The sequence below is a fragment of the Saccharopolyspora thermophila genome, from assembly GCF_014646075.1.
GTDB lineage: Bacteria > Actinomycetota > Actinomycetes > Mycobacteriales > Pseudonocardiaceae > Saccharopolyspora > Saccharopolyspora thermophila.
Map to the genome: position 1 here is coordinate 115,344 of NZ_BMMT01000001.1, position 113,596 is coordinate 228,939.

The 113,596-nt window shown below is 71.5% G+C and carries 107 protein-coding genes and 2 riboswitches (2 of these 109 only partly in view); of the genes, 61 read left to right on the plus strand and 46 right to left on the minus strand.

All coding sequences use genetic code 11. The features are described 5' to 3' along the window. Positions 1–320, plus strand: the end of a protein-coding gene (locus tag IEY17_RS00500) for an AfsR/SARP family transcriptional regulator (protein WP_188984229.1). The gene continues 2,527 nt to the left of window position 1, outside the view; only the last 320 of its 2,847 coding nucleotides appear in the window; the start codon falls outside the window, past its left edge; it ends in the stop codon at positions 318–320. A 342-nt stretch (positions 321–662) separates the two neighbouring features. Here IEY17_RS00500 and IEY17_RS00505 read toward each other — a convergent pair whose 3' ends face one another. Beyond that, complete coding sequence (locus IEY17_RS00505; protein WP_188984231.1) at positions 663–1,481, minus strand: SGNH/GDSL hydrolase family protein; 819 nt, start codon at positions 1,479–1,481, stop codon at positions 663–665. A gap of 497 nt (positions 1,482–1,978) precedes the next feature. Continuing rightward, complete coding sequence (locus tag IEY17_RS25095; RefSeq protein ID WP_229679724.1) at positions 1,979–2,626, minus strand: hypothetical protein; 648 nt, start codon at positions 2,624–2,626, stop codon at positions 1,979–1,981. Positions 2,627–3,640: 1,014 nt separating this feature from the next. Between IEY17_RS25095 and IEY17_RS25100 the strand changes: the two genes are divergently transcribed. The 4 genes from IEY17_RS25100 to dapA all read left to right on the plus strand — a co-directional run bounded on the left by IEY17_RS25100 (position 3,641) and on the right by dapA (position 6,472). Beyond that, positions 3,641–3,910, plus strand: a complete 270-nt coding sequence (locus tag IEY17_RS25100) for a hypothetical protein (RefSeq protein ID WP_229679725.1) — start codon at positions 3,641–3,643, stop codon at positions 3,908–3,910. A 169-nt stretch (positions 3,911–4,079) separates the two neighbouring features. Continuing rightward, positions 4,080–4,814: an ESX secretion-associated protein EspG gene (locus IEY17_RS00515; RefSeq protein WP_188984235.1), complete on the plus strand. Its 735-nt coding sequence runs from the start codon at positions 4,080–4,082 to the stop codon at positions 4,812–4,814. 103 nt (positions 4,815–4,917) lie between these two features. Beyond that, positions 4,918–5,592 (plus strand): DUF3159 domain-containing protein, encoded by a 675-nt coding sequence (locus tag IEY17_RS00520; RefSeq protein ID WP_229679726.1) that lies wholly within the window; start codon positions 4,918–4,920, stop codon positions 5,590–5,592. Between the two features lie 31 nt (positions 5,593–5,623). Continuing rightward, on the plus strand, positions 5,624–6,472 hold the full coding sequence (gene dapA, locus IEY17_RS00525) for a 4-hydroxy-tetrahydrodipicolinate synthase (RefSeq protein ID WP_188984237.1): 849 nt from the start codon (positions 5,624–5,626) through the stop codon (positions 6,470–6,472). A gap of 35 nt (positions 6,473–6,507) precedes the next feature. On the opposite strand, the gene IEY17_RS00530 is transcribed toward dapA, so the two are convergent. Continuing rightward, the gene (locus IEY17_RS00530; RefSeq protein WP_188984239.1) at positions 6,508–7,476 is read right to left on the minus strand and encodes an N-acetylglucosamine kinase; all 969 of its coding nucleotides are present in this window, start codon (positions 7,474–7,476) and stop codon (positions 6,508–6,510) included. A gap of 169 nt (positions 7,477–7,645) precedes the next feature. On the opposite strand from IEY17_RS00530, the gene IEY17_RS00535 reads away from it, so the two are divergent. Continuing rightward, a complete protein-coding gene (locus tag IEY17_RS00535; RefSeq protein WP_188984241.1) occupies positions 7,646–8,512 on the plus strand; it encodes an amidohydrolase family protein in 867 nt (288 codons plus the stop codon). 218 nt (positions 8,513–8,730) lie between these two features. Here the strand turns inward: IEY17_RS00535 and IEY17_RS00540 are convergent, their stop codons facing one another. Next, positions 8,731–9,777, minus strand: coding sequence for an SIS domain-containing protein (locus IEY17_RS00540; protein WP_188984243.1), 1,047 nt, complete (start codon positions 9,775–9,777; stop codon positions 8,731–8,733). Between the two features lie 359 nt (positions 9,778–10,136). Between IEY17_RS00540 and IEY17_RS00545 the strand changes: the two genes are divergently transcribed. The 3 genes from IEY17_RS00545 (at position 10,137) to IEY17_RS00555 (ending at position 13,229) form a co-directional block, all read left to right on the plus strand. Further along, positions 10,137–10,892: a GntR family transcriptional regulator gene (locus tag IEY17_RS00545; RefSeq protein WP_188984246.1), complete on the plus strand. Its 756-nt coding sequence runs from the start codon at positions 10,137–10,139 to the stop codon at positions 10,890–10,892. 174 nt (positions 10,893–11,066) lie between these two features. Further along, positions 11,067–11,936 carry a hypothetical protein gene (locus tag IEY17_RS00550; RefSeq protein WP_188984248.1) on the plus strand — a complete coding sequence of 290 codons (870 nt, stop codon included), beginning with the start codon at positions 11,067–11,069 and terminating at the stop codon, positions 11,934–11,936. A 159-nt stretch (positions 11,937–12,095) separates the two neighbouring features. Beyond that, the gene (locus IEY17_RS00555) at positions 12,096–13,229 is read left to right on the plus strand and encodes a S1 family peptidase (protein ID WP_188984250.1); all 1,134 of its coding nucleotides are present in this window, start codon (positions 12,096–12,098) and stop codon (positions 13,227–13,229) included. A gap of 115 nt (positions 13,230–13,344) precedes the next feature. Here IEY17_RS00555 and thiE read toward each other — a convergent pair whose 3' ends face one another. Then, positions 13,345–14,016, minus strand: a complete 672-nt coding sequence (thiE, locus tag IEY17_RS00560; RefSeq protein ID WP_188984252.1) for a thiamine phosphate synthase — start codon at positions 14,014–14,016, stop codon at positions 13,345–13,347. Positions 14,017–14,133: 117 nt separating this feature from the next. Beyond that, a riboswitch (TPP riboswitch) is annotated at positions 14,134–14,241 on the plus strand. On the opposite strand from thiE, the gene thiO reads away from it, so the two are divergent. The 3 genes from thiO (at position 14,232) to thiG (ending at position 16,307) form a co-directional block, all read left to right on the plus strand. After that, the gene (gene thiO / locus IEY17_RS00565) at positions 14,232–15,344 is read left to right on the plus strand and encodes a glycine oxidase ThiO (protein WP_188984254.1); all 1,113 of its coding nucleotides are present in this window, start codon (positions 14,232–14,234) and stop codon (positions 15,342–15,344) included. It overlaps the preceding riboswitch by 10 nt. After that, positions 15,341–15,541 (plus strand): sulfur carrier protein ThiS, encoded by a 201-nt coding sequence (gene thiS / locus IEY17_RS00570; protein ID WP_188984256.1) that lies wholly within the window; start codon positions 15,341–15,343, stop codon positions 15,539–15,541. Before thiO ends, thiS begins: the two co-directional genes overlap by 4 nt. A gap of 1 nt (position 15,542) precedes the next feature. After that, a complete protein-coding gene (gene thiG / locus IEY17_RS00575; RefSeq protein ID WP_188984258.1) occupies positions 15,543–16,307 on the plus strand; it encodes a thiazole synthase in 765 nt (254 codons plus the stop codon). A 61-nt stretch (positions 16,308–16,368) separates the two neighbouring features. Here thiG and IEY17_RS00580 read toward each other — a convergent pair whose 3' ends face one another. The 4 genes from IEY17_RS00580 to IEY17_RS00595 all read right to left on the minus strand — a co-directional run bounded on the left by IEY17_RS00580 (position 16,369) and on the right by IEY17_RS00595 (position 21,965). Further along, positions 16,369–18,342 (minus strand): FUSC family protein, encoded by a 1,974-nt coding sequence (locus IEY17_RS00580; protein ID WP_229679727.1) that lies wholly within the window; start codon positions 18,340–18,342, stop codon positions 16,369–16,371. A gap of 193 nt (positions 18,343–18,535) precedes the next feature. Next, positions 18,536–19,402, minus strand: a complete 867-nt coding sequence (thiD, locus tag IEY17_RS00585) for a bifunctional hydroxymethylpyrimidine kinase/phosphomethylpyrimidine kinase (RefSeq protein WP_188984262.1) — start codon at positions 19,400–19,402, stop codon at positions 18,536–18,538. A 115-nt stretch (positions 19,403–19,517) separates the two neighbouring features. Beyond that, positions 19,518–21,161, minus strand: coding sequence for a phosphomethylpyrimidine synthase ThiC (gene thiC, locus IEY17_RS00590; protein WP_308423930.1), 1,644 nt, complete (start codon positions 21,159–21,161; stop codon positions 19,518–19,520). Continuing rightward, positions 21,156–21,277, minus strand: a riboswitch (TPP riboswitch). It overlaps the preceding gene by 6 nt. A 106-nt stretch (positions 21,278–21,383) precedes the next feature. Next, positions 21,384–21,965, minus strand: a complete 582-nt coding sequence (locus IEY17_RS00595; protein ID WP_188984264.1) for a peptide deformylase — start codon at positions 21,963–21,965, stop codon at positions 21,384–21,386. Between the two features lie 305 nt (positions 21,966–22,270). Between IEY17_RS00595 and IEY17_RS25105 the strand changes: the two genes are divergently transcribed. Both IEY17_RS25105 and IEY17_RS00605 read left to right on the plus strand, forming a co-directional pair. Further along, complete coding sequence (locus IEY17_RS25105) at positions 22,271–22,576, plus strand: DUF3263 domain-containing protein (protein WP_373289831.1); 306 nt, start codon at positions 22,271–22,273, stop codon at positions 22,574–22,576. Continuing rightward, positions 22,576–23,181: a LytR C-terminal domain-containing protein gene (locus IEY17_RS00605; protein WP_188984266.1), complete on the plus strand. Its 606-nt coding sequence runs from the start codon at positions 22,576–22,578 to the stop codon at positions 23,179–23,181. Before IEY17_RS25105 ends, IEY17_RS00605 begins: the two co-directional genes overlap by 1 nt. Before the next feature lie 230 nt (positions 23,182–23,411). Here the strand turns inward: IEY17_RS00605 and pssA are convergent, their stop codons facing one another. From pssA to moeA, 4 genes are all read right to left on the minus strand, one after another. After that, positions 23,412–24,347, minus strand: a complete 936-nt coding sequence (gene pssA / locus IEY17_RS00610) for a CDP-diacylglycerol--serine O-phosphatidyltransferase (protein WP_188984268.1) — start codon at positions 24,345–24,347, stop codon at positions 23,412–23,414. Beyond that, entirely contained in the window at positions 24,344–25,066 is a 723-nt protein-coding gene (locus IEY17_RS00615) for a phosphatidylserine decarboxylase (RefSeq protein WP_188984270.1), read from the minus strand. The genes pssA and IEY17_RS00615 overlap by 4 nt, the downstream gene beginning before the upstream one ends. Before the next feature lie 528 nt (positions 25,067–25,594). After that, positions 25,595–27,550, minus strand: coding sequence for a M48 family metallopeptidase (locus tag IEY17_RS00620; protein WP_188984272.1), 1,956 nt, complete (start codon positions 27,548–27,550; stop codon positions 25,595–25,597). 62 nt (positions 27,551–27,612) lie between these two features. After that, on the minus strand, positions 27,613–28,857 hold the full coding sequence (moeA, locus tag IEY17_RS00625; RefSeq protein WP_188984274.1) for a molybdopterin molybdotransferase MoeA: 1,245 nt from the start codon (positions 28,855–28,857) through the stop codon (positions 27,613–27,615). A 148-nt stretch (positions 28,858–29,005) separates the two neighbouring features. Between moeA and IEY17_RS00630 the strand changes: the two genes are divergently transcribed. The 6 genes from IEY17_RS00630 (at position 29,006) to IEY17_RS00655 (ending at position 36,453) form a co-directional block, all read left to right on the plus strand. Continuing rightward, positions 29,006–29,689: a TIGR00266 family protein gene (locus tag IEY17_RS00630; protein ID WP_188984276.1), complete on the plus strand. Its 684-nt coding sequence runs from the start codon at positions 29,006–29,008 to the stop codon at positions 29,687–29,689. A gap of 306 nt (positions 29,690–29,995) precedes the next feature. Next, entirely contained in the window at positions 29,996–30,199 is a 204-nt protein-coding gene (locus tag IEY17_RS00635; protein WP_188984278.1) for a cold-shock protein, read from the plus strand. Between the two features lie 130 nt (positions 30,200–30,329). Next, positions 30,330–31,574: a serine/threonine protein kinase gene (locus IEY17_RS00640; protein WP_188984280.1), complete on the plus strand. Its 1,245-nt coding sequence runs from the start codon at positions 30,330–30,332 to the stop codon at positions 31,572–31,574. Positions 31,575–31,811: 237 nt separating this feature from the next. Further along, positions 31,812–33,440, plus strand: a complete 1,629-nt coding sequence (gene groL / locus IEY17_RS00645; RefSeq protein ID WP_188984282.1) for a chaperonin GroEL — start codon at positions 31,812–31,814, stop codon at positions 33,438–33,440. 109 nt (positions 33,441–33,549) lie between these two features. Further along, a complete protein-coding gene (locus tag IEY17_RS00650; RefSeq protein ID WP_188984284.1) occupies positions 33,550–34,221 on the plus strand; it encodes a copper homeostasis protein CutC in 672 nt (223 codons plus the stop codon). 219 nt (positions 34,222–34,440) lie between these two features. Next, a complete protein-coding gene (locus IEY17_RS00655; protein ID WP_188984286.1) occupies positions 34,441–36,453 on the plus strand; it encodes a glycoside hydrolase family 84 protein in 2,013 nt (670 codons plus the stop codon). Between the two features lie 47 nt (positions 36,454–36,500). On the opposite strand, the gene IEY17_RS00660 is transcribed toward IEY17_RS00655, so the two are convergent. Continuing rightward, positions 36,501–36,707, minus strand: coding sequence for a PspC domain-containing protein (locus IEY17_RS00660; protein WP_188984288.1), 207 nt, complete (start codon positions 36,705–36,707; stop codon positions 36,501–36,503). 70 nt (positions 36,708–36,777) lie between these two features. Beyond that, positions 36,778–37,335, minus strand: a complete 558-nt coding sequence (locus IEY17_RS00665) for a suppressor of fused domain protein (RefSeq protein ID WP_188984290.1) — start codon at positions 37,333–37,335, stop codon at positions 36,778–36,780. A 167-nt stretch (positions 37,336–37,502) separates the two neighbouring features. On the opposite strand from IEY17_RS00665, the gene IEY17_RS00670 reads away from it, so the two are divergent. The 7 genes from IEY17_RS00670 to IEY17_RS00700 all read left to right on the plus strand — a co-directional run bounded on the left by IEY17_RS00670 (position 37,503) and on the right by IEY17_RS00700 (position 45,783). Continuing rightward, entirely contained in the window at positions 37,503–38,399 is an 897-nt protein-coding gene (locus IEY17_RS00670; protein WP_188984293.1) for an AAA family ATPase, read from the plus strand. 49 nt (positions 38,400–38,448) lie between these two features. Further along, positions 38,449–39,582, plus strand: a complete 1,134-nt coding sequence (locus IEY17_RS00675) for a vWA domain-containing protein (RefSeq protein WP_188984295.1) — start codon at positions 38,449–38,451, stop codon at positions 39,580–39,582. Between the two features lie 64 nt (positions 39,583–39,646). Further along, entirely contained in the window at positions 39,647–40,765 is a 1,119-nt protein-coding gene (locus IEY17_RS00680; RefSeq protein ID WP_188984297.1) for an XdhC family protein, read from the plus strand. A gap of 124 nt (positions 40,766–40,889) precedes the next feature. Further along, positions 40,890–41,456, plus strand: coding sequence for a (2Fe-2S)-binding protein (locus IEY17_RS00685; RefSeq protein WP_188984299.1), 567 nt, complete (start codon positions 40,890–40,892; stop codon positions 41,454–41,456). Continuing rightward, positions 41,453–43,885, plus strand: coding sequence for a xanthine dehydrogenase family protein molybdopterin-binding subunit (locus IEY17_RS00690; RefSeq protein ID WP_188984301.1), 2,433 nt, complete (start codon positions 41,453–41,455; stop codon positions 43,883–43,885). Before IEY17_RS00685 ends, IEY17_RS00690 begins: the two co-directional genes overlap by 4 nt. Continuing rightward, a complete protein-coding gene (locus IEY17_RS00695) occupies positions 43,882–44,736 on the plus strand; it encodes an FAD binding domain-containing protein (RefSeq protein WP_188984304.1) in 855 nt (284 codons plus the stop codon). The genes IEY17_RS00690 and IEY17_RS00695 overlap by 4 nt, the downstream gene beginning before the upstream one ends. A 240-nt stretch (positions 44,737–44,976) precedes the next feature. Further along, a complete protein-coding gene (locus tag IEY17_RS00700) occupies positions 44,977–45,783 on the plus strand; it encodes an SRPBCC family protein (RefSeq protein WP_188984306.1) in 807 nt (268 codons plus the stop codon). A 70-nt stretch (positions 45,784–45,853) separates the two neighbouring features. Here IEY17_RS00700 and IEY17_RS00705 read toward each other — a convergent pair whose 3' ends face one another. The 3 genes from IEY17_RS00705 to IEY17_RS00715 all read right to left on the minus strand — a co-directional run bounded on the left by IEY17_RS00705 (position 45,854) and on the right by IEY17_RS00715 (position 49,476). After that, positions 45,854–46,834, minus strand: coding sequence for an o-succinylbenzoate synthase (locus tag IEY17_RS00705; RefSeq protein ID WP_188984308.1), 981 nt, complete (start codon positions 46,832–46,834; stop codon positions 45,854–45,856). 106 nt (positions 46,835–46,940) lie between these two features. After that, positions 46,941–47,534: a suppressor of fused domain protein gene (locus IEY17_RS00710; RefSeq protein ID WP_188984310.1), complete on the minus strand. Its 594-nt coding sequence runs from the start codon at positions 47,532–47,534 to the stop codon at positions 46,941–46,943. Between the two features lie 280 nt (positions 47,535–47,814). Then, positions 47,815–49,476: a DNA repair helicase XPB gene (locus IEY17_RS00715; protein WP_188984312.1), complete on the minus strand. Its 1,662-nt coding sequence runs from the start codon at positions 49,474–49,476 to the stop codon at positions 47,815–47,817. A gap of 169 nt (positions 49,477–49,645) precedes the next feature. On the opposite strand from IEY17_RS00715, the gene IEY17_RS00720 reads away from it, so the two are divergent. From IEY17_RS00720 to mdlC, 3 genes are all read left to right on the plus strand, one after another. Then, positions 49,646–50,284: a hypothetical protein gene (locus tag IEY17_RS00720; protein ID WP_188984314.1), complete on the plus strand. Its 639-nt coding sequence runs from the start codon at positions 49,646–49,648 to the stop codon at positions 50,282–50,284. A gap of 83 nt (positions 50,285–50,367) precedes the next feature. Further along, positions 50,368–50,871, plus strand: coding sequence for an LppU/SCO3897 family protein (locus IEY17_RS00725; RefSeq protein WP_188984316.1), 504 nt, complete (start codon positions 50,368–50,370; stop codon positions 50,869–50,871). Positions 50,872–51,008: 137 nt separating this feature from the next. Beyond that, positions 51,009–52,604 (plus strand): benzoylformate decarboxylase, encoded by a 1,596-nt coding sequence (gene mdlC / locus IEY17_RS00730; RefSeq protein ID WP_188984318.1) that lies wholly within the window; start codon positions 51,009–51,011, stop codon positions 52,602–52,604. Here mdlC and IEY17_RS00735 read toward each other — a convergent pair. The 5 genes from IEY17_RS00735 to IEY17_RS00755 form a co-directional block, all read right to left on the minus strand. Next, positions 52,601–53,512: an ABC transporter ATP-binding protein gene (locus IEY17_RS00735; protein ID WP_188985255.1), complete on the minus strand. Its 912-nt coding sequence runs from the start codon at positions 53,510–53,512 to the stop codon at positions 52,601–52,603. The two genes, mdlC and IEY17_RS00735, sit on opposite strands and share 4 nt — an antisense overlap. A 23-nt stretch (positions 53,513–53,535) precedes the next feature. After that, positions 53,536–54,333, minus strand: coding sequence for an ABC transporter permease (locus tag IEY17_RS00740; protein ID WP_188984320.1), 798 nt, complete (start codon positions 54,331–54,333; stop codon positions 53,536–53,538). A gap of 61 nt (positions 54,334–54,394) precedes the next feature. Beyond that, the gene (locus tag IEY17_RS00745) at positions 54,395–55,159 is read right to left on the minus strand and encodes an ABC transporter permease (protein WP_188984322.1); all 765 of its coding nucleotides are present in this window, start codon (positions 55,157–55,159) and stop codon (positions 54,395–54,397) included. Between the two features lie 11 nt (positions 55,160–55,170). Beyond that, positions 55,171–56,106 carry an ABC transporter substrate-binding protein gene (locus tag IEY17_RS00750; RefSeq protein ID WP_229679728.1) on the minus strand — a complete coding sequence of 312 codons (936 nt, stop codon included), beginning with the start codon at positions 56,104–56,106 and terminating at the stop codon, positions 55,171–55,173. 405 nt (positions 56,107–56,511) lie between these two features. After that, positions 56,512–57,516, minus strand: coding sequence for an ABC transporter substrate-binding protein (locus IEY17_RS00755; RefSeq protein WP_229679729.1), 1,005 nt, complete (start codon positions 57,514–57,516; stop codon positions 56,512–56,514). A gap of 553 nt (positions 57,517–58,069) precedes the next feature. On the opposite strand from IEY17_RS00755, the gene IEY17_RS00760 reads away from it, so the two are divergent. Genes IEY17_RS00760 through IEY17_RS00775 form a run of 4 tightly spaced genes read left to right on the plus strand, consistent with a single transcriptional unit; the run spans position 58,070 to position 63,042 of the window. Then, complete coding sequence (locus IEY17_RS00760) at positions 58,070–61,249, plus strand: sensor histidine kinase (protein ID WP_229679730.1); 3,180 nt, start codon at positions 58,070–58,072, stop codon at positions 61,247–61,249. A gap of 20 nt (positions 61,250–61,269) precedes the next feature. Then, the gene (locus IEY17_RS00765; RefSeq protein ID WP_188985262.1) at positions 61,270–61,677 is read left to right on the plus strand and encodes a roadblock/LC7 domain-containing protein; all 408 of its coding nucleotides are present in this window, start codon (positions 61,270–61,272) and stop codon (positions 61,675–61,677) included. Between the two features lie 32 nt (positions 61,678–61,709). Continuing rightward, complete coding sequence (locus tag IEY17_RS00770) at positions 61,710–62,465, plus strand: DUF742 domain-containing protein (protein WP_188984326.1); 756 nt, start codon at positions 61,710–61,712, stop codon at positions 62,463–62,465. Continuing rightward, entirely contained in the window at positions 62,446–63,042 is a 597-nt protein-coding gene (locus IEY17_RS00775; RefSeq protein WP_188984328.1) for a GTP-binding protein, read from the plus strand. The genes IEY17_RS00770 and IEY17_RS00775 overlap by 20 nt, the downstream gene beginning before the upstream one ends. A 113-nt stretch (positions 63,043–63,155) precedes the next feature. Here IEY17_RS00775 and IEY17_RS00780 read toward each other — a convergent pair whose 3' ends face one another. Next, the gene (locus tag IEY17_RS00780) at positions 63,156–65,408 is read right to left on the minus strand and encodes a helicase-associated domain-containing protein (protein WP_188984331.1); all 2,253 of its coding nucleotides are present in this window, start codon (positions 65,406–65,408) and stop codon (positions 63,156–63,158) included. Between the two features lie 181 nt (positions 65,409–65,589). Between IEY17_RS00780 and IEY17_RS00785 the strand changes: the two genes are divergently transcribed. The 4 genes from IEY17_RS00785 to IEY17_RS00800 all read left to right on the plus strand — a co-directional run bounded on the left by IEY17_RS00785 (position 65,590) and on the right by IEY17_RS00800 (position 69,025). After that, positions 65,590–65,775: a hypothetical protein gene (locus IEY17_RS00785; protein ID WP_188984333.1), complete on the plus strand. Its 186-nt coding sequence runs from the start codon at positions 65,590–65,592 to the stop codon at positions 65,773–65,775. A 218-nt stretch (positions 65,776–65,993) separates the two neighbouring features. Continuing rightward, positions 65,994–67,448, plus strand: coding sequence for an NAD-dependent malic enzyme (locus IEY17_RS00790; protein ID WP_188984335.1), 1,455 nt, complete (start codon positions 65,994–65,996; stop codon positions 67,446–67,448). 72 nt (positions 67,449–67,520) lie between these two features. Beyond that, complete coding sequence (gene moaC / locus IEY17_RS00795) at positions 67,521–67,994, plus strand: cyclic pyranopterin monophosphate synthase MoaC (RefSeq protein ID WP_188984337.1); 474 nt, start codon at positions 67,521–67,523, stop codon at positions 67,992–67,994. Between the two features lie 116 nt (positions 67,995–68,110). Further along, positions 68,111–69,025 (plus strand): molybdenum cofactor biosynthesis protein MoaE, encoded by a 915-nt coding sequence (locus IEY17_RS00800; protein WP_188984338.1) that lies wholly within the window; start codon positions 68,111–68,113, stop codon positions 69,023–69,025. A gap of 199 nt (positions 69,026–69,224) precedes the next feature. Here IEY17_RS00800 and IEY17_RS00805 read toward each other — a convergent pair whose 3' ends face one another. The 3 genes from IEY17_RS00805 to moaA form a co-directional block, all read right to left on the minus strand. After that, positions 69,225–69,839, minus strand: coding sequence for a LysM peptidoglycan-binding domain-containing protein (locus IEY17_RS00805; RefSeq protein WP_188984340.1), 615 nt, complete (start codon positions 69,837–69,839; stop codon positions 69,225–69,227). A gap of 704 nt (positions 69,840–70,543) precedes the next feature. Further along, positions 70,544–70,837: a MoaD/ThiS family protein gene (locus IEY17_RS00810; protein ID WP_188984342.1), complete on the minus strand. Its 294-nt coding sequence runs from the start codon at positions 70,835–70,837 to the stop codon at positions 70,544–70,546. A gap of 4 nt (positions 70,838–70,841) precedes the next feature. Continuing rightward, complete coding sequence (gene moaA / locus IEY17_RS00815; protein WP_188985264.1) at positions 70,842–71,891, minus strand: GTP 3',8-cyclase MoaA; 1,050 nt, start codon at positions 71,889–71,891, stop codon at positions 70,842–70,844. Between the two features lie 334 nt (positions 71,892–72,225). Here moaA and IEY17_RS00820 point away from each other — a divergent pair, with 334 nt between their 5' ends. The 5 genes from IEY17_RS00820 (at position 72,226) to IEY17_RS00840 (ending at position 76,085) form a co-directional block, all read left to right on the plus strand. Next, positions 72,226–72,627: a TOBE domain-containing protein gene (locus IEY17_RS00820; protein WP_188984344.1), complete on the plus strand. Its 402-nt coding sequence runs from the start codon at positions 72,226–72,228 to the stop codon at positions 72,625–72,627. Continuing rightward, the gene (gene modA / locus IEY17_RS00825; protein WP_188984346.1) at positions 72,627–73,373 is read left to right on the plus strand and encodes a molybdate ABC transporter substrate-binding protein; all 747 of its coding nucleotides are present in this window, start codon (positions 72,627–72,629) and stop codon (positions 73,371–73,373) included. The genes IEY17_RS00820 and modA overlap by 1 nt, the downstream gene beginning before the upstream one ends. 65 nt (positions 73,374–73,438) lie before the next feature. Then, a complete protein-coding gene (locus IEY17_RS00830) occupies positions 73,439–74,209 on the plus strand; it encodes an ABC transporter permease (RefSeq protein WP_188984348.1) in 771 nt (256 codons plus the stop codon). Beyond that, positions 74,206–75,294 carry a sulfate/molybdate ABC transporter ATP-binding protein gene (locus tag IEY17_RS00835; RefSeq protein ID WP_188984350.1) on the plus strand — a complete coding sequence of 363 codons (1,089 nt, stop codon included), beginning with the start codon at positions 74,206–74,208 and terminating at the stop codon, positions 75,292–75,294. The genes IEY17_RS00830 and IEY17_RS00835 overlap by 4 nt, the downstream gene beginning before the upstream one ends. A 26-nt stretch (positions 75,295–75,320) precedes the next feature. Next, the gene (locus IEY17_RS00840; protein WP_188985266.1) at positions 75,321–76,085 is read left to right on the plus strand and encodes an HAD-IIA family hydrolase; all 765 of its coding nucleotides are present in this window, start codon (positions 75,321–75,323) and stop codon (positions 76,083–76,085) included. 4 nt (positions 76,086–76,089) lie between these two features. Here IEY17_RS00840 and IEY17_RS00845 read toward each other — a convergent pair whose 3' ends face one another. Next, a complete protein-coding gene (locus IEY17_RS00845) occupies positions 76,090–76,344 on the minus strand; it encodes a hypothetical protein (RefSeq protein ID WP_188984352.1) in 255 nt (84 codons plus the stop codon). 105 nt (positions 76,345–76,449) lie between these two features. Continuing rightward, the gene (locus tag IEY17_RS00850; protein ID WP_188984354.1) at positions 76,450–77,424 is read right to left on the minus strand and encodes a R2-like ligand-binding oxidase; all 975 of its coding nucleotides are present in this window, start codon (positions 77,422–77,424) and stop codon (positions 76,450–76,452) included. A 102-nt stretch (positions 77,425–77,526) separates the two neighbouring features. Between IEY17_RS00850 and IEY17_RS00855 the strand changes: the two genes are divergently transcribed. Next, positions 77,527–78,129: an HAD family hydrolase gene (locus tag IEY17_RS00855; RefSeq protein ID WP_268240273.1), complete on the plus strand. Its 603-nt coding sequence runs from the start codon at positions 77,527–77,529 to the stop codon at positions 78,127–78,129. A gap of 6 nt (positions 78,130–78,135) precedes the next feature. Here IEY17_RS00855 and IEY17_RS00860 read toward each other — a convergent pair whose 3' ends face one another. Continuing rightward, entirely contained in the window at positions 78,136–78,333 is a 198-nt protein-coding gene (locus tag IEY17_RS00860; protein ID WP_188985382.1) for a hypothetical protein, read from the minus strand. Positions 78,334–78,575: 242 nt separating this feature from the next. Here IEY17_RS00860 and IEY17_RS25920 point away from each other — a divergent pair, with 242 nt between their 5' ends. Next, positions 78,576–78,971 (plus strand): cold-shock protein, encoded by a 396-nt coding sequence (locus IEY17_RS25920; protein ID WP_188984356.1) that lies wholly within the window; start codon positions 78,576–78,578, stop codon positions 78,969–78,971. Positions 78,972–79,159: 188 nt separating this feature from the next. Here the strand turns inward: IEY17_RS25920 and IEY17_RS00870 are convergent, their stop codons facing one another. From IEY17_RS00870 to IEY17_RS00880, 3 genes are all read right to left on the minus strand, one after another. After that, positions 79,160–79,636: a DUF2771 family protein gene (locus tag IEY17_RS00870; RefSeq protein WP_188984359.1), complete on the minus strand. Its 477-nt coding sequence runs from the start codon at positions 79,634–79,636 to the stop codon at positions 79,160–79,162. Between the two features lie 9 nt (positions 79,637–79,645). Next, positions 79,646–81,310: an MFS transporter gene (locus IEY17_RS00875; protein WP_188985270.1), complete on the minus strand. Its 1,665-nt coding sequence runs from the start codon at positions 81,308–81,310 to the stop codon at positions 79,646–79,648. Between the two features lie 158 nt (positions 81,311–81,468). Then, a complete protein-coding gene (locus tag IEY17_RS00880) occupies positions 81,469–82,302 on the minus strand; it encodes a glutaminyl-peptide cyclotransferase (protein ID WP_373289832.1) in 834 nt (277 codons plus the stop codon). An 84-nt stretch (positions 82,303–82,386) separates the two neighbouring features. Here IEY17_RS00880 and IEY17_RS00885 point away from each other — a divergent pair, with 84 nt between their 5' ends. Further along, positions 82,387–83,238 carry a DUF3027 domain-containing protein gene (locus tag IEY17_RS00885; protein WP_188984361.1) on the plus strand — a complete coding sequence of 284 codons (852 nt, stop codon included), beginning with the start codon at positions 82,387–82,389 and terminating at the stop codon, positions 83,236–83,238. Beyond that, positions 83,235–86,210, plus strand: a complete 2,976-nt coding sequence (locus IEY17_RS00890) for a sacsin N-terminal ATP-binding-like domain-containing protein (RefSeq protein WP_188984363.1) — start codon at positions 83,235–83,237, stop codon at positions 86,208–86,210. The genes IEY17_RS00885 and IEY17_RS00890 overlap by 4 nt, the downstream gene beginning before the upstream one ends. Here IEY17_RS00890 and IEY17_RS00895 read toward each other — a convergent pair. After that, a complete protein-coding gene (locus IEY17_RS00895) occupies positions 86,207–86,395 on the minus strand; it encodes a DUF397 domain-containing protein (RefSeq protein WP_188984365.1) in 189 nt (62 codons plus the stop codon). The two genes, IEY17_RS00890 and IEY17_RS00895, sit on opposite strands and share 4 nt — an antisense overlap. Next, on the minus strand, positions 86,379–87,230 hold the full coding sequence (locus IEY17_RS00900; RefSeq protein WP_188984367.1) for a helix-turn-helix domain-containing protein: 852 nt from the start codon (positions 87,228–87,230) through the stop codon (positions 86,379–86,381). The genes IEY17_RS00895 and IEY17_RS00900 overlap by 17 nt, the downstream gene beginning before the upstream one ends. Positions 87,231–87,343: 113 nt before the next feature. Here IEY17_RS00900 and IEY17_RS00905 point away from each other — a divergent pair, with 113 nt between their 5' ends. Next, positions 87,344–87,577 (plus strand): HC3 family zinc finger protein, encoded by a 234-nt coding sequence (locus tag IEY17_RS00905; protein ID WP_188984369.1) that lies wholly within the window; start codon positions 87,344–87,346, stop codon positions 87,575–87,577. Between the two features lie 607 nt (positions 87,578–88,184). After that, complete coding sequence (locus tag IEY17_RS00910; RefSeq protein ID WP_188984371.1) at positions 88,185–89,507, plus strand: outer membrane protein assembly factor BamB family protein; 1,323 nt, start codon at positions 88,185–88,187, stop codon at positions 89,505–89,507. A 59-nt stretch (positions 89,508–89,566) separates the two neighbouring features. Here IEY17_RS00910 and IEY17_RS00915 read toward each other — a convergent pair whose 3' ends face one another. From IEY17_RS00915 to IEY17_RS00935, 5 genes are all read right to left on the minus strand, one after another. After that, the gene (locus IEY17_RS00915) at positions 89,567–90,835 is read right to left on the minus strand and encodes a PPE domain-containing protein (RefSeq protein WP_229679732.1); all 1,269 of its coding nucleotides are present in this window, start codon (positions 90,833–90,835) and stop codon (positions 89,567–89,569) included. A 48-nt stretch (positions 90,836–90,883) separates the two neighbouring features. Then, the gene (locus IEY17_RS00920) at positions 90,884–91,468 is read right to left on the minus strand and encodes a DUF3558 domain-containing protein (protein ID WP_188984375.1); all 585 of its coding nucleotides are present in this window, start codon (positions 91,466–91,468) and stop codon (positions 90,884–90,886) included. 10 nt (positions 91,469–91,478) lie between these two features. Continuing rightward, on the minus strand, positions 91,479–91,859 hold the full coding sequence (locus IEY17_RS00925; protein WP_188984377.1) for a hypothetical protein: 381 nt from the start codon (positions 91,857–91,859) through the stop codon (positions 91,479–91,481). Between the two features lie 171 nt (positions 91,860–92,030). After that, positions 92,031–92,825, minus strand: coding sequence for an ESX secretion-associated protein EspG (locus IEY17_RS00930; protein WP_188984379.1), 795 nt, complete (start codon positions 92,823–92,825; stop codon positions 92,031–92,033). A 78-nt stretch (positions 92,826–92,903) separates the two neighbouring features. Continuing rightward, a complete protein-coding gene (locus tag IEY17_RS00935; RefSeq protein ID WP_188984381.1) occupies positions 92,904–93,191 on the minus strand; it encodes a DUF2530 domain-containing protein in 288 nt (95 codons plus the stop codon). A 62-nt stretch (positions 93,192–93,253) separates the two neighbouring features. On the opposite strand from IEY17_RS00935, the gene IEY17_RS00940 reads away from it, so the two are divergent. From IEY17_RS00940 to IEY17_RS00950, 3 genes are all read left to right on the plus strand, one after another. Then, a complete protein-coding gene (locus IEY17_RS00940; protein WP_188984383.1) occupies positions 93,254–94,717 on the plus strand; it encodes an NCS2 family permease in 1,464 nt (487 codons plus the stop codon). 129 nt (positions 94,718–94,846) lie between these two features. Then, a complete protein-coding gene (locus IEY17_RS00945) occupies positions 94,847–95,281 on the plus strand; it encodes a MarR family winged helix-turn-helix transcriptional regulator (protein ID WP_188984385.1) in 435 nt (144 codons plus the stop codon). 25 nt (positions 95,282–95,306) lie between these two features. Further along, entirely contained in the window at positions 95,307–96,617 is a 1,311-nt protein-coding gene (locus IEY17_RS00950) for an MFS transporter (RefSeq protein WP_373289825.1), read from the plus strand. 285 nt (positions 96,618–96,902) lie between these two features. Here the strand turns inward: IEY17_RS00950 and IEY17_RS00955 are convergent, their stop codons facing one another. After that, positions 96,903–97,532 carry a superoxide dismutase gene (locus IEY17_RS00955; RefSeq protein WP_188984387.1) on the minus strand — a complete coding sequence of 210 codons (630 nt, stop codon included), beginning with the start codon at positions 97,530–97,532 and terminating at the stop codon, positions 96,903–96,905. A gap of 189 nt (positions 97,533–97,721) precedes the next feature. After that, on the minus strand, positions 97,722–99,218 hold the full coding sequence (locus tag IEY17_RS00960) for a glutamate-cysteine ligase family protein (RefSeq protein WP_188984389.1): 1,497 nt from the start codon (positions 99,216–99,218) through the stop codon (positions 97,722–97,724). Positions 99,219–99,751: 533 nt separating this feature from the next. On the opposite strand from IEY17_RS00960, the gene IEY17_RS00965 reads away from it, so the two are divergent. Both IEY17_RS00965 and IEY17_RS00970 read left to right on the plus strand, forming a co-directional pair. Beyond that, the gene (locus tag IEY17_RS00965) at positions 99,752–100,555 is read left to right on the plus strand and encodes a TrmH family RNA methyltransferase (protein WP_188984391.1); all 804 of its coding nucleotides are present in this window, start codon (positions 99,752–99,754) and stop codon (positions 100,553–100,555) included. Then, the gene (locus IEY17_RS00970; RefSeq protein ID WP_229679733.1) at positions 100,552–101,157 is read left to right on the plus strand and encodes a DUF2537 domain-containing protein; all 606 of its coding nucleotides are present in this window, start codon (positions 100,552–100,554) and stop codon (positions 101,155–101,157) included. Before IEY17_RS00965 ends, IEY17_RS00970 begins: the two co-directional genes overlap by 4 nt. An 8-nt stretch (positions 101,158–101,165) precedes the next feature. Here IEY17_RS00970 and sepH read toward each other — a convergent pair whose 3' ends face one another. The 3 genes from sepH to IEY17_RS00985 all read right to left on the minus strand — a co-directional run bounded on the left by sepH (position 101,166) and on the right by IEY17_RS00985 (position 104,946). Then, positions 101,166–102,059, minus strand: a complete 894-nt coding sequence (sepH, locus tag IEY17_RS00975; RefSeq protein ID WP_188984393.1) for a septation protein SepH — start codon at positions 102,057–102,059, stop codon at positions 101,166–101,168. Positions 102,060–102,325: 266 nt separating this feature from the next. Beyond that, positions 102,326–103,468 (minus strand): phosphoserine transaminase, encoded by a 1,143-nt coding sequence (gene serC, locus IEY17_RS00980; protein ID WP_188984395.1) that lies wholly within the window; start codon positions 103,466–103,468, stop codon positions 102,326–102,328. Positions 103,469–103,818: 350 nt separating this feature from the next. Beyond that, positions 103,819–104,946 (minus strand): citrate synthase 2, encoded by a 1,128-nt coding sequence (locus tag IEY17_RS00985; RefSeq protein ID WP_188984397.1) that lies wholly within the window; start codon positions 104,944–104,946, stop codon positions 103,819–103,821. A 593-nt stretch (positions 104,947–105,539) separates the two neighbouring features. Between IEY17_RS00985 and pdxH the strand changes: the two genes are divergently transcribed. From pdxH to IEY17_RS01005, 4 genes are all read left to right on the plus strand, one after another. Next, complete coding sequence (gene pdxH, locus IEY17_RS00990; protein WP_188985278.1) at positions 105,540–106,193, plus strand: pyridoxamine 5'-phosphate oxidase; 654 nt, start codon at positions 105,540–105,542, stop codon at positions 106,191–106,193. Between the two features lie 153 nt (positions 106,194–106,346). Continuing rightward, a complete protein-coding gene (locus IEY17_RS00995) occupies positions 106,347–107,645 on the plus strand; it encodes an MFS transporter (protein ID WP_188985280.1) in 1,299 nt (432 codons plus the stop codon). 96 nt (positions 107,646–107,741) lie between these two features. After that, positions 107,742–109,142 (plus strand): APC family permease, encoded by a 1,401-nt coding sequence (locus tag IEY17_RS01000; RefSeq protein ID WP_188984399.1) that lies wholly within the window; start codon positions 107,742–107,744, stop codon positions 109,140–109,142. A gap of 69 nt (positions 109,143–109,211) precedes the next feature. Continuing rightward, positions 109,212–110,138 carry an aldose 1-epimerase family protein gene (locus tag IEY17_RS01005; protein WP_188984401.1) on the plus strand — a complete coding sequence of 309 codons (927 nt, stop codon included), beginning with the start codon at positions 109,212–109,214 and terminating at the stop codon, positions 110,136–110,138. A 92-nt stretch (positions 110,139–110,230) separates the two neighbouring features. On the opposite strand, the gene IEY17_RS01010 is transcribed toward IEY17_RS01005, so the two are convergent. Then, complete coding sequence (locus tag IEY17_RS01010) at positions 110,231–111,376, minus strand: acyl-CoA dehydrogenase family protein (RefSeq protein ID WP_188984403.1); 1,146 nt, start codon at positions 111,374–111,376, stop codon at positions 110,231–110,233. A 141-nt stretch (positions 111,377–111,517) separates the two neighbouring features. Between IEY17_RS01010 and IEY17_RS01015 the strand changes: the two genes are divergently transcribed. From IEY17_RS01015 to IEY17_RS01025, 3 genes are all read left to right on the plus strand, one after another. Further along, entirely contained in the window at positions 111,518–112,114 is a 597-nt protein-coding gene (locus tag IEY17_RS01015; RefSeq protein WP_188984405.1) for a TetR/AcrR family transcriptional regulator, read from the plus strand. A 23-nt stretch (positions 112,115–112,137) separates the two neighbouring features. After that, complete coding sequence (locus IEY17_RS01020) at positions 112,138–113,067, plus strand: carbohydrate kinase family protein (RefSeq protein WP_188984407.1); 930 nt, start codon at positions 112,138–112,140, stop codon at positions 113,065–113,067. 381 nt (positions 113,068–113,448) lie between these two features. Continuing rightward, a protein-coding gene (locus IEY17_RS01025) for a citrate synthase (protein WP_188984410.1) crosses the window boundary here: on the plus strand, positions 113,449–113,596 show its beginning. Its footprint extends 1,157 nt past the window's final position; only the first 148 of its 1,305 coding nucleotides appear in the window; its start codon is at positions 113,449–113,451; its stop codon lies beyond the right edge, outside the window.

The window sequence follows — 113,596 nt, forward strand, 5'->3', positions numbered from 1 at the left end:
ACGCCGACGACCTGGACACGCTCGCGATGGTGCTGAACAACTGCGGGGAGGTCAGCATCGAGCTGGGCCGGATCGACGACGGCGAGCGGTTCCACCACGAGGCGCTGGACGCCGCGTTGAAGTGCGGTTCGGCGATGCGGCAGGCGTCGGCGTACCTGGGTCTCGGCGACGCGGCCCGCTCCCGCGGCGACCTCGAGGTGGCGCGCACCCGCTGGGAGACCGCGTTGGCGATCTACGAGGCCGAGGGATCACCGCTGGTCACCGGCGTCCGCGACCGGCTGCGGGACCTGACGGAACGGGTCGGCCGACGCGGCGTTTAGTGGACGTTTAGCGGACGTTTAGGGGCCGCTGCGAACTTCTCCTGCGTGCGGATCAGCCGTGCATGGTCCGCACACGGGCGGCTCTGGGGGGAGTCCAAAGGGGGGATTGTCGCCCCGGTCGTCCCGGTCGGCACGCGTGTCGGTCGGGACGACCGCAAGGGGGGCGAAGCATCCGGGCCTGCCTCCCGGATGGACGTTGGGGGTGAGTGCGGGCTTTCGGCACCGGGGTGACACGCCGGAAGTCCGCACTTCGTCCTGCCCGGGGGCATCCGGGCAGCCGCACCGGTGGTTCCGCGGTCCCAGCACCGCGGAACCACCTGCGTTGCCTCGGCGACCGACGTCTCAGGCCGGGACGTCCTGCTTGCGGCCCTCGCAGCCGATCAGCTTCTCCAGCTGCGGCCGCTTGGGGCTGCGACCATCCCCGCTGGACACCCCGCGCAACCGGCGGCTGATCCACGGCGCGAGGTGCTCGCGCACCCACCGCAGGTCCTGCGCGCGCTGCTGCCGCCACGGCACGCGCGGAACCGCGGGCCACGGCTCGCGCCAGTCCTCCTCGACCGGGACACCCAGCGCCTCGCAGGCCCGCAACGCCACCCGGCGATGCCCCTCGGCGGACAGGTGCAGCCGGTCCTCGCTCCAGGCTCGCGGGTCCCGCAGCACGTGCATTGACCACAGGTCCAGCACGTAACACCCGTGCTTGTCGGCGATCGCCCGCAGGTGCGAGTTGTAGGTGCCGACCTTGCCGCGGACGTGCCGCAGGACCGGCGTGCCGCGGGTGTCGAACCCGGTGCCGATCAGCACGTCCGCGCCGCTGGCGCGCAGTTCCGCGACCGCGGCGTCGAAGGTCTCCGCCACGACGTCCGGGTCGCTGCCGGGGCGGATGATGTCGTTGCCACCGGCGGTGAACGAGACCAGCGCGGGGCGCAGCAGCAGCGCCTTCGGCACCTGGTCGGCGACGATCTGGCGGATCAGCTTGCCGCGGACCGCGAGGTTGGCATACCGCAGGTCCGGGTTGGCGGCGGCGAGGTGTTCGGCCAGCCGGTCCGCCCAGCCCCGGAAACCGCCGCCGGGAGCGGCGTCGGCCAACCCCTCGGTGAAGCTGTCTCCCAGCGCGACGAAGCTGTCCCAGCGCGGTAAGCCGGCGGACGGCTGCGATCCCATTGACGTGTTCCTTCCCGATGTCGTCCCCGCACCGGTGCGGTGCTCGGAAACCACATTGGCGCTCGAAAGGCGACCTACGCCACCGTCGGTCCCGAGCCGAGTGAGCAACGGCACTGAATCGTCTCGCATTGGTGTCCGATTCGACCGTTGTCCTGGTCCGGAGGATGAATTCCGTTGCCGTCGACTGTTTTTCCGTGATGCCGGACGGAACCGGGTGGCTATTGCCGGAAACACCGGTACGGGTGAAGCGCAACTGCTACTGTCCTTCGGCGGTAACAGAAGCAGTTGAGGGGGCCCGTGATGTCGCGATCGATGCAGGTGACAGCTCGATGTGCGCCCGAGAGGACGCAGCGCCAGTTCGTTCGCGCCATCGCGGTCGGTTGAGTGGGGAACGTCGAGATGCTGTACAGCGTCGGTTCCAGTGTGCCCGCCGACCGGTTCCGCCCGGCCCCGGCGGGACGCCCCGACCGCCCTGAATACCTGGGGGAATCGTGACGTCACCGCAGAATCCGGCGTCTTCGCCGGGGCCCGCGGGCTTCGACGCGCCGCAGCGCCCGGCCGGTGGCCGCCGCCGCGCGGACGCGCCGATGCGCGGCTCGCTCGGCGGTGAGGTGCCGCCTGGGGCTCCGCCCGCGCCGGGCGGCCCCCGGCCCGCGCCCCGTCCGCCGCGCTTCGACCTGCGCAACGAATTCGCCGCGCTCGCGGCCGAACCGCACCCGTTCGCCCTGTGGCAGCGGATTGAGCAGCTCGCCGACCGGTACGAGCACGAGCAGCGCCGCCAGGCGCCGGCGCCCCGGCCCGTGCCCGACCGCCCCGAGGCGCCCCCGCAGCCGACCGGCGGAGTGTCCGCGCTGTCCGGCGACCTCGGCGGTCTGGCGGAGCCGCCGGACCCGCGCCCGTCGCGCCGCGAGCCGGAGCTGTCCGGTTCGCTGGAGCCGGAACCGGCCGATTCCGCGCAGCGCCCCACCGGTTTCTCCGGTGGCCTGAGCGTTCCGCCGCCGCCCGCGCCACCGCTGCTCGACGGCCCGCCCGGAGCGCCGCTCGGCCCGCCGCCGATGCCGGAAGGCACGATGAGCGGCCCGATCCCGCAGGCCGGCCCACTGCCGCGCCACGACGGCCCGGGCAGCGGTCCGCTTCCGCCGCACGATCCGGGACCCGACGTTTCGCGACGCGCCGATCCTCCGCCGCCGCGGGGCGACCTGGCGCACGATCCGCTGCGTGCGGAGGGGCCGGCGCACGACGTGCCGCGCCCCGACAGGCCGCTGCCGCACGAGGGCCGCGCACCCGACGCCGGGCGTCCCGACGGTCCGCTGCTTCCTCAGGTGGGGCCGCCGCCGCGGGTGGATGGGCCTCCGCCTCAGGGGGGTCCGCAGGAAGGGGACGGTCCCGCTGGTCCGCCGCGTCCTGACGGCTCGCCCCCGCCACGCCACGACGCGCCGCCGACTCACGATGGTCCGCAGCGCGCGGACGGTCCTGGGCACGACGCTCCGCCGCGCCCCGAAGGTCCGGTGAGTGGCCCGCCGCCGCAGGCGGGACCGTCCAGCGGTCCGCTTCCGCAGGTGGGTCCACCGCCGGCGCGGCCGCACGACGCCCACGATGCGATGCCCCCCGGGCGTCCCGATGGTCCGCTGCCGCCCGGCCCGTTCGGGGCTGGGCGCGCGCCGGACGGACCGGATGGTCCGCCGCGGCACGCTGGTCCGCCGGACGGTCCGCCACCGGTCCCCGGTGCCCCGGTGCCGCCTGGTCCGCCTCCGGTGGGGCGTCCGCAGGACGGTCCGCCGAGCAGGCCCATCCCGCAGGGCCCGCCGAGCGGCCCGATCCCGGCCGGACGTCCGCCGGACGGCCCGGACGGCCCACCGCGGCATGCCGGGCCGCCGGTCGACGGTCCGCCGCCGATGCCGGAACCGCCGCGCGCTCCCGCGCCGCAGGGCCCGCCGTCACCTCCGGTCGGCACCCCCGCGCCGCCGCGCCCACCGGTCGCACCCGGGCCGCCACCCGCTCCCGAAGGTGCTGTGCCGCCGGGTGGCCGTTCCGCAGGTCCGCCGCCGCGGCCCGAGGCACCCCAGCCGGAGCAGCCGCAGCAACCAGCGGAAACGGCACGGCCGAAGCCCGCGCGGGCACCGCGCTTCCAGCGGCGCGCCGACGGCGGGTTCGGGCCGATGGGCTCCGCCGGTGCGTGGAACAGCTCGTCCCGCCAGTCCCGGTACGACCGGCACGCGTCCTGGTCCGCCGAGGACTTCAAGGAGGAGCGACGGGACGACGACGACCTGCACGCCGGAGCCGGGTACCGGGCCGGGGAGACCGCGGGTGGAGCCGTACCGCAGTTCCTCGTCGAAGCCGACGACCTGTTCGACGACGACGACGGCTCCAGCCGGTTGGTGGCGCCCCCGGTGCTGGGCGAGTCGCCCTCGAGCTACCGGGACTTCTGAGCGTGCCGCCCGGAGCGGTTCGCCCGGCGGAACCCGAACGCGGGATCTCCGACCCCGGTGTCGGGGATCCCGCACGGGACGCACCCGAAGACCCGGCGCGCGGCCGCGCATCGAACAGACCACGAACGAGCCGGTGCCCCGCGCCGCTGCGAGCTGAAGAGAGCCAGAGATGGTCGAGACGATCACCCTGTCGATCCCCGCGGTCGACGTGCTCGGTGAGCAGCTGAACCTCACCGTGCGGCAGTACCCGTTCGAGTTCCCGCGGGTCGGGGAGTCGCCGGAGGACCGCAACCGCCTGGCCCACCAGGTCTGGCAGGAGCTGGAGTCCAGCGGGTTGGCCCGGTCCGGCCGCCCCGAGCCGGAGGTGGAGGACGCGCTCTACCTGCTGTGCAGCTCCGAGGTGTCGATCGCGGCCGCCGGCCTGCTGGACGTGCGGTCCGGTCACCGGCTGGCCGCGCGGGTGGTGGCCACCGGCGAGGTCGGGGTCGTCGGCGTGCTCGACGGCCGCGGCCTGCGGTTGAGCTTCCTCGCCCCGGACGCCCTGCCGAGGGCGGCGGCGGACGTGCTGCCGGACGCGCCGCCCGGCGGCGGCAACCCGGTCCGCGCGGTGGCCGACCGCACCAAGGGCCACCCGTCGGACGCGGACATCGACGGGTTGGCGGAGTTGCGCGCGATCACCTCGCGGCAGAAGTTCCGCCTCGGCCACTTCGTGGTCAGCAGCATCCGCCGGGGCGGTCCGCGGGTCCGGGTGCCGAACCTGGTGTGGTTCGACAACGACCGTGGCCGCTACGCCCTGCAGGGTGAGCGAACCGACGGCCAGGACGTGGTGACCTGCCACCCGGCGGACAAGCCCCGCATCGCGGCCCAGCTCGCCGCCCTCCTGGACCGAGCCCGGCGCGGCTGACGGCGCCCCGCACCGTAGGACCCGCCCCGACGCGTTCGCTGATGAGGAGGTCCGCGCCACGGGTGGGTGCGCCGACACCGCGGATTGCGGCAGGCTTGGTCCCGTGACGCAGGACCGGCACACGGAGATCGTCGCGAACCACCAGGACGACCGCGACTCGTTCATGCGCCTGCTCGGCGGGCGCGGCAGCGTCGTCGACGCGAGCCTGCCACCGGTCGCCTTCGGTCTCGGTTGGTACTTCGGGGGCGAGTCGCTCGACGTCGGCTGCGGGGCGGCCGTGGTGGTCAGCGCGCTGGTCGCGGGCTGGCGGCTGTACCGGGGTGCGCGCCCGCTTGCCGTCCTGATCAGCCTGCTCACCGTGGTGGTCGGCGCGCTCATCGCCTTCTACACCGGGGACGCGACGGACTTCTTCCTGCCCCGGCTGGCGAGCAACGCGCTCAGCGCGCTGGCCTGGATGACCAGCATCGCGATCCGCTGGCCGCTGCTCGGCGTGGTGGTCGGCACCGCGCTCGGCCAGGCCAAGCGGTGGCGCCGCGACCCCGACCTGCTGCGCGCCTACAGCCGCGGCAGCTGGGTGTGGGTGGGGCAGTACGTGACGCGGCTGGCGGTGTTCATCCCGCTGTGGCTGCTGGACGCCACCGGTCCGCTGGCGATCGCCCAGGTCGTGCTGACCTGGCCGCTGGTGGCCGCGTGCGTGGGGGCGAGCTGGTGGGTGGTGCGCCGATCGCTGCCCGCGGGGCACCCGGGCCTGCGGCATCCCCGCACCGGCCCGGCGTGACACCGGTGGACGCGGCGCGCACAATCTGCTCATGTCCCTCGGCGCCGTGATCACCGCGATCGTCACCCCGTTCGACGAGCAGCTGCGCGTCGACGAATCCGCCTTCGTGTCGCTGTTCCACCACCTGCTCGACCACGGGTCGGACGGCATCGTGGTGTGCGGCACCACGGGCGAGGCCCCGACTCTCACCGACGAGGAGCACCTGCGGCTCATCGAGCTGGCCTGCGCGGAGCGCCCGGCGGGGGCGACGGTCATCGCCTCGACGGGGTCGAACGACACCGCGCACGCCTGCGAAATGACCGAGCGCGCCACCGAACTCGGCGCCGACGCGGTGCTCTCGGTGACCCCCTACTACAACCGCCCGAACCGCACGGGGCTGGTGCGGCACTTCACCGAGATCGCCCGCGCCACCGACAAGCCGGTGATCCTCTACAACGTCCCGTCCCGGATCGGCCTGGACCTGCCGCACGACCTGCTCGCCGAACTCGCCCAGGTCGAGCACATCGACTACGTCAAGCAGGCGGACAACGCGGCGCTCGCGCGGATCGACGGCCTCGGGCTGTATGCGGGCAACGACGACGGCTTCGCGCAGGCCCTGGACCTCGGCGGTTGCGGCGGCATCCTGGTGGCCAGCCACCTGGTCGGGCCGCAGATGCGGCGGATGGTCGAGGAGCCGGAGCACCGCGCGGAGATCGACGCCTCGCTGAAGCCGCTGTACGCGGCGCTGTCGGTGACGACGAACCCGATCCCGGTCAAGGCGGCGCTGAACCTGGTGGGCCACCGGGTCGGCGGTGTCCGCCTGCCGCTGGTCGAGGCGGACGAGGCGGAGCAGGACGTGATCCGCAACGCGCTGCGCGAGGTGGGTCTCCTCGACGGCTGATGCCCGGACGTCGCGCCGCGTGCCGCGCGGGATCGTCAGGTGGTGGCGACGAGGCGTTCGTGGAGTCCGGCCGGGTCGCTGGTGAGGTCCAGCGCCGCGAGCCACGCCGCCCCGGCCGCGCCCGACCCGGCGGTGTGCGGCGCGCCGAGGCCGCGTTCGACGAGTTCGGCGCGTACCGCGTCGCCCACCGGGTTGCCCGGGGCGAGCAGGCTCCCGGCGAGCACGATCGGGCTCGCGTCACCCGGCGGGCGGGTCCGCGCCGTGGTGTCGGCCAGCGCCTCGGCGGCGCGGCGGACGATGTCCACGGCGGTGTCATCGGACGAGGTCGTGACCAGCGGTGCGAGTTCGGCAAGCCGGATCGGCGGTGCCGCGTGCACCGCGCTGATCAGCTGTTTGCGCACGTCAGCGGGGGAGTCCGCCACCGCGTCCGGCAGCAGCCGGGCGCGGACCGCGCCGGTCAGGCCGCGCAGCGGCTCCCCGCGGTCGCAGGCAGCCAGCGCGGCCCGGACCGCTTCGCGGCCCAGCCAGAACGCCGAGCCCTCGTCACCGAGCAGCCAGCCGTGGCCGCCGGCGGTCGTGGTGAGCCGGTGCCGTTCGATGCGGGCCGCGATCGCGCCGGTGCCCGCGATCAGCACCGTCCCGCAGGGCTGCGAGGTCCCGGCGGCGAAGGCCACCTCGCAGTCGCTCGTGGTGCGGACCGGGCAGGTCAGGCCCAGCTCGGCCCAGCCGCGGTGGAACTGCTCCGCGAACCGCGGATCGGCCATCTTGCTGACCCCGGCCATGCCGACCACGCAGCCGCGCACCGCGGCCGGGTCGACCTGCGCCAGCGCGCTGCGGGTAGCGGCGGTGATCTGCCGCACGGCCTGGTCGGCCGGGTGCGAGTTCGGGTTGCCGCCGGCGGCTTCGCCGGTGCCGCGGGTCCGCCCGGAGAGGTCGCAGACGAGCGCCCGGCTGCTGGTGCCGCCGATGTCCAACCCGAGGACGAGCGCTTCGTCGCAGTGCATGGACCCTTTCTACTCGCCCCGCGGCCGGGTTGCGCCACCCTCTGGCTTCCGCCGCGGTGAGCGGCTATATACATCGAGGCGTCGTTCGACCAGTCGGGGAGTTGATGATGGGCGACCTCGTGCCGCACCCATGTCCGTCCGAAGTAGACAACGGGGCGGAGGCGGATCGATGACCGTCGACAGCCACCACCACCTCTGGGACCTCGACGTACGCGACCTGCCGTGGATCGTCGGCGCCGAGATGGACCCGCTGCGCCGGGACTTCCGGCCCGCCGACCTGCAGGCCGCGCTCAAGGGTTCCACTGTGGACGCGACCGTGCTGGTGCAGACGGTCTCCGACCCGGACGAGACGCCCGAGATGCTGGTGCTGGCCGACAGCGTCGACCGCATCGCCGCGGTGGTCGGCTGGGTCGACCTGACCGCTCGCGACGTCCGCGAGCAGATCGGCCGCCTGCAGACCCACCCGTCCGGGCGGTGGTTGAAGGGCATCCGCCACCAGGTCGAGACCGAACCCGACCCGGAGTGGCTCATCCGGCCGGACGTGCTCAACGGGCTGGCCGCGGTCGAGGACGCCGGGCTGGTCTACGAGCTGCTGGTGCGCCCGCACCAGCTGCCCGCGGCGATCAAGGCGGTCGGGCAGTTCCCGCAGCTGACCTTCGTCCTGGACCACTGCGGCAAGCCGCCGGTGGCCAGCGGGGAGCTGGAGCCGTGGGCCGGCCTGATCCGCGCGCTGGCCGCGTTCCCGAATGTCTTCTGCAAGTTCTCCGGGCTGGTGACCGAGGATGCCTGGGCGCGGCAACCTGATCCGGTACGGTTGCGGCCTTATGCGGACGTGGTGCTGGAGGCGTTCGGGCCGGGGCGGCTGATGTTCGGTTCGGACTGGCCGGTGTGCCTGTTGGCCGCCGAGTACGGGCAGGTCATGGACGTGGCCCGGGAGCTGGCCGCGGGGCTGGATGATCGGCAGCGCGCGGCGCTGTTCGACACCACCGCACGCCAGGTTTACGACATAGAGGGATTTCGTCCGCTGCTGGGCTGATCGCCCCGACGTTTGCGCCCTGCTCCGTTCGGCGTAACCTGGCGTTGCCCGCCTCGCCCCGCCCCCTCGGTGAGGCGGGCTCTTACGTCGGGCCCTGCCTGGAAGTGCCCGTCGCGGCGGGTGACGCGCCGGTTTTCCACGAGCCCCGTCGAGATCGGTAGCAGGTGCCGGCGTCACTCGATCAGGTCGGGAGCGGCGAAGCCGCCCCGTCGTCACCATCAGCGGGTCCGGGTGACCTTCTTCAGGCCGCGGGGGTGGTCCGGGTCCTCGCCGCGGGCCAGCGCCAGGCCGAGCGCGAGCTGCTGGACCGGCAGGACCTCCAGCACCGGCGCCAGTTCCTCGGCGCACTCCGGGACCGGGATGCGGTGGGCCGCGGGGACGTCTCCGGCGCCCGAGCCGATCGCGCAGATGTCCGCGCCGCGCTGGTCGACCGCCCGGAGCACGTCGCGCATCGCGTCGCCGCCGCGCCCCGTGCTGCACAGCGCGAGCACCGCGGTGTCGGCGTCGATCGCCGCGACCGGACCGTGCAGGAGGTCCGCGCCGCTGTAGGCGCGCGCCGACAGGTAGCTGGTCTCGGCCAGCTTGAGGGCCGCTTCGCAGGCGCTGGCCAGCGAGTAACCGCGGGCTGTGGTGACCATCCGCTCCGCGAACCGGTAGCGGTGCACCGCGTCGTCCACCGCCTGCCGCCCGCTGTCCAGTGCGGTGGCCGCGAGGTCGGGGATCGGTGCGGCCCGCTCACCGGTGCCGCCGCGGACCGCGTCGACCAGCAGGTACAGGGCGAGCAGGGTGGCGCTGTAGGTCTTGGTCGCCGCCACCGCCTGTTCCTGGCCCGCGCGGATGTCCACGGACAGTTCGGCGGCCGAGTTCAGCGGGGAGTCCACGGTGTTGGTCACCGCGACGGTCAGCGCCCCGCGTTGCCGACCGGACTCGGTGACCTCCAGCAGGTCCGGCGATCCGCCGCTCTGGCTGACCGACACCAGCAGCACGTCGGTCAGGTCCGGTCGGGCGCCGTACAGCGTGGTGGTCGACGGGGAGGCCAGGCCGGCGGGCAGGTGCAGCAGCACTTCGATGAGGTACTTGGCGTAGAGCGCGGCGTGGTCGCTGGAGCCGCGCGCGGCCAGCAGCGCGAAGCGCGGTCGGCGCTCCGCGATGCGCGCGGCGACCTCGGCGATCGCACCGCGCGTGGCCAGCAGATCGGCGAAGATCGCGGGCTGCTGGCCGATCTCGTCGGTCATGTGGCGGCCGGGGGTGGCGGCCTCGCTCATCGGGTCCATCCCTTCGCAGTGAGGTCTAGACCAATCGTAGTCGGCGGTGGGACCGTATGCAGTGACGTTCGACACCATTGTCCGCCCGCCCCGTCGCACATTGGTATGGACCACATCGGCGCGAGATTATGTCCCGGGACACGCGAAGCCGCGACCGTTCAGCGTTACTGTTCACCCACCGATAAGGCCCACCTGAGCTTGGCGGGGGTTGACCGAACCCCCGGCGAACCCGAACGTCGGCGGCACTGGCGCCCCCGGTCGTCGGGCATGCTGAAGGAGCGGTCGAGTCGGCAGAGCGGCGACTTCCCGCCACGGGGAGCTCGGAAGACGGCGGCAAGGTTGCGGCGGTAGGAGGAACGATGCTCGAAACGTCCGTGTCCGGCGGGGCGGACATCCCCGCGCGCGCACAACGCGAACCGAAGTACTGGGGGCTCAAGCAACACCTGCTGGACATGCTCCGGTCGCTGCCGCCCGGATCGCCGATCCCCACCGAGCGGTCGCTGGCCGCCGAGTTCGACGTCTCCCGCACCACGGTGCGCCAGGCCCTCGCCGAGCTCACCGTCGAAGGCCGCCTGCTGCGGGTGCAGGGCAAGGGCACCTTCGCCGCCAAGCCCAAGGTCGCCCAGCGCCTCCAGCTGAGCAGCTACACCGAGGACATGCGCGCGCAGGGCCGCCAGCCCACCTCGCGCCTGCTGGAGGTCGTGGAGGAACCGGCCGCCGAGGAACTCGCCCGGCTGCTGGACACCAAGCCGAGCTCCACCGTGCTGCGGCTGCGCCGACTGCGGCTCGCCGACGGCGAACCCATGGCCATTGAGACCACCCACCTGCCGCTGACCCGGTTCCGCGGCCTCACCGGTCGGCTTGAATCCGGCGCCTCGCTGTACCAGGTGCTGCGCGAGCACTTCGACGTCGAACTCGGCCACGCCGAGGAGACCATCGAGACCGCGCTGGCCAGCCCCGAGGAGGCCGAACTGCTCGGCTCCGACGTGGGGATGCCGATGCTGCTGCTGTCCCGCCACTCCTTCGACACCAAGGGCCGTCCGGTGGAGTGGGTGCGGTCGATCTACCGGGGCGACCGGTACAAGTTCGTCGCCCGCCTCAACCCCCCGGGCTGAGCCCCCTACCTGCGCGGACGGCACCCCGGGCCGCCCCGGGGTGCCGTCCGTCGTTCCCGGCCGCACCGGTGTTACGGGGAAGTGGGAGTCCTCACGGAAGACCAACCGTGAGGAGAAATCCGGCGTGGTACCCCGTTGGCACGTCCAGAGAGTGCGGTCAACAGCGTGGGAGCCATGAGCAGGCAGGGAGACGAGGAAGAAAAGAAACGGGACGCGGACGGGAAGTCCGGCAAGCTCGACCTGTCACCGCCCAAGGTCGCGGGGGCCGCCCTGGCGTCGGTGACGGCGGCGTTCCTGGGCTCGCGGCTGGGGGTGGCCGGCACCGTGGTGGGCGCCGGGCTGACCAGCGTGGTGATCACCGTGGGCGGTGCCCTCTACCAGCGCTCCTTCGAAAGCGCCAAGGAGAAGGCGGTGCTGGTCGCGGCGAAGGCGCGCAAGCGGCAGCAGCGCACCGAGGTCATCCGGTACGTGTCCACTGAGGACAAGCAGGTCACCAGGCGGATCCACCTCAGTCCCGGCATGCACTGGCCGGGCGGGGAGCGGGTCGTGGACTCGCCGGACACCGACCGCGGGCCGGACACCGACGACACCACCCGCGTGCTGCACCCCACCACGCCGTCGGTGAACAAGCGCCGCCAGCGGGTCCGGTGGGCGATGGTCGCGGCCAGCTGTGCCCTGGTGTTCGCGCTGAGCATGCTGGTGGTCACCGCATTCGAGGGCGTGACCGGTCGGCCGCTGTCCGGTGGAGGCGGCGGCACCACGATCGGCCAGGTGCTGCACCGCGATCCCCCGCCGCAGCACGTCATCCCGGAGCGGACGGTCGTACCGGAGCCGACGCGCAGCCGCGAGCCGCAGCCGACCCAGCAGGTGCAACCCAGCCAGCAGCCGCCGGTGCAGCCCACGACCCCGACTCCGACGACGACGGTGGAACCGACCCCCGCGCCGACGACCCAGCAGACCCCGCCACCGGAGTCGCAGGTCGTCGAGCCGGATGAGACGACCGGGGCGCCCTGGATCGTGCCGCACAATCCATCCGATCGGTGAAAGGGCTGGTCACGGCCGTCAGCGCTCCCTCGATCGGGGAGTGCTGACGGCCGTTTTGAGCGAGATGCGGCAGAAGTTGGATGTGAGACGGATGATGTCCTCCGATACTGAAGCGGCGACGGGGGCTGTTGAGATCCATCTCACATGAGGGAGACACCTATGAAGCGCAGACTCGCGGCCCGGGTGGCCGGGACCGTGATGCTGGCAGCAGGAACGGTCGCCGCGCTGACCATGCCGGCGACCGCCACCAACACCGCGCCGCCGGACACCACCGCCACCGCTTCGACGCTGCTCGACGCGATGCAGCGGGACTTCGGGTTGACCCGGGAGCAGGTCGTCGATCGCCTCGAGCAGGAGGCGGCCGCGACCCGCGCGGACCAGGTGCTGCGCACCTCGCTGGCCGGCAGCTACGGCGGATCCTACTTCGACGCCCAGCAGGGCAGACTCGTCGTCGGGGTGACCGACCCCGCGCGGTTCGAGCAGGTCCGCGCCGCGGGTGCGGAGCCCCGGCTGGTCGATTTCACCATCGAACAGCTCTACGGCGTCGTCGACCGGCTGAACCAGCGCAGCACGCAGGCCCCGTGGACGGTCAGCGGCTGGTACCCCGACACCTACAGCAACTCGGTGGTCGTCACGACCCGCCCGGGCAGCTTGGCGCAGGCCATGCAGTTCGTGCATGCCGCGGCCGTCGAGCTCAGGGCCGTCCGGATCCTGGAGTCCCTGGAGGACCCGCGGACCTACGCCGACGTCATCGGCGGCAACGCCTTCTACATCGGCAGCGGCTCCCGCTGCTCGGTCGGCTTTTCGGTGCAGGGCGGGTTCGTGACCGCCGGGCACTGCGGCAACGCCGGCGACACCACCTCGCAGCCCAGCGGCATGTTCGAGGCGTCGTCGTTCCCCGGCAACGACTACGCCTGGGTGAGCGTCGGCGCTGACGACACCCCGCGGCCCCTGGTGAACAAGTACGACGGCACCACCGTCGGGGTGGCTGGTTCCACGGAGTCCGCGGTCGGCGCGTCGATCTGCCGCTCCGGCTCCACCACGGGCTGGCACTGTGGCACGGTGCAGGCCAAGAACCAGACGGTGCAGTACCCGCAGGGCACCGTCTCCGGCCTGACCCGCACGAACGTCTGCGCCGAGCCCGGTGACTCGGGCGGTTCGTGGATGTCCGGCGACCAGGCCCAGGGCGTGACCTCCGGCGGTTCGGGCAACTGCACCAGCGGCGGCACGACCTACTTCCAGCCGGTCAACGAGATCCTCCAGGCATACGGCCTGACCCTGCTCACGCAGTGACCTGACCGGCACGCCGAGGCCCCCGGGTGACATCGCTCGCCCGGGGGCCTCGGCGCGTCAGGGGTGACACATTCCGTCGAGAAAAGCGGTGGAGGTCCCGGGTCGGGGAGGATGATCAGGGCAGACGGCTGCGCAGTTCGCTGGCCGCCGCGCGCGGGTCCTCCGCCTCGGTGATCGCGCGGACCACCACGATCCGCTCGGCCCCGGCCTTGATCGCGTCGTCAACGTTGTCCGGGCCGATGCCGCCGATGGCGAACCACGGCCTGCCGTGCCCGCGGTGCTCCGCGGCGTGCCGCACCAGGTCCAGCCCGGCCGCCGGACGCCCCGGTTTGGTCGGCGTGGTCCACACCGGACCGGTGCAGAAGTAGTCCACGCCCGGCTCGATCGCCGCCGCGTCGGCCTGCACGACGTCGTGCGTGGAACGCCCGATCGCGATGTGCTCGCCGACGATCCGCCGCGCCACCTCGACCGGTAGGTCGTCCTGCCCCAGGTGCAGGATGTCGGCCTCCGCGGCGAGCGCCACGTCGGCGCGGTCGTTGACCGCGAGCAGCGCCCCGTGCCGCACGCACGCCTCGGCCAGCACCTCCAGCGCGGCCAGTTCGTGGCGGGCCTCCAGCGGAGCGCCGTGGGGGCTCTTGTCGCGGAGCTGGATGATGTCGACCCCGCCATCCAGGGCGGCGTCCACGAACTCCGCGAGATCGCCGCGCTCGGTGCGTGCGTCGGTGCACAGGTACAGCCGCGCCTCTGCAAGGCGGGCGCGGATGCCGAAGCCGTCCAATCCAGGCATGTTCCACAGGGTAGCCCCTGCCGTCGGGCCCGCTCGGCGATGCGCCAGCCCCAGCCGACTGTCGTGAAATTGCTCGACCTCACCCCTGACGTGGAGATCCGGGCCCGGTACGGTGGACTCGGTGAGCACGGGAGCCCGGCCGACCGGGCTGAGAGGGGGCGTGAGGCCCCGACCGTCGAACCTGATCCGGGTCATGCCGGCGCAGGGAGCGTGAAGTGTCTGGAGAAGTGAACGTCGCCGTCGTGGGCGGCGGAGTCATTGGTCTGTCCATCGCCTGGCGTGTCGCTGCCGCCGGGCACCGGGTGCGCCTGGTCGACGACGCACCGGCGTCGGGGTCGTCGCACGTCGCCGGCGGCATGCTGGCGCCGATCGCCGAAGCCTGGCCCGGTGAGGAGGAGCTGCTGGAACTCGGGTCGGTGTCGCTGCGGCAGTGGCCGGGCTTCGCCGACGAGCTTGCCCGCGCGTCCGGGCTGCCGTCCGGGCTACGCCGCGAGGGCACGATCGTGGTGGGCGTCGACAGCGCCGACCGCGAGGAGCTGAACAACCTGGCGGACTACCTGGCCGGCCTCGGCCGCACCGTCATCCGGCTGACCGGTCGGGAGGTGCGCAGGCTGGAGCCGTCGCTGGGACCGGCCGTGCGCGGCGGGCTGGAGGTGCCGGGTGATCTCGCGGTCGACAACCGGCAGGCGCTGGCCGCGCTGCGCGCCGCGGCGACCGCGGCGGGGGTGGAGTTCGTGACCGCCCGCGCCCGCGAGGTTCGGCCCGGTGCGGTGCACCTCGAGGACTCCACTGTGGACTGCGATGTGGCGGTGATCGCCGCCGGGGCCCACTCGGGTTCGCTGCACCCCCGGCTGGTCGGGCGGATCCGTCCGGTGAAGGGCGAGATCCTGCGGTTGCGCGCGCGGGCCACCGCGCTGCCGCCGCCGAGCCGTACGGTGCGTGGACCGGTGCACGGCCGGCCGGTCTACCTGGTGCCCCGCGACGACGGCGGTCTGGTGCTGGGGGCCACCCAGCACGAGGTCGGGTTCGACACCGAGGTCACCGTGGGCGGGGTGCGCGACCTGATCGCCGACGCCGAACAGGTGCTGCCGGGCATCGCCGAGTACCAGCTGGTCGAGGCCGCGGCCGGGCTGCGCCCCAGCACCGACGACAACCTGCCGGTGCTCGGGTGGCTCGAGCCCGGCGTGCTGGTGGCCACCGGGCACCACCGCAACGGGTTCCTGCTCACTCCGGTGACGGCCGACGCGGTGCTCGCGCTGCTGCGCGGCGAGGAACCCGCCGCCGAGGTCAAGGCCGCCGATCCGAGCCGATGGGGAGGACAGCAGTGAAGGTCGTGATCAACGGGGAGCCGCGGGAGGTCGCCGAGGACGCGACGCTGGCCGCGGTGCTGACGGAGTTCGGCGTGCCCGAGCGGGGCGTGGCCGTGGCGCTGGACGGTGCCGTGGTGCCGCGGGCCTCCTGGCCGGGGACCGAGCTGCGCCCCGATGCCGCGATCGAGGTCCTCACCGCAGTGCAAGGAGGGTGACATGGACGACCCGTTGGTGATCGCCGGGCGCGAGTTCGGCTCGCGGTTGATCACCGGGACCGGAGGCGCGACGAACCTCGCGGTCCTGGAGCGCGCGCTGATCGCGTCCGGAACCGAACTGACCACCGTGGCGATGCGCCGCGCCGACGCCGGTGGCGGCACGGGCGTCCTCGACCTGCTGCGCAAGCTCGGCATCGAGGCCCTGCCGAACACCGCTGGGTGCCGGACCGCGGCGGAGGCGGTGCTGACCGCGCAGCTGGCCCGCGAAGCGCTCGAGACCAACTGGGTGAAGCTGGAGGTCGTCGCCGACGAGGACACCCTGCTGCCCGATCCGGTGGAACTGCTCGACGCGGCCGAGCAGCTGGTCGACCAGGGCTTCGTGGTGCTGGCCTACACCAACGACGACCCGGTGCTGGCGTTGAAGCTGGAGGAGGTCGGCTGCGCCGCGGTGATGCCGCTCGGCTCGCCGATCGGCACCGGTCTGGGCATCCGCAACCCGCACAACATCGAGATGATCGTGTCCCGCGCGTCGGTGCCGATCGTGCTTGACGCGGGCATCGGCACCGCCTCGGACGCGGCGCTGGCGATGGAACTGGGCTGCTCGGCGGTGCTGCTGGCCACGGCGGTCACCCGCGCCCAGGACCCGGAGCGCATGGCGGCGGCGATGCGGGCAGCGGTCGAGGCGGGCCGCCTGGCCCGCACGGCGGGCCGCATCCCCAAGCGCTTCTGGGCGCAGGCGTCCAGCCCCGGCCGCCCCATGGAGTGAGCCACCGCGCGTTCACGTCACGTTCGCGCACCGGTCGGATCACCGCGCCGCGATGGCGCTGTCAGCGGATGTGGAGGCGTTCGGTGCGGACGAAGGAGATCGTGTAGCTCTTCCACGGGTTGTCGTAGCCGAAGGTGCGGTCGATCGCCTGGCGGGCGTGCAGGGCGTTCTCCACCAGGGAACTCGCCAGCAGCTCCGTGGCCGGGGCGCTGCCCTCCGGGACGTCCGGGATCTTCGCCGTCGGCTTGCCGCCCAGCAGGTCGTCCACCGCGCGCAGCGCCGGGACCGCCACCGCCTGCTCCGCCTCGGGCCGGAACGCCAGGGTCGCGACGTCCTGCCGCAGCGCGTCCAGCGCGATGGCCGCGTCCCGGGTCGCGCGGTCGTCGTCGGTCTCCTCACCGGTGCCGTCCAGTAGCGCGGGCATCCCGAGCAGGTCCTGCGTGCGGCGCAGCGCCAGCACGTGCGCGGCCTGCAGCGCGGTCGGGAGGTCGACGCCCTGACCGGCGGCGCGGACGCTGCGCAGCAGCTCCGACACGGCCCACACGGTCGACCGCACCGCTCCGCGCACGTCCGGCAGGATGCTGCTCGGCAGCACCAGGTAGCTGACGTAGCCGACGATCAGCGCGATGGCCGCGCCGACCGCGGTGTTCGCCGCGAAGCTGATCCCCACGTTCACCAGCGGCCGCTCCAGCCGCATCGCCTGGTCGACCACGGTGATCACGATCAAACAGCTCAGCAGCACCTGGTAGTCGGTGCGCAGCCGCGGCATGTTCAGCAGCATCCCGGCGATCACCAGCGGCACCAGCAGGAACGCGCCCGGCAGCAGCGTGATCACGATGGCCAGCGCGGTCACACCCAGCACCGCGCCGCCGGTGCGCTCCAGCGCTCCCGTCATGCTGTCGCGGGCAGCGGGCTGCAGCACCACGTAGAGCGCCAGCAGCAGGCTGGAGGCCGAGGGATCGCGCAGCAGCGCCACGATCACCATGCCGAAGGCGACCGCGAGCGTGCAGCGCAGCGCGTGCCGGAACAGCGACGACCGGAACGACAGGTGCGCGCGCACCGCGCCGAGCAGCCGTTCGCGCCGCGCGCCCGGCGCCGGTGGCGGCAGCGGGGTATCCACCCGGCGCACCACCGCGGCGCGGATCCGGTCCAGGCCCTGGTTGATGCCCTGCACCGCGTCCGGCAGGTCCTGTCGCCCGCCGCGGGCCACGACCGCCTGGGCCGGGTCGCGCCGGGCCGCCGCGGGCAGTCCCGTGCAGGCGCGGGCGCGCACCGAGCGCGCCAGCTCGGCAGCGACCTGGTCGGCCTCCGCGACGATCTGGCGCAGCCGCTCGGCCTCGATCCGGTCGCTCTGCTGGGCCTGCGCGAGCAGCGTCTCCCGCGCCGCGCGGAACCGGGCCGCACCGGCCAGCACCTGGCCCAGCCACGTGCTGGAGCCGTCCGCGCGCCACGCGGCGGCGGCCGACTCGACCACGCCCGGCCCGCGCGCGAGAAGCGTCCGGGCGACCGCGACGCGGGTGGCCCGGGTGGGATCGCTCAGGCCGATCACGACCCGCAGGACCAGGGCGAACAGCGCCCCGGCGACCGACGAACCGAGCAGCACCAGCACCGGCTGGTCGGCGCCGATGCCGGTGGTGGTGGACACCAGCGTCGCCGCGGCGAAGGTCTGCCCGCCGACGTGGTAGTGCTCGCCGAGCGCGGGCAGCATGCCGGTGCCGAACACCACGACGGCGACCACCGCCCCGGCCAGCACCGGGACGTTCGCCAGCAGCGGGCCGACGGTCATCGTCAGCACCAGCGCCGGGGTGAACCAGGCGAAGCGGTACAGGTCGGACCGCAGCGACTGGCCGCCGCTGGCCACCAGCGCCAGCACCGCGGTCAGCCCGGCGACCAGGGCCGGGGTGTGCAAGTCCAACAGCCAGCCGATGGCGGTCCCGACGACCACGGCGACGAGCACCAGCACGGCGTACTGGCGTTGTCGGGGGTCCGGTGCTCCTGACTGGGTGGTCAGCCGCTCCCGCACTCGTGTCCACACCGATTTAGCCACGCTGTCGAAAACCCCTGTCGTCGTCGTGCGCGCAGCGCGCGGCGGACCGCGTACCGGCGGCGGCACGCGGTCCGGGAATTACGCGCGTCTCGACCCGTATGTCGACGAAACACGCCATTCGGGTTACAGACCCGGAGCGAAGATCACTCTATTAGGGGGACGGTTCGGGGATGGTCGGGGTTCAGATCGAGCGCGGGCTGATCCGCCAGAACGTCGAGACCGGCCCCACCCCGGAACCCAGCGGGTAGGCGTGCGAAACGCTGCGGGTGACGAACCGCTTGCCGCTGCGCACCGCGTCCGGCACCGAGGCGCCCTTGGCGAGCGCGGACGTGATCGCCGAGGCGAACACGTCACCGGCGCCGTGGGTGTGCACCGTCGCGTAGCGCGGCCCCGGCAGCGGGATCGCCTCGGTGCCGTCGAAGAGCAGGTCGACGCACTCCGGGTCGTCGGGCAGGTGACCGCTTTTCACCAGCACCCACTCCGGGCCGAAGTCGTAGATCGCCTTCGCCGCGTCCAGCAGGTCGGCGCGGGTGCGCGCGTCGATCCCGGTCAGCAGCCGCACCTCGTCCAGGTTCGGGGTGACCAGCGTGGCCCGCGGAAACGCCTGGTGCCGCAGGGCGTCGAGGGCATCCGGCCGCAGCAGCGGTTCGCCGCTGCGGGAGGCCGCGACCGGGTCGACCACGAACGGGGTCCGGCCCGCGCGGCCGATGCCGTGCCTGTCGCACACGTCCAGCACGGCCTCGATGGTGGCCGCGGAGGCGAGCACCCCGGTCTTGGCCGCGTCCACCCCGATGTCGGAGGCCACGGCGTCGATCTGCGCGGCCACGGTCTGCGGCGGGATCTCCACCAGCCCGGTGACGCCGACGGTGTTCTGCACGGTCACCGCCGTGACCGCGGTCATGCCGTGCACCCCACAGGCGAAGAAGGTGCGCAGGTCGGCGTGCATCCCGGCGCTGCCGCCGGAGTCGGACCCGGCGATGGTTAGCGCGGTGGGTGGGGCGGTGTCGTTCGCGGGCCGAATCGCGCGCCCGGCCGCAGTCTCGTGCATCCAGTTCATGGTACGGCCCCGATCCTGCTGATCATCCCGGGTGCCCGACGGCCGGGGGGCGATTCCAGTGGTGATCGACGTGTCGCCGGCCACTGGAATCGCCGTTCCCCGGTGCTCACTCGGCGATCGGCAGGTACACCTTGCCGCCCGCGCCGACGAACTCGTCGGACTTCTCCCGCATCCCGGCCTCGATCGCCTCGACGCTGGTCAGCCCGCGCTCCTCGGCGAACTTGCGGACGTCCTGGGTGATCTTCATCGAGCAGAACTTCGGCCCGCACATCGAGCAGAAGTGCGCCGTCTTGGCCGGCTCGGCGGGCAGCGTCTCGTCGTGGAACTCCCGCGCGGTGTCCGGGTCCAGCGACAGGTTGAACTGGTCGGTCCAGCGGAACTCGAACCGGGCCTTCGACAGCGCGTCGTCGCGCTCCTGCGCCCGCGGGTGGCCCTTGGCCAGGTCCGCGGCGTGCGCGGCGATCTTGTAGGTGATCACGCCGGTTTTCACGTCGTCCCGGTTCGGCAGTCCCAGGTGCTCCTTCGGCGTGACGTAGCAGAGCATCGCGGTGCCCGCCTGGGCGATGATCGCCGCACCGATGCCCGAGGTGATGTGGTCGTAGGCGGGGGCGATGTCGGTGGTCAGCGGGCCGAGCGTGTAGAACGGCGCCTCACCGCACAGCTCCTCCTCCAGCCGCACGTTCTCGACGATCTTGTGCATCGGCACGTGGCCGGGGCCCTCGATCATCACCTGCACGTCGTGCTCGCGGGCGATGTGCGAGAGCTCGCCGAGGGTCTCCAGCTCGGCGAACTGGGCGCGGTCATTGGCGTCGGCGATCGACCCCGGCCGCAGACCGTCGCCGAGCGAGAACGTGACGTCGTAGTCCCGCAGGATCTCGCACAGCTCGCTGAAATGCGTGTACAGGAAGTTCTCCTGGTGGTGCGCCAGGCACCACGCGGCCATGATCGACCCACCGCGCGAGACGATGCCGGTGACCCGCTTCGCGGTCAGCGGCACGTAGCGCAGCAGCACCCCGGCGTGCACGGTCATGTAGTCCACGCCCTGCTCGCACTGCTCGATCACGGTGTCGCGGTAGATCTCCCAGGTCAGCGCGGCCGGATCGCCGTTGACCTTCTCCAGGGCCTGGTAGATCGGCACGGTGCCGATCGGCACCGGCGAGTTGCGCAGGATCCGCTCCCGGGTCTCGTGGATCCGCTTGCCGGTGGACAGGTCCATCACGGTGTCGGCACCCCAGCGGGTCGCCCACACCATCTTCTCGACCTCCTCCTCGACCGAGGAGGTCACCGCCGAGTTGCCGATGTTGGCGTTCACCTTCACCAGGAAGTTCTTGCCGATGATCATCGGCTCGCTCTCCGGGTGACAGCGGTTCGCCGGGATCACCGCCCGGCCGCTGGCCACCTCGTCGCGGACGAACTCCGGCGAGACGCCCTCGCGGACGGCGATGAACTCCATCTCCCGCGTGATCACGCCCGCCTTGGCCCAGCCCAGCTGGGTGCGGTGCTCCCGCCCGTCGATCCAGTCCGCTCGCATCCGGTGCAGTCCGTTGTGGACGTCGATGGTGGCGTTCTCGTCGGTGTACGGCCCGGAGGTGTCGTACACGTCGAGGTGCTCGCCGTTGGTCAGTTCGATGCGGCGGAATGGCACTTGCGAGCCGGATTCGGTGCTGCGGTACACCTTCCGCGAGCCGCTGATCGGCCCGGTGGTGATCTCGGTCCCGTTGGTGGACGCGTTCGAGCGCACGTCGGCCACTGCCAATCCACTCCCTACGCCGGCATTACCCGGTCAGGTTCATGCGGTCGGCGGCCCCGGAATCCTCCAGCCGCCCTCTCAGCCCGCTGTTGGTGCGAGCTCCCGCGGTGTCTGATATGTCGTCGCCAGAGGCTAGCCGCCGCCCCCACTCCTGCCAACCCCCGTTCACCCTCCTGACGGCAGGGGCGGTGTGCCGTTGGTCTCGTGACCCGCGGGTTCTGATCAGTCCTCGTCGTCGGCGAAGGGGTCGCCGTGCTCGGCCGGGTTCCAGGACAGGCCCGGCACGCCCCAGCCGTTGCGCCTGACCATCTTCTTCGCCGCGCGGGCGTGCCTGCCGACCAGGCGATTCAGGTAGAGGTAGCCGTCAAGGTGGTCGGTCTCGTGCTGCAGACAGCGGGCGAAGAAGCCGGTGCCCTCCACCTCCACCGGATTACCGTCCACATCGGACCCGGTGACCTTCGCCCAGCTCGCCCGGCCGGTCGGGTACGACTCACCGGGCACCGACAGGCAGCCCTCCCAGTCCTCGTCCGGGTCCGGCATCGTCTCCGGGATCGCCGAGGTCTCCAGCCGCGGGTTGACCACCACGCCGCGGTGCTGGACGCCCTCGTCGTCGGGGCAGTCGTAGACGAACACGCGCAGGTCCACGCCGATCTGGTTGGCCGCGAGCCCGACCCCGTTCGCGGCGGCCATGGTCTCGAACATGTCCTCGACCAGGGTGCGCAGCGTGTCGTCGAACCGCTCCACCGGACGGGTCGGGTTGTGCAGCACCGGGTCGCCGACAATGCGGATCGGGTGAACAGCCATGGGCCGGACCTTAGCGGTTCAGCCGGATGCCGCCGACGGGTGTCGTGCCGCCACCGGGCGGCATGATCCGGTCACGGCCGGTGAACCACCATGGTGTAATGAAGAAGGATCACAGCACTGTGATTCCGGCGAACGCGGGAAGCCCCAATCGCAAGGCGAGGAGCCAGATGGACGCCGCTCAAATGCTGACCGCGCGGGAGATCGCCCGGCAATGCGAGCAACTGGCGCGCCTGCACCAACGGCAGACCTCACCCGAGCCGGCCACCGGGCGGCGGTTGCGGCTCGCCGAACCGGTCACCCAGCCGATCGAGCGGGTCGTCGAGCCCGTGCCGGAACCCGAACCGGTGCCTCCTTCGGGTGAGCTCGGCGAACGCGAGCGCGGCATCCTGGCGTTCGAGCGGCAGTGGTGGAAGCGTCCCGGTCCGAAGGAACAGGCGATCCGGGAGCTGTTCGACATGTCGCCGTCGCGGTACTACCAGCTGCTGAACGCGCTCGTGGACAGTCCGGCGGCGGTTCGGGCAGACCCTATGCTGATCAGACGGCTGCGCAAGGCACGGGCGGATCGGCAGCGCGCGCGGACCGCCCAACGACTGGGAATCGAGTTGCACTGATGACTTCTGGGGAACCGTCCTCCGGGCCATCGAGAGCCAGGATCGCCGGAATCGGCCTGATCGGGATCGGGGTGATCGCGGGCGCCATCGGCATCGGCACGCTGGCCTTCGGCGGCCAGGAGTCGGACTCGGCCCAGCCGCTGCCGCCGAGCCCCGACACCGTGCCCGTCGCCGCCCCGTCGAACCCGCCCGCCACCTCCAGCGCCGGCGCGCCGAGCCCCACGCAGGCGCCTCCGCCGCCCGAGCCGGTGGCGCCCCCGCAGCAACCGACCCAGGACGTGCCGGTGGGCTCCGGTGACGGTGCGGCGCTGGTGGTCGTGCGGGTCTACAACAACAGCACGATCAGCGGGCTGGCGCACCGGGCGGCCGAGGACCTCAAACGGGCCGGGTACGACGTGCCGGAGATCGGCAACTACTCGGGGGGCATCATCCCCACCACGACGGTGTACTTCCGGCCGGGCACCGATGAGGAGCGCCAGGCCCGGGAACTGGCGGCCCGCATCGGGGCGCGCGCGGAACCGCGCTTCGACGGCATCCGCAACGCCAGCCCGGGGCTGATCGCGATCATCACCAACGACTACAAGGGCACCACCGTCGGCAAGTGACCTTCTCGTCCCCCCGTTTCGGCAAACCTGGTGGATCGGTCGCCTAGCGCCCCTACCCAGGCGCCCGCGGGGACCCAAGAAGTTCCCAAGTTCGAACTTGGGAACTTGCGGGGCGGCGCCCTTGACCGCCAGCACGTGCAACCCCGCTGCCCACCAGCGCGCGCACCAGGAACGTCCTGCCGCAGCCCGGCGGGCCGCACAGCAGCACCCCGCGAGCTTGGAGCCCTCGCTCAGCGCGAAGCGCTGTCGTTGCGGCCGCGCCGCAGCTCCAGGCGGCGCCAGCTGCGCCGCGGCCCGTCGGGGTGGCTGTAGCGGCGCGGCAGCCGCACGCGGCGCGCCGCGCCCGCCACGCGCCGGCGTAGCGGTGGGCGCAGCCCCAGACGTCGCTGACGGCGGATCGCCCGCCGTTCGCGCGGCGGCGCCTCCCACGCCTCCGGGTGCCTGGCCAGCCAGTTGTGCCGGTACAGCGCGTACGGCATGTGCAGCAGGTACAGCACCATTGCGATGGCCAGCGAGATCAGCGGGAACATGATGATCCCGGCCGCCAGCACCGCCACCAGCACGAGCAGCGGCGCGACGGCCTTCGGCGGCACCCTGACGGTCTTCAGCGACAGCGTGGGCAGCCGGCTGACCGCCAGCGCCGCGATCAGCAGCATCCAGCCCATCACCACGTTCTGGTCCGACCACCAGCCGGGGTGGCCGAAGTGCGCGGTGAGGATGATCGGCAGCAGGGCGAGCAGCCCGGCCGCCGGAGCGGGCACCCCGACGAAGAACTCCTTGGCGTACGGGGGCTGGTCGGCGTCCTCCAGCAGCGTGTTGAAACGCGCCAGGCGCAGCACCATGCACACCGCGAAGATCAGCGACACCACCCAGCCGGCCCGGTTGTCCTGCAGCTGCCACGCGTACAGCGTCAACGCCGGGGCGACCCCGAAGGACATCGCGTCGGACAGCGAGTCGAGCTCGGCGCCCATCTTCGAGGTGGCGTCGAGCAGCCGGGCGAGCCGCCCATCCAGCCCGTCGAGCACCGCGGCGACCGCCACCGCGGCGATCGCGCCGGTGAGGTGGCCGGCCAGCGCGAACTGGACCGCCGAGAGCCCGGCGCACATCGCCAGCACGGTGATGGCGTTGGGCAGCAACCGGACGCCGGGGGTGGTGCGCATGCTCATGAGTCGTGCTTCCCCCGCGGCAGTTCGGCGAGGACGGTCTCGCCGCCCACGGTGCGCTGGCCGGGCTCGACGAGGACCCGGCTGCCCTGGGGCACGTAGAGGTCCACGCGGGAGCCGAACCGGATCAGCCCGTAGGTGCTGCCGGCCTGCACCAGGTCGCCCTCCTGGACCGAGCAGACGATGCGGCGGGCGACGAGCCCGGCGATCTGCACCACGGCGACCTCGGTGCCGTCGTCGGTGCGGATGAGCAGGGAGTTGCGCTCGTTGTCCTCGCTGGCCTTGTCCAAATCGGCGGACAGGAACTTGCCCGGCCGGTACGCGACGGCGGCGACCTTGCCGCTGACCGGGATGCGCTGGACGTGGACGTCGAAGATGGTCAGAAAGGCGCTGATCCGGGTCATCGGCGCGTCGCCGAGGCCGAGCTCGGCCGGGGGCACCGCGGTCGTCACGTGCGCGACGGTGCCGTCGGCGGGCGCGACGGCGATACCCGCGCGGGTCGGCGTGGTGCGTTTCGGTTCGCGGAAGAACCACGCGCACCAGGCAGTGAGGATGCCGCCCAGCACGCCTGCGGGGCGCCAGATGCGGCGCAGCAGCAGCGCGAGCACCGCGGCGCCGAGCACGAACGGGCGCCCGGCGGGGTGCATCGGCGGGATGGTGTCGCGGGCCAGCGCGGCCAGGTGCGCCAGCGGAGTGTTCTTCGGTTCTTCGGCGGTGCTCATCGCGGTGCTACGCCCCTGCGTCGGCGGTCGTGGTGCGGCGCTGCGGTCCGGGCGACCGGCGCCGTCGTCGGTACAGCATCGCGGACGCCCAGAATCCACCGACGCCAGGGGGCGTAGTTGATCACGGACAGCCCGGCTGACCTGCGCTGATCGGACTGGGGGATGCTACCGCCCCGGAACCGCCCGCAGTAACCCGCGCGGGTGAAGTGGGGGCGGTCCGCTCAAGTCCGCCCCGGGGTGGGTCGAGGAAACGGGGGAGGAGAAGCGGGGGCCGTTCGGCGTCTCCCCGCAGACACCGAACGGCCCCCTCTGGTGAAGGTCCGTGCACCCCCCGACGGCGCACGGTCCTTCCTGATCCGCCCCGCGGGCAAGCTGAGCGGGAAAAATGCGGACGTCTGTGAGATGTATTCGATCGACGTTTCGTTACGTGGTTCCTAGTGTAATCGAGTTCACAAAACCACCGTAGCCGCTATTGGAGGACCTTGGCGGCCGTGTTGATGACGGTGAGTCATCCTTTCCATTCAACCGTCACACCACCGCCGGGTCGTCCAGATCCATCCGCGCCCCCATGAGCTCGCCCAGCCCACCATACGGGTCGCCGTGCTCCACGCTGTCGGCGCTGCTGCGCAGTACCAGCTCGCAGGTGTCCTCTCCGTTGGTCACCCCCGCCTCGTCCAGTGTCGACAACGCGAACTCGTCGAGGTACAGCTCCAGCGACAGCGACCACCCCGCGCGGTCCTGGTCCAGCCGGGCCCCCGCGACGTCGCGGCTGTCCACCCACTGCGCGCCCGCCTGCTCCCGCAGCTCGCCGATGGGCGTCGCGGCCAGCTCCTCCAACTGCTCCTGCTCGGCCTGGCGGAACCGGGCCAGCGTGCCCGCGAGCAGCCGCTTCGCGGTGCTCGCCCGGGTGGGCAGCAGCAGCAGACCGCGGTCGGTGACCAGCAGGTCGTAGCTGCCGCCGGGGCACTGCACCGGGCTGACGATCCCGGCCAGCACGGGTTCCGGTTCGGGCGCGGGGCGGCGGGTGTGGGTCAGCGGCACACCCAGCTGGACCAGCGTGCGGTGCAGGCCCGGGATGAGCCGCGGGTCGACGACCGCGGGCCGCACCAACCGGTCCGGGTCCAGCGGGCGGCCGTTGGCCAGCCGGACGACCGACGGCCCTCCCCAGTCCAGTTCATGATGCGCCCGCCGGGCGCAGACCAACGCGTCCACCACGGCGCAGCCGAGCAGGTCGGTGAGCGTGTCGACCGCCGCCTGGTCGATGAGCTCCGGGCGCAGACCGGGGTTGAGCACCGGGTTCACCAGGTCGCGGCCCTGGCCGCGGTGGATGGCGGGCAGGATGCCGCCGATGGTCGGCGTGACCGGCAGCCCGCTCTGCTCCGCCGCCGAGCTGAGCAGCGCCGCCTGCTCGGCGACGTGCGCGGCACCGGCCAACCGGGCCAGCTCCGGCCAGGGCAGCCGCGGCCCGAGGCCGTCGACCATGAGCCGGTCCTCCAGCTCGGGCACGCTCTTGCGCGGGTTGCGCAGCATCGCGAACGCCGGCCGGTCGTCGACCTCCTGACTGGGGGTCTTGATCCGCTTCATCGCCTCGATGCGCTGGCGCACCGGCGGCCGGGTGCGGTCGGTGTCGTCCTCCTCGGCGATGGCCTGCTTGGTGCGCTCGGCCAGCGTCGACCTGCGCGCCGGGTGCTCCATGAAGGAGCGGAACCCCAGCAGCACCTCCGGGGCGTGCCCGACCGCGGTGGCCATGCTTAGGTACTCGTCGGCGTAGTCGCGCCAGCCGAGCTCGACCGCCACCGACTTCCGCAGCGCGGTCACCGCGACGCGCCGGCCTGCCTCCCGAACCGCGAGGGCGTCGGCGGCGAGCACCAGGTCACGGCCGGTGGCGGCCGCAAGCGCGGTGAACAGCCGGGCGTAGCCGGCGAACAGCCACTTCGTCGGGCCGCCGGTGAGGCCGGCCACGGTGCGCTCCACGCTGGCGGCGGCGCGGTGCGCCGTCGTCGTCAGCGCGCTGCCGGCCAGGCGGCCGAGGTGGTGCGCCAGCACCGCGCGGAACTCGCTGACGTTGAGCGCGGCCAGCAGCGGCAGGCCGATCTCCAGGTGGCGGGTCCGGGTCCGCAGCCCGAGCAGCGCGGTGTCCTCGCGGATGGCCATCGCGGGCTCGGAGGTGATCCGGATCTCGTCGGGTGCCGGCGCGCCCGCGCTGGCGGCGATCGACTCCACCGTCCGCCACAGCTGTGGCTGCTCCGCGCGGTCCAGGCGGACTCCGCGGGGGCGCGCCCGCGAGCGCAGGATCGCGCGCAGGCCGACGGCCAGGACTGCGCCGACGACCACGGCCGCCGCGGCGGCCTTCAGCCCACCGCCCCGGTCGTACTGGAAGGTGACGGCGGCAATCGCGAGCAGCCCGAGGACCAGCGCGATCGGCGCCACGAAGAAGCCTGTGTGCAACGCCAGCGCCAGGGCGGCGCGCCAGGGGCCACGCACGGTGCACTACTCCGGTGGGGGTTGGGGACGGTGGTGCAGTCTTGGCCAGCGGACGTGATCCGTCAATCCAGCAGCATCACGTCCACAGTGGAGCCCGCGGGAAGTTCGGTGACGTCCTCGGCGATCTCCAGCAGACAGTTCGCCTTGGCCAGCCCCGCCAGCAGGTGGGATCCCGGGGCGCCCTGCAGCGTCACGGTCCCGGCCGCGGGGTCGAACCGGCCGCGGCGGTACTGCCGCTTGCCGGGCGGCGCGGTCAGCGGCTCGGCCAGCTCGGCTCGGCGCACCGGCCGCCCGACGGCGCGGTGCCCGGCCGCGGCCCGCAGCGCCGGGCGGACGAAGACCTCGAACGACACCATCGCGCTGACCGGGTTGCCGGGCAGGGTCACCACCGCGGCGCCACCGCGGTACCGGCCGGCGCCCTGCGGCATGCCCGGCTGCATCGCGACCTTCGTGAACTCCACCCCGGTGCCGGTCAGCGCGTCCTTGACCACCTCGTAGGCCCCCGCGCTCACCCCGCCGGAGGTGATCAGCAGGTCGGTGCCGTCCAGGTGCGGGGCGAGGGCGGCGTGGAAGGCGTCGACGTCGTCCGGGACGAACCGCAGCAGCGTCGCCTCGCCCCCGGCCTCGCGCACCGCCGATGCCAGCATCAGCCCGTTGGACTCGTAGATCTGTCCCGACCTGAGCTCGGTGCCGGGCGCGATCAACTCCGATCCGGTGGACAGCACCAGGACCCGCACCGGCCGGTGCACCCGTAGGTGCGCGACCCCGATCGCGGCGGCGACGCCGAGCTGGGCCGGGCCGAGCGTGGTGCCGGCGGTGAGCACGGTGTCCCCGGCGGTCACGTCCTCGCCGGACTGCCGCACGTGCTGGCCGGGCTGGACCGTCGCGAACAGCCGGACCCGCTTCGTCCCCCGGTCGGTGCGCTCCACCGGGATCACCGCGTCCGCGCCCGGTGGCATCTGGGCCCCGGTCATGATCCGGTGCGCGGTGCCGGGGCGCAGCGGCGGCACGTCGACCCGACCGGCCGGGATGTCCTCCGCCACCGGCAGCTCCACCGGCTGCTCCGGGCTGGCCCCGGCCAGGTCGGCCGAGCGCACGGCATAGCCGTCCATCGCGGAGTTGTCGAACGGCGGTAGCGGGATCGACGCGGTCAGGTCCTCGGCCAGGGCCAGGCCAAGGCAGTCCTCCAGCGGAAGCCTCGCGACCGGCGTTGTGGTGAGCAGGGCGGCGACCCTGGCCCGGTGGTCGGCCACCGTGGTCAGGTCTGGGGTTCCGGTTCCGTGCGACACGCCCCGATCATCTGTCATCGGCACCGACGCTGTCGTCACCGGCGGTCAAAACGTCGTGTGGTGATGTCCTCACCTTCGGGTTTTCCCTCGGGCGGCGTGGACGCCGAGATCGTCGCATCGGTGCGCGTGGCAGACTGCGGGTGGTCCTACCGAGGAGGAGGTGCCCGTGCAGGTTCGTACGCGTCACACGCCGTCGTTCGGGGTGGCCCGGCTGGTGCTCGCGCCGGGGGAGCCGGTGCAGGTCGAGTCCGGCGCGATGCTGGCCACCAGCTACGGCGTGAGCGTCGAGGCGCGCGCGCAGGGCGGTTTCCTGAAGTCGCTGGCCCGGGCCGCGCTCGGCGGCGAGTCGTTCTTCGTGTCCACCTACACGGCGCCGCAGCAGGGCGGTTGGGTGGACGTGGCGCCGAACCTGCCCGGCGACCTGTACGTCATCGAGCTCGACGGCCGCACCGGCTGGTGCGTGACCAAGGGCTGCTGGCTGGCCTCGGCCAGCACGGTCCAGGTGGAGGCGCAGTGGGGCGGCTTCCAGAACCTCTTCGGCGGCGAGGGCGGGTTCGTGACGCACCTCGTCGGCCAGGGCCCGGCGGTGGTGTCCTGCTACGGCGCGCTGGACGTCGTGACCCTGCAGCCCGGCGAGTACGTCACGATCGACACCGGTCACGTGGTCGCCTACGCCGACACGGTGCAGAGCCGGTTGCGCCAGATGAACCAGGGCATCGCGCAGTCGCTCAAGAGCGGCGAGGGACTGGTGTTCGATTTCGCCGGCCCGGGTCAGGTGCTGACCCAGACGCGCAATCCGCGCGGCCTGGTCACCTGGTTGCAGGCCAATGGTCTCGGCGCCCGCTCCTGAGCCGCCGAACGATTCCACGCGCCGCGCCGAGACGACGCGGCTGATCCGCTCAGCATGCCGCCGAACGGACGGCGCGCGCCGTCAATTTCGCTCCTGGCGCAAATCCGTTCCTGCGCTCGGGGGAATTGCGGTACGGCGCACTACTCCGATGACTGACCGTGGCCGGGCCAAGCACCCGTTCGGCCCAGCGGTTAACGGAAAAGTTGCATTGCCGAACCCGCGACGAAGCTCCATTTCTGGGGTAGCGTGGCCGTTGCTCCAGCGACGCTTGGCGCGTCGTGCATCACTTTTCATGAGGAGGACGCCGTGGCGGTCGGCACGGTCAAATGGTTCAACTCCGAGAAGGGCTACGGATTCATCGCAACGGACGGTGGCTCCGACGTGTTCGTCCACTACTCCGCGATCAACATGCCCGGTTTTCGCACCCTTTCCGAAGGTGATCGGGTCGAATTCGAGGTGAAGGCGGGGCGGGACGGCCGCACCCAGGCAGACGGCGTCCGCAAGGTCTGAGTCGATCGCCGCGGCCCGGTCCTCCGGTGGGGGCCGGGCCGCGGCGCGTTCCGGGGCCGTGCAGCACGATTCGGCTGCACGATGGTGAACCCGCACACGGCAGCGATCTCGGAACGTTAGGCTTCGTCGTGTGTCGGAAGACCTCACCGGGCAGCGCCTCGGCCACTACAAGATCGACGGAGTGCTCGGCCGCGGCGGGATGAGCGTGATGTACCGCGCCACCGATACCCGGCTGGGCCGCAAGGTCGCGCTCAAGGTCATGGGCGAGCACATCACCGGTGACGCGGAGTTCCGCGAGCGCTTCGTCGACGAGGCCCGCAACACCTCGGCCATCGACCACGCCAACATCGTGCCGCTGTACGACTTCGGCGAGGTCGACGGCATGCTCTACATCGCGATGCGGCTGGTTGACGGCTCCGACCTGGCCAGCCTGATCAAGGACGGGCCGATCTCGCCGAAGCGCGCGCTGGAACTGCTCGGCCAGGTCGCCGAGGCGCTCGACATGCTGCACGAGCGCGGGCTGGTGCACCTCGACCTGAAACCGGCCAACGTGCTGGTGACCTCCCGCGAGTCCGCCCACGAGCACGTCTACCTGGCCGACTTCGGCCTCACCCGGCGCGGCGCGACCGGCCACCGCACCAGCAGCGGCGACTTTCTCGGCTCGCCGACCTACGCGGCTCCCGAGCACCTGCGCGGCGAACCGGTGGACGGCCGCACCGACCAGTACGCGCTGAGCTGCATGCTGTTCGCCTGCCTGACCGGGCGACCGCCGTTCCAGGGCCAGGTGCAGGAGGTCATTCAGGGCCACCTGCACCTGGAGCCGCCGCCCGCCACCTCGCTGGTGGTGCTGCCCGGCAGCATCGACGAGGTGCTGCGCCGCGGCATGGCGAAGAAGGCCGACCAGCGCTTCGGCAACTGCAAGGAGCTGATCGCCGCGGCCCGGGCCGCGCTCGGTCCCGCGGCCGGCGACACCCCGCCGCCGCCGCGCACCGCCGTCCCGGTGCCGGGCCCGATGTCGGGTCCGCAGCCGGTCCAGTACGCGCAGCAGGGGCCGGCAGCGCCCGGCTACCGGCCGCCGTACCAGCAGCAGCCGCCGCGCCCGCTGCCGCCGCCGACCAACGACCCGGTGCGCCTGCGCCCGCCGCTGCCGGCCGGGTCCGCGTCGTTCGCGACGAAGTCCGGTGGCTCGGCGAAGTGGATCGTGCCGGTGCTCGTCGGTGTCGCCCTGGTGGTCATTGTGGTGATCTTCATCGTGATGATCAGCTCCATCGGCGGCGGTTCCAGCGGCGACGACTCCCGCACCACCGAGTCCACGGAGACGTCCTCCTACAACGACAACGACCTGCCCACGACGGTGCCCACCGTCGGCGGCTGACGACGCGCCGCGCCCGGGGCTTCGCTTGCACTCACCCGGTGAGAGTGCTAAACACGGTATTGGCACTCAGCAAGGTTGAGTGCCAGGTCGGGACGGTGAGGCCGTCTCCGGCGGCGCCACGGGGCGGTGCTGCCGAGCGGTCGTCCGTCGCGGGCACCGAGCCTGGCCGAGCACGAGTCCTGCCGTGGGGTGCGCACTCACCACGCGGCGTCCAGACAGGTGGAGGACCACACCGCAATGGCCAAGATGATCGCGTTCGACGAGGACGCCCGCCGCGGTCTTGAGCGCGGCATGAACACCCTCGCCGACGCCGTCAAGGTGACGCTCGGCCCGAAGGGCCGCAACGTTGTGCTCGAGAAGAAGTGGGGCGCGCCGACCATCACCAACGACGGCGTCTCCATCGCGAAGGAGATCGAGCTCGAGGACCCGTGGGAGAAGATCGGGGCCGAGCTGGTCAAGGAAGTCGCGAAGAAGACCGACGACGTCGCGGGCGACGGCACCACCACGGCCACCGTGCTGGCCCAGGCGCTGGTGCGTGAGGGCCTGCGCAACGTGGCCGCCGGTGCCAGCCCGATCGCTCTGAAGCGGGGCATCGAGAAGGCCACCGAGGCGATCGCCGAGCAGCTGCTCAAGAACGCCAAGGAGATCGAGACCAAGGACCAGATCGCCGCGACCGCCGCGATCTCGGCCGGTGACCGCCAGATCGGCGAGCTGATCGCCGAGGCCATGGACAAGGTCGGCAAGGAAGGCGTCATCACCGTCGAGGAGAGCAACACCTTCGGCCTGGAGCTGGAGCTCACCGAGGGTATGCGCTTCGACAAGGGCTACATCTCGCCGTACTTCGTCACCGACTCGGAGCGGATGGAAGCGGTCCTGGAGGACCCGTACATCCTGCTGCTGAGCTCGAAGGTCTCCAACGTCAAGGACCTCCTCCCGCTGCTGGAGAAGGTCATGCAGGCCAACAAGCCGCTGCTGATCATCGCCGAGGACGTCGAGGGCGAGGCTCTGGCCACCCTGGTCGTCAACAAGATCCGCGGCACCTTCAAGTCCGTCGCCGTCAAGGCCCCGGGCTTCGGTGACCGCCGCAAGGCGATGCTGCAGGACATGGCCATCCTCACCGGCGGCCAGGTCATCAGCGAAGAGGTCGGCCTGAAGCTGGAGAACGCCGACCTGAACCTGCTGGGCCGTGCCCGCAAGGTCGTCGTCACCAAGGACGAGACCACCATCGTCGAGGGTGCCGGCGACGACGAGCAGATCGCCGGGCGGGTCAACGAGATCCGCGGCGAGATCGAGCGCTCGGACTCCGACTACGACCGTGAGAAGCTGCAGGAGCGGCTGGCCAAGCTGGCCGGCGGCGTGGCCGTCATCAAGGCCGGTGCGGCGACCGAGGTCGAGCTCAAGGAGCGCAAGCACCGCATTGAGGACGCGGTCCGCAACGCCAAGGCCGCGGTCGAGGAGGGCGTCCTCGCCGGTGGCGGTGTCGCGCTGCTGCAGGCCACCCAGGCCGCGTTCGACGGCCTCAAGCTGGAGGGCGACGAGGCGACCGGTGCCAACAGCGTCAAGCTGGCCGTCGAGGCTCCGCTGAAGCAGATCGCCGTCAACGCCGGCCTCGAGGGCGGCGTCGTCGCGGAGAAGGTCAAGGGCCTGCCCACGGGCCACGGCCTCAACGCCGCGACCGGTGAGTACGAGGACCTGCTGGCCGCGGGCATCATCGACCCGGCCAAGGTCACCCGCTCGGCGCTGCAGAACGCCGCCTCCATCGCCGGGCTGTTCCTGACCACCGAGGCCGTGGTCGCGGACAAGCCGGAGAAGGAGAAGGCGGGCGCTGCGGACCCGACCGGTGGCATGGGCGGCATGGACTTCTGATCCGCGCCGCACGACCGCTTCGAAGGGCCGTCCCCGGATGGGGGCGGCCCTTTGGGCGTGCTGGCGCGCTCGCCCGTCCACCGGCCCGCGCGGCACCTATGGTGCGGGTATGGGCGCGTTGTTGGAAGTGATCGTCACGGGTGCCGGCGACGCGGTGGCCGCGCAGGAGGGCGGGGCGGACCGGCTGGAACTGGTGCGCGACATCGAGGCCGACGGGCTCAGCCCCGATCCCGCGGTGGTCCGCGACGTGCTGGCGGCCACCGACCTGCCGGTGCGGGTCATGCTTCGCGAGGAACCGGACTACACCGCTGACGTCGCGGTGCTGCGGCGGCGGGCGGGGGAGCTGCGGGAGGCCGGGGCGACCGAGTTCGTGCTCGGGTTCCTGGACGAGCACGGCCAGGTCGACGTGGGTGCCACCCGCGACGTGCTGGACGAACTGGCCGGGTGCCCGTGGACGTTCCACCGCGCGGTCGACCACGCGGCCCACCTCAGACTGGCCTGGGACCACGCGGTGTCGCTGGGCCCGGACACCGTGCTGACCGCCGGGGACCCCGAGGGCGTGGACGAGGGGGTCGCCCGGTTGCGTGAACTCGCCGCCCAGCAGGACATCGACGGGGTGACCCTGCTCGTCGGCGGTGGGTTGCGCCAGGAGCACGTGCCCGAGCTGCGCGCCGCCGGAGTCCGGGCGCTCCACATCGGCCGCGGTGCGCGCGGCGCGGGCCGCGGCGGTTCGGTCCTGGCCGACCAGGTCCGCTCCTGGCGAACCCTCCTCGACACCTGACCCCGCCCCGCAGCACCCCGGAAACCGGACCCGACACACCCCCGCGCGTCGGGACGATCTTCCCAAAAATTGGCCTGGAGTTGGGGCCCGGCACGCCTGGGTGTGTCGGGGTGGGTCCGGGGTGGAAGGGGGGCGTGGCTTCTCGCCGTGCCCTGGCAGCGGTGCTGGGGTGTGTGTGATCTCCTGGGAGGAGTCCAGGAGTCACGCGAGGTGGGGGTCATGCTCGGTCGAAACACCCGGCGTCGGTCCGCAGCGGTCGCGGCGCTGCTCTGCGCAGCGCTGGCGGGATGCACCAACACGGTGCCGCAGGTACCCGCGCCGAGCCCGACCGCGCCACCGGCGGAGTCCCTCCCGGCCACCGGCCTACCGCAGGTGACGCCCCAACCGCAGGAGATGAGGCGGCTCGGCGACGACATCGCGGTGCGCGGCAAGGTCGAGGTCGTCGTCGACCCGCTGGTCGACCAGCCCACCCGGGACCTCGCGGTGCAGGTGCTCCGGCTGGCCGGAGCCAGCGACGTGGTGGTGCGCGACCCGGGCCAGCCCGTCGAGGACGCGACCCTGCGGGTACGGATCGGCGACCGCGTCTCGCCGAGCGTGGTCAAGGGCCTGCAGGAGGTCGGCTTTGGCGCGCCCGCCCCGGTCCCGGCCGAGGGCTACGTGCTGGCCGCGCGGGGTGGCAGCGACCCGACGCTGTTCATCGGCGCCTCCGATCCGGCCGGTGCCTACTACGGGGTGCAGACACTGCGGCAGATCGCCTCGCCGGGACGCATCGCCGGGGTCGGCATCAACGACCACCCGTCGATGCCGCTGCGCGGCAGTGTCGAGGGCTTCTACGGCCCACCGTGGACGCACCAGGAGCGCATGGACCAGCTGGCGTTCTACGGCGAGGTCAAGCTGAACACCTACATCTACGCGCCCAAGGACGACCCGTACCACCGCGAGCGGTGGCGGGAGCCGTACCCGGCGGACGAGCTGGCCCGGGTGCAGGAGCTGATCCAGCAGGCCAAGGCGCACCACGTGCGGTTCACCTTCGCGCTCTCCCCGGGCACCTCCATCTGCTACAGCGCCGACTCGGACTTCCGGGCCCTGGTGGCGAAGCTGCAGGCGGTGTACGACGCGGGCGTGCGGGACTTCTCCGTGCCGCTGGACGACATCACCTACACCCGCTGGAACTGCCCGGGCGACGAGGCGAAGTACGGTGCGGCGTCGGAGGGCGCGGCCGGGCGGGCGCAGGCCGAGCTGCTGAACCGGGTGCAGCGTGAGTTCGTCGACACCCACCCTGACGTGGCGCCGCTGCAGACCGTGCCGACCGAGTACTCCGATGTCGAAGACTCGGCGTACAAGTCGGCGATCCGCTCGACGCTGGACCCGCGGGTGCTGGTGATGTGGACCGGGGACGGCGTGATCCCGCGGCGGATCACCGTCGCCGACGCGCAGGGCGCCGCGAAGGTCTGGGGCCGCAAGGTGTTGCTGTGGGACAACTACCCGGTCAACGACTTCGACGGTTCGGTGGGGCGGGTGCTGCTCGGCCCGTACGCCAAGCGCGAGCGGGGGCTGTCCGAGCAGCTCGCCGGCGACATCGTCAACCCGATGAACCAGGCCGCGGCCAGCAAGGTGGTGGAGATCGGCGCGGCCGACTTCGCCTGGAACGACGCGGCGTTCGACCCGCAGCGGGCCTGGCGCGCGGCCGCGGAGTACCTGGCCGGGCGGCGGATGGCGGGGGGTGAGCCCAGCCTGGTGGCCGATCCGGCGACGGTCGAGGCGCTCCTGGTGTTCTTCGACCTGGAGCACATGGCACCGTTGCCCAGCGGACGGCCGTGGCTGGAGCCGGCGCCGGAACTGGCGCGCCGCCTCGACACGTTCCGCGTGAGCTGGTCGACCGGCGACCACGCGACCGCGATCCGGGAGTTGCGTCCCCACGCGCAGGCGATCGCCGACGCGCCGGAGCGCATCCGGGCCGGGGCTCCGGCGGACTTCGTGTCGGACGTGCAGCCGTGGTTGGCCGCCACCGAGCTGTGGGGCGACTCCCTGCTGGCCACGTTGGACGGGCTGCGGGCGCGGGCGGACGGCGACGAGGGGCCGGCCGTCCAGCACTTCACCGCGGCGCGGCAGCTCGCCGAGCGGGCGGAGCAGATCAGCACGGTGCCCAGCGAGGTGCGCCCGCAGGGGCCGGTCAAGGTCGCCGACGGCGTCCTGGACACCTTCATCGAGCAGGCGCCCAATCTCCGCTGACCGGCCTGGCCTGCCCTTCGCCGGAGGCGGACCGCGCGGCGCGCGGGTCACTCCTCGGGGACGATGAGCCAGCAGGCCAGGTACAGCAGGATGCCGGTGCCGAACCCGAGAAGGGTGGCGGTCAGCATGAGGACGCGGACGATTACCGGGTCCACGCCGACCATCCTGGCCGCGCCGCTGCAGATCCCGGCGATCATCGCGTCGTCTCGGCTGCGGCGCAGCGTGCGGACTCGAGTGGTGGTGTTCTCGCTCATGCCCCCAGCCTGCGTCCGGGCGGCGTCGGGCACCTCGGGGCGCAACCCGGAGCGAACCCCGACCCGACCCTCAGGCCGTGCCGGGGCGGTGGATGTCGAGAAGGTTGACGCTGTGCTGCTCCCAGCGGTCATACAGCGCGTCGCGGCCGTAGCGGGCGACCAGTTGCGCTTCGCCGCGGGTGATGGGGATCAGCGTGATCAGCTGGAGCACGGGCTGGCCCGAGTCGTCCAGCAGCACGTCGAACTCGTCGCCGAGGTACGGGTGCGGCGCGGCCAGCGCCCCGGCGATCTCGGTGTCCGGCAGCAGCACCCGGTCGTTCATGATCAACGCGCCGTAGCCGACCCGGCTGTCGGACTCGGTCAGCAGTTCGGCGATCACGCCGGTGAGGTGCCGGGCGTAGCGCTCCTGGGAGGACTGCAGCGTGCACAGGAGCTCCTGCGGCAGCGGGGCGCCCGCGGTGCGGTCCCGGAGTCCGCTGGTCAGCACGGTCACGTGCGCGCCGTCCTCGTGGTCGCAGTAGACGAGGTGGTAACCGCGGTCGCGGCCACCGGCGGTGCGGCTGTCGGCACCGCGCACCCGGCCGATGTGCTTCTCCACGTGGGCGGGGAATCCGCTGAACCGGCTCATGCACCACTCCTCGACTGCCTCCGGAAGCGCGCAGCGCGGGATCGAGCCCGTCCTGGGCGACTCCTTTCGCGATCGTACGGAAGCGAGCGATCGCCGGATCCGCACCCACCGGGACCGCGGGAGGAAGGTGATCGCCCTTCCCGCGGTTGTTCGCATACGCTCGCGGCATGGCGGTGGATGACTCGCTCGACATGAAGTCCCCGGCCGATGTCGCGTCGGCGCTCAACGAGACCGGCTACCTGCCCGACGAGGGCATCGCGACGGCGGCGTTCCTGGCGATGCGGATGCGTCGCCCGCTGCTGTGCGAGGGCGAACCGGGCACCGGCAAGACCGCGCTGGCGCAGGCGCTGGCCAGCGCGCTGGGCCTGCAGCTGATCCGGTTGCAGTGCCACGAGGGCATCGACGCCGCGCAGGCGCTCTACGACTGGGACTTCCCCCGCCAGCTGCTGCATCTGCGCACCCTGGAGGCCGCATCCGGCGGCGACCTGGACGCCGAGGCCGCCGAATCATCCCTCTACAGCCGCCGGTTCCTGCTGGCGCGGCCGCTGCTGCGGGCGCTGCAGGAGTCGCCCTGTGTGCTGTTGGTCGACGAGATCGACCGGGCTGACGACGAGTTCGAGGCGTTCCTGCTGGAGGTGCTCTCGGAATACGCGGTGACCATTCCGGAGTTCGGAGAGGTACGGGCGTCGGAGCCGCCGATCGTGGTGCTGACGTCCAACCGGACGCGCGAGGTGCACGACGCCCTGAAGCGCCGGTGCCTCTACCACTGGCTGGAGCACCCGGACCTGGCGCGTGAGGTGGCGATTTTGCGGCGGCGGCTGCCGGGCCTGGACACCCGGCTCGCCGAGCAGGTCGCCGCGGCCGTGCAGCGGATGCGGCAGATGGAGCTGCTGAAGCCGCCCGGGGTGGCCGAGGCGTTGGACTGGGCTCGGGCGCTGCAGGCGCTCGACCAGGACGAACTGGACACCGAGGTCGCCGCGACGACCCTGGGCGCGGTGCTGAAGTACCGCGAGGACGCCGAACGCGTCCGAGCCGCCGGCGTCCTCGCGACGCCCGAGAACTGAACCGCCGGGTGGGCGGACCGGACGCCCACCCCGCACCCGGAGGGGGCACATGCGCACCGTGACCGGCCTGGTCGGGTTCGCCCGCGCGCTGCGGCACTCGGGCATGGCCTGCGGTCCCACCCGGGTGCAGGCGTTCCTCGACGCCGTCGAGCACGTCGGTCTGGACGACCGCGACGCGGTCTACTGGGCCGGGCGTCTCACGCTGTGCTCCGACCCGGACGACGTGCCCCGCTACGACGCGGCCTTCGACTGCTGGTTCGGCGGTGCCGCGCTGTTGACCGAACCCCCGGGCCACGCGCTGCCGCGTCCGACGCGCATCGCCGCGCTCGCCGGCACGGACGCCGCGGGCGGCGGCGAGGACGCGGACGAGCCGCTGGCCGCGGCCGCCAGCGACGCGGAGGTGCTGCGTCGCCGCGACCTCTCCGAGCTGGGCGACGCCGAGCGCGAACACCTGCGCCGCATGCTCGCTGTGCTGCGTCCGGAACCGCCGTCCCGGCCCGCGCTGCGCCACCGGCGCAGCAGGCGCGGCGCGCTCAGCTCCCGCGACACGCTGCGCGCCATGCTGCGCTCCGGCGGCGAACCGGTGCGGCTCGCGCGGCGGCGCCGCTCGCGTCGTCCGCGCCGCGTGGTGTTGCTCGTCGACGTGTCTGGTTCGATGAGCCCGTACGCCGACGCGCTGCTGCGCTTCGCGCACGTGGTGGTGCGGCGTTCTCCGGGCAGCACCGAGGTTTTCACGCTCGGCACGCGGATGACGCGGGTGAGCAGGCAGCTGCGGCAGCGGGATCCGGAAGTCGCGCTGGGCGCGGCGTCGCGGGCCGTCCCGGACTTCTCCGGTGGCACGCGGCTGGGCGAGACGCTGCGGGTTTTCCTGGACCGGTGGGGCCAGCGCGGCGTGGCGCGCGGCTCGGTGGTGGTGCTGTTCTCCGACGGCTGGGAACGCGGCGACGCCGCGGAACTCGGCGACCAGATGCGGCGGTTGCGCCGGCTGGCGCGGGCGGTGATCTGGGCCAACCCGCACGCCGGGCACGACGGCTACCAGCCGGTGCAGTCCGGAATCGTGGCGGCCATGCCGCACGTTGACCGGATGGTGGCGGGGCACAGCCTGAGGTCGTTGGAGGACGTGTGGTCGTGGGTGCGGCGCCTCGCGCAACCCGGCGCCGACCCGGTCGGATCCCGGAGTTGACCGGCGTCCCCGGAGCGAGTGGGACTGCCGCGCTGGACAGGCGCAACAGGAGCGGAGGTGCGCTGTGCGTGACGTACTGGACGAGTTGACCAAGCGGTGGGAGGCGGGTGAGGCCGTCGGGCTGGGCACCGTGGTCGGAACGTTCCGGTCCGCGCCCCGGCCGCCGGGTGCGGCGATGCTGGTGACCAGCGGTGGCGAAGCCGTCGGCAGCGTCTCCGGCGGCTGCGTCGAGGGCGCCGTCTACGAGGAGGCCACCGGCGTGCTGCACGGCGCCCCGCCGGTGCTCCAGCGCTACGGCGTCAGCGACGACGACGCCTTCGCCGTCGGCCTGACCTGCGGCGGGATCATCGACATCTTCGTGGAGCGGGTGGACCGGGAGACCTTCCCGGAACTCGACGTGGTCGCCGCCTCGGTGCGCGCCGAGGAACCGGTCGCGGTGGCCACCGTCGTGGAGCACCCGGACGCCGAGCGGGTCGGCTCGCACCTGCTGGTCTGGCGCGAGCGCACCAGGGGCGGGCTGGGCTCGGAGCGGATCGACGCGGCGGTCACCGACGACGCGCGCGGCATGCTGGCCAGCGGGCGCAGCGGCGTCATCGAGTACGGGCCGGAGGGTCAGCGCCGTGGTGAGGGACTGAAGGTGTTCGTGAACTCCTTCGAGCCACCGCCACGCATGCTGGTGTTCGGCGCGATCGACTTCGCCGCCGCGATGGCTCGCATGGGCGCGTTCCTCGGTTACCGCGTCACGGTCTGCGACGCGCGCCCGGTGTTCGCGACCCGCAGCCGCTTCCCCGGGGTGGACGACGTGGTCGTGGACTGGCCGCACCGCTACCTGGCCGCCGAGGTGGAGGCCGGGCGGGTCGACGAGCGCACCGCGGTCATGGTGCTCACCCACGACCCGAAGTTCGACGTGCCGGTGCTGGAGGTGGCGCTGCGGCAGAACCTCGGCTACGTGGGCGCGATGGGGTCCCGCCGCACTCACGACGACCGGCTGCGGCGGCTGCGGGAGCAGGGTCTGACCGACGCGGAGCTGGCGAAGCTGTCCTCGCCGATCGGCCTGGATCTCGGCGCGCGGACCCCGGAGGAGACCGCGGTGTCCATCGCGGCGGAGCTGATCGCGTTGCGCTGGGGTGGTCGCGGAGTGCGACTGTCTGAAGGCGAGGGGCCGATCCACCATCACCCGTGAGCGCGCTTGCCCGCGTCCGGTCGGCGTAGCAGGCTCTACCAGAGTGACGCCCGTCACCCAGGCGGAGCAGTCCGATCCCGATCGTCCGCGCACGCGGGCCAGCGTTCCACCACGAGGAGGCGCAATGCCGCGCATCACCGTCAACGTGGACGGCACACGGTTCACCGATGAGGTGGAGCCGCGCATGCTGCTCGTCCAGTACCTCCGCGAACGTCTCGGCAAGGTAGGCACCGTCGTCGGTTGCGACACCAGCAACTGCGGGGCCTGCACCGTTCACCTGAACGGGCACAGCGTCAAGTCGTGCTCCGTCCTGGCGGTGCAGGCCGACGGGCACGACGTCACCACCATCGAAGGACTGGCCCAGGACGGCCGGCTGCACCCGCTGCAGCAGGCGTTCCACGACAACCACGCGCTCCAGTGCGGGTTCTGCACCCCCGGGATGATCATGCAGGCCCTGGACCTGCTGGCCGAGGTGCCCGACCCCGACGAGGAGCAGGTGCGGGAGGGTCTGGAGGGCAACCTCTGCCGCTGCACCGGCTACCAGAACATCGTCCGTGCCGTCCGCGACGCCGCGCAGCGCATGAAGCCCGGCGCCGGACCGGCGGTGGAGCACACCGAAGACACACCGGTACCCCGCACACCCGCGGACGAGCACGCCCAGGAGAAGGTGACGGGAGGTCGGCAGTCATGACATCGGTCCTGGAGCCCGAGCTCGGGCGCGCCCGTCGGCGCAAGGAGGACGCGCGGCTGATCACCGGCCGCACCCGCTGGACCGACAACATCAACCCCCCGGGCACGCTGCACCTGGCGATCCTGCGCAGCCCCGTCGCGCACGCCCGGATCCTCTCGATCAACACCGAGCAGGCCCGCCAGATGTCCGGCGTGGTCGCCGTCGTCACCGGCCGGGACGTGGCCGACGAGCAGGGCAGCCTGCCGTGCGCCTGGCCGATCACCGAGGACATGAAGGCCCCCAAGGCCCCGCCGCTGGCGGTGGACGAGGTTCGCTTCGCCGGTGAGGCGGTGGCGGTCGTCGTGGCCCGCAGCGCGGCCGAGGCCCGCGACGCCCTGGACGTCATCGACGTCGACTACGAGGACCTGCCCGTCGTGCTGGACATGGAGGCGGCGCTGCGGGACGACTCTCCGCTGGTGCACGAGGACATCGGCACCAACCGCAACGCCACCTGGACGTTCGACTCGGCGCAGGCCGGCACCGGCGGTGACGTGGAGCAGGCGCTGTCCAGCGCCGAGGTGCGTATTGACCGGACGTTCCGGCAGCAGCGGCTGATCCCGGCGTTCATGGAACCCCGGTCGGTCGTTGTCGACCCGACCGGCGAGCAGATCACCATGTGGTCGGCCACCCAGGTGCCGCACATCCTGCGGCTCATGCTGGCCATGACGCTGGGCGTGCCGGAGCACAAGATCCGGGTGATCGCACCGGACGTGGGCGGCGGCTTCGGCGGCAAGCTCCAGGTGACCCCGGAGGAGGTCATCGTCTTCCTGCTGGCCCGCCGACTGGGGCGGCCGGTGAAGTGGACCGAGACGCGTTCGGAGACGATGGTCTCGGCGCACCACGGCCGCGACCAGATCCAGAAGCTGTCCCTGGCGGCCCGCCGCGACGGCACGATCACCGGCCTCAAGGTCGAGCTGCTCGCCGACATGGGCGCCTACCTGCGGCTGGTCACCCCGGGCGTGCCGATTCTCGGCGCGTTCATGTTCAACGCCATTTACAAAATCCCCGCCTACCACTTCAGCTGCACCAACGTCTTCACCAACAAGACGCCCACCGACGCCTACCGCGGCGCGGGCCGTCCGGAGGCCACCTTCGCCATCGAGCGGATGATGGACGAGCTGGCGCACGAGCTGGGCATGGATCCGATGGAGGTGCGGCGGAAGAACTGGATCAACCACGACGAGTTCCCGTACACCACGGTCGCCGGGCTGACCTACGACTCCGGCAACTACGAGGCGGCGACCGACCGGGCGATGGAGCTGTTCGGCTACGACGCGCTGCGCGCGGAGCAGGCTGAGCGGCGCCGCACCGGCGACCCGGTCCAGCTGGGCGTCGGCATCTCGACGTTCACCGAGATGTGCGGGCTGGCGCCGTCGCGGGTGCTGGGCTCGCTGTCCTACGGCGCCGGCGGCTGGGAGCACGCGGCGATCCGCGTGCTGGCCTCCGGCAAGGTCGAGGTCGTCACGGGCTCCTCGCCGCACGGGCAGGGCCACGAGACGGCGTGGAGCCAGATCGTCGCCGACCGGCTCGGGGTGCCGTTCGAGGACGTCGAGGTGCTGCACGGCGACACCCAGGTCTCGCCGAAGGGCCTGGACACCTACGGGTCGCGGTCGCTGGCCGTCGGCGGCATGGCGGTGGTGGCCGCGGCGGACAAGGTCATTGCCAAGGCCAAGCGGATCGCCGCGCACGTCCTCGAATGCGCCGAGGACGACGTGGAGTTCACCGCCGGGAAGTTCGGGGTGCGCGGCACCGACCGCGGTGTCTCGCTGGCCGAGGTGGCGCTGGCCGCGTTCGCCGCGCACGACCTGCCCGAAGGGGTGGAGCCGAGCCTCGACGCGGAAGCGACCTACGACCCGGAGAACTTCTCGTTCCCGCACGGCACCCACCTGTGTGCCGTCGAGGTGGACACCGAGACGGGACGGGTGAAGATCCGCAGGTACGTCTGCGTCGACGATGTCGGCACCGTGATCAACCCGCTGCTCGTGGAGGGCCAGGTGCACGGCGGGCTCGCGCAGGGCATCGCGCAGGCGCTGTTCGAGGAGGCGGTCTACGACGAGAGCGGCACGCTGACCACGGCGACGCTGGCCGACTACCTGGTGCCGTCCGCGGTGGACCTGCCCGAGTTCGTCACCGACCGCACCGAGACGCGCGCGACGTCCAACCCGCTGGGCGTCAAGGGCGTCGGCGAGGCGGGCACCATCGCCTCTACGCCCGCGGTGGTGAACGCGGTGGTCGACGCGTTGCGGCCGATGGGCGTCAACGATGTGGAGATGCCGTGCTCGCCGCAGCGCGTGTGGCGAGCCATCACCGGTGCCCGCCCCAGCGGGGCGACCGCGCCGGAGGCCGGTGGAGGACTCGGTTCGATGGACGCCCAGGGAGGTGCCCGGTGATTCCCGCCCAGTTCGACTACGTCGCGCCCGCCACGGTGGAGGAGGCCGTCGCCGCGCTGTCGGAGGCCGGGGAGGACGCCAAGGTGCTCGCCGGCGGGCAGAGCCTGCTGCCCGTGCTGCGGATGCGGATGGCCGACCCGCAGCTGGTCGTCGACCTCGGCCGGATCGCCGCGCTGCGCGGCGTCCGCGACGACGGCGACGCGGTGGTCATCGGCTCGATGACCACGCACCACGACGTCATGCGCGACCCGCTGGTGCAGCAGCACCTGCCGCTGATCGCGCTGGCCACCCGAACCGTCGCCGACCCGCAGGTGCGGCATCGCGGCACCTTCGGCGGATCGCTCGCGCACGCCGACCCGGCCGGTGACCTGCCGGCCCCGGCGCTCGTGCTCGACGCCGAGATGGTGCTGGCCGGGCCGTCCGGGCAGCGCTCGGTACCCGCCGCGGAGTTCTTCGTCGACTACTTCACCACCGCCCTGGAACCTGGGGAACTGCTCGTCGAGGTGCGCATGCCGAAGTGGACCGGCTGGCGCGCCCACTACGAGAAGTTCAACCGGGTCGCGCAGGCGTGGTCGATCGTCGGCGTGGCCGCCGCGGTGCGTGTGGACGACGGCACCATCGCCGAAGCCCGCATCGGGCTGACCAACATGGGGCCCACGCCGATCCGGGCGGCCGGCGTGGAACAGGCCCTGGTGGGGCAACCCGCGACGGCGGACGCGATCCGGGCAGCGGCCCGGCACGCCGCCGAAGGCACCAGCCCCACCGCCGACTCCAGCGCGGACGTGGACTACCGGCAGCACCTCGCCGAGGTGCTGACCGGTCGCGCCGTGCTGGCCGCCGCGGGAGTCTGACGGCATGTGGGTGCGCGACCCCGGTCGCGCACCCACACCCCGCGGTGATCCGAACGGGGTACCCGCGAGCCGTGCGGGCTGGGAAGCTGGTGGTGGACTGCTCGGGAGGACCACGACGCCGGGGCGGGAATTTTCCGGGGCGCACCGGCGTCGGGTAGGGCGGCCAGCCCGCGGGCAGCCTCGAAGAACAGCGGCCCTGAAGTCGGGGGCCGAGCTCGGTCGAACCAGGAGGACCCTCCAGTGCAGATGCAGCACCAGTTCAGCGTTCCGGTGCCGGTCGACGTGGCGTGGCAGGCGCTGCTCGACCCAGAGCGGGTCGCCCCGTGCATGCCCGGCGCCACGCTCACCAAGGCCGAGGGCAACGAGTTCTCCGGCTCGGTCAGGGTCAAGCTCGGCCCGGTCACCCTGCTCTACAAGGGCACCGGCACCTTCAAGGAGGTCGACGAGTCGGCCCGCCGCGTCGTCATCGACGCCAGCGGCAAGGACTCGCGGGGCAGCGGCACGGCCGCCGCCACCGTCGTCGCGGTCCTCAAGGCCGAGGGCGACACCACGGCCGTCACCGTCGACACCGACCTGAAGGTCACCGGCAAGCCCGCCCAGTTGGGCCGTGGCCTGATCTCCGAGGTCGGCGGCAAGATCCTCAACCAGTTCGCCGCCAACCTCGCCGCGCAGCTCACCCAGGAGCCCGCGGCGGCCGCCGAACCCGCGGCGAAGCCGGAAGCCGAGGCCAAGCCCGCCGAGGCCAAGCCTGCCGAGGCCGCGAAGGCGGAGGCGAAGCCCGCCGCGGCCGGAGTCGAGGCGGCGGAGGCGAAGCCGAGCTGGCGGGTCACGCCCGCCGGCGGCGAGTGGTCGAGCACGGCGAAGGAGGAAGCGTCGCGCCGCGCGGACGCGGTGGTGACCGGCAGGCCGACGCCGTCGGACGAGGCGATCGACCTGCTCGGCACGGCCGGTGCCCCGGTCCTCAAGCGCCTCGCTCCGGTGGCGGTGGGGGTGGTGGTCCTGCTCCTGCTGATCCGCCTCATCCGACGCCGCCGCGCCCGCTCCTGACCGCTCGGGGGCCCGAAGAAGGGGCACCCCCACCGAACAGCCGGCTGAGGGTGCCTCTCAGGTGAGGCCATCAGCTGGTACGGAGGGCGTTCACCCGCCTCAGACGGTCCAGCCACTGCCGTTGCACGTCCGCCGTCGGCGTCGCCGCAGCCACCAGCGCCGGGTCTGGCTGCGGCGGGCGCCGCAGCACCGGCAGGCGACCCTGCACGGGCAGCAGTGAATCGGCGACGACGTCGCCGTCGAGCAGCGCCATCGTGCCCAGGCCGCAGGCGAACGGCAGCTCCGGCAGCGCGCCCGCCAGGGCCAACTGCGCGGCGAGGCCGACGCTGGTCTCCACCGCGGAGGACACCACGCACGGCAGGCCGCTGGCCTCGGCGACGCGCAGCGCGCGGCGGACGCCGCCGAGCGGGGTGGCCTTGATGACCGCCACGTCGGCCGCCCCGGCGACCGCGACCCGCAGCGGGTCCTCGGCCCGCCGGATGCTCTCGTCGGCGGCGATGCGCACGTCCACGCGGCGGCGCACGGCCGCGAGGTTCTCGATGGTCGGGCACGGCTGCTCGACGTACTCCAAGCCGTCGGCGGCCTTGTCCAGCTCCCGGATGCGCCGCACCGCCGTGTCGACGTCCCACGCCGCGTTGGCGTCCACGCGGATCGCGCCGCCCGGGCCGAGCGCGTCGCGCACCGCGGCCACCCGCTCCACGTCCTCGCCCGCCGACTGGCCCGGCTCGGCGACCTTCACCTTCGCGGTGCTGCACCCGGAGGCGGCGACGATCGCGGCGGCCTTGTCCGCCGGCACCGCGGGCACCGTGCAGTTGACCGGGATGCTGTCGCGCACGGGTTCCGGCCAGCTCTCACTGCACGCCTCCAACGCGGCGTGCAGCCACGGCACGGACTGCGCGTCGTCGTAGTCCTCGAACGGGCAGAACTCGCCCCACCCGGCGGGGCCGCTCAGCAGCACCCCCCGCCGCACGGTGATGCCGCGGAAGCGGTTGCGCATCGGCAGCGCGTACACCCGCACCGCGTCCAGTTCCGCCAGGTCGATCGTCGCCATGGTCCGATCCTCGCAGCTCGACGTCACCACGGCGTGTCGAGGGCATGACGCGGTCCACCGGTCGTGACGGCACACCGAACGCGAGCGGCGCCGGGCGATGCCGCGCTCAGGCGACGCTGGGGCGCCCGAGGTCGAAGACGTCGACCTCGAACCGCGCCCACTGCTGGCGCAACGCCGTGACGCCGTTGTCCAGGATGTAGTTCAGCTCGCCGAGGGTCACCGGCAGCAGCGTGAACACCTGGAGCTGCTCGACGCCGTCCGGGTCGGTGAAGCGGGTGAACTCCGGCGGGAACAGCGGGTGGCCGCTGGCCAGCACGCCGTGGAACTCGGTGCCCGGCAGCAGCGGCTCCTTGTTGGGCACGATCTGGTCCGGCACCAGGTGGGTGCGCTGCTGCACCAGCAGTTCCGCGGTGAGGTCGACCAGGTGCCGCGCGGCCTCGGCCTGCTCCTTGTAGACCGTGCAGGCCAGTTCCTGGGCGGGGTCGGCGCCGAGCGGCTGAAAGCGCAGCCCGCTGCTGATCACCGTGGTCAGGTGGTACTCGGCCTGGTGGAAGAACACCAGGCCGTAGCCGCGGTTGGTGCCGTGCACGTTCGGGGGTTCGGCCCCGGTCGGTGTCCCGGCGTGCCGTTCGAGGTTCTCCGCGAGTCCGATGAACCGGTGCGCGCCGCCCATCGCCGCGCGTTCCTGCTCGGTGGTCATCCGATCTCCAGTGTTGTCCGGGACACACCCGGTCGGCGATCATGAGCGGGTGCCTGCGAAGTCTTGCTCATGACGCCTCCGCGTTGTGCGGGACACCCGCCCCTTGTCCTTGCGACGCCCGCGTCCGGCGCCGAATCGCCCCGGGCGGGACTTTCGCGCCCGGACCAGCAGGGCTTCGGTCGTGCGGGCGCTTCGTGCGTTCCTCGCAACGGTAGCGGCTGCCAGGCCCTGCTCGGGCACGATTGGGTGACGGCCGAACGGGGAAATCGCCCGGATGTCGTCACCCCACGTCCGGGATCGCCGGTCCCAGGAGATCATCGGCGTCCACGATCCGGTAAGCGTAGCCCTGCTCGGCGAGGAACCGCTGGCGGTGCGCCGCGTAATCGGTGTCCAGCGTGTCGCGCGCCACCACCGAGTAGAAGTGCGCCTGCCGCCGCTCGGCCTTCGGCCGCAGCAACCGGCCCAGCCGCTGCGCCTCCTCCTGCCGCGACCCGAAGGTGCCGGAGACCTGCACCGCCACCGACGCCTCCGGCAGGTCGATGGAGAAGTTCGCCACCTTCGACACCACCAGCCGGTCGATCTCGCCGCGGCGGAACGCGTCGAACAGCGCCTCGCGCTCCTTGTTCTTCGTCGAGCCCTCCACGATCGGCGCGTCCAGCGCCTCGCCCAGCTCGTGCAGCTGCTCCAGGTAGGCGCCGATGACCAGGGCCGGTTCACCCGGGTGCCGGTCCAGGATCGCCTTGACCACCGGCGCCTTGGTGCGCGCCGTCGAGCACACCTTGTAGCGCTCGTCGGCGTCGGCGGTCGCGTACTCCAGGCGCTCGTTGTCGGTCAGCGTCACCCGGACCTCGATGCACTCGGCCGGCGCGATCCAGCCCTGCGACTCGATGTCCTTCCACGGCGCGTCGTAGCGCTTCGGCCCGATGAGCGAGAACACGTCGCCCTCCCGGCCGTCCTCGCGGACCAGCGTCGCGGTGAGCCCGAGCCGCCGCCGCGACTGCAGGTCGGCGGTCATCCGGAACACCGGGGCGGGCAACAGGTGCACCTCGTCGTAGACGATCAGGCCCCAGTCGCGCGAGTCGAACAGCTCCAGGTGCTTGTACTCGCCCTTGGAGCGGCGGGTGATCACCTGGTACGTGGCGATGGTGACCGGCCGGATCTCCTTCTTCTCCCCGGAGTACTCGCCGATCTCGTCCTCGGTCAACGAGGTGCGCGCCACCAGCTCCCGCTTCCACTGCCGGCCCGCCACGGTGTTGGTGACCAGGATCAGCGTGGTCGCCTGCGCCTCGGCCATCGCCGCGGCGCCGACCAGCGTCTTGCCCGCGCCGCAGGGCAGCACCACGACCCCGGACCCGCCGGCCCAGAACGACTGCACCGCCTGCTGCTGGTAGTCGCGCAGCTGCCAGCCGTTCTGCTCGAGCCTGATCGGGTGCGACTCGCCGTCGACGTACCCGGCGAGGTCCTCGGCGGGCCAGCCGACCCTGAGCAGCATCTGCTTGAGCCGGCCGCGCTCGCTGGGGTGCACCACCACGGTGTCGTCGTCGATGCGGGCGCCCAGCATCGGGGTGATCTTCTTGTTCCGCAGGACCTCCTCCAGCACCGCGCGGTCCAGCGAGTTCAGCACCAGGCCGTGCGCGGGGTGATGGGCCAGCTGGAGGCGGCCGAAGCGGCCCATCGTCTCCACGACGTCCACCAGCAGCGGCTGCGGGACGGGGTAGCGCGAGAAGCGCACCAGGGCGTCCACCACCTGCTCGGCGTCGTGCCCGGCGGCGCGCGCGTTCCACAGCGCCAGCGGCGTGATGCGGTAGGTGTGCACGTGCTCGGGGGCGCGTTCGAGCTCCGCGAACGGTGCGATGGCGGTGCGGGCCTCGTCGGCGAGGTCGTGGTCGACCTCCAGCAGCACGGTTTTGTCGGACTGCACGATCAGGGGTCCGTCGGTCACGGGTGCGCAGCTCCCTCGGGTCGGACGGCTTTGTCGCAGGTGATCAGCGGTGCCCACGGGCAACGACCGGACTTCGGACCAGTATTCCACCGCTACTGTTATCACCTGTTCGGGTAATGCCGCGTCGGGGGTTCGGCTAAGTTGCTCATGAGCGAAAAACGGAGGAGTAGTGAGCTATCCACCGCAGGATCCCTACGGTGCGCAGTCCGGCCCCTACCCGTCGGGTTCCTACCCGACGGGGCCGTACCAGCAGCCGGGCAGCTCGGACGACTTCTGGCGCCACGTGGCGAGCAGCCAGCCCCCGACGCCGCCGAAGAAGAGCCACACCGGGCTCATCATCGGCCTGGTGGCCGGTGGCGTGGCGGTGCTGGCGGCGATCGTGGTCGTGGTTGTGCTCGTGGCCGTCAACAGCGGCGGCCGGATCGAGGCGGGCGACTGTATGTCGCTGGCCAGCGAGCGAGGCGGCGCGATGACCGCCGCCAGGTGCGGCTCGGCCGAGTCCGACTACCAGGTCGTCGAGGTCCACGAGGGCAGCAACCACGAGTTGTGCACCGACACCTACAGCAACGTGGTGGACGGCAGGACCTACTGCATCGTGCTGGACGTCAAGGTCGGTGACTGCCTGACCTCGTTCCAGGAGTCCGAGGAGATCCTGCCGCTCAAGCTGGACTGCTCCAAGGCCGAGGACCAGGTCACCAAGGTGGCCGCGACGGACGACGCCGAGAACACCTGCGACGAGGACGAGGGCTACTACGTCTTCAGCCGCCCGGCCCGCACGGTCTGCTTCGGCGACGTCCAGGGCGCCTGACCGGTCGGCTTGCGAGCGCCCCGGTGCCCGCAGGCCGCCGGATCGGCTAGGTTGCGCGCCTAGATCGTCTCCGGAGGAGATCCATGTGCCAGCCGCGCAGCCGGCTCGGGCGCGTCCTGTACGTGGGTGCGCTGGGCATCGGCATCGCGATCGCCCTTGTGGCGTACTTCAGCTTCCGCGCCGCGCAGTCCACCAGCTTCCGCGCCGCGCAGCTCACCACCGGGGCGTGCGTCAGCATCACGGACGTCGACACCGCCGAACCCGGGTGGGAGCGCGTCGGGTGCGGCAGCCCCGAGTCGGACTTTGTGATCGCCAGCATCACGTCGGATGCCCAGCCCTGCCCGCCGCCGTACGCCGCGGTCAGCCAGGACACCACCGGCGGGGTGCGGTTGTGCCTGGTCCCCGACGTCGCCGTCGGCGACTGCCTGCGGGTGCCGGTGGCGGGTGTGCAGACCAAGGTGCCGTGCACCGATCCGCAGGCGAACCGCACGGTCACCGCGGTGTCGACCGAGGCGGCCTGCCCGCCTGGTTCCGAGGCCACCGCCTACCCCGACCCGGCTCGCACGGTGTGCACCGCGGTGCGCTGACCGGCGCAGCCTGATCCGCCTCCCGTCGCATCCGGACAGTGACGAACGCTATCTGGTTCCGGCGCTGCCGATGTGATGTCGTGGCAGGGCGATCCCGCAGGTGAGCGGGGTTGTCCGCGCGATTGGGAGGGGATTCGATGCGCAGCGAGGGCGGCACTGTCCGTGACATCACCCGCGGGTTGATGCGCGAGCTCGGACTCACCGCGGTGTTCGGCAACCCGGGCACCACCGAGGTGCCGTTCCTCACCGACTGGCCGGACGACTTCCGCTACGTGCTGGGGCTGCAGGAGTCCGCGGTGGTGGCGATGGCCGACGGCTACGCGCAGGCCCGCCGGGAACCGGTGCTGGTCAACCTGCACTCCGCCGGTGGTGTCGGACACGCGCTGGGCGCGATCTTCACCGCGTACCGCAACCGCACGCCGATGATCGTGACCGCCGGGCAGCAGACCCGCAGCCTGATGTTCGGCGAACCGTTCCTGGGCGCCACCGATGCGGCGAACTTCCCGCGGCCGTACGTGAAGTGGAGCTACGAGCCCGCCCGGGCCGCCGACGTGCCCGCCGCGCTGCTGCGTGCCTACCAGCTGGCGACGACCCCGCCGTGCGGGCCGGTGTTCGTGTCCATCCCGGCCGACGACTGGGACGAGCCCGGGGTGCCGGTGCCCGCCCGGCCGCGCACGCCCGCCTTCGCGCCCGACCCGGACGCGGTCGCCGCGCTGGCCGGGGCTCTGGAGCGCTGCGAGCGGCCCGCGTTCGTGGTGGGTCCCGCAGTGGACGCCGACGGTGTGGTCGCCGAGATGGTGGAGCTGGTGGAGAAGGCGAAGGCGGCGGTGTGGGTGGCGCCGATGTCGCCGCGCTGCTCGTTTCCCGAGGACCACCCGCAGTTCGCCGGGTTCCTGCAGCCCGAGCAGCGGGCGCTGCGCACCGAGCTGGCCGCCTACGACCTGGTGGTGGTGTGGGGTGCGCCCGCGTTCACCTACCACGTGTACCGGGGCGAGAGCGAGGTCGAGCTGCCGGAGCTGTTCCTCGTGCACGACGATCCCGAGGTGCTGGCCCGGGCGCGGCAGGGCCGCGGCGTGCTGGGTGCGCTGCGGCATTCGGTGCGGCAGGTCAACGCGCAGGTCCAGGACATCCGGCGCGCTGTTCCGCAGGGCTACGCCCGGCCGCCCAAGCCCGCCGCGTCGACGCCGATGACGGCCGCGTACGTCTTCGACACCATCGCCGCGGCGCTGCCCGTGGACGCCGCCGTGGTGGAGGAGACCCCGAGCCACCGCAACGACCTGCACGAGTTCTTCCCGATCCGCTCCACCGACGGCGGGTTCTTCACCGGGTTCTCCGGGGCGCTGGGCTACGGCATCGGCGCGGCGGTCGGGGTGGCGATGGCCGATCCGACGCGGCGCACGGTCGCCCTGCTCGGCGACGGTTCCAGCATGTACGGCATCCAGGCGGTGTGGACGGCGGTGCGCGAGCAGGCCCCGGTCACCTTCGTGATCATGGACAACGCGCGGTATGCGGCGGTGGCGGTGCTGGGCGAGGCCGCGGGCGGCCACAAGCTGCCGGGCGTCGAACTCGGCGGCATCGACTTCGTCGCGCTGGCCACCAGCCTCGGCTGCCCGGCGAAGCTCGTCGAGCGCCCCGAGGAGCTCGACGCGGCGCTGGCCGAGGAGTTCACCGGCCGCACCGGCCCGACCCTCCTCCACGTCAAGGTCGACCCAGCCCAGCGCCCCCTGTACTAACCCCGCCTGCTGGCGGCGTGCTGCGTGGCTTCGGTGGCCTCGGTGTGTTCGGCCGTTGCCCACTTCCTCGCGGTCGGCGGTTCGTCCACATCGGACTTCGTGGTCGCGCGCTCCGCGTTGGCCTCCGCCGCTGCGGGTCGCGGCGGCTGGGCGCTGCGGACCTCCAGCAGGCGCGCCACCTCGCTGCGGAGCTGCACGAACGTCTCCGACTCGCGGGTGGTGATCTGGTCCCGCTCGTCGCCCAGCGGCACTTCCAGGTCCGCCACGATCGACGCGGGCGACTTCGACAGCACCAACACCCGGTCCGCCAGGTAGATGCTCTCGTCGATGTCGTGGGTGACCAGCAGGACGGTGCTGTCGAACTGCTTGCGCACCCGCAGCAGCAGGTCCTCCAGCTCGAAGCGGGTCTGCGCGTCCACCGAGGCGAACGGCTCGTCCATCAGCAGCAGGGCGGGGCGGCAGGCCAGCGCCCGGGCGATCGACACCCGCTGCTGCATGCCGCCGGACAGCTGCCACGGGTATTTCTTCGCGGCGGCGCCCAGCCCGACCCACTCCAGCACCTCGTCGGCCCGGGCACGGCGCTCGGCCCTGCCCAGGTCGCGGGACCGCAGCGGGAACTCCACGTTGGACCGCACCGACAGCCACGGGAACAGCGAGCGGCTGTAGTCCTGGAACACCACGGCCAGGTCGGCCGGGACGCCCTGCACCGGGTCGCCGTGCAGCTTCACCTCACCGCTGCTGGGCGTGATGAGTCCCGAGATGGCGCGCAGCATCGTCGACTTGCCGCAACCGGACGGGCCGACGATGCAGGCCAGCTCGCCGGTACGCACCTGGAACGTCAGGTCGGCGATGGCCAGGTGGCCGTTCGCGCCGCCGTAGCGGTGCCCGAGCCCGGAGACGTCGAGCATGATCTTCGAGTCGGTCAACCGTTTCAGCCTCCCACCGCGGCAGCCTGCGAGGGCTGCCAGCTCAGCACCCGGCGTTCCACCACGAGCAGCAGCGTGTTGAGCACGTATCCGAGAACGCCGAGCAGGACGATGCCCGCCCACATGGCGGGGAGGTCGTAGGCGCGCTGGTCGAACATCAGCCGGTAGCCGATGCCGTTGGTGGACCCCACCAGCTCCGAGACGACCATCAGCACCAGCGCCAGCGACAGGCTCACTCGCAGCCCGGCGAAGATCTTCGGCGTCGCCGCGGGCAGCACCACGCCGAACACCCAGTGCAGGCGTGGGATCCGGAACGACCGGGCGGTGTCGACCTTGACCTGGTCGACGGCGCGCACCCCGTCGACGGTGTTGAGCAGGATCGGCCACACCACCCCGAAGACGATCACGCTGACCTGCATCTGGGTGCCGATGCCGAGCAGCACCAGGAAAACCGGCACCAGCACCGGCGGCGGGATGGCCCGCATGAACGCCATCAGCGGCCCGACGTAGTCCAGCGCGGTGCGGGACCGGCCGAGCAGCGTGCCCAGCGACACGCCGAGCACGACGGCGATGAGCCAGCCGGCCGCGATCCGGCCGAAGCTGGCCAGCAGGTCGTGGAACACGATGTCGGTCAGGAACAGCGACGACGCGGGGCCACTGAACCAGCGCTGTGCCGCGGTCTGCACGATCACGGTCGGCGGCGGGAAGAACGGGCTCTGCGCCAGCCGCGTGACCAGCTCCCAGACCACGACCGCGCCGATGAACACCAGCCACCGGTTGAGGAATCCGCTCACCCGGTGCAAGGTTCCCCCTGTGCCTTGCGGGCCCGGTCGGCTTTGACGAGCGGGAGCAGGACTTTCTCGCTCATGACGCCTCCGTTCCCACGGCGGCCCACCGCAGCCCGCGCCGGTGCAGCAGCTCCAGCGCCTCGTTGATCAGGTAGCCGACGATGCCGGCGACGAGCGTGCCCGCCAGGACCAGGTCCATCCGGCCCGCGCCGGTGCTGGCGTCGAGCACGAAACTGCCCAGCCCGCTGCCGCCGGCCAGGAACTCGGTGCTGACCACCAGGATCAGCGCCACCGCCGCGGACATCCGGATGCCGGTGAGCACGAACGGCGCCGAGTTGGGCAGCGCGACGGTGAACATCACCCGGCCGCGGCCCAGGCCGAAGGACCGCGCGGTGTCCACCATGACGGGGTCGATCTCGTCGAAGGCGTAGATCGTGTTGAACAGGATCGGCCACACCGAGGCGTACACGGCCAGCGAGATCTTGGTCTCCGGGCCCGCGCCGACCAGCACGACGGCCAGCGGGATCAACGCCACCGACGGGATGGGGCGGAGAAACTCGATGATCGCCCGGGTGGCCACCCGGATGGCCCGCACGCTGCCCAGCAGCAGTCCGGCGGGAACCGCGATCGCGATGGAGATGCCCAGCGCGATCGCCCAGGCCAGCACGCTGGCGATCAGGTCGAGCAGGAAGCCCCGGTCGCCGAGCAGTTCAACGAACCGAACGAGCACAGTGGACGGTGGCGGGAAGTACTGCTGGGCGACGATGCCGGACCGGCTGAAGACCTCCCACAGCACAAGGAAGCCCAGCAGCCCGGCCAGTCCCCGGAGTGTCGTGGTCATGGTGGCGTGGATCAGTTCTGCGGCGGTGCGATGATCATGCTGGCCACGTTGACGTCCTTGTCGATGTAGCCGAACTCGCGCATCAGCCGCGGCACCCGCTGCAGGCGGGTCGCGTCGGCGCGGGAGTTCATCTTGAGCAGGGTGATGATGGCCGCGATGTCCTTGTCGATCTTGGCGAACTGCGGCAGCAGCGGTTCGATCTTGCTGCGGTCCTGGGCCTCGGCGACGGCGGTGTCCATGGCGCGCTGGAAGGCGGCCACCGTGTGGGGGTTCTCCTCGGCGAAGCGGGCGTTGCAGACGTAGCCGCCCAGCGGCAGGTCCTCCAGCGGGCCGGTGGCGGTGTCGACGACCGGGATTGCGCCCGCGTCGCGCGCGGCCAGGGTGAGGAACGGTTCGACGACGAACGCCGCGTCGACCTGGTTCTGCTTCAGCGCGTTGGGCATGTTGATGAACCCGAGCGGGACCCATTCCACGCCGCTGAAGGCGACTTCGTTGGCGCGCATCGCGGCCTTGACCATCAGCTCGGAGATGGTGCCGCTGCCGCTGATCGCGATCTTCTTGCCGGCGAGGTGCTGCGGCGTGCGCACCCCCGAGTTCCGCGGGGCCATGATCATGCAGGTGTTGGGCGTGCTGGACGCGCAGTCGGCGACGATCTTCAGGTGCGCCACGCCGCTGGCCTGGGCCTTGAAGATCGGCACGTAGCTGCTGAAGGTAATGTCGTAGTCACCGCCGATGGCGCTGTTGAGGGCCGTGGCGCCGTCGGATGCGGTGAGGATCTCGACGGTGAGACCCTCGCGCTGGAAGTGGCCGTCCTGTACCGCGAGGTGCAGCGGGGCGATTTCGCTGATGGGCAGGGCGCCGACCCGCAGGGTGGCCTTCTCCACCTGGGCGTTCCCGCTCTGCTCGGCCTGCGATCCGCCGAGCAGCCCGCAACCGCTGGTGCCCATCAGCGTACCTGCCGTGACCACGCCGCCGGCGAGTTTCAGCAAGTTCCGCCTGGGAACGGCGCGCGGTGCGGGACTCATCTGGTTCCTCCTGGCGAAGTGTGTGGTGCACGGAAACTGTAGAAGCTCGGACCAGTGCCGACAACCACACGTAATTTGCTCGGTGTCGCACCTCACTCGCCGGTGTCGCTCTTCTCGCCCATATGTCCGCAAATGACAGGTGAACGGTGACGTCGGATTGAATGTCGATGCGGTTATTCGGGGCAATGGTTAATTCGTCTGCCGTAATTCCCCCGACCAGCGCAAACCCGCCCGGGATGCCTGGCATGTCCGGTATCTCGGGCGGGTCGGCCAGATCGTCGGTGGATCCGGGGTGGCGGTGCGGGAAACCGGCCACCCAAACGCGGATCACACCTGCGGCGGGGCGACGATCATTTCCGCGACGTTGATGTCCTTGTCGATGAAGCCGAACTCGCGCATCAGCCGCGGCACCCGCTGTAGCCGGGTGGCGTCGGCGCGAGAGTTGAACTTCAGCAGGGTGATGATGGCCGCGGTGGCCTTGTCGATCTTGGCGAACTCCGGCAGCAGCGGCTCGACCTTGCTGCGGTCCTGGGCCTCGGCGACGGCGCGGTCCATGGCCCGCTGGAAGGCGGCCACGGTGCGCGGGTTCTCGTTGCAGAACCGGGCCGTCGCGCCGTAGCCGGTCAGCGGCAGGTCCTCCAGCGGCCCGGTGGCGGTGTCCACCACCGGTACCGCGCCGCTGTTGCGGGCGGCCTGGGTCAGAAACGGCTCGGTGAGCAGCGCCGCGTCCACCTGCTTCTGCTGCAGCGCCGCGGGCATGTTGATGAACGGGACGGGCACGAAGTCGACCTTGCCGAAGTCCACGCCGTAGGCCCGCATGGTGGCCTTGACCAGCAGTTCGGAGATGGTGCCGGGGCCGGAGATGGCGATCTTGCGGCCGGCCAGGTCCTGCGGCGTGCGGACCTTCGACCCGGGCGCGGTCATGATCATCGTGCTGTTCGGCGTGGCGGAGGCGCAGTCGGCCACGATCCGCAGGTCGGCGATACCGCGGGCCTGGGCCTGGAAGAACGGCACGTAACTGCTGTAGGTGATGTCGTAGTCGCCGCCGATGGTGCTGGCGAGCGCGGCGCTGCCGTCGGGCGCGGAGACGATCTCGACGGTCAGGCCCTCCTGCTGGAAGTAGCCGTTGCGCACGGCCAGGTGCAGCGGGGCGAGGTCGTTGATGGGCAGGGCGCCGACCTTGATGTTCGCCTTCTCGACCTGGCCGTTTCCGCCCCCGGCGGACTGCGACCCGCCGAGCAGCCCGCAGCCGCTCGTGCCCATCAGCGCGCTGACGGTGACCATTCCACCGGCGAGCTTCAGCAGGTCCCTGCGCGGCAGGACGCGGTGCATGCAGATCCTCCTAGCCTGGTGTGACGTGCGCAACGCCGCCCGGTGTCGGTTCACTGTGGACAGCGCGGAGTGCCGGGGTCGGGGGGCGGGTTCGGTCGGGCACGGCGTGCGCGGATCGGACGCTGCCCGGCGGGCATCGCGGCTCGGCGTGGGCGCGCGGTCGGGGTGTCGCCGCCAGACTGTAGAACGTTGAACCACTACCAACAACCAGGCGAAATTAGGTCATCAGGACAGGGACGGATGAACTGTTGTTCATACCACTCTGCCCGGTGATGACGTCCCGCTCTGGGGGCCTGACTTGTGACGCCCAGTTAAGTATAGTCTCGCCCGTCGAGGTGACCTGCCTCTGCTTCGGGGGATGCACGTTGTGACCAGGGAGTGTGATGGCAAGCCCGGCTGACAGAGTCAGGGTCTGCGGCGGCTCGGCGGGAGTTGAGGCACCGTCGGCCCGCTCGTGGCTACCCGGCGCCGTGTCGGCTCGCGGGCGCATTCCCGGCACAATGACCAGCACTGTCGCGGCGCGGAGAGGCAACTAGCCGTGGCGGTGTCGCACATGTCCGCCGCAGCGCAGGAAACAGGGATGCTCAACAACGACCCCGCTACCGGAGCCAGCCCAGCCACCCCGTCGGCTGGCGCTCGGACCAGGACGTGGTGGCTGCGCAACTGGCGCCTCCGGTACAAGATGGCCGCGGTCCTGCTGGTCCCGACGCTGGTCGCGTTGAGCGTTGGCGGAATCCGGGTCTTCGACGGCCTGGCCACCACCTCACGGCTGAACACCATCGTCGAGCAGGTGGAACTGGTCCAGCAAACCGCCAACGTGACCCACGAGCTGGAACGCGAACGAGACTTCGCCGTGGTCCTGACCTCCGCGAACAGCTCGGCCGCGGCGGGTGAGGCCACCAGGCAGCACCAGCAGGTCGACGTGGCCGTGCAGCAGCTGCGCGCCTTCGACGCGCGGGTGGCGGACTTCTCGCCCGAGGTGCGCAGCGCCTACGAGGCTGCCGTTCACCGGCTGGAGGCCCTGGGCTCGCTGCGCAGCACCGTCAACGCCGGCTTCACCAGCCAGCAGACCCTCGTCGCCTACAACTCGGTGATCGACGCGGTGCTGCAGGTCACCCGCGCCGTCGCCGGTGCCGCAGCGAACACCGAGATCACCGCGGCCGCGCGGGCCGCCGAAGCGCTCGGCCGCGCCAAGGAGCAGCTGGCCCAGCAGCGGTCCATCCTGCTCGGCGCCGCGCTGCGCAACGAGTTCTTCACCGGCCAGACCGACGCCATCCGCGCGGCCAACGCCCGGTTCGAGGCCGCCCACGAGGAGTTCGAGACGGCGGCCACCCCCGAGCAGCGCGCCCTCTACGCGGCGTGCGTCGCCGGGCCCGAGGTCGACAGCGCGGAGCAGATCGAGCAGACCGCGCTCATCAACGGCGACCGCGGCGATCGCCTCAACGTCGACCCGCTGGAGTGGGGCCGCGTCTCCGGCCAACGCACCGACCTGGTCCGCTCCGTCGAGGAGCAGGTCCTGCGCGATTTCCACGACGACGCCGCCGAACTCGCCGACTCCACCCAGTGGTCGGTCATCCGCGACAGCGCGCTGATCCTGATGCTGCTCGTGGTCGCCTTCGGCATCGCCGCCTTCATCGCCCGCTCGATGCTGCGGCCGCTGCGCACGCTGCGCTACAGCGCGCTGGAGATCGCCCAGCAGAGCCTCCCCGAGGCGATCAGCAAGGTGAACGAGGACCCGTCCGCCGCCGGCAAGGTCACGGTGCCGCCGGTGCCGGTGCACACCCGCGAGGAGATCGGGCAGGTCGCCCGCGCGTTCGACGCGGTGCACCAGCAGGCGCTGCGCCTGGCCACCGAACAGGCGCTGCTGCGCAACAACGTCAACGACCTGTTCGTCAACCTGGCGCGGCGCAGCCAGACGCTGGTCCAGCGGCAGCTGGCCCTGATCGACCGGCTGGAGCAGGACGAGCAGGACCCGGACCAGCTCAGCAGCCTCTTCGAGCTGGACCACCTGGCCACCCGCATGCGCCGGAACAACGAGAACCTGCTCATCCTCGGCGGCACCGACCTCACCCGCCGGATGATGCGCCCGGTGCCGCTGAACGAGGTGCTCGGCGCCGCGGTGTCCGAAGTGGAGCAGTACGCGCGCATCGCCGTGGTCGACGCGCCCGACCTGGCCATCCAGGGCCGGGTGGTCAACGACTTCGTGCACCTCATCGCCGAGCTGCTGGAGAACGCCACGGTGTTCTCCAACCCCGACACCGAGGTCACCGTCCGCACCGCCTACCGCAGGCAGGAACTCGTCATCGAGATCCGCGACCGCGGCGTGGGCATCGACGCCGAGGAGATCGACGAGATCAACGAGCGGCTCACCCGGCCGCCGGAAATCGACGTCGCGGTGTCGCGACGGATGGGTCTGTTCGTGGTCGGCCAGCTGGCGCAACGGCACAACATCCGCGTCGAGCTGCAGAACAACGACAACCTCGAGGGCGGCGTCACCGCGACGGTGCGCCTGTCCGGAGAGTATGTCGTGCAGCTCACCCCGGAAGGCCCGAAGCCGATGCCCGACCTGCCGCGCTCCGCGCGGGCCGAAGGGCGGCGCGAGTCGGTCAGCGAGACCGGCACGCACCTCGGCCTGGCGGCGGCGTTCGGCCGCGCCGCGGCGTCCGACCGCGGCGTCGAGCAGCCCACCGAGCGGGCCCCGCTGCCGAGGCTCGACGGCGTCGAGCAGGCCACCGCGTTCACCCCGCAACCGCAGGAGGACCCCCAGCCCGCGGACACCGAACTGCCCACCCAGTACTCGGTGACCGTGTCCGACGGCGATTCGTTCGGCGCCACCGACATCCCGAAGTGGGAGGATCACGCGGCGGCGCCCGCGGACGACGTCCAGGCCGAGCAGTGGCCCAGCGAGGAAAGCGTTTCGGAGTTCGACGGCCAGTGCGGACCGCCGTCGGAGCCGGCCGAGCCGGCGAACCTGTTCCGCAGCCCGTTCGAGGCGGAGAAGACCGCCGCGTTCACGCCATCGGAGCTCCCGGCCGACGAGCCGTACGACAGCGGGGTGGACGGATCCGGGCTGACCTCGGCCTTCGGCACCACGAGCTCCCCGGAGGACGCGGCGGACAACGGAAGCGGCCAGCACGCGGCGCCCGACCCCTGGACGTCCGCACACAGCTCGCTTTCCGGAGGCCCCTCGTCGTCGTCCGTCGGCGACGAGCCCAGCGGGGCCTCCTGGGACATGGCCGACGACGCACCAACCCAACGGCTGCCGATCTACGAAGCGGTGCTCTCACAGTGGTTCCGCGAGTCCGATGTGGATGAGAGTCCGCTGGCGGCGGCCGGTACCCCGGACACCGCATCGGAGCCGGCCGAACCGGCCGCGCCCGACTCGGTCAAGGAGGTGCCGCGCACGACCACCCCGGATCCCGGATGGGGTTCGGCCGACGTCGGCTGGAAGGCGGCCGAAGCGCTACTGCAGCAGACCCAGCAGGTGCAGGAGACCACCGCGGCCGGACTGCCCAAGCGGGTGCCCAAGTCCAACCTGGTGCCCGGTTCGGCCGCCCCGCGGTCGCCGCAGTCCCAGCGCCGCAAGCCCGCCACCTCGCGTTCGGCCGACGCCGTGCGCGGCCGGATGACCAACTTCCAGCAGGGTGTCAGGCGGGGTAGGCACTCCAAGGCTGAGCCGGTTTCCACCGAACCACCCCGCTCGAATCCGAGCCGTCACGAGGAGCAGGAGTGAACGGGTCCGTGCAGCAACCGATGAGCAGCGACAGCTTCAGTTGGCTGATCACCGACTTCGTGCGCCGGGTGCCCGGCGTGGCGCACTCGGTGGTGGTGTCCGCGGACGGTCTGCTGCTCGCGGGTTCCCAGGGTTTGCCGCGGGACCGCGCCGAACAGCTGTCCGCGGTCGCCTCCGGCCTGGTCAGCCTCACCCAGGGCGCCGCCCGGTGCTTCGAAGCCGGGGAGGTGACCCAGACCGTCGTGGAGATGGAGCAGGGCTATTTGTTCCTGATGTCCATCAGTGACGGCTCCTGCCTGGCGGTGCTCGCCGCCCCCAACGCCGACATCGGCCTGATCGCCTACGAGATGACCCTGCTGGTGGAGCGCGTCGGGCGGCAGCTGACCCCGGAACTGCGGGCGCAACTGCAGGGCTTGGGGCGTCGGTGATGCCGACCGGGGAACGCTGAGGGGAGCTCGCCATGAACACCGGTTCCGAGCCGAGCTGGGACGGTGACCTGTTCCGCCTCTACAACAAGCGGCTGAGCGCGGATTCCTGGCAGGACGACCTCGTCGACGACTCTGATGGCGATCGCGCGTCCGACTCGGTGGAGGGCGTCGGCGGCTACGACCGCGCGCTGTTCGGCGGCCCGGGCGCCGACCTGTTCGGCGCCCGCTACAGCGCCGAACCGGAGGCATCCGGGCCGCGCACCACCACCGACAGCGGTCCGCCGTCGGTGTCGATGCCGTCCATCTCGCAGCCGATGTCGCCGATTTCGCAGTCGACGCCATCGATTTCCCAGCCGATGGCACCGATCTCGCAGTCGATGCCGTCGATCTCCGGGTCGATGCCCGCGATCCCCAGCACCGACCCGGGGGAGTCCGAGGACGGGCTGGACGGCGGCTCGCTGGTGCGGCCCTATGCCCGAACCCGCGGGCGCACCCGCACCGATTATGATCTCGCTATTGAGACGCTGGTCACCACCAGCGAACGCGGCCGCGCGCAGACGACGCAGATCAGGCCCGAGCACAGGTCCATCTCCGAGCTGTGCGTGGAAGCCCGTTCGGTAGCGGAGGTCGCCGCGCACCTGCGCCTGCCGCTGGGCGTGGTGCGGGTGCTGATCGGCGACATGGCCGATACCGGCCTGGTTCTGATTCACGAGAGTGGCATGGTCGTCGGCGATCGGCCGTCAATGGAGTTCTTGGAGAGGGTGCTCAGTGGGCTTCGCAGGCTCTGATCCCCGAACGGCGGCGAACAGCCGGAAGACCTCGACGAAGATCGTGGTCGCCGGTGGCTTCGGGGTCGGGAAGACGACGTTCGTCGGTTCGGTGTCCGAGATCGTGCCGTTGACGACCGAGGCGGTCATGACCGAGGCCAGCGTCGGGGTCGACGACCTCAGCGCGACGCCGGGCAAGGTCACCACCACGGTGGCGATGGACTTCGGCCGGGTCTCGCTGGACTCGGACCTGATCCTCTACCTGTTCGGCACGCCCGGCCAGCACCGGTTCTGGTTCATGTGGGACGACCTGGTGCGCGGTGCGATCGGCGCGGTGGTGCTGGTCGACACGCGGCGGCTGGCGGATGCGTTCGCGTCCATCGACTTCTTCGACGACCGGGGACTGCCCTACATCATCGCGATCAACACCTTCGACGGCGTCCTGCATCACCGCATGGAGGACGTGCGGGAGGCGCTGACGATCGACGACTCGGTCCCGATGATCACCTGTGACGCGCGCAACCGCGAGTCCACCAAGCAGGCCCTGATCACCCTGGTCGAACACGCAATGCGCCAACGCATGGCCGCCACCCGCTAACCACCCCACCCCCGCCGCGCCAGGCCCCCGGCACCAACGTCCCGGGCATTTCGTGGGATGTCGGGCCTCGGCTTGGGGGTGTCGGGCCGGGGTGGCGGGGCTTGGGGTGGGGGTCAGTCTTCGACCAGGGCTACTGAGGTGATGCGGTGTAGGGGGAAGGTGCCCAGTTCCTCGCTGGCCGTGTCGAAGCCCTGCAGGACACCGCCCCCGACGCTGACCGGGCGGACCACGCGCTGACTGCGCACGCCGTGGGTGTCGACGAAGCCCAACCACACCATCCGCTGCTGGCGCGCCGCGTCACGCAGAAGCTGCAGCGTCGCTTCCGCGCTCGGCCGCCCCCGTTCGGGGCTCACGGTCCTGCCACGCCGCGCGGCCCCGGCCCGGTCCCCGGCACGCAGGGTCGCGATGAGGTCGGCAAGCTGCTCCGGGCTCGGCCCGGCCAGCGCCACCGGGGACGTCGCCCGAGTCCGGCCGCGCACCCGCCGACCGCTGGAGCGCAGGTCAAGCACGTTGCCGTCGGGGCCCTCGGCGACCGGGGCGAACCCCGCATCGCGCAGCCCCTCCACCAGGTCCGCCAGCGGCAGCGGGCTGACCAGCACGGTCGGCGCGATGCGGCGCAGTTCGAGCTCCTCGGTCCCGGGCTTGGCCAGGATCTCCGCCAGCAGCAGCGGATCGTCGCAGCGCACGAACGCCGTCGCGGTGCCCACCCGCAGCCGCCCGTGGCGGCGGGCCACGTCGTCGATCAGGTAGGTCAGCGCCTGCGGCACCGGGGTGCGCGACCGGGTGCGGAACAGGGTGTGCAGGTCGTCAGCGGTGTGCCCGGCGTCCAGCGCCCGCCGGACGCTGCGCTCGCTGATCCGGTACACCGTGGCGCTGCCCGTGGACTCGACGTCGGCGACGAGCTGCATCTCCGCGGCAAGGTCGGGTTCCAGTCGCCCCGGGGCGACGACCGTCAGGTCGGCCTGCACCAGGACGTGGTCCAGCGGCTCGGGCAGCGCGCTGGTGAGCTGCCGCGCGGCCTCGGCGGGCCCGTCGGCGAGCAGGACGCGACCCGCGGTGGTCAGCGCGTGCAGCGCGACGACGCCGAGGGCGGTCGCCTCGGCGAGGGTCCAGCGCACCAGGTCGTCGCGCATCCGGCCGCCGCGTCGCGGGGCGCGCCAGGCGAGCACGGCGGCGACGTCGTCCGGTCGCGCCCCGTGGCCGCCGGGAAGTTCGTCGAGGTAGTCGAGGACGCGGCGGCGGTCCCGGGGGGCGAGCGGCCGCCGCAGGTCCTCCGACAGCGGACCGAGCAGCCGGTCCCGCTCGTCACGGGCGCCGATCAGGCCCGGCAGCCGCGGCAGGTCGAGCCACGCCTGCGCCAGCGTCGCCCAACGCTGCTCCGGGGGCGAGGCCAGCCAGGTGTCCGACTGGTAGGTGGGCACCCACTGCGGTTCCGCGCTCTCGCTGTTGGCGATGAGGTTGGCGGCGACCGCGAGTTCCACCAGCAAGCCGAGCCGCTGCTCGTCGACCTCGATGGCCTTGGCGGTGCGCCGCAGCTCGCGGACCCCGACACCGCCGGAGCGCAGCACGTCGGGCGGCTCCTCGCCCCAGGCGTGCAGCAGTGACTCCACGTGCCGCAGCAGCTCCAGCACCTCGCCGGCGCCGGTGGAGTCCACAGTGGATTGACCGGGGCTGGTCAGGTCCGGCACCGGTTCCTCGGGCTCCACCCGGCCCATCGGCTGCGTACCGCGCACGACCAGCGCCAGCTGGCGCGGCAGCTCCACGGTCTCGGTATCGCGGCGCAGCAGCAGGCCCTTGGCGAGCAGGCGCTGCACCGGGTTCGTCGCCTCCGCGAGCGGGACGTCCCGCGCCGCGTCCTTGGTGCGGCCGATCGGGGAGTTACCGGCCAGCTTGCCGACCAGCCGCCGCTCCTCCTCGTCCAGGTCGGCCAGCGCCGCCTTCGCCGCCGCCTCGGTCAGGTGCTCGGCGGGGCGCCCGAGCCCGGCGGGGAACGTCGGCAGCACCTCGCGGACCGCCGGGGGCACCGCCAGTTCGTCGTCGTCGCCCCACACCAGCGCCAGGTCGCGCAGCCGGTCGGCGCAGCGGCGGACCCGTTCGACGGTGACCTCCGCGCCGAGCAGCTCGGTGACGGCCTGCACGCGCACCGGCGCGAGGTCCGCGTCCAGCAGCACCAGGGCTTCCAGCGTGCTGAGCGCGAACGAGTCGAGGTCCTCGCAGGCCCGCGCGACCGACGAGCGCACGGCGACGCGCGTGGCCAACACCGAGGAATCGGCGGGCGGCGGCGTGGCGAGATCGGGTCGGGCGCGCAGCAGCGTCGCCAGGGCTTCGTCGCTGCGTTCCCGCAGCCAGTCCGCGAGTGAAGGCATCCCTGCCACGATACCGAGGCGCGGCCCGTTCCAGATCCCCTTCGCCGGGCGTGACCCGGCCCACTCGCGGACACGTCCGGCCACGTCAGCGGCAGTGTCGCTGCGCACCCTCGGGTGAGGTCGGGCGCCCGGATCCGGCAGACTGGACGTGCACCGTAGCCGGAATGCACAGGAGGACCACGTGGCCGGCAAGACCAAGAAGGACCGCATCGACCCGACCTGGCCGAAGGTCTCGGACGGCGAGCACCCGGTGAGCGAGTTCCTCGCGGACAAGCAGGGCGCCCTGTCGCCGTTCGGCGACACCACCTTCCCGCTCGGGCAGGACGCCGTCCCGTACGTCCACCCGGTCACGCGCATCAACAAGTAACCCTGGTTTGTCAAGGGGACCGGTCGGTAACCGGACCGGACGTCGCTCACACAAGGGAAAGTTTTAGGCTTTTTCGTGCTGGGTGAAGTTCCGGTCGCTTAGCACGCCCGCAGGGCTTGCGTCCCGGTTGAGCGATCCGCTCCGGCGGTCGGCGTTGCGGGCCGCCGGAGAACGGCACCCGTCAAAGTCCATAGCCGCAAGCTCGACAGGGGTGTGCCATGCCGGTTCCAGGTCCGGGTTATTCGATCACCGTGCGCGTGGAGGCGCCGCCGTCGACGACCGCGGCGGGCGATCTGACCACCGCGATCGGCCGCGGCGGCGGGGTCATCACGGCGTTCGACGTCGTCGAGTCGCACGCCGATCGCATCGTCGTCGACATCACGTGCAACGCGCTGTCGGCCGACCACGCCAGCGACCTCACCGGGACCCTGGAGACGCTGCCCGGGGTCCGCGTCCGCAAGGTCTCCGACCGGACCTTCCTGGTGCACCTCGGCGGCAAGATCGAGGTGGCGCCGCGCGTCGCGCTGGCCAACCGCGACGACCTCTCCCGCGCGTACACCCCCGGGGTGGCGCGGGTCTGCACGGCGATCGCGGAGAACCCCGAGGACGCCCGCCGCCTGACCATCAAGCGCAACTCCGTCGCGGTGGTCACCGACGGGTCCGCGGTGCTCGGCCTGGGCAACATCGGGCCGGAGGCGGCGCTACCGGTGATGGAGGGCAAGGCCGCGCTGTTCAAGAAGTTCGCCGGCGTCAACGCCTGGCCGGTGTGCCTGAACACCCAGGACACCGAGGAGATCATCCGCACGGTCGAGCTGATCGCCCCGGTCTACGGCGGCATCAACCTGGAGGACATCGCGGCCCCGCGCTGCTTCGAGATCGAGGCCCGGCTGCGGGAGAAGCTGAACATCCCGGTGTTCCACGACGACCAGCACGGCACCGCCATCGTCGTGCTCGGCGCGCTGCGCAACGCGCTGCGGGTGGTCGGCAAGGAGATCACCGACTGCCGGATCGTGGTGTGCGGCGTCGGTGCCGCCGGGTCGGCCATCATCCGCCTGCTGCAGCACAAGAAACCCGCCGACATCATCGCCGTCGACATCGACGGCATCGTCCACGGCGGACGCGGGGACACCGACCCCAACCTGCGCTCCATCGCGGCGGCCACCAACAAGGACGGCCGCACCGGCACGCTGGCCGACGCGGTCCGCGGCGCCGACGTGTTCATCGGGGTGTCCGCGCCGAACCTGCTGTCCGCCGACGACGTGGCGACGATGAACGACAACGCGATCGTCTTCGCGCTGGCCAACCCGGACCCGGAGATCGACCCGCTGGAAGCGCAGAAGCACGCCACCGTCGTGGCCACCGGGCGCAGCGACTACCCGAACCAGATCAACAACGTGCTGGCCTTCCCGGGTGTGTTCCGCGGTCTGCTCGACGCGCACGCGCACAAGATCACCGACGACATGATGCTCGCGGCGTCCAACGCCATCGCCGACGTGGTGGACGGTGAGCGGCTCAACGCCTCGTTCATCGTCCCGAGCGTGTTCGACTCGGCGGTGGCCCCGGCGGTGGCCGACGCGGTCAAGCGCGCGGCGATCGCCGCCAGGGACGACGAGGAGGTCCCGCGCGGCGGCTCGTCGCTGCCGTTCTCCATGGCCGAGGACATCGAGTACTGAGGTCGCAGACACATGCACCGGGTGATTCACCTGCTCGGCGACGTGCGTGGCCTCGGCGTATAGGCTCGGAACATGGCGCAGGACGAGCTCACGCATGTCGACGAGGCGGGCGCGGCGCGCATGGTCGACGTCTCCGGCAAGCAGCCCACCGCCCGCACCGCGGTTGCCACCGGGGTGGTGCGCACGACCGCCGAGGTGATCGCGCTCCTGCGCCGTGACGGGCTGCCGAAGGGCGACGCGCTCGCCACCGCCCGGATCGCGGGCATCATGGCGGCCAAGCGCACCCCGGACCTGATCCCGCTGTGCCACCCGATCGCGATCTCCGGCGTCAAGCTCGACCTAGCGCTCGGCGAGACCGAGGTGCGCATCACCGCCACCGTGAAGACCACCGACCGCACCGGCGTCGAGATGGAGGCGCTGACCGCGGTCACCGGCGCCGGGCTCACCCTGCACGACATGATCAAGGCGGTCGACCCGGCGGCGGTGCTCGACGCGGTCCGAGTCGAACGCAAGGAGGGCGGCAAGACCGGCACCTGGGTCCGCTGACCCGAGCCGCTCGAGGGGGGATGTCGGTCCCGCGCGGAAGATGTCCCCGCGACGGCACGGTGGAGTGTCGTGCTGCCGCCCCGGTGCGGGTGTCCCGCAAGACACAGGAGGTCTCCATGACGAGGACAGCGCGGGTGATCGCCGCGTCCAACCGGGCCGCGGCCGGGGTGTACCCGGACCGCACCGGACCGGTGATCGTCGAGTGGCTGCGCGCCCGCGGCTACGAGGTACCGGACCCCGTCGTGGTGCCCGACGGCGACCCGGTGGGTGAGGAACTGCGCCGCGCGGTCGCCGACGGTGCCGACGTGGTGATCACCACCGGCGGCACCGGCATCAGCCCCACGGACCGCACGCCGGAGGTGACGGCGGCGGTGCTGGACTACCCGGTCCCGGGCCTGGCCGAGGCGATCCGCTTGGCGGGGCTGCCCACGGTCCCGACGGCGGTGCTCTCCCGCGGCCTGGCCGGGGTGAGCGGCCGGACGCTGATCGTGAATCTCCCCGGCTCGCGCGGCGGCGTCAAGGACGGGCTCGGCGTGCTGGACGGGGTGCTCGACCACGCGGTCGACCAGTTGCACGGCGGTGACCACGCGACGCCAAACCGAGCCGCCGCGGAGGTGCTGCGCGCGGACGTCGTGGAGCAGGTCATCGACGTCGACGACCTGGCCCGTTCCGTGGAGCACCGGGCGGCCGGCGCGGTGGTGACGTTCGGCGGAGTGGTCCGCGACCACGACGGCGGGCGCGGCGTCCGGGAGCTGGAGTACGTGGGGCACCCGAGCGCGTCGGAGGTGATCTCCGAGGTGGCGCAGGACATCGCGGCCCGCTTCGACGGGGTACGCGCCCTCGCGGTCTCGCACCGGATCGGCCTGCTCAAGATCGGCGACGTGGCCCTGGGCTGTGCGGTGGCCGCGGAACACCGCAAGCAGGCGTTCTCCGCCTGCGCGGAACTGGTCGACGAGGTGAAGCGGCGCCTGCCGATCTGGAAGCGCCAGGTCTTCGACGACGGCACCGAAGAATGGGTCAACTGCCCCTGACCCACCGTGTCGCGAGGCCGCGGTTGCCGTGTGGGACAGGCGCCCGCTGGGGCGCCGTCAGGCACCGTGTCCGGGCCGGAGGAAAGACGGGACCCCACCGCTGGGGGCGTGCGGTGGGGTCCCGAGAGGTGTGGAGCACGTGCCGTGTCGGGGGGTACGACACGTACTCCCTGCCGACCGGACGGTCCGGTCGGCAAGATCATTTGATGTCGAGCTGCTGACCCGGGAAGATCAGGTCCGGGTCCTTGATGATGCTCGAGTTGCGCTTGGCGATCTCCTGGTAGCTCACGCCGAACCGCTGACCGATCTCGCTGAGGGTGTCACCGCGCTGAACCGTGTAGTCCGCGCCGTTGGTCTTCACCGCGGGCTTGGTCGTGCGGACCTTGGTCGTGGTCCCGGTCGTCTTCTTCTTCGGGGTGGTGGTCTTGGTGCTGACCTTCGTGCCGCCGCTGGTCCAGTTGACCTTGGCGGTGCAGCCCGGCCACGCGTTGGCGCCCTGCGCGGCAAGGACCTTCTCCGCGATCGCGATCTGCTGCTCGCGGGTGGCCAGGTGCGCGCTGCTGGCGTACTGGGTGCCGCCGAAGGCCGCCCAGGTCGACTGGCTGAACTGCAGCCCGCCGTAGTAGCCGTTGCCGGTGTTGATGCTCCAGTTGCCGCTGCTCTCGCACTGCGCGAGCTTGTCCCAGTCGGGCGCCGCGTTGGCGGGGGCCGCGATCGCGATCGGGGAGGCGATCACGGCGCCGGCGACGGCGACTCGGGCAACGGTGCGGCTGGTATTGGAAGGCTTGCGGTGCTTGCCCTTGTAGCGAGCCATGTCTCTCTCTCCTGCCGCGCCTGCGGGGTGGGCTGTCGGGTTCGGGCTGAGAGGCAACCCGGCCGGCTCGGGGGAACCGGCTGCACCCCTGGGGCTTCGGGGAGCCCGGAGGATGCGCCCCCGCCCCTGTCCGGTGTGTTCGTTTCGGGGGTAGGAAGCCCGCCGGACAGGGTTCGGCGCTGCGAGCTTCCCGCTCCTTGCTGATCGGTTCGGGGCCGACCGATGAGCGACACTACGTAACCGGCGGGAAGATCGGAAATGCTCAATGCTGTGACGCTGGTCACAGTAACGCCCCTGCGGGGTGCTTCGATCCCGATCATTTCCGCAGGTCAGAGCGTTGTTATCAACTCGTTTCCCGGCTGAGATCGATCACGGTCAGTGAGGCGTGAGTCACCTCGTTACTCCCGGCGTGCCACGTCCGCCGCAGGGATTGACAGCCCCGGGCCCGGCTCTGGCGCGCCTGTGCGAGCCCCTTCGGGGGTATGCGAATGATCACGAATGGAATTCGGGAAGATACTCAGAGTAGTGATCTACGTAGCCCCATAGGGAGCGGTTCAGACTGCCGAGTGGAGGGTGGCGGAGAGCAAGATCGACACGCCCCACATGAACACCAAAACGTCACCTGATCGAGCGTGTACGACACGCCGGGGCATGTTGTATATCGCGCACGCGCGCACCCGCGCGCGGATTAATGAGGTGGGGGTTCAGCCGCCCGCGAACGGCGGCAGGACGTCCAGATCCGCTCCGTCGGGCACGGTCACGCCGCGGTCCCGCACCGCGACGCCGTCGAGCAGGAAACTACAGGCGGGCAGCACCCTGGCGAGCTTCTCGTCGTGCAGCTGCTGCGCCGCCGCGATGACGTCGGCGGCAGTCACCACCTGTCCGTCCGGCTTGGCGACGCGCACCGTCTCCTCCGGCACCCCGGCCGCCGCGCGGGCACCCGCGAAGTACCGGACGCGCACGGCCACCGTGCCGACGTGTTCCGCCGGAGCCGACATCCGCTCAACCCCCGATCGCGCTCATCGGCCGGGACGGCTGGGCGAACTCACCGGAGTCCATCCCGTGCCCCGCCGCCTTCGCCCACATCGTCCGCTGCCAGAGCTCGATCAGCTCGGCGTCGCTGGCCCCGTCGCGCATCGGGCCACGCAGGTCGGTCTCCGTCGTGGAGAACAGGCAGGAGCGCAGCTGGCCGTCGGCGGTGAGCCGGGTGCGGTCGCAGGCCGCGCAGAACGGCCGGGTGACCGAGGCGATCACGCCGACCGTGGCCGGACCGCCGTCGACCAGCCAGCGCTCCGCGGGCGCGGACCCGCGTTCGGCCACGTCCGGGGTCAGGGTGAACTCGCGGCTGAGCCGCTCCAGGATCTCGGCGGCGGTGATCATCTGCGTGCGGTCCCAGCCGTGCTGCGGGTCCAGCGGCATCTGCTCGATGAACCGCAGCTGGTAGTCGTGCTCGATGCAGTACCGCAGCAGATCGCACGCCTCGTGGTCGTTGATGCCGCGCATCAGCACCGCGTTGACCTTCACCGGCTCCAGCCGCATCCGCTTCGCTGCGGCCAGTCCGGCGAGCACGTCGTCGAGCCGGTCGCGCCGGCTCAACTTCCGGAACACCTCGGGGTCGAGGGTGTCCAGCGAGACGTTCACGCGGTCGAGCCCCGCCTGCACCAGCGGTTCGGCGTAGTCGCCGAGGTTGATCCCGTTGGTGGTCAGCGAGGTCTTCGGGCGGCTGGGCAGGGCGGCGGTGGCGCCGATGATGTCCACCAGGTCCTTGCGCAGCAGCGGTTCGCCGCCGGTGAAGCGCACCGAGGTGACCCCGAGGTCCTCGACGGCAATGCGGATCAGTCGGTTCATCTCGTCGGTGGTCAGCAACTCCGCGCGCTTTAACCACGGCAGGCCCTCCGCGGGCATGCAGTAGGTGCAGCGCAGGTTGCACTTGTCGATGAGGGAAACGCGCAGATCCGTGGCCACCCGACCGAAGCGGTCCACCAGGTACGGGGTGTCCGGTCGCGCGGACTCGTCGATCGTGCGGCGCACGAGCGGGATTCCCAGGTCCACCGTCACCCCACGACCCTAACCCGTTAGGGCGCCTCATTTCGATCGCGCGACGGCTTTTTGTGCCGTTTCACTGAGCGGTTGCGCCGCTGGGAGACCTGCGCGAACCAGTGCCGAAGAGCTTCTGCGGACCAAGCACGGAAATGCTACCGCATATGCGGATCAAGAAGGGAACATGATCCGCAAAATCGGATCGAACGGGTTTCCGCCCGAGGTGCGTGCGGGTGTCCACATGTTGGGCAGGGGTCGACGCCGGGTGGGGTGCACGGCACGAATCCCGATCCGCGGTCGCCAACCCCTGGTTCTGCCCGCAGGTGCGGACGTATTCTGCTCAGCTGTGCCGCACTACCGGATCGCAGAGGTCGCCGGCCTGCTCGGGGTCAGCGACGACACGGTGCGCCGCTGGATCGACCACGGGCAGCTGCCCGCGGACCGGGACTCCGCCGGCCGCCGCATCGTCGACGGCGCCGCGCTCGCCGAGTTCGCCCGCGCCCAGGCGCGCTCCACGCCCGACCCGTCCGGCGTCGGCCGCTCGGCCCGCAACCGGCTGGTCGGCCTGGTCACCGACGTCGTGTCGGACCGGGTCATGTCGCAGGTGGAGATGCAGTGCGGGCCGCACCGGATCGTCTCGCTGATGAGCACCGAGGCGGTGCGGGAGCTCGGGCTCGTGCCGGGGGCGCTCGCGGTCGCCGTGGTCAAGTCGACCAACGTCGTGGTGGAAACGCCGGGAGAGAAGTGATGTCCAAGCTCAGGATGATCGTGTGCGCGGTGCTGGCGCTCGCGCTGCTCGCCGGGTGCGGGCAGGCCGGGTCGCAGCAGCAGCGGACCGTGACGGTCCTCGCCGCCGCGTCGCTGACCGAGTCCTTCGACGAGCTCGGCACCCGCTTCACCGCCGCGCACCCGGACGTGCGGGTGCAGTTCGACTACCAGGGTTCGGCGACGCTGGCCGAGCAGATCCGGCAGGGCCGCCGCGCGGACGTGTTCGCCTCGGCGGACACGAAGAACATGGACAAGGTGCGCGACCTCGTCGGCACCCCGGAGACCCTGGCCACGAACCGGTTGACGATCGTCGTGCCGCCGGGCAACCCGGCGGGCATCGCGTCCCTGGCCGACCTCGCCGCCCCCGGGCGCACCGTGGTCGTCTGCGCGCCGCAGGTGCCGTGCGGCTCGGCCACCCGGAAGGTGGCGCAGGCCGCGAACGTGCGACTGCAGCCGGTGAGCGAGGAGAACGACGTGAAGTCCGTGCTGCACAAGGTGATCGCAGGCGAGGCCGACGCCGGGCTGGGCTACGTCACCGACGCGCGGGCGGCCGGGTCGCAGGTGCAGTCGGTGGACTTTGCGGAGTCGGCGCAGGCCATCAACACCTATCCGATCGCGACGATCGCCGACGCGCCGGAGCCGCAGCTGGCGGCGGAGTTCATGGCGTTCGTACGCGGCCCGGTCGGTCGCGAGGTCCTCGCCCGTCACGGCTTCGGCACCCCGTGAACCGCCGGAATCCCCGGTTCCGTTCGAAACCGCCGTTTCGAGCCAAGCCGGCCTCCACGTCGCAGGTGCCGGGGGTGCTGTGGGCGCCCGCGGTGCTCGCGCTGGCCCTCGTGGTGCTACCCGTCCTCGGGCTGCTGACCCGCGTCGACCCCGCGCGCCTGCCGGGCCTGCTGCTCAGCCCCGCCGCGCTGGACGCGCTGTGGCTGTCGGTCGTTACGGGTCTGATCTCCACCGCGCTGTCTCTGGTGATCGGCGGCCCGCTGGCGCTGGTGCTGGCGCGGTCGCGGATGCGCGCGGTGCGGTTGGTGCGGGCGTTCGTGCTGCTGCCGTTGGTGCTGCCGCCGGTCGTCGGCGGTCTGGCGCTGCTCTACCTGCTGGGCCGGACCGGTCCGCTGGGGCAGTTTCTCGACGCCGCCGGGCTGCGCCTGCCGTACACGACGGCGGCCGTGGTGCTGGCGCAGACGTTCGTGGCGATGCCGTTCCTGGTGGTGGGGCTGGAGGGGGCCCTGCGGACCGCCGGGGGCCGCTACGAGCAGGTCGCCGCGACGCTGGGCGCCGGGCCGTGGTTGACGTTCCGGCGGGTCACGGTGCCGCTGGTGCTGCCCGCGCTGGGGTCCGGCCTGGTGCTGACGTTCGCCCGCGCACTGGGCGAGTTCGGCGCGACGATCACGTTCGCGGGCAGCCTCCAGGGCACCACGCGCACGCTGCCGCTGGCCATCTACAACACGGCGCAGTCCGACGTGGACGCCGCGGTGGCGATGTCGTTGCTGCTGGTGGTGGTGGCCGTCGTGGTGATCGCGGTGGCCCGGCCGAAGGCGGTGGAGGGGCGGTGGTGAGCGGGTTACGGGCCGACGTCGAGTTCCACCGGCGGGACTTCGCGCTGCGCGCCGGGTTCGAGGTGGCGCCGGGCGAGGTGGTGGCGGTGCTGGGCCCGAACGGGGCCGGGAAGTCGACGCTGCTGTCGGTGCTGGCCGGGCAGCTCGCCGCGGATCGCGGCCGGGTGGCGCTGGGTGATGCGGTGTGGTTGGACACCGAACGCGGGATCAACGTGCCAACGCACCGCCGCGGTGTCGGGCTGCTGGCGCAGAACGCCCTGCTGTTTCCGAACCTGACGGTGCTGGAGAACGTCGCCTTCGGGCCCCGCGCCGCCGGGGTCCGCCGGGCCCGCGCCCGGGAGATCGCCGAGCACTGGCTGTCCGAAGTGGACGCCACCATGCTGGCGGAGCGGCGGCCGGACCAGCTCTCCGGCGGTCAGGCGCAGCGCGTCGCCCTGGCGCGGGCGCTGGCCGCCGACCCGCGGCTGCTGCTGCTGGACGAACCGCTGGCCGCGCTGGACGTCGACGCCGCGCCCGCGATGCGGGGCCTGCTGCACCAGGTGTTGCGGCGGCAGGACCGGCCGACCGTGCTGGTCACGCATGACGTGCTGGACGCGATCGTGCTGGCCGACCGGCTCCTGGTGCTGCTCGACGGCCGCATCGTCGAGCAGGGTCCGACCCGCGAGGTGCTGGCCCGCCCGAAGGATGCGTTCACCGCGCGCGTGGCCGGGCTCAACCTCGTGCCCGGTGTCGCGGTGGCCGACGGGATCTCCTTCGGCGACAGCACGATCAGCGGCCGCACCGCCGAACCGCTGGACCTCGGCGAGGCCGCCGCGGCGGTGTTCGCACCGTCCACCGTCGCCGTGCACCGCGAGCACCCGCACGGCAGTCCCCGCAACGCCTTCCTGGTGCGGTTGGCGGCGCTGGAACCGCGCGGCGACGTCGTGCGGGTGCGCGGCGTGGTGCGGGACTGCTCGTTGGCCGCGGACGTGACCCCGGCGGCCGTGGCCGACCTGGACCTCAGGCCCGACGACGAGGTGTGGTTCGCGGTCAAGGCCGCTGAGGTGGCCATCCACCCGCTCTCCGGTGGATCATCGGGGACGTGACTGAGCCATCACCCTGGACGTACCTGATGGACATGGACGGCGTCCTGGTCCACGAGGAGCACATGGTTCCCGGCGCGGACGCCTTCCTGGCGGCGCTGCGCAAGCACGAGGTCCCGTTCCTGGTCTTCACCAACAACTCGATCTACACCCCGCGCGACCTGCGCGCGCGGCTGCACCGCACCGGCCTGGACGTCCCGGAGGAGGCGATCTGGACGTCCGCGCTGGCCACCGCCCAGTTCCTGGAGAACCAGCGGCCGGGCGGCTCGGCGTACGTGGTCGGCGAGTCGGGGCTGACCACAGCCCTGCACAACATCGGCTACGTGCTCACCGACCGCGACCCCGACTACGTGATCCTCGGCGAGACCCGCACCTACAGCTTCGAGGCGATCACCAAGGCGATCCGGCTGGTCGAGGCCGGGGCGCGGTTCATCGCCACCAACCCCGACGAGAAGGGCCCGAGCCGCGAGGGCACGCTGCCAGCCACCGGCGCGGTGGCGGCGCTGATCGAGCGGGTGACCGGCCGGGCGCCGTACTACGTGGGCAAGCCGAACCCGCTGATGATGCGCTCCGCGTTGCGCCACCTGGGCGTGCACTCGGAGAACACGCTGATGATCGGCGACCGGATGGACACCGATGTCCGGTCCGGGCTGGAGTCGGGCCTGAAGACGATCCTGGTGCTGTCCGGCATCTCCGACGAGCACACCGCCGACCTGTTCCCGTACCGGCCGACGAAGGTGGTCAACTCGATCGCGGACCTCGTCGAGCACGTGCTGGACCCGTTCGCGGCCTGACCGGTCACGACGGCAGGTCGGCCGCGATGGCCCCGGGCACCCGGTTCAGCTCGTCGGCCATCCGCTCCGCCGCGTCGCGCAGGAGTTCGGCGCGGCGGCTCAGCGACCCGGACCAGTGCCGCTGGGCCGCGGCGAGGCGGTCGAACAGGTCCGCCTGCAGGCGGAGCCGTTCGACCTGTGCCCAGTCGCACCGGACCGGGCCGCCAAAGGCCCGCTCGATCGCCGCCGCGACCCGCTCCAGCTCGAGCTCGGTGATCATGCGCCCCCCTCTGGTTCAGTGGCGAACCCCCTCTTCGAGGAGAGGCCGCGGACCGCGCGGATGACACGCGGTTGTGCCCGACGTCACCACCGGTGCAGGAACGGATCAGCCCTGGGCCTTGGCGAGTTCGGCGGCGTCCTCCGCGCCGAACTGCTCCTCCAGCAGCTCCGGGGAGGCGTCCTCGTCGATCTGGGCGAGGGGCATGCCGCGGGCGCTGGAGATCGCGCCGAGGCGGCGCGTCGCGCGATCCGAGGCGTAGGCCGTCAGCGCGTCCTTGTCCAGCCCGAACGGCGGAACCTCCGGCGCGTCGTCCGGACGCCACTGGACCTGGGCGATGGCGTGCGGCAGCAGCCGGGCCATCTGGTCCTGCACCACGTTCCAGTTGCGTTCGTCGGCGGCCACGTGCCGGCGGCAGGCGAAGGTGCCCCACGCCATGTGCCGCCGTTCGTCGTCGCTGATGTGCCGGATGACCCGCTGCATGCCGGGCAGGATGCCGCGCCGCACGCAGATGGTGTGCCAGGCGTAGTAGCCGGTCAGCGCCAGGGTGCCCTCGACGACGTGGTTGTAGGTCACCGACGCCCGCACCTGGTTCTCCGGGCTCGGGTCCTCGTGCAGCGCGTGCAGCGACTCCGGCAGCGCCTGGTAGAAGATCTCCCGGTAGCCGGGGTTGTCCTCGACCAGCGGGTGCAGGTCGTCGGTGAGCCCGACGGCGTCCATCCACAGCCGGAACGCCTGGGTGTGCTTGGCCTCCTCGAACAGGAACTGGGTCAGGTACATCTCGTCGCCGAAGCGGCCCTCGGCGGCCATCGCGGCCAGGAAGGGCTGGAGATCCTGGGTGACGGCTTCCTCGCCGGCGACGAACTGCGCGCACAGTCCGGTGATGCTGCGCTGCTCGTCCTCGGTGAGCTGCTGCCAGTCCTCGGCGTCCTTGCTGAATTCGATGTCGGCGGGGTTCCAGAACTTCGCGTTGCCCTTGGTGAACAGCCGCAGCGGGAGGGAGCCCCAGTTGAGGCCGTTGGCTCGCAGGGAATGAAAGGCTTGGCGGTGGGTGCGGTGCGCGGGGGTGCTTGTCGTCGTCATGGCGACTCCAGCTCGCCGAATGTGAAAAGCATAACGGAGTGATTTTCGATACTGGCCAGTTCCGCGTCAAGGGTGCTTCGGTCCCGCCGTAGGGTGGGGCGCGTGCTGACCGTCGGATTCGACCTGGACATGACGCTGATCGACCCGCGTCCCGGCATGGTGCGCGCCTTCGCCGCCCTCAACGAGAAGTTCGGGCTGAGCCTCGACGGCGAGCGCTTCGCCGCCAACCTTGGGCCGCCACTGGCCGACGTGATCCGCGGCTACGGCTTCGACGAACCGCTCGTGCAGCGGCTCGTCACCCACTTCCGCGAGATCTACCCAGAGGTCGTGATCTCGGCGACCCGGCCGATGCCCGGAGCGCGGGAGGCGCTGGCCGCGGTGCGCGCGGCGGGCGGGCGCACCCTGGTGATCACCGGGAAGTACCAGCCGAACGCGGGCCTGCACCTCAAGGAGTTCGGCTGGGACGTCGACCGGCTGGCCGGTGACGTCTTCGCCACCGCCAAGGGCGACGTGCTGCGCGAGGAGGGGGCGAGTATCTACGTCGGCGACCACGTCGGCGACATCGTGGGCGCGAAGGCGGCGGGTGCGCTGGCCGTCGCGGTGGCGACCGGCCCCTACAGCCGTGACGAACTGGCCGCGGCCGGGGCCGACGTCGCGTTGCGCGACCTGACCGAGTTCCCGGACTGGCTCACCGCGCACACGTGACCGGTGCTAGCGGCGGCGGTTGCGCACGACGGTGGCGACCACACCGAAGATCAGCCCGGCCGGGCACAGCAGTGTGGCCAGGTTGAGCCAGACCGGCAGGTCCTGGTATCCGGCGGCGAACAGTGCGAAGATCACGATGATGGCGAGCAGGCCCAGGGTGAACAGGGCCACCGACAACGGCAGCACCGCGGAACGCGTTGGCATGATGACCAGCGTATTGACGCGCTACGCCGGGTGTCGCAGCGGCCCTTGCCCGATAAGGCCGGGTGTTGCCGCCTCGGTTCGCGGTACGCTGAAGGTGACGCGTCCCGGCGCGCCTGACTGCGAGGCGTACACGGGGCGCTTTCGTCGTGCGGGGGGAGTTGCCCCGGCGCGGCGGACGGGAAAGGGACGACGACGGGCCCCGGGGACCGGGCCAGCGCATTCGACAGGGAACGGTGAGGACAGTGCCGACCGGCAGGGTCAAGTGGTTCGACGCGGACAAGGGCTTCGGCTTCCTGACCCAGGAAGGTGGGGAGGACGTGTACGTGCGCGCGTCCGCGTTGCCGTCCGGCGTGGATGCGCTCAAAACCGGCCAGCGCGTCGACTTCGACATGGCGCATGGCCGCCGCGGGCCTCAGGCGCTGAAGGTGAAGTTGCTCGACCCGCTGCCGTCGGTGGTCGAGGCGCGCCGCCGTCCCGCTGACGAGCTGCACGGCATGATCGATGACATGATCAAGCTCCTCGAGCTGAAGGTGCAGCCCGACCTGCGCCGCGGCCGCTACCCGGACCGCAAGACGGCCAGGCGCATCGGCGAGGTCGTCCGCGCGGTCGCGCGTGAGCTGGACCCGGGCAGCAGCTGACCCGACCGCGGGCGCGTCCCGCGCCGCCGCTGTTCCGACTGCTCCGCCCCGGCGATTCCAGTGGGGATCGGCGGGGTGATCTCCACCGGTATCACCAGGGGCGGCAACCGGGACGCGTTCGGCCGGGGACTTTCGTCAGGGGCGGTGGCCGGGAATCCGGGCGGGGAAAGCTGATCCCCGCTTTTCCGTCACTGGTGGACGTCGAGGATCCAGCTGCCGCCGATGCCGAAGTCAACCCCGCCGTCGGCTCCCGGTGTCAGCACCGCGGAGAACTGCTGCACCTCGACGTGCTCGAACTGCGCGCCGTCCGGCGGCAGGTGGAGGGTGTAGGCGAAGCGCTCGTGGGGGCGGAACACCGAGCTGCGGCCGTCGAGCTCCTCGCCGTTGACGCCCCGGTAGATGAACGCCACCTGCCACGGTGCCGCGGCAACCTCGGCCGGAACCGAGATCTGCAGCGGCTCCCGGCTCGGCACCCGCAGTTCGCCGACCATGTTCCCCGACGACGTGGCGCAGTTCTTGCCGGTCGGGTCGCAGTACTGCGCGGGGGCGACGGTCACCGACCTCCCGTGCGAGTAGAAGGTGACCTGCGGTTCGCTGGGGGCGGCGCACCCCGCGGCGAGGGCCACTCCCGCCAGCGCCAGCAGCGGCTTCAGTCCACGATGCACGGCCCGAGCCTACGACCTGCTGCGCGCCTGGGCGGTGGCCGGTGCGGGCCGCCGCGGCAGGCGGGGCAGCAGCGTCCCGCCCCGTTCGACCGCGATCGTCTGGGCCAGCACCAGCGCGAGCACGGCGGCGATGACGGTGAACCCGATCCGGTACACCGGTGGCAACAGGACCCCGACGGCCCCGCCGAAGACCCAGCTGAGCTGCAGGATCGTCTCTGACCGGCCGAACGCCGAGGCGCGCGACGCCTCCGGCATGCGGTGCTGGACGACCGCGTCCAGGCAGACCTTCGCCAGGGCGCTCGCCGTCGCGCCCACCAGGGCGACCACCACCGCGAGCGGCAGCCCGGCCAGTAGCGCCGCGCACACCGCCACCGCGAGCGTGCCGCCCAGGCAGGCGATGATCACCCGGTCCGGCTTGCCGAAGTGCATCTTCGACCCGATGCCGTTGCCGAGGAAGCTGCCGACCCCGGCCGCGCCGCCCACCAGGCCCAGCAGCACCAGCTGCATGACGGGTTCGTGCTGTGTGCTCTGCTTGATCACGAACGCGGCGAACAGCGTCAGGAACCCGGTCAGCAGGCGGATGCCGCCGTTGCCCCACAGCGCGACGACCACGTGCGGGTTCAACGGCACCCTGCGGGGCTGCCGCGGGTGCGCGCTGATCGACGTCGGGATCTCGCCCTCGGTGCGCTCCACCCAGCCCGGAATGCGCAGGCACAGCCACACGCCGCCGGCGGCCATCGCGGCCATGAACCACAGCGCGCCCTGCGAGCCGAGCAGCCATGCGAACCCGGAGGCGATCGCGCCGACGATGCCGCCCGCGGCCATCCCGAACGCGGTCAGCCGGGAGTTGGCCTTGGTCAGGGTGATCTGCGCAGGCAGGACCCGCGGCGTCATCGCGGCCTTGAGCACGCCGAAGGATTTCGACAGCACCATGCAGCCCAGCGCCGCCGGGTACAGCATCCAGCTGTCGAAGTGCAACGCCATCACCGCGGCCAGCAGCACGCGGACGCCGAACGACGCGGCGAGCGCGAGCCGACGCCCCTGCTGCAACCGGTCCAGCGCGGGACCGATCACCGGCGCGATCAGCGCGAACGGCGCCACCGTGATCAGCAGGTACAGCGCGACCCTGTCCTTGCTCTCCGCGGTGGCGGCGGAGAAGAACAGCGTGTTGGCCAGCGCCACCGCCATCGCGGCGTCCACGGCGTAGTTACCCATCACCGCGTAGGTGAACTTCGCCAGCCCGGACCGGTCGGCGCCGTCGGCGTGCGCGAGGGAGAAGAACAGGCGCATTGCGCGTTGCGTGAGGTCCCGGCTGCGCCAGGCGGCGACGCGCGTCACCGTGAGCTTCTTCGGCGGCGCGGTGCCCCGCGGCCTTTCCGGTTTCTCGTCGTGCCCCGGGTGGTCCTCGGGCAGCGGCGGCAACCGCCGCGTGCCGGTGCGCGGCGGCGTGTGGTCGGGGTCGTCCTGCCACGGGTAGCGCCGCTGCTCGCGGTGGGTCCGCTCCGCCGCGGGCGCCTCGACGCGGTGCCCCGCGCGCTGCGCGTCCTCCGGCTCCGCGTGCGGCGCGGCCTGGCCGCCTTCGGCGTACCACCCGCGTTTGCCGCGCTGACCGGCGCCCCAGCCCGGACGTCCGCGCGGGGCCTCCGAGCGCTGGTCATGGCGTCGCGAACCCATGCTGCTCATCCTGCCTCACCTCCTTGCGCGCGGACCCCGTCGCGCCGGTTGTCGACGACCTCGCGGATAAAGAGACGGCAACCCCCGCGCCAGATACAGCTGCGACCTGATCAGGCGATGATCAACGCCCGACAGGGTGATCGGGGGAGTACCGAGGATCAGGCCGGGTCGAAGCGAACCCGGAACATCGACGGCCAGTTCTTGCCGGTGATCACAAACTCGTCGGTGCCGGGCACGGCGGCGATGCCGTTGAGCACGTCGGTTCCCGCGCGGTCCCGCGGCGCCAGCAACCCGGAGGCGTCCACGACCGCCGTCACCTGCCCGCTCGCCGGGTCGATGCGCAGGATGTCCTCGCTGCCCCACACGTTGGCCCACACGTGCCCACCGGCGCACTCCAGCTCGTTGAGCTCCTCCGCCGGGACCCCGGCCAGCCGCACGTCCACCCCGCCGACCGGCTCGAACGTCACCGGGTCGCGGAACGTCAACCGGTCGCTGCCGTCGCTCATGACCAACCGGGACCCGTCGAAGCACAGGCCCCAGCCCTCACCGGAGTACTCCACCCGGCGCAGCTCGGCCAGCGTCTGGCGGTCCCGCTCGATCGCAACCCCTTCCTGCCAGGTGAGCTGCCAGATACGGTCACCGGTGACGGTGATGCCCTCCCCGAACAGATCAGCCGGGAGCCGGACCTCGCGGCGCACCTCGCCGGTGGCCAGATCGGTGGCCCGCAGCCGCGACGAGCCGTGCAGACCGGTGCCTTCGTAGAGGGTGCCGTCAGCGATTTCCAGGCCCTGAGTGAACGAGGAGCGGTCGTGCGGGAGCACGTGGATCACGTCCGCGCGAAGGTGTGGCAGGCTTCCCGCGTGCCCAACGCCCTGATCGGTCTGCTCGCGGTCCTGCTGGCCGTCGTGCTGCGGTACCTGCGGCGCGCACGCCACCAACCCCGTCCCGAGCGCGAGCAGCACACCGCACAGCACACGTCGAGCCAGGAGCAGTCGCACCACGAAAGCTTGACACGGCCAACTGCGGCGGCGAGCGCGTACGGCACAATCGAGCATGTGACGCCTATGCCTGCTCCGATGACCAGCCCAGGCGCGGGTGCCCCGTCCGAGGACGCCGGGCAGCCCGTTGCCGAGCTCCTGAACCCGGAGCTCGCCGCGGCGGTGGACGTCGCCCGAGCCGCGGCGGAGGAAGAGGCGAGGCCCGGTGATGACCCGATCGGGTCGCCGGTGCTCACCCTGGACGCGGACGGCGGTGACCCGGTCGGCGCGCACGTGGGCGTCGAACCCGAGGGCCCGCACGCGGCCACGCACTACTTCGAGTCGAACTACCCGGGCTACGTCGGCTGGCGCTGGGCGGTCACGGTGGCCAGCCCCGGTCCGGGCGAGCCGGTGACCGTCAGCGAGGTCGTGCTGCTGCCCGGGCCGAACGCGCTGACCGCGCCCGAGTGGGTGCCGTGGAGCAAGCGGGTGCAGCCGGGCGACCTGGGCACCGGCGACCTGCTGCCGACCAGCCCGGACGACCCGCGGCTGGTGCCGGGCTACCTGGCCAGCGACGACCCGGCGGTGGAGGAGGTCGCCCGCGAGGTCGGCCTGGGCCGCAAGCGGGTGCTCAGCCCGGAGGGGCGGCGGGAGGCCGCCGAGCGCTGGCACAACGGCGACTTCGGGCCCCGCGCGGAGATGGCACGGATGGCCCCGGCCACCTGCGGGACCTGCGGGTTCTTTCTGAAGCTGGCTGGTTCCATGGGTGCCGCGTTCGGTGTGTGCGCCAACGAGTTCGCGCCCGCCGACGGCCGGGTGGTCAGCGTCGAGTTCGGCTGCGGCGCGCACTCCGAGGTCGAGGTGGACACCTCCTCGACGGTGCCGGTCGCCGAGGTCGTCTACGACGACGCGACCCTGGACTACGAGCCGCGCACCCCGGAGCGCGGGTGAACGACGACCACTTCGGTGCGGCAGCGCTGCGGCGGGCAGTGCTGCAGTCGTGGGAGGCGTCACCGACGCGGTTCCGCGAGGACGCCAACGCCGAGGAAGACCTGCGCCTGGGCGGCTACCGGGACCGGCTACTGGTCGAGCTGGCGCAGAACGCGGCGGACGCCGCGGGCAGCGGGGGAGTGCTGCGGGTCCGGCTGGTCGACCGCGAGCTGCGCGTCGCCAACACCGGTGCCCCGCTGACCGCCGAGGGTGTCGCGGCCCTGGCGTCGCTGCGCGCGTCGGCGAAGCGCGAGACCGGCACGGTGGGCCGGTTCGGTGTGGGTTTCGCGGCGGTGCTGGCGGTGTCGGACGAGCCGCGGGTGGTGTCGACGTCCGGCGGGGTGGTGTTCTCCGCGGAGCGCACCCGCGAGGAGGCGGCGAAGCTGCCGGGCCCGGCCGAGCAGCTGGCGCAGCGCGGCGGTGAGGTGCCGGTGCTGCGCCTGCCGTGGGCGATCCCGGGTGAGCCGCCGGAGGGCTTCGACACCGAGGTGCGGCTGCCGCTGCGGCCCGACGTGGACGCCGAAGCGCTGCTCGCGTCGTTCACCGACCAGGCCGCTGACCTGCTGCTCGCGCTGCCCGCGCTGACCGAGATCCGCATCGGCGAGCAGACGTGGCGCCGCGAGGACCTCGACGCCGACCGCCTGGTCGTGCACGGTCCGACGCGCAGCGACCGCTGGCTGGTGCACCGGGCGTCGGGGATGTTGAGCGAGGCCGCGCTGGCCGGGCTGGGCGTGGAGGCCCGGCACGCCACGCAGTGGCGGGTGTGCTGGGCCGTGCCGATGGACGAGGACGGCGCGCCGATTCCGCTGGCCGAGGACGTCCTGCACGCGCCGACGCCGACCGAGGAGCGGCTGTCGCTGCCCGCGCGCCTGCTGGCCAGCGTGCCGGTGGAGCCGGACCGGCGGCGGGTCGCGGCGTCGGCCGCGACGGACGCGGTGCTGACCTTCGCCGCGGAGTGCTACCCGTCGCTGGTGGCCAAGCTCGCCGCCGAGCACCGCACGGCCCTGGTGCCGCTGCCCGGCTTCCCGAGGTCCAATGTGGACGAGAAGCTGCGGCAGGGCGTGCACGACCGGCTGCGCGTCTCGGCCTGGCTGCCCGCCGCAGCAGGCGGCGTGGTCGCCCCGCTGGAGTCGCGGGTGCTGGACTACGCGTCGCCGGAACTGGTCGAACTGCTCCGCGACGTCGTGCCGCACCTGCTGACCGCGGAGCTGGCTGACGCCCGCCACCGCAGGTCGCTGTACGCCCTGGAGGTCCGGCGGTTGGGGGCGGCGGAGATCGTTGAGGCGGTGACGGGACTGCAGCGCCCGCCGTCCTGGTGGTACCGCCTCTACGACGCGTTGCTGCCGGTGGCGGCCGGCGACCCGATGGCGCACGAGGAGTTCACCGCGCTGCCGGTTCCGCTGGCGGACGGCCGGACGGTCAGCGGGGTGCGCGACGTCCTGCTCAGCCACCGCGACGCCGACCCCGACCCGGCGACCCTGCTGTCCACGTTGGACATCTCGGGCCTGCGCATCGCGCACCCCGAGGCCACGCACCCGCTGCTGGAGAAGCTCGGCGCGCACCCGGCCGGCCCGGCGGAACTGCTCGACGCCCCGTCGCTGGCGGAGGCGGTGCGCAGCAGCGTGTCGGATGCGCGCGCCGGAGTGGACGTCGAGCCGCTGGCGACCGCGGTGCTGCGCCTGGTCGACAGCGCGCAGCCGCGGGACTGGCTGGGTGCGCTGGCGCTGCCCGACGCGGACGGCGACTATCGCCGCGCGGACGAGCTGCTGCTGCCGGACGCCGTGCTGCTGGAGGTGCTCGACCCGGAGTACATCGGCGAGGACGCGCCGCTCGGGGTGCTCGACGAGGACTTCGCCAGCCGCTGGTCACCCGACCTGCTGCGGTCGGTCGGCGTGCTGGACACCTTCGCGGTGCACGTGACGGAAGACCCGGTCGAACCGGACGAGGACTTCCCCGAGATCCACCAGTGGTGGGCGGAGCGGGAAGCAGCCCGGCCTGACGACTGGCCGCCTGCCCGGTTCGTCGGTATTCGCGACCTCGATCTGGTCGCCGACGACGCCTGGCCGGCGGCGATCAGGCTGCTCGTGGGGCAGCCGGAAACCCTGCGGGCGCTGCGGGAACCGGACGGCTACCCGGCCTGGTGGATCAGCCGGTACGCGCTGCTCGCAGGCCACCCGCCGCGCCACTGGCGGCTGCCCGAGGCGGCTGAACTGGCGGGCCTCTACGACCCGGTGCCGGACCTCGGCCTGGACGACGAACAGCTGCGCATCGCGGGCGTGCGCACCGAACTCGCCATCGAGGACGCGGACGACGCAGCGGACCTGCTGGACCGCCTGGGCGATCCGGACCGCGCGGTGCACGCCGGAACCGCACTCCGCGCCCACCGGGCTCTGGCGGACGCCGTGGTCAGCGGCGTGGTGGATCCGGCCGAGATCAACCCGCCGGACATGGTGCGCTCGGTGTCGGGTGCCGTGGTGAGCACGGGCCGCGCGGTGGTGCTCGACGACCCGTGGATGCTGGGCGTTCTGGAAGCCCCGCTGGTGATCGCCGGAGGAAGCCCGGACGAGTTCGACGCGGAGGCCCTCGCGGAGCTGCTGGATCTGCCGCTGACGTCCGAGGAGAACACCATGCAGGTGGTGACTCCCGGACGCACCCAGAACTGGCCCGAGGTGGGACGAGTCCCGGCGGCCTGCGAACTGCTGGGCATCGCGGTCCCGCAGGGCGAGGTCACGCTGCACGACGTCCTGCGTGTCCGGGCGTCGTCGGGAGAACAGCGGGTCCACTGGTGGGTGGAGTCAACGGGCCGGGTCCACGCGGAGCGCACCCCGGACGGCCTGGGCCGGGCTCTGGCCTGGGCTGCAGGAGCCTGGCCCCACCGTTTCGCCCTCACGGCTCTCCTGGCGGACCCGGAAGCCACCACCCTGCTGCGTTAGCCCAACCGGCCGGCCTTGAGCGCGCTCAGGAAGCTCCCCCAGGCCCGCGGCTGGAACACCAGGGTGCCCCCGTCCCGGTTCTTGGTGTCCCGAACCGCGACAACGCCAGAGCCGGAGCCGACCTCGACGCAGTTCGTCTCTTCGCCGCTGTAGCTGGACTTTCGCCACTCAGTGATCTGATACATCGGGCCCCTCCATGGTCTTCGCTTGGGCAGAGATCAGGTCCAGGGACTCTGCCGGGGAAAGTGCTGCCTCTGCCAGATTGGGCAGGTACTCGATGAACGGGGAAGTGTCGTCTGGATCGTCCAGGAAGACACTCGATCGTCGATGCTCCAGGTGGACTATGGGGCGCTGGCGTTGGAACTCCAAGATCAAGTGACTTCCGTTCAAGCCGGCGTGCGCCCCAGCGCTGAAGGGAATGACCTGCACCGTCACGTGCGGTCTGCGCGATATCCGTACGATGTGCCTGAGTTGCTCGGCCATTACGTCATGGCCGCCGACAGGACGGTGCAGCACCGATTCGTCGATAAGGGCGTGGAAGGTAATCGGATTCTTCCTCGTTAGCACGCCCTGCCTGCCGAGCCGCAGTGAAACCCTCGACTCCAGTTGATCATCAGTTACCCGTCCGGTGCCGATGACTGCCCGGGCGTAGTCGGCGGTCTGCAGCAGACCTGGCACGAAGCCAAGCGCTACATCCGTGATCTTCGTGGCGTTGCGCTCGAATTCCAGAAGTGCGACGAGCAGGGCTGGAAGGTCCTTGTGGCCAACTTCCCACCAATGCGTCTGATGCGCGTCGTGTGCCAGCTCGAGCAGTCGCTTGCGTTCGTCGCCCTTGATGCCGAGCGTGCCGAGGATGATGGCGATCTCAGTGCTCGTGGGAACCTTGTCGCCGGCTTCGATGCGACCGAAGGTCGCGCGGGACCAGCCGCACTGCTCAGCCAATTCCTCAAGTCGCAGGCCAGCATTCTTGCGCAGCTTGCGCACTTCGGCGCCAAGACCGCGGGAACGTGCAGTTGTCATATGACCACGGTATTTCAGGGGCTGAGACTCCGCTATTACACGTTGCGGTGAACAAGATTGATCGCAAGCTCGCGAGACGGTCTTATCGAACCAAGCAATCGATCGGAGCGCGCATGAGCGAGTACTTGACCTACATCTGGCGTCCGGTCACCGGCGGGCGTCACGCTTTTCCCATCGCAGCGAAGAAAACGCCGCCTGGTGAGACGGTCACCGCGTTCTGCGGTGCGGAGACGGATGCGGCGCAGCTGCATGATCGGTCCGAAGTGGACTGGATCCGTGAGGAGACGTGCATGCGCTGCTGGCGCATCCTGGCAGCCCGCATGTCGAGGCATCATCCGCGCATGTGACCAACGAACAGGCGACGGCTGAAAGGTCGGTCGCCCTCTTGAGCGGACCGGTGCGGCAGCTCCCTTTCCCCCGACACCTGCCCCACCGGTCCATTCCTGGTGGCCGGGCGTGAAACGTCCCCTCCCAGCGCGCCCGGCCGCCAGCAGACACGGGAGAGACCGGATGACCGAGCCCGCCGCCGACAAGGGCTACTGGGCAGCCTTCGGCTACCAGAACCACGTGATCCCCCTCGAGGATCCCCGCCGGGATGGACCGCACGTGATAGCCCTCTGCGGCGTCATGACAATGCCGGAAGAAGCGAGTTGCCGAGACCAACGCCCCACCTGCTCTGTCTGCGCCACGGAAGTCCGAAGTGGACGAATCGAAGTGGTGCCGATGACTTCCCAGTAAAATATGCCGATTCACATACCTGCCTGCTGCACAATGATCTTGGCCTGCTCGCAGCGGCCGCTGGGGGAGTGCTCAGCGAGAGAGCACGAACATTGCTGAGGGGAGCATGCGCAAGTGACGCAACAGAGCTGGTTACCGAACCAGCAAGGCTGGCAACCGCAGCCCTACCCACCGATGCAAGCGCCTTTCCCGCAGCCGCCAAAGAAGCGTCGTCGGGTGTGGGTTCCGTTCCTCATCATCGGGCTCGTCGTCGTTCTGGTCGGCGGCGGTACGGCGGGGTGGCTGGCGCTGCGCGCCCACTACGGTCCTCGGGCCGAGGAAGAACGGCCGATGGCGAGGTTGCTCTGGGAGCAGAAAACCTCGACCGACGAGAAGCCGATCGACAGCTGGGTGTCAGACGGCGTCGTCGTGGTGATGCACGAGGACTGGCTGGACGCCTTCCAGGCCGACACCGGCGAGAAGGCGTGGGACCTGCGGCCGCCGCAACGGACCGGTGAAGAGGCCGCCAGCAAGTTTTGCGGTATGAGCCACGAGGTCAAAAACGGCCTCGGCGTGATCGCCTTCGGGCCCTACGACCGCATCTGGTACGGCGGCACCGGCTGCTCCACGATCATGGTCGTGGACGTGAGGACCGGCACGCCGAAGTGGCAGCTGGACCTGCCGGTCGTCGAGGACCGAAGTACGACCCGCTACAGCGACCCGGAGATCGTCGGCGACGTGGTGGTGTTCGCCCTCCACGACATCGTCTACGGCGTCAGCCTGGCCGATGGCAAGGAGATCTGGCGCTACGACCAGGAACCCGCCCGTTACTGCAGGATGTTGGGGCCGCAGATCAGCGAGCGGACCGCAGCGTTCCCCGTCTCCTGTCCGCTGGAGAACGGCTACCTCGAACTCCTGCTGCTCGACCCGGCGACCGGGGCGGTGAAGGGGCGTACGCCCGTCAAGTCGGCGAGCCTGCCGTCCATGATCTCCGCTGACCCACCGATCATGGAGATCGACCGCGACGACGTGAACGACGGCCAGGGTAGCCTGCTGGTCTTCGACGACACGGCTCGCCAGGTGAGCGAGATCCCGGTGCAGCTGCCCGCTGGGCGTCTCGACACCAACCCGGTCAACTCACAGTACGACGTGATGAGTGCCCGCCACCGGTACCGGTTCGTCGTCACCAACGGCCTGCTGGTCGGGGCCACGTGGGCGCACGCCGTCAACGCCTACCGCGACACAAACCGGATCGTCGCCGTGGATTTGAAGACCGGCAAGCAGCGCTGGGACGTGGCACTCGGTCCCGAGGTCGTCGGCATACCGTTCGCGGCGACCCGAAACGGCATACTCGCCATCAACGAGGGTACGTACGAGAACCCGTCACAGGTGTACGAGATCCCTCTTGATGGCGGCAAGCCCAAGCCGATCAGCGGGGTGTTCCCGGAGAACGTAGCCGCAGCCACCCTGTGCGATCTGCACTGGGTCGACGGCACGATCTATGGTGCGCGGATGGGCAGGAAAACTTTCCGCGCGCCACCGGTGTTCGCCGTCAGGTAGCTCGGAAAGGCGCTGGCCGCGCACCAGTCCGGTGCGCGGCCAGAATGCGTCGGGTCGTGTCAGTAGTTGTCGTTGCTCCAGTCGCCGAAGACGGGTGGGGCGACCTTCGGCAGCCCGAGCTCGTCCCAGGCGTCGTCGTTGTCGACCCAGTACTTGTTCTCGTGCTCGAGGTCGTCCTCGCCTTCCTTGCCGCGGCCGCGACCAGCGGCACCGCCCATGGCGCCAGCCGCACCACCGCGGCCACCAGCACCGGCAACGCCACCGCTGGCACCCGCGCCGGAACCAGCGCCCAGGCCGCCGACACCGGCACGACCGCCAGCCCCGATGCCCGGACCACGACCAGCACCAGCCCCCAGGCCCCGGCCACCGGCGCCGGCACCCATGCCGCCCCGGCCAGCACCCGCGCCGGTACCAGGACCGGTGGGGAAGATCGAGCCGCCGAAGGTGCTGGTGTTGGGAACGCCGGCACCAGGCCCGGTCCCGGTATTCGGCATGTTGATGCCACCGGTCCCGGTGGGCGGAGTGGCCCACTGCGAACTGCTTTGAGCCGGAGTGGAACCAGAACCAGATCCGGTACCAGAACCGGACCCGGGCCCGACCCCGGGCCCCACATCCCCGATGCTGTAGTTCCCGGTGTTGACCTGCCGAGACCCGATAGCACTCGGATTCGTCGGCGTGTTCACCGTCTGCCGCGAGGTGGATTCCTGAGCACCCTGGTCGTAGGCCATCTGCGGAGGCTCGGGGAACGAAGGCAGGCTGGCCGTCGTGGACTGCGTAGCGGCGTCGTATCGCTCGTAGTACTGCTTGGCTTGCTCAGCCCTCTCCTGGGCCTCTCGCTCCTGCTTCTGCAGGTCGGTTTCACCACCGACCAGCCACGCGCCGCCCTTCTCGAGCAGGCTGTCCGTCGCCGTGACCTCAACCGGCTCGGGCATGGCGTGCTTGATGTCGCCGAAGTGGCTGGCGCCGGTGGCGGCATTGTCGCCGACCGTCATCGAGATCTCGCGGGCATCGCGGATGAAGTCCGTCATCGGCTTGAGCGAGCTGCCGTGCTGTTCAGCTGCTTCGCCAGTCCACGTCACACCGGCCTTGGCGTTGGCTTCGTCGAGGAGGTTGGCGACGTGTTCCAAGTCCTCAGCAACTTTGCTGCTCCATCCGGAGACGGCGGTGTCCAAGCCGCCCAGACCGGGGCCCTCGTGGATCTGCTTGTACTTCTCCGGGTGGTTGAACCCCACCTTCTTCATGATCTCGTCGGTACTACCGCTGTCCGAAGGTGACAGCAGCACGCCACCAACAGCGATACCGACGGGAATGGCCAGTGGTATCGGCATTGCATCCCCCTGCTTGAAAAGGTTGACGAGCTTGTGGTGCCCGGTGCTTCAGGCGTCCGGCAGGTTCTTGAGAACTTCAGAGGCGATCTTTTCCGCGTACCCGCAAGAGTCCTGCATCTCAGGGACCGCGTCGCTGTGCCGGGTGAAGTCCACGGCGATGTGCTCCTTGTCGGAGACACCGACCTCGACGCGGCAGAGCAGGTTTGTTTCGTCCATGCGGACAGCCGGATATCCGTCGATATTCCGGAGCTCGGCGTTCGAGGACTCGGCCTTCTCGACGATGTATCCGGTGCCGAGCCCGGTCGTGTTGTCGACGCCGACGATCAGCCCGAAGTTGTCGTTCGACCATTGGCACATCGGGTGGCCATTGGGCGACGAGCCTGGCTCGGGGGCCTTGGCATTGACCGCATTGAGGGTGGTGAGCTGCTCCTGAGTAAGAACCTGGCAGGCATCGGTGATCGACGCGAGGTTCTTCGGCTTGTCGACTTTCGCTGCGGGGTTGCTGCTGCTTGACGTCGGTTCGGACGCGGCCGAGCTTGGTGGGTTCTGCCCGGAGCTGTTCGGGACAGAACATCCGGCGGCGGCCAGGACAGCGAGTGCGGCGATGGCGGTCAGGTTGGCGCGGCGAAGCACAATGAGTTCCTTACACCTGTTGGGGAGTCGCGTTTTCGTCAGCCGTCCGGTAGCCCTGTTGAGCAGCCTTGAGCTGGTTGATCTGCGTGTTGAGTCGCTCGATGGTCTTATCAACGACCCAAGCGAGCCCGCCGGGTTCGTTTCCGGCCATCCGCTCCAGTGCGGCCGCCATGCTCTTGCTGACCTCGTCGTCGCCAGGTGCCTTGATCTGCTGGAGTTCCCGGGCCTTGAACTTGGTTTGCTCGAGCTTGTCGCGCGCCTCTTCGTACTTCCCGATCAGGGCCGGGATCTGGTCGAGGTCGACCGAGAACGATGCTTGCGTGACGGTGGGCGCGCCGGAGGCACCGCGGGTGTTCACGAATGTGTTGACGACCGCCCGGCCAGCGGTCACCCCAGGCTCAGCAGGTATCACGTTCATCCCTCCGGTGTCACTGCGTGATCGGTCTCAGCTTGCCAGGTCAGTGCCGGCCCCCGACAGCTTTTGGAGGTGAGCAGGAGGCGACTGGTTCCCACAGCGAGCAAAATTGCTCCATTTGAGGCACTGTGTCCGGTATTTCTGGTTTTACCACGACACTCGGCGCTGCGCGTCGGTCGCGATGTCGCCGAGGATGCGGCGGAACGTGCCCATGTCGCAGCCCGCGACGATGCGTTGACCGCGGGTGTTGTAGACCGCCACGCGGCCCTGCTCGAGGTCGATGATCCGCATGGTCTGCTCGCCCCGCTGCTCCTTCCGGGACGGGCCGGGCCCCCAGACCGTGACGCCGACCTCGCCGACGCCGAGCTTGGTGCCGTCCAGCAGCCGGGTCGCCCTCCGGTAGTCCGCAACGTTGACCCCGCGGGACCGGAGCGCCTGCTCGAGCGCGTTCTCGTCGGTCTCGCCGCGCTTCTCCAGTTCGGCGCGCGCCCGCCGCAGTTCGACGAGGTCGACCTGCAGGGGCTGCATCTTCAACGGCTTGTGCTCGGGCAGCAGCGACACGAGGGCCGGGATGGCGTCCCCGGGGCGGACTTTCTCCAGGATGATCCGGTCTCCGTTGACCACGGTCCTGGTCGCGGACTTGCCGGACTGCGTCACGCAGGCCCGCAGTTCGGTGCCCTTCTCTCGGGAGAACCGCAGGTCGAACTCGATCGTCCCCGCCGTGTACACCCCCATGAGGTCCCAGACCAGGTCGTTGACCCGGTCACCCGGGTCGACCAGGCCGCGCTGGCGGCAGCGCTGGTCGGCGGCTTCGAGTTCCTGGTCGAGGTCCTGAACTGCGGTGCCGTAGTTGGCGTAGGCGGCGACGGTTGGGACCCGCGTGATGCCTGCCCAACCCGCCAGGATCACGTATTCGAGTCGGTCGACGTCGAGCTTGGGCACTGAACTCCCCCGTTGGTGGTCGCCTGGCCTGTGCAGACTATCGGGTCAGGCGGGCAAGCGGAGGGGATTCCGACGAGTTCAGGAGTCCAGGCCGGACAGACCTTTCCAGGCTCCTCGGGCGCCTCGGCGGGCCGCCGAGCGCTGCCAGCGGAAGAGCCCGTAGCCGATCACCCCGAGGCCGGTGCCGGCCACGCAGGTCCAGAACTGGAGCTGTAGGTCGTCGCTCAGTAGGAACCAGAGCGCGGCGACGACCCACGCCGCGGTGCCGACCAGGACCACCGGGGTGGGGTCGGCCAGTCTGCGGGGCAGCGGTGGGACGTGCCGGTGGCCGGCTCGCGAGGGGGTGCGTTCACTGTCCGGTGCCACGTCAGGCAGGCTACCCCCGATAAGGGGAGGCTGCGCGCGCCGCCGCGTGATGGGAAGCGTTGATGGACAGGGCCGGATCTGAGAAGTCGTTACTGGACCGCTACTTCAAGATCACCGATCGTGGGTCGACCGTGGCGCGGGAGATCCGGGGTGGCGTGGTCACGTTCGTCACCCTCGCCTACATCATCGTGCTGAACCCGCTGATCCTCGGCAGCTACTCGGCCGACGATGCCGGGGCGAAGCGGGACGTGCTGGGCAACATCCTGCCGGTGCCGCAGGTGGCCGCGGTGACCGCGCTGGTCGCGGGCGTGATGACGATCCTGTTCGGGCTCGTCGCCAACTATCCGTTCGCCATCGCCACCGGGCTGGGCATCAACACGCTGCTGGCGGTGACCATCGCGCCGCAGGTGACCTGGCCGGAGGCGATGGGGCTGGTGGTCGTCGACGGCCTGATCATCCTGCTGCTGGTCGCCACCGGGTTCCGGACCGCGGTGTTCAACGCGGTGCCGCCGGAACTGAAGGCGGCGATCGCGGTCGGCATCGGCGTGTTCATCACGCTGGTGGGTCTGGTGGACGCGGGGTTCGTCCGGCGGCTGCCGGACGCGGCCAACACCACCGTGCCGGTCGGGTTGGGCATCGACGGGTCGATCGCCTCGTGGCCGACCGCGGTGTTCGTGTTCGGGTTGGTGCTGACCGCGGTGCTGGTGGCCCGTCGGGTGCGCGGCGCGATCCTGATCGGTGTGGCGATCACCACCGTGGTGGCGATCCTGGTCGAGACGTTCGTGCAGGCCGGCCCGTCGAAGGGCACCAACCCCTACGGCTGGAACCTGGGCTACCCGGCGTGGCCGGAGCAGCTCGCCGGGCTGCCGGACCTGTCGCTGGTCGGTGACATCTCCTTCGGCGCCTGGACGCGGCTACCTGCGCTGGCCTGCGTGATGCTGGTGTTCACGCTGGTGCTGGCGAACTTCTTCGACGCGATGGGCACCATGACCGGGCTCGCCAAGGAGGCCGGGCTGGCCGACGAGGACGGCAACCTGCCCGGGGTCGGCAAGGCGCTGGCGGTGGAGGGCCTCGGCGCGGTGGCCGGGGGGCTCGGGTCGGCCAGTTCCAACACGGTGTTCGTGGAGTCGGCGTCCGGTATCGCCGAGGGCGCGCGGACCGGTCTGGCGAACGTGGTCACCGGCCTGCTGTTCCTGGCTGCGATGTTCTTCACCCCGCTCTACCAGGTCATCCCGGTGGAGGCGGCGGCCCCGGCGCTGGTCGTGGTGGGCGCGATGATGATCAGCCAGATCCGGCAGATCGACCTGTCGGACTTCGGCATCGCGCTGCCGGCGTTCCTGACGATCGTGGTCATGCCGTTCACGTACTCGATCGCCAACGGCATTGGCGCGGGCTTCATCAGCTACGTGGTGCTGCAGTCGGCCACCGGCCGGATGCGCTCGGTGCACCCGTTGATGTGGGTGGTGTCGGTGGCGTTCGTGTTGTACTTCGCGGCCGGGCCGCTGAGTGCCGCATTCGGGTTCTGAGCTGGTCTGACCCCGTGTCGATTGGGTTTCGAAGCCCGAGTTGGCGGGCACGGCTCACTAGGGTGGACGGCCACTGGTCCGTGTGATCAGTTTGTCCGATTCCCCTAGGTAGTTTGGTAGACTAACGACGTGTCCGATATCGCGGAGCGCGAACGCACCCTGGCGAGCCGGTTGCGGCTCGCGGTCGTTCGGCTGAACCGGCGGTTGCGCGCGCAGAGCAGCGGCTCGAAGATCACGCTCTCCCAGCTGTCGGCGCTGTCCTGCCTGTACAAGGGCGGCGCGATGACGCCGGGTGAGCTGGCGGCCCGGGAGGGCGTCCAGCCACCGTCGATGACCAGGGTGATCGCCGCCCTGGAAGAGGCGGGGCTGGTCGCGCGCCGGGCGCACCCCACCGACGGCCGGCAGGCCATCGTCGAACCGACCGAGGCCGGGCGGGCCCGGGTGGAGGAAGAGGTGTCGGCCCGCGAGCGCTGGCTGGACCAGCAGCTCGCCGGGCTCGACGACGAGGAACGGGCGGTCCTGTACCGGGCCGCCGAGATCATCGACCGGTTGGCGAGCCGATGACAGCGGAGAGGCGGTAAGCAGCGGCGTGGTTGACCAGTCCCGGGTGCGGTCGGACCTCGGTTCGGGCGGGGGGCGGGTCAGCCGAGCCGGTTTGTCCACATCGGACAAATCGCCGGGGATGTTCGGCTCGCTGCGGCACCGCAACTACCGGTACTACGCCTCCGGCCAGGTCGTCTCCCTGACCGGCACCTGGATGCAGCGCGCCGCCCAGGACTGGCTGGTGCTGGAGCTCTCCGGCGGCAGCCCGGCGGCCCTCGGCGTCGCCGTCGCGCTGCAGTTCCTGCCCACGCTGCTGCTGACGCTGTGGGCGGGCGTCTTCGCCGACCGCTTCGACAAGCGCCGAATGCTCGTCGTCACCCAGAGCGCACTGGGCATCTGCGGTTTCGTGCTCGGGATGCTCGACGTCACTGGCGTCGTGGCGCTGTGGCAGGTCTACGTGCTGTGTCTCGTGCTCGGGTCCTTCGCGGCGGTCGACGCCCCGGTGCGGCAGTCGTTCGTCGTCGAGATGGTCGGCCCCGCGCAGCTCACCAACGCCGTCGCGCTGAACTCGATGACGTTCAACCTGGCGCGCATCGTCGGCCCTGCGCTGGCCGGGTTGCTGATCACCGCGATCGGGACGGGCTGGGTGTTTCTCGCCAACGGGCTGAGCTCGGTCGCGGTCGTCACCGGGCTGTTGTTGATGGACCCCGCCCTGCTGCACCGCGTGAAACCGCCGCCCAAGGAACGCGGCCAGCTGCGCGCCGGGCTGCGCTACGTGCGCGGCCGTCCGGACCTGATCGTGATCATGGTGCTGGTGTTCTGCGTCGGCACCTTCGGGATGAACTTCGAGAACTCCTTCGCCGTCATCGCGCGCAACCTGTTCGGCCGCGACGCCGACGGGTACGGGCTGCTGATCACCTCGCTGGCGATCGGCACCCTGACCGGCGCGGCGCTGGCCGCCCGGCGCAGCGGCCGAGGTCGGCCGCAGCTGCGGCTGGTGCTGGTGGGGGCCGCCGCGTTCGGCGCGCTGGAGGCCGCCGCGTCGCTGATGCCCACCTACGAGGTGTTCGCGGCGGCGCTGATCCCGGTCGGCGTGGCTGTGATGACGTTCACCACCAGCGCCAACTCGACGGTCCAGCTGGCGGTGGAGCCGACCATGCGCGGGCGCGTGATGGGGTTGTACATGTTGCTGTTCTTTGGCGGAAAGCCATTGGGCGGGTTGGCTTCGGGCTGGCTGGCCGAGGTGTTCGGGCCGCGTTCGCCGATCCTGCTGGGTGGGCTCGCCTCGTTGCTGGCCGCGCTCGCCGGGGCGGCGGTGCTGGCAGGTCGTCGGCGCCGTGGGGTTGCCCGATCATGAAGGTTAGGCTAGCCTAAATTTCGTCCGCTTCGTGGTGGGAGCGGCAGTCAGTTCGGGAATGGATCGGGCCCCGGCCTCCTGCGGGAGACCGGGGCCCGATCGTGTGTACGGTCCCGGGGGAGAGGGGCCCGAGACCTTCGGTAGCGGGCTTGTCGGAGCACTCACCACCGAGCCTGGGGTGATCACGGCGCACCTGCGGCACCGGACGGGAGCCACCCTGACCTCGCCGGACCCCGATTGCCGGAATTCGGGCGCTCTGCGGGTGGCCTGCCGGGGTTGTGGGGGTTAGGGAGTGGGGAGGAGTAGGCCGTTGCGGCCTGCGCGGGCGTCGGCGAAGCGCCGCCCGACCTCCGCCCAGTCCACCACGTTCCACAGGTTCTTGACGTAGTCCGCCTTCACGTTGCGGTACTGCAGGTAGTACGCGTGCTCCCAGATGTCGAACACCAGCAGCGGCGTCGTGGCGATCGACAGGTTCGAGTGGTGGTCCCGCAACTGCTGGGTCACCAACCGCTGCCCGACCGGATCCCACGCCAGCACACCCCACCCGTTGCCCTGGATCGTGGTCGACACCGCCTCCATCTGCGCCCGGAACGCGTCGAAGGACCCGAAGTCCTCATCGATCGCCGCCGCCAGCTCGCCCGTGGGCTTGTCCCCGCCGTGGGGCGAGAGCACCTTCCACCACACCAGGTGCAACGCGTGCCCGGCCAGGTTGAAGGCCAACGTGGTCTGCAACCCCACGATCGAGGAGAAGTCGCCCTTCTCCCGTGCCTCGGCGATCCTGTCCACCGTGTCGTTGGCGCCCTTGACGTAGGCCGCGTGGTGCTTGCTGTGGTGCAGCTCGTTGATCTCACCGGCGATCGCCGGCTCCAACGCCGCGTAGTCGTAGTCCAACTCTGGCAACACGTACTGGGCCATCAGCGTCCGTCTCCCTTCCTTGTCGACAGTCTCTAGCTATTGCCAGAGTTTTGCAACAGGCTTGATCTCGTCACCTGGGCAGGTTGGCCTCGGCAGCCCTGCTGAGCAGGGAAAACACGGGAATGGGCGTAAACGAGGCAGGGGTGTGTCCGCCCGGATGATCTCCTGCGGGAGGTGACGGGCGGCTGGTCAGCCGACCGGCCAGGTGTGGACCGGGTCGCCCTGGTCGGCGAGGTCGATGTAGCGGCGCAGCATCCCGGCCAGTGCCTCGCGGCGGCTCGCGCCCCGCTCCTCGAGCATCGCGACCGTGTCACGCTGCCACAGCGACCCGTTCCGCCGCGCCAGGCAGCGCTGCTCGATCACCCCGAGGTAGCGCTCCCGCGCCGCATCCGACACCCCGCACAGGCGCAGTCCGTCGTGCGCCATCGGCAGCAGCCGCCGCAGCACCAGCTCGTCCGGCGCCACCCAACCCACACCCGGCCAGTACAGGTGCGCGTCCATGCCGTGCCGCGCTCCGGCGTAAAAGTTCTCCTCCGCCGCCGCGAACGACATCTGCGTCCACAGTGGTCGGTCCTGCTCGCTGAGCGCCCGCTGCACGCCGTAGAAGAACGCCGCGTTGGCCACGATGTCGATCACCGACGGGCCGGCCGGCAGCACCCGGTTCTCCACCCGCAGGTGCGGCACCCCGTCCACCAGGTCATACACCGGCCGGTTCCACCGCCACACCGTGCCGTTGTGCAGCCGCAGTTCGGCCAGCGTCGGCGCCCGCCCGGCGTCCAGCGCCGCCACCGGGTCCTCCTCCTCGGGCTCGGGCAGCAGCGCCGGGAAGTAGCGCACGTTCTCCTCGAACAGGTCGAAGATCGAGGTGATCCAGCGCTCCCCGAACCACACCCGCGGCCGTACGCCCTGGTTCTTCAGCTCCTCCGGCCGCGTGTCGGTGGCCTGCAGGAACAGCGGAATCCGGGTCTCGTGCCACAGCGCCTTGCCGAGCAGGAACGGCGAGTTGGCGGCGATGGCCACCTGCACCCCGGCCACGCACTGCGCGGCGTTCCAGTGCGCCGCGAAGTCCTCCGGGGCGACCTGCAGGTGCAGTTGGACCGACGTGCACGCCGACTCCGGCAGGATCGAGCTGGCGTAGGAATGCAGTCGCTCCCCGGGATGGTCGCCGAGCGGCACGCCCTCCATGTCCAGCAGCATCTGCTCGCCGCGGGCCACGATGATCTGCTCGTTGAGCAGCGAGTAGCGCGGGTTGCGGGACAGCCAGGCGGGGTCGAAGTGCGAGGCGCGCAGCGTCGGCAGCGTGCCGATCATGACGATCTTCGCCCCGGCGTCGTGCGCGCCACCGTCGGCGCGGCGCAGTGCGGCCCGCAGCCGCTCCTCCAGCTCCAGGGCGCTGTCGCCGGCGAGGACCTGCGGCTCCACGTTCAGCTCGATGTTCTGCTGGCCGAGCTCGGTGGTGAACACCGGCTCCCCGATCTTCTCCAACACGATTGCGTTGGACATGGACGGCTCCATCTGCTCGTCCACCAGGCACAGCTCCATCTCCAGCCCCATCTGCTGGTGGGGAAAGGAGAAGTTGCCCTCGGCGAGCATCCGGGCCAGGGCGTCCAACCCGCGCTGCATCTTGCTCCGATAGCGTTGCCGGTCCACTGGCCTGAACGCTCGATCGTCCACGTGCCGTCCCATGCCGTCTCCCCAATTGATCGGCAGCACGTCAGCGCGCAGCGCTGGGGAAACCACCGTGACACATCGGTACCCGACGGGCCAGCGGCCAAAACGGTGTCACCGGGAGGCACGCCCGATGATCACGCCGAGGCATCCGCGAGGCGCCGGAGATCGGCTTCGATGAGCGTCAGCTCGGCCGCCGGGAGCAGTGAAGCACGCTGTTCGGTGTGGCGGCCACCCGCCAATCGGTGTAGTGACGCTGCGTTGCCTCCAGCAGTCAGCCCACCGCGGAGGCCATCGGGACGTTACGCAGCGTCGCGATGTAGTCCAGTCCGGCGAGCATCGTCACCCGAGCGCCCGTCCAGACAGGTCCGGGAGTCGCCGGGCGCGAAGGCCGCGTAGGGGTCCGCGGTGTCGATGATGTTGCCGCCCGGCAGCGCTGCGTCGGTGGCTCAGCTCGCCGGGAATTTCCGTGACGACAAGGAATCCCGGACACCCCGGCCCCCTCGGTGGGACGGCCACCGGTTGGCGGTCGCGGGTGCGAGAATGCGGGCGTGGCGCACGTTGTCGAGATCTGCGATGCCGACGACCCGAGGGTTGACGACTTCCGCGATCTGTCCCGCGCGGACCGCCGCCCGGACCGGCCGGGCGGCCGCGGGCTGGTGATCGCCGAGGGCGTCGTGGTGGTGGAGCGGCTGCTCGCTTCGCCCTACCCGGTGCGGGCGCTGTTCGGCGTGCGCCGCCGCATCGACGAACTCGCCGCGGCCACCGCCGCCCTGGACGTGCCCGCCTACGTCGCCGACGCCGACGTGATGGCCCGCGTGGTGGGGTTCCACCTCAATCGTGGGGTGCTGGCCGTCGCCGACCGCGCCCCGGCCGTCGAACCGGCCGACCTGGTCGACCGCTCACGTCGCCTGGCGGTGCTGGAGGGCGTCGGGGACCACGAGAACCTGGGGGCGTTGTTCCGCAACGCGGCCGCGCTGGGCGTGGACGGCGTCCTGCTTGGCGCGGGCTGCTCGGACCCGCTGTACCGGCGCAGCGTCCGGGTGTCCATGGGGCACGTGCTCAGGGTGCCGTTCGCGCACCTGGCGTCCTGGCCGAACGATCTGAAGCTGTTGCGGGACAGGGGTTTCCGCGTCGCCGCGCTGACCCCCCGAGCGGATGCGAAACCACTTCGCGACGCTGCGCTGGACCAGGGGCCGGTGGCGGTGCTGCTGGGATCGGAGGGCCCGGGGCTCACCGAGCAGGCCATCGCGGCGGCCGACCTGGCGGTCCGCATCCCGATGGCCGACGGCGTGGACTCGCTCAACGTCGCCACCGCCGGGGCGATCGCCTTCCACGCGATGAGCGGGACGTGAGGCCCGTGGCGGGGTGGGAGCTGCACGCGCGGTCCGGTCGTGCCGTCCTGGTGCGCGGGACGGAGCGCGAGATTGACCCGGCGCGGCTGCGGCTGCCCGACGCGCTCGTCGCGGCGCTGCACGAGTGGGCGCACGTGGCGCAGGAGGTGGGGGAGCGAGGCTCCGCCGACACCGCGGCCGAACTCGTCACACGCCGCGGGCGGCAGCTCGCCGCGCGGCTGGCGGCGGAGACCGGCGGGCGGATCGGCTACGTCGACCCGGTCAGCGGCGAACTCGACCACGTCGGCCGTTCGCGGTCGGCGCACGCCGTGCAGCTGCGCGGTGCTCCGCTCGCACCGGTGCCGCCGACGCCGTGGGGGCCGGGCCTGGTGGTCAGCGCGATCATCGGGGCGATCGTGGTCGTCACGCTCGTGGTGGTGACCCTCGGTCTGGCGGATGTCAGCGGTGTCCTGGCGACGGTGGTGAACCTGGCGGTGGCGGCGGGCTTCGCACCATCGATCTGGCTGGGCAGCAGGATCCCGGTCTGGCGCTGGGTCGCCTACGGCACAGCAGCGGGCATCGTCGCGGCCTGGATCGCCCTCCTGCTCAGCCTCCTCGGTTAGCGAACCGCTCAGCGGTGGGAGCGGACACCGAGTAGGACGTCCTCCCACGACGGCACGATCGGGTGGCTCTTGCGTCCGCGGCGCGGCTCCTTGCGCTGCGCTTCGTCGCCCGCGGCCTCGGTCACGCCGTCGGCGCTCCCCTCGGGCTGGGACTCCTCGGCCACCGGCTCCGCGGTGGGGTCGAAGTCGAGAGACGGCGCCTCCGGCCGCTGCGCGGCCACCGGCTCCTCGCCCCACTCCGGCTGCTGGTACGCCTGCTGGTCGAGCTGGAGCGCTTCGCGCGCCAGCTCGGTGACCGGCCGGACGGTGCGCAGGGGGCGGTTGGGGGACGGGTCGAGGAGGTCGGCCGCGTGGTCGTCGAGGGCGGCCACCGTGCCGCCGTGCGCGCCGGGGTGGAAGACCCAGTGCGCGCGGTTCTCCGACCGGCCCGCGTGCCAGGCCAGCTGCACGACCCACTTGCCGTCGTCGCCGCGCCAGGCGTCCCAGGTGGCCTCGGCGTACTCGTGACCGCGCATGCCGAAGGTGTGCGCCACGACCTCGCCGAGGGTCTGTACGTCCGGACCGTCCTCGCGGACCGGGTGGGCGCGCTGCGCCATCTCGGCGATCTGGGCGCGTTCCAGCAACACCGGGTAGGCGTACCGCTCGACACGGTGCTCGGGGATGCCCGCGGCGGCCGCGATCTGCTCCACGGACGCGCCCGCGCGGATGCGGGCCTGGATCTCCCGGGGCCGCATCTGGGCTTCCATCTCGATCTGGACCTGGCCGAGCCGGGTGAGATCACCGCGGGCCGCGGCTCGCAGTCGCTCGTCGGCGGGCACGGTGAAGCGCTCGCCGTTCTCCGGGTCCTCGCAGATGACGGATTCACCGTCCTCGTCGAGCCCGACTACTCGCAGCGCTCGCATAACGCCAGCCTCCCGCCGACTACATGTCACCAAGCTGTGACAGTAACCCGGCGCGCCGCCTTGACGAGGGAGGCACGCCGGGCCCGTGTGTCGTAGTTGGTCGCCCTTCCTCGTCCGATCTTGCCGGAAAGGTCTCCCCGCAGCGAACGAGTAAAACCACTCATTTTCGACGAGTGATCACGGGTCGTGGCCAACTGTTCACTTGGCGGTGTGGTGGCTGTCGCCCGAACCGGTCGGAAACCCGCGAGGTTCGGGCGGCGCGCCGGTCAGGACAGCTGGGAAACCACCCAATCGATCGACTTGGTCAATGCGGTGATGTCGTCCGGCTCGATCGCCGGGAACATGCCGATCCGCAGCTGGTTGCGGCCGAGTTTGCGGTACGGCTCGGTGTCCACGATGCCGTTCGCGCGCAGCGCCTTGGCCACCGCGGCGGCGTCCACCGAGTCGACGAAGTCGATGGTGCCCACCACCTGCGAGCGCTTGGCCGGGTCGGCCACGAACGGGGTGGCGAACTCCGACGCCTCCGCCCAGGCGTACAGCCGCTGCGACGACTCGCGGGTGCGCTGCACGCACCAGTCCAGCCCGCCCTGGCCGTTCATCCACTCGATCTGGTCGGCGAGCAGCAGCAGCGTGGCCACCGCCGGGGTGTTGTAGGTCTGGTCCTTGCGGGAGTTGTCCAGCGCGGTCGGCAGCGACAGGAACTCCGGCATCCACCGGCCGGACGCACCGATCTCGCCGATCCGCTCGATCGCGGCCGGGCTCATCGCGGCCAGCCACAGCCCGCCGTCGGAGGCGAAGCACTTCTGCGGCGCGAAGTAGTAGACGTCGACGTCGGCCGGGTCGAACGGCAGCCCGCCGGCGCCGGAGGTGGCGTCCACCGCGATCAGCGCGTTGTCCGAGCCCGCCGGGCGGGTCGGGGCGAGCATCACGCCGGTGGAGGTCTCGTTGTGCGCCCAGGCGATCAGGTCGACGCTCGGGTCCGCCACCGGCTCCGGCGCGTCGCCCGGCTCGGCGGAGACGATCACCGGGTCGCCGAGGAACGGGGCCGACGCGGCGGCCTTGGCGAACTTCGAGGAGAACTCGCCGTAGGTCAGGTGCAGCGAGCGCTCGCGCACCAGGCCGAACGTCGCGGCGTCCCAGAACGCCGTGGTGCCGCCCACGCCGAGCACGACCTCGTAGCCCTCGGGCAGCGAGAACAGCTGTTGCAGCCCCTCGCGGACCCGGCCCACCAGGGACTTCACCGGCTTCTGCCGGTGCGAGGTGCCCATCAGCGCGGCACCCTCGTCGGCCAGGCGGGCGAGCTGCTCGCCGCGCACCTTGGACGGACCGCAGCCGAACCGGCCGTCGGACGGCTTGAGCTCGTCGGGCAGTTTCAGGGTCGTCGGATCGATGGTCTCGGCCTGCGTCATGCCGGCGCCTCCGGGCTTGGTTGTGGTGACTGCGCGCCAGGGCCTCCCGCGCGCCCGTGGCCTGCTGACCGGCGCCGTTGCCGGTTCGCGTCCAGTGTTGCAGCAGGGTTTCCGGACGGTGACGCCCACCTGCTGCCGGCAGCCGCAACTTACTGCGCGGACCCCCGGTTGGCCAATGTGCCTGGTGATCGGATCTCACCGGGTGGTGAGCCGTGCGTCAGCAGGAAGGCGGCGTTGGAAGCGCGACCGCTGAGCATGCCGGTGCCGTCGTCGACCTCCACGGCGGCGCGCAGGGCCGCGCGCTCCCGACCCGGCGCGACCGGGCCGGGAGCTTCCGTTCGTTCACCGTGTCACACCCCGGCGATCAGCTGGTTGAGCGAGCCCCAGCCGGTCACCTCCTGCGGGGCGCGCGGAACCGGGCCGACGTACTGCGCGGACGGGCGCACCAGCCGCCCGGTGCGCTTCTGCTCCAGGATGTGCGCCGACCACCCGGCCAGCCGGGCGCAGGTGAACATCGCGGGCATCATCGCGGTCGGGACCTGCGCGAAGTCGAGGACAACAGCGGCCCAGAACTCCACGTTGGTCTCGATCTGCCGGTCCGGCCGCCGTTCCCGCAGCACCGCGAGCGCGGCCTGCTCCAACTCCCGGGCCACCTCGTAGCGCGGCGCGTTGAGCTGGTCGCAGGTGTCGCGCAGCACCCGCGCCCGCGGGTCCTCGGCGCGGTACACGCGGTGTCCGAAGCCCATCAACCGCTCCCCGCGGTCCAGGATGGACTCCACGACGCGGCGCGCGTCGCCGGTGCGCTCAGCCTCCTCGATCATCGGCAGCACCCGGGCCGGGGCGCCGCCGTGCAGCGGACCGGACATCGCGCCCACGGCACCGGACAGGCACGCCGCGACGTCCGCACCGGTGGAGGCGATCACGCGGGCGGTGAAGGTGGAGGCGTTGAGCCCGTGCTCGGCCGCCGACACCCAGTAGGCGTCCAGGGCCCGGACGTGCGCCGGGTCGGGTTCACCGCGCCAGCGGGTCAGGAACTGCTCGGCCGCGGTGGTCGCCTCCGCGATCCGCGCCTGCGGTACCGGGGGCAGGTCGCCGCGCGCGGACTGGGCCACGAACGACAGGCCGAGCGCGCTGCAGCGCGCCAGCTGGTCGCGGGCCTGCGCCTCGTCGATGTCCAGCAGCGGCCGGAAGCCGTAGGTCGGTGCGGCCATCGCCAGCGCGGCCTGTACGTCGGCGCGGACGTCACCGGTGCGGACCGGCACGGGCGTGTCGTCCGCGAGCGGCAGGCCGTCGCCGAACCGCCCGTCCACCAGCAGCGACCACACGTCGCCGTAGGACACCACGCCCACCAGATCCTCGATGTCCACACCGCGGTAGCGCAGCGCGCCCCCGGCGCGGTCGGGTTCGGCGATCTCGGTCTGGAACGCGATCACGCCCTCGAGTCCGGGGCGGAACTCGGCCTGGGCTGCGTCGGTCATGACTGCCTCGTCTCCATGCTGGTCGGGTCCGCGCGGCGCGCGGTCGGGGTGGGACGTGGCGGGGTGGGACCACACTGCACCCGCCGCAGGCCGCGGGGCAAACGGATCCGGGGAGAAAAAAATCATCGGATGAGGTACCGCACAACGCGCCGGCCATTTCGTCAGCGGTGCAAAAATCAGGAAATTTGCTTGTGACGAGTCAAGTGTCCGGTTGCGGAACCGCGGGGAACACGGCACTTCGCCACTGTGTTGCGCCGTCCACGTCGCGACCCGCACGGCGGGACGCGGCGGAGCTGTCGGCCCGGACCTGGTGACGCGGCGAGGCTCGCCGGTCGCGGGGTGCACAGACCTTCACCGCAACGCGTGTCCTGGCCGGGTTACCGGCGTCCGAACGAGTGTGGGAACGATCACTGCATCGGTTGCGGAATCGATCGGGAAGCACTGTTGGTTCGGCGTCCGTTCAGATCCCCTTTACCGTCGTACGAGTGGCTGGCTCGACCAATCTCGTCGCGCCCGCCCGTCCTGTCCGGCGCACCAGCCGGAGGAGTCCCATCGTGTCGTGCCGCTGCCGGGCGAGCCAGGGAGGAATGAGCATGTCGGAGGCCAACGCCGTGTTGCCGTCCATGCGGGTGTCCTACGAGGCCGGGGCGCTGGACGAGTCCTCGCTCGCCGACACGTGGCACGAGCAGCTGCAGCGGTGGTTCGACGAGGCGGTGCAGGCCGACGTCGTGGAGCCGAACGCGATGGTGCTGGCCACGGCGGACGCCGACGGCATCCCGTCCTCGCGCACCGTGCTGTGCAAGGGCTTCGACGAGCGGGGGGTGGTGTTCTTCACGAACTACACCTCCGCGAAGAGCCACGACCTGCAGTCCACCCGGGTGGCCGCCGCGACGTTCCCGTGGCTGTCGTTGCAGCGCCAGGTCAACGTGCGCGGCACGGTGGACAAGGTGACGCCCGCGGAGACCGCCGAGTACTGGCAGGTCCGGCCGCGGGGTTCGCAGCTCGGGGCGTGGGCCTCGCCGCAGTCGCGGGTGGTCGCCAGCCGGGCCGCGCTGGAGTCGTCGCTGCAGGGCATCGAGCGCCGGTTCGCGGACGCGGAGAAGGTGCCGGTGCCACCGCACTGGGGCGGCTGGCGGATTCGCCCGGACGTGGTGGAGTTCTGGCAGGGCCGGCGGGACCGGTTGCACGACCGGCTGCGCTTCCGCCGCACCAACGACCTCTGGGTCGTCGAACGCCTCGCCCCCTGACGGGTGTTGCGCCGCTGACGTGCGTTTTTACTCGGAAATCACGGTCGGGGGCGGCAGCGCGTGCGCGATCTCCGGCGGTGCGGGTGGACGTTGGTCACAGGGCCCGGAAAATCCCGTGCCGTTAGCAGGGCTAACGGCTAGGCTGTGGCACCTGTGCAGCCCAGCAGCGGAACCCAGGCGACGTCACGACGACCCCTCAGCACCCTGCTCGGCAAGGTCTTCATCGACACCCGGCCGCTGAAGTATCCCGCGTACCGGCGGCTGTGGCTGTCCACCATCGTCACCGCCGTCGGCGCGCAGTTCTCCGCGGTCGCGGTCCCCAAGCAGCTCTACGACATCACCGGCTCCTCCGCGTACGTCGGCCTCGCCGGCATCTTCGGCCTCGTGCCGCTGCTGGTCTTCGGGCTGTGGGGCGGGGCGATCGCCGACGCCGTCGACCGCCGCCGCCTGCTGCTGATCACCAACGGCGGCCTGGCCGCGACCGCGGTGCTGCTGTGGTTCGCGGCCGCCGCCGACATCCGCTCGGTGTGGCTGGTCCTGGTGATCTTCGCGCTGCAGCAGACGTTCTTCGCGATCAACAGCCCCGCCCGCGGCGCGGCGATCGCCCGGCTGATCCCGGTGCACCTGCTGCCGTCCGCGCAGGCGCTGGGCGCCACGGTGTTCCAGCTCGGGTCGATCGTCGGCCCCCTGCTCGCCGGGATGCTGCTGCCGCTGATGGGCCTTCCCGTGCTGTACCTGGTGGACGCGATCGCGTTGTGCGCGGCGCTGTGGGCGGTGTTCCGGCTGCCGCCGCTGCCGCCTCAGGAGGGTGCCCCGAAGCGCGCCGGGCTGCGCGCGGTGCTGGACGGATTCCGCTACCTGGCGCTGCATTCCGTGCTGCTGGCGTCATTCCTGCTGGACATCATCGCGATGGTGTTCGGCATGCCACGGGCGCTGTTCCCGGAGATGGCCGAGCGCACCTTCGGCGACCCGCCGGGCGGCGGGGCGGCGCTGGGCTGGCTGTTCGCCGCCATCCCGCTCGGCTCGTTCGCCTTCGGCATCTTCTCCGGCTGGCTGCACCGGATCACCCGGCACGGGGTCGGGGTCGTCGTGGCGGTCGTGGCCTGGGGCGCCGCGGTGATCGGCTTCGGGTGGGCCGACTCGCTGTGGCTGGCGGTGCTGTTCCTGGCGCTGGGCGGCGGCGCGGACCTGGTGAGCATGGTCTACCGCAGCTCGATCCTGCAGGCGGCGGCCACCGACGAGATGCGCGGCCGCATCCAGGGCGTGTTCACCGTGGTCGTCGCGGGTGGACCGCGGCTGGCGGACACGCTGCACGGTCTGGCGGGCGCCAGCCTGGGCACCGCCACCGCGGTCACCGTCGGAGGAGCCCTGGTCGTGGTGGGTGCGGTGCTTGCGGCTGCGTGCCTGCCGGCCTTCTGGCGCTACCGCGCGCCGCGCGCCGACGAACCGTGACAGCGGCCCCGGATGGGCACTCTGCCACGCCCAGCTGTGCAAACCGTCCAGGGGTGGGCAGACAGGCTTTCCGGGCACCCTGCACACTGCTCAGCTATGGCCAACGAGACGACCGTGAACGACAATGCGCCTGGCGGTGCGCAGGAGCCCGGCCTCAAGAAGGTCATGGGCCCGAAACTGCTGTTGTTCTTCGTGGTCGGGGACATCCTCGGGACCACGATCTACTCCCTGACCGGCAAGGTCGCTGGCAAGGTCGGCGGTGCGCTGTGGGTTCCGTTCCTGGTCGCCTTCGTGGTCGCCTTCCTGACCGCGTTCAGCTACCTCGAACTGGTCGGCAAGTACCCCAAGGCGGGCGGCGCGCCGCTGTACGTGCACAAGGCGTTCGGCGTGCACTTCCTGACCTTCCTGATCGCGTTCGCGGTGATGTGTTCGGGTATCACCTCGGCGTCGTCGGCCGCGCAGGCGTTCAGCGGTGACTACCTCGAGGCGATCCTCGGCGAGGGCGTGTCGTCGGTGGCTCATCTGGTGGCCATCGGCTTCCTGCTGGTGCTTGCCGCGATCAACTTCCGCGGCGTCGGCGAGTCGGTGAAGATGAACGTCGTGCTGACCTGCGTGGAGCTCACCGGGTTGGCGATCGTGATCGTGTTCGGTCTGTACGCGCTGGCGTCGGGTACCCACAGCGCCGACGTGGACCCGGATCCGGGTCGGCTGCTGGAGTTCAACGCCGGAACCTCGCCGCTGCTGGCCGTCACCTCGGCGACCGCGCTGGCGTTCTTCGCCATGGTCGGCTTCGAGGACTCGGTGAACATGGCCGAGGAGACCAGGGACCCGGCCAAGGTTTTCCCGCGCGCGCTGCTGCTCGGCATGATCATCACGGCCTCGATCTACCTGGTGATCGCGCTGATCACCTCGACGCTGGTGCCCACCGACAAGCTGGCCGCCTCGGACGGCCCGCTGCTGTTGGTGGTGAAGGCCGCCGCCCCGTGGTTCCCGCCGATCTTGTTCTCGCTGATCGCGCTGTTCGCGGTGACCAACACGGCGTTGATCAACATGCTGATGGCCAGCCGACTGGTCTACGGCATGTCGCAGGAGAACATCATCCCGAAGCAGTTCGGCCTGGTGCACCGCACGCGGCGCACCCCGTGGGTGTCGATCCTGTTCACCAGCCTCATCGCGGTGATCCTGGTGAGCTCGCTGAAGATCTCCGACCTGGGCAGCACCACCTCGCTGCTGCTGCTCGTGGTGTTCGCGGTCGTCAACGTCTCGGTCCTGGTGCTGCGTCGGGACAAGGTGGCGCACGAGCACTTCAGGGCTCCCACCTGGGTGCCCGTGCTGGGTGCGCTGAGCTGCGCGTTCTTCGCCAGCCCGCTGTCCGGCCGCCCGGTCACCGAGTACGTCATCGCCGGCATCCTGCTGGGCATCGGCGTGCTGTTCTGGGCCATCAACTTCGCGTTCGGCGGGCGTCGCGAGTTCGACGCTGCGAAGCTGGCCAAGTGAGCTGACGATCGGCGAGCCTCCCGGGCGTCTCTGGCGGCCCGGGAGGCTCTTCGCCTCTACAGTGGCCGGGTGCACGAATCGCTTCCCGCCACCGGGCGGCAGTACGAGATCGCGTTCGGCGACGCCCGCGCCGTGGTCACCGAGGTCGGCGCGGCGCTGCGGGCCTTCGAGGTCGGCGGGGTGCCGTACGTGGAGACCTACGATGCGGACCGGTTGCCGCCCGGCGCGGCGGGAGCGGTGCTGGTGCCGTGGCCGAACCGGGTCGCCGGCGGGCGGTGGCGGCTCGACGGCGAACCGCAGCAGCTCGCGCTGACCGAGCCCGCACGGCACAACGCCATCCACGGCCTGCTGCGCCACACCGCGTGGACGCTCGTGGAGCACAGCGGGTCGGCGGTGGTGCTGCGCGCGATGGTGTGCGCCCAGCCGGGCTGGCCGGTCCCGCTGCTGACGTCCATCCGGTACTCGCTGGACGAGCGCGGTCTGACCGTTGCGCACACCGTCGAGAACCCGGGTGCGCGCCCCGTGCCGTTCGGGCTGGGGGTGCACCCGTACCCGCGGGCCGGGCACGCGGAGACCGACGAGTGCGCGCTCCGGTTGGCGGCCGCGACCGTGCTGCCGGTGGACGCGGAGCGGCTGCTCCCGGCCCGGCCGCCGCGCGCGTTGGCGGGCGACGAGGTGGACTTCCGGACCGGGCGCCGACTCGCGGGCGTGCTGCTGGACACCGCGTTCGGCGGCGCGGCACCGGCCCCGGACGATCCCGAGCAGCTGGTGCGGCACCGCCTCACCGACCCGGCGGGGCACGGGGTCGAGTTGTGGGCTGAGCCGGTGTTCAGGTGGGTGCAGGTCTACACGGCCGACGACTTCCCGGGCCGCGGTCGGGCGGTGGCGATCGAACCGATGACCTGCCCGCCGGACGCCCTGAACTCCGGCACGGACCTGATCGTCCTCCGACCAGCGGAAACCTGGCACGCCACCTGGGGCCTCCGCCCCTTCTGACCCCCCACCACGACACCCCCGAATCCACCCAGCCGGCGCCTCGTGGAGGCTCCCAAGTTTGGGACACACCAAGTGCGCCCGATTGTGTGTCGTCAGGCGCGGGCGAGGTGGCGGGCGATCAGCATGCGCTGGATCTGGTTCGTGCCCTCGAAGATCTGCAGGACCTTGGCCTCACGCATGAAGCGCTCGGCCGGGAAGTCGCGGGTGTAGCCCGCGCCGCCGAGGACCTGCACGGCGTCCGTGGTCACCTTCATCGCCGCGTCGGTGGCGACGAGCTTGGCCACCGACGCCTGTTCGCCGAACGGCAGTCCGGCGTCGCGCCGCCGCGCGCCGTCCAGGTAGGTCGCCCGCGCCGACTGCACCGCGGCGGCCATGTCCGCCAGCAGGAACTCCACGCCCTGGAACTCGATGATCGGCCGCCCGAACTGCCGCCGTTGCTTGGCGTAGTCCACGGCGAGATCCAGCGCGGCCTGCGCCAGGCCGACCGCGCACGCGGCGATGCCCAGCCGCCCGGAGTCCAACGCGCACAGCGCGATCTTCAGCCCGTCGCCCTCGTTTCCGATGAGCCGCTCGGCGGGCACCGGGGCGTCCTCGAAGTACAGCGGGGTGGTCAGCGAGCCGGTGAGCCCCATCTTGTGCTCCGGGGTCCCGGCGGTCAGCCCCGGTGTGCGGCCGTCGACCAGCAGGCAGCTGATGCCGCGCGCCCCGTCGTCGGAGGTGCGGGCCATCAGGGTGTAGAAGTCGGCCACGCCGCCGTGCGTGATCCACGCCTTGGCCCCGCTGACGGTGTACGTGTCGTCCTGCCGCACTGCCCGCGTGGTCAGCGCCGCCGCGTCGGAGCCGGCATGTGGCTCCGACAGCGCGAAGGCGCCGAGCAGGCCGCCGCCGACCATCTCCGGGAGCCACCGCTGCTTCTGCTCGGGCGTGCCGAAGTGCGCGAGCGGGAAGCAGCTCATGGTGTGCACCGACAGGCCCACCCCGACGGTCATCCACGCGCTGCTGAGCTCCTCGAGCACCTGCAGGTACACCTCGTAGGGCTGCGCGCCGCCGCCGTACTCCTCGGGGTAGGGCAGACCGAGCAGGCCCGCCTCGCCGAGCAGGCGGAACACGTCGCGCGGGAACGTCTCGGCGGCCTCGTCGGCGGAGGCCCGCCCGGCGAGCTCGTCGCGGGCGATCTCGCGGGTCAGCGCCAGCAGGTCGGTGGCTTCCGGGGTGGGAAGTAGGCGGTGGACAGGCATGGCGGTTCGCGCTCCAGGTACCAGTCTGACAGCATCCGGCAGTACTGTTAGGAGTACTGTAGGGCCTACGGGAGTACCGGGGAAGTGTCAGCAGGTGGAACCCCCGCGACCCGCCGAAGGCGCTGTGGCAGGCTTCCAGCGATGACCACCTCCGAAGGCCGCCGCAGGTCGGCGAACGCGCGTCGGGCTGAGCTGCTGGACCGGCTCCGCGACCTCTTCCTCGCGGAGGGCTTCGCGCACTTCACCCTCGACGACCTGGCCGCCCGCCTGCACTGCTCGAAGTCGACGCTGTACACGCTGGCCAACAGCAAGGAGCAGCTGGCCGTCCGGGTCGTGGCGCACTACTTCAAGGGCGCCACCCAGCGCATCGAGGAGCGGGTCGCGGCCACCGACGACGTGCGGGAGAAGGTGCGGGTCTACCTGGAGGCCGCGGCGGAGGCGCTGCGCCCGGCGTCCCGCGAGTTCATCGACGACATGGCGGCCAACCTCGCCACCCGGGCCACCTACGAGGCCAACGCGCACGCGGCCGCCGACCGGCTGCGCGGCTTCATCGCCGACGGCGTGCGGCAGGGTGTGTTCCGGGAGGTGCACGCGGGGTTCGTGGGGGAGATGGTCGGCCGGACGATCGCCGGTATCCAGCGCGGCGAGATCGGCGAGCGGACCGGTTTGTCGGACGCAGCGGCCTTCGCGGCGCTGTCGCAGTTCCTGCTCGGCGGGCTGGCCGCCGAGCAGCCCTGAGGAATGCCACCTGTGGAGGAAATGTGATCGTCATCGGCGGCGAGGCGCTGGTCGACCTCGTTCCGGACCCGTCCACTGCGGACGGCGAGCTCGGACCGCTGCACCCCCTGCTCGGCGGCGGGCCGTACAACGTGGCCGTTGCCCTGGGACGCCTGGGGATTCCGGCCGCGTTCTTCGCCCGGCTGTCCACCGACCAGTTCGGCGACAAGCTGCTGGCGCGGCTGCGTGACTCCAATGTGGACGTCGGGCTGGTGCAGCGGGGCCCGGAGCCGACGACACTCGCCGTGGTCGGGCTGGCCGAGGACGGCTCGGCCCGCTACAGCTTCCACACCGAGGGCACCGCCGCACCGCTGGTCGAGGCCCGCGAGTTACCCGACGACACCCAGGCCGTGTGCCTGGGCACCCTCGGCATGGTGCTCGAACCCGGTGCGTCGGTGTACGAGGAGGTGCTGTTCCGGGAGGCCGGGCGCGGCCGGTTCGTCGCTCTCGACCCCAACATCCGTGCCGACCTTATCGCCGATGCCGACGCCTACCGCGCCCGCTTCGCCTCCTGGCTGCCGTCGGTCGGGCTGCTGAAGGTGTCCGACGACGACGCCGCGTGGCTGGCCGACGGCGGTGACGTGCTCGCGGCGGCGCGGGACTGGCAGCGGCGCGGCCCGGCCGCGGTGGTGCTGACCAGGGGCGCCGACGGCCTGACCGCGGTGACCGCCGACGGCGAGGTGTCCGTGCCCGGCGTGCGCGCGGAGGTGGCCGACACCATCGGTGCGGGCGACACGGTGCAGGCCGCGCTGCTCGCCTGGCTGCACCGCCACGACGCACTCGCGGCGGACCGTGTGCGGCGCCTCGACCGTGCACAGTGGGAACAGGCGTTACGGTTCGCCGCAGCCGCCGCAGCCGTCACGGTGTCCCGGCCGGGCGCCGAGCCGCCGTGGGCCACGGAGCTGGCCTGGTGAGATGCGCTGAGGTGGGGGTGCGCGATGCCGCCGTGTGGCCTCGATCGTGCCCCCGCCAACGGCCCAGCCGCCGTTAACCCGATCGGATGGCTCTGGTGGTCGCGATGACCGCATCGTCCGGTTCCGGAGCGTGGAGGATCGACCACAGCGGGCCGCCGGATGTGATGTGATCGTGGTCCCACCTGCCAAAAAGCCGAAACGCGATTGCTGCGCTCGAGCCCCACTGCGGTCTAGCGTGACTACTGACAGGACCCCAACGGGGTGGTGCTGCGGCGGTTCGGACACCCCGACCGGCGCGCGGGCGATCAGGCACCCTGCCGCTTGGCTGGGCGGCGCAGGTCGTCTTCACAGCGCCCCCCGACGAGCGCGAGAGGTTCCCGAATGCCCGACGACGTGACCGCCAAACGTACCGTCTCGCTGCGCTATGACGCCGGCGAGCACGAGATGCAGGTGAAGCAGCCGACCGAGGGTGCACCTGGTGTGGACCTCGGCAAGTTGTTGGCTCAGACCGGTTTGGTGACGTTGGATC

What these genes read in the sequence shown, in the direction of transcription:
- IEY17_RS00505 (WP_188984231.1), bottom strand. Translation starts at nt 1,481, where the DNA reads ATGGGATCGCAGCCGTCCGCCGGCTTACCGCGCTGGGACAGCTTCGTC.
- IEY17_RS25100 (WP_229679725.1), top strand. Translation starts at nt 3,641, where the DNA reads ATGGGCTCCGCCGGTGCGTGGAACAGCTCGTCCCGCCAGTCCCGGTAC.
- IEY17_RS00515 (WP_188984235.1), top strand. Translation starts at nt 4,080, where the DNA reads ATGGTCGAGACGATCACCCTGTCGATCCCCGCGGTCGACGTGCTCGGT.
- dapA (WP_188984237.1), top strand. Translation starts at nt 5,624, where the DNA reads ATGTCCCTCGGCGCCGTGATCACCGCGATCGTCACCCCGTTCGACGAG.
- IEY17_RS00530 (WP_188984239.1), bottom strand. Translation starts at nt 7,476, where the DNA reads ATGCACTGCGACGAAGCGCTCGTCCTCGGGTTGGACATCGGCGGCACC.
- IEY17_RS00535 (WP_188984241.1), top strand. Translation starts at nt 7,646, where the DNA reads ATGACCGTCGACAGCCACCACCACCTCTGGGACCTCGACGTACGCGAC.
- IEY17_RS00540 (WP_188984243.1), bottom strand. Translation starts at nt 9,777, where the DNA reads ATGAGCGAGGCCGCCACCCCCGGCCGCCACATGACCGACGAGATCGGC.
- IEY17_RS00545 (WP_188984246.1), top strand. Translation starts at nt 10,137, where the DNA reads ATGCTCGAAACGTCCGTGTCCGGCGGGGCGGACATCCCCGCGCGCGCA.
- IEY17_RS00550 (WP_188984248.1), top strand. Translation starts at nt 11,067, where the DNA reads ATGAGCAGGCAGGGAGACGAGGAAGAAAAGAAACGGGACGCGGACGGG.
- IEY17_RS00555 (WP_188984250.1), top strand. Translation starts at nt 12,096, where the DNA reads ATGAAGCGCAGACTCGCGGCCCGGGTGGCCGGGACCGTGATGCTGGCA.
- thiE (WP_188984252.1), bottom strand. Translation starts at nt 14,016, where the DNA reads ATGCCTGGATTGGACGGCTTCGGCATCCGCGCCCGCCTTGCAGAGGCG.
- thiG (WP_188984258.1), top strand. Translation starts at nt 15,543, where the DNA reads ATGGACGACCCGTTGGTGATCGCCGGGCGCGAGTTCGGCTCGCGGTTG.
- thiD (WP_188984262.1), bottom strand. Translation starts at nt 19,402, where the DNA reads ATGCACGAGACTGCGGCCGGGCGCGCGATTCGGCCCGCGAACGACACC.
- IEY17_RS00595 (WP_188984264.1), bottom strand. Translation starts at nt 21,965, where the DNA reads ATGGCTGTTCACCCGATCCGCATTGTCGGCGACCCGGTGCTGCACAAC.
- IEY17_RS00605 (WP_188984266.1), top strand. Translation starts at nt 22,576, where the DNA reads ATGACTTCTGGGGAACCGTCCTCCGGGCCATCGAGAGCCAGGATCGCC.
- pssA (WP_188984268.1), bottom strand. Translation starts at nt 24,347, where the DNA reads ATGAGCATGCGCACCACCCCCGGCGTCCGGTTGCTGCCCAACGCCATC.
- IEY17_RS00615 (WP_188984270.1), bottom strand. Translation starts at nt 25,066, where the DNA reads ATGAGCACCGCCGAAGAACCGAAGAACACTCCGCTGGCGCACCTGGCC.
- moeA (WP_188984274.1), bottom strand. Translation starts at nt 28,857, where the DNA reads ATGACAGATGATCGGGGCGTGTCGCACGGAACCGGAACCCCAGACCTG.
- groL (WP_188984282.1), top strand. Translation starts at nt 31,812, where the DNA reads ATGGCCAAGATGATCGCGTTCGACGAGGACGCCCGCCGCGGTCTTGAG.
- IEY17_RS00650 (WP_188984284.1), top strand. Translation starts at nt 33,550, where the DNA reads ATGGGCGCGTTGTTGGAAGTGATCGTCACGGGTGCCGGCGACGCGGTG.
- IEY17_RS00655 (WP_188984286.1), top strand. Translation starts at nt 34,441, where the DNA reads ATGCTCGGTCGAAACACCCGGCGTCGGTCCGCAGCGGTCGCGGCGCTG.
- IEY17_RS00660 (WP_188984288.1), bottom strand. Translation starts at nt 36,707, where the DNA reads ATGAGCGAGAACACCACCACTCGAGTCCGCACGCTGCGCCGCAGCCGA.
- IEY17_RS00665 (WP_188984290.1), bottom strand. Translation starts at nt 37,335, where the DNA reads ATGAGCCGGTTCAGCGGATTCCCCGCCCACGTGGAGAAGCACATCGGC.
- IEY17_RS00670 (WP_188984293.1), top strand. Translation starts at nt 37,503, where the DNA reads ATGGCGGTGGATGACTCGCTCGACATGAAGTCCCCGGCCGATGTCGCG.
- IEY17_RS00675 (WP_188984295.1), top strand. Translation starts at nt 38,449, where the DNA reads ATGCGCACCGTGACCGGCCTGGTCGGGTTCGCCCGCGCGCTGCGGCAC.
- IEY17_RS00685 (WP_188984299.1), top strand. Translation starts at nt 40,890, where the DNA reads ATGCCGCGCATCACCGTCAACGTGGACGGCACACGGTTCACCGATGAG.
- IEY17_RS00690 (WP_188984301.1), top strand. Translation starts at nt 41,453, where the DNA reads ATGACATCGGTCCTGGAGCCCGAGCTCGGGCGCGCCCGTCGGCGCAAG.
- IEY17_RS00705 (WP_188984308.1), bottom strand. Translation starts at nt 46,834, where the DNA reads ATGGCGACGATCGACCTGGCGGAACTGGACGCGGTGCGGGTGTACGCG.
- IEY17_RS00710 (WP_188984310.1), bottom strand. Translation starts at nt 47,534, where the DNA reads ATGACCACCGAGCAGGAACGCGCGGCGATGGGCGGCGCGCACCGGTTC.
- IEY17_RS00725 (WP_188984316.1), top strand. Translation starts at nt 50,368, where the DNA reads ATGTGCCAGCCGCGCAGCCGGCTCGGGCGCGTCCTGTACGTGGGTGCG.
- mdlC (WP_188984318.1), top strand. Translation starts at nt 51,009, where the DNA reads ATGCGCAGCGAGGGCGGCACTGTCCGTGACATCACCCGCGGGTTGATG.
- IEY17_RS00735 (WP_188985255.1), bottom strand. Translation starts at nt 53,512, where the DNA reads ATGCTCGACGTCTCCGGGCTCGGGCACCGCTACGGCGGCGCGAACGGC.
- IEY17_RS00745 (WP_188984322.1), bottom strand. Translation starts at nt 55,159, where the DNA reads ATGACCACGACACTCCGGGGACTGGCCGGGCTGCTGGGCTTCCTTGTG.
- IEY17_RS00750 (WP_229679728.1), bottom strand. Translation starts at nt 56,106, where the DNA reads ATGGGCACCAGCGGTTGCGGGCTGCTCGGCGGATCGCAGGCCGAGCAG.
- IEY17_RS00755 (WP_229679729.1), bottom strand. Translation starts at nt 57,516, where the DNA reads ATGCACCGCGTCCTGCCGCGCAGGGACCTGCTGAAGCTCGCCGGTGGA.
- IEY17_RS00760 (WP_229679730.1), top strand. Translation starts at nt 58,070, where the DNA reads ATGTCCGCCGCAGCGCAGGAAACAGGGATGCTCAACAACGACCCCGCT.
- IEY17_RS00765 (WP_188985262.1), top strand. Translation starts at nt 61,270, where the DNA reads ATGAGCAGCGACAGCTTCAGTTGGCTGATCACCGACTTCGTGCGCCGG.
- IEY17_RS00770 (WP_188984326.1), top strand. Translation starts at nt 61,710, where the DNA reads ATGAACACCGGTTCCGAGCCGAGCTGGGACGGTGACCTGTTCCGCCTC.
- IEY17_RS00780 (WP_188984331.1), bottom strand. Translation starts at nt 65,408, where the DNA reads ATGCCTTCACTCGCGGACTGGCTGCGGGAACGCAGCGACGAAGCCCTG.
- IEY17_RS00790 (WP_188984335.1), top strand. Translation starts at nt 65,994, where the DNA reads ATGCCGGTTCCAGGTCCGGGTTATTCGATCACCGTGCGCGTGGAGGCG.
- moaC (WP_188984337.1), top strand. Translation starts at nt 67,521, where the DNA reads ATGGCGCAGGACGAGCTCACGCATGTCGACGAGGCGGGCGCGGCGCGC.
- IEY17_RS00800 (WP_188984338.1), top strand. Translation starts at nt 68,111, where the DNA reads ATGACGAGGACAGCGCGGGTGATCGCCGCGTCCAACCGGGCCGCGGCC.
- IEY17_RS00805 (WP_188984340.1), bottom strand. Translation starts at nt 69,839, where the DNA reads ATGGCTCGCTACAAGGGCAAGCACCGCAAGCCTTCCAATACCAGCCGC.
- IEY17_RS00810 (WP_188984342.1), bottom strand. Translation starts at nt 70,837, where the DNA reads ATGTCGGCTCCGGCGGAACACGTCGGCACGGTGGCCGTGCGCGTCCGG.
- modA (WP_188984346.1), top strand. Translation starts at nt 72,627, where the DNA reads ATGTCCAAGCTCAGGATGATCGTGTGCGCGGTGCTGGCGCTCGCGCTG.
- IEY17_RS00840 (WP_188985266.1), top strand. Translation starts at nt 75,321, where the DNA reads ATGGACATGGACGGCGTCCTGGTCCACGAGGAGCACATGGTTCCCGGC.
- IEY17_RS00845 (WP_188984352.1), bottom strand. Translation starts at nt 76,344, where the DNA reads ATGATCACCGAGCTCGAGCTGGAGCGGGTCGCGGCGGCGATCGAGCGG.
- IEY17_RS00850 (WP_188984354.1), bottom strand. Translation starts at nt 77,424, where the DNA reads ATGACGACGACAAGCACCCCCGCGCACCGCACCCACCGCCAAGCCTTT.
- IEY17_RS00860 (WP_188985382.1), bottom strand. Translation starts at nt 78,333, where the DNA reads ATGCCAACGCGTTCCGCGGTGCTGCCGTTGTCGGTGGCCCTGTTCACC.
- IEY17_RS00875 (WP_188985270.1), bottom strand. Translation starts at nt 81,310, where the DNA reads ATGGGTTCGCGACGCCATGACCAGCGCTCGGAGGCCCCGCGCGGACGT.
- IEY17_RS00885 (WP_188984361.1), top strand. Translation starts at nt 82,387, where the DNA reads ATGACCAGCCCAGGCGCGGGTGCCCCGTCCGAGGACGCCGGGCAGCCC.
- IEY17_RS00895 (WP_188984365.1), bottom strand. Translation starts at nt 86,395, where the DNA reads ATGTATCAGATCACTGAGTGGCGAAAGTCCAGCTACAGCGGCGAAGAG.
- IEY17_RS00900 (WP_188984367.1), bottom strand. Translation starts at nt 87,230, where the DNA reads ATGACAACTGCACGTTCCCGCGGTCTTGGCGCCGAAGTGCGCAAGCTG.
- IEY17_RS00905 (WP_188984369.1), top strand. Translation starts at nt 87,344, where the DNA reads ATGAGCGAGTACTTGACCTACATCTGGCGTCCGGTCACCGGCGGGCGT.
- IEY17_RS00915 (WP_229679732.1), bottom strand. Translation starts at nt 90,835, where the DNA reads ATGCCGATACCACTGGCCATTCCCGTCGGTATCGCTGTTGGTGGCGTG.
- IEY17_RS00940 (WP_188984383.1), top strand. Translation starts at nt 93,254, where the DNA reads ATGGACAGGGCCGGATCTGAGAAGTCGTTACTGGACCGCTACTTCAAG.
- IEY17_RS00955 (WP_188984387.1), bottom strand. Translation starts at nt 97,532, where the DNA reads ATGGCCCAGTACGTGTTGCCAGAGTTGGACTACGACTACGCGGCGTTG.
- IEY17_RS00960 (WP_188984389.1), bottom strand. Translation starts at nt 99,218, where the DNA reads ATGGGACGGCACGTGGACGATCGAGCGTTCAGGCCAGTGGACCGGCAA.
- sepH (WP_188984393.1), bottom strand. Translation starts at nt 102,059, where the DNA reads ATGCGAGCGCTGCGAGTAGTCGGGCTCGACGAGGACGGTGAATCCGTC.
- serC (WP_188984395.1), bottom strand. Translation starts at nt 103,468, where the DNA reads ATGACGCAGGCCGAGACCATCGATCCGACGACCCTGAAACTGCCCGAC.
- IEY17_RS00985 (WP_188984397.1), bottom strand. Translation starts at nt 104,946, where the DNA reads ATGACCGACGCAGCCCAGGCCGAGTTCCGCCCCGGACTCGAGGGCGTG.
- pdxH (WP_188985278.1), top strand. Translation starts at nt 105,540, where the DNA reads ATGTCGGAGGCCAACGCCGTGTTGCCGTCCATGCGGGTGTCCTACGAG.
- IEY17_RS01000 (WP_188984399.1), top strand. Translation starts at nt 107,742, where the DNA reads ATGGCCAACGAGACGACCGTGAACGACAATGCGCCTGGCGGTGCGCAG.
- IEY17_RS01010 (WP_188984403.1), bottom strand. Translation starts at nt 111,376, where the DNA reads ATGCCTGTCCACCGCCTACTTCCCACCCCGGAAGCCACCGACCTGCTG.
- IEY17_RS01015 (WP_188984405.1), top strand. Translation starts at nt 111,518, where the DNA reads ATGACCACCTCCGAAGGCCGCCGCAGGTCGGCGAACGCGCGTCGGGCT.